The sequence below is a fragment of the Mordavella massiliensis genome (genome assembly GCF_016902415.1).
In the GTDB taxonomy this organism is placed as follows: Bacteria; Bacillota; Clostridia; order Lachnospirales; family Lachnospiraceae; genus Merdimonas; species Merdimonas faecigallinarum.
This window is the reverse complement of the sequence record NZ_JACJLV010000006.1, coordinates 1-85243: the sequence shown is the minus strand read 5'-3', so window position 1 is coordinate 85243 and position 85243 is coordinate 1. Positions and strand designations below refer to the sequence as shown.

The window sequence follows — 85243 nt, the reverse complement described above, 5'->3', positions numbered from 1 at the left end:
TTAATAGTTTCTAGTCAACTCTATTTTACCATAAACCTTGAGGAGATATTTTATTTTGGCAACAAAAAATGCCGTATTTATGCGGCTTTTGGCGTTTCGCAAACGCCTAATAGCTAGAACGATAAAAGGAGAAGAGCCGGAAAACTGTAACAATCGTAAGGATGAATGTATTGAGTCTTCTGACGAAAGGTCAAGTGTGAAATGTGAAGAAAAGAAGAAGAGATATATTCTGAACAATACACGAAAAAAGCATATTGTATCTTACAAGATGGATGGAGGAATTATTTGTGTAGATGCGACAGTCCCGGCGCAGACTCCCAAATGTGATTATCTATATGTTGTAGAGGGCGAGAGGCCGGCAGCGATTCTGGTAGAATTAAAAGGTGTGGACGTAAGGAAAGCAATGGGACAAATAGATAGTACACTGATGCTGTTTCCCAAGTTTTTCAGATCTTGTTCTAATGTATATGGAAGGATTGTAGTATCATCGTCTATTCCTCGTCTTAAGGCAGAACCGTCTTATCTGAAACTTCAACGAAAACTGATGACTTCCTACGGAGGGAATCTGAAGATACAGGAGCGTCAATTGGAAGAGAAGGATACGGAGTTAGATAAAGTAAAGCCATAATCTATATGAATGATACGGAAGGAATGATTCGAAATGCCGGAAGGAACAATTAAAAAATCCAGAGAGTTGGAATTTGCTGTATTTTGTATTGAGAATGTTGCAAAAGAACTTGGCGTAAATGCGGAACGGGTATATCAGGCGTTTACCGGAGAAAGCAATATCCTGAAAGACTATATCATTCCGGAATACGATATCCTTCATACTCAGAGCAGGGAGTACATTGTGAGAGATATTCTTGATGTAATGAAAGAGAGAGGGGTGCATGTATGATTCTGTATCATGGTTCTTACATGGAAATTGCAGAGCCGGATCTGGTTCATTCCCGTACCAACGTAGACTTTGGTTGCGGATTTTATGTTACACCTCTGTATGAGCAAGCCGCAAAGTGGTGTGGTAAGTTTAGACGCCGCGGTAAAGAAGGGATTATTTCCTGTTATGCATTTGATGAAAGCTGTGAAGAGAATCTGAAAGTGCTGGAATTGGACTCCTATTCTGAAGAGTGGTTGGATTTTATCCTGAACTGTCGAAGAGAGAAAGATACTACCGGTTATGATCTTGTGATCGGAGGCGTGGCAAATGATAAGGTGTTTAATACCGTAGAGTTATTTTTTGACGGTCTGATTGATAAGACGGAAGCTCTTAACCGTCTGCGCTATGAAAAACCGAACTTGCAGTTTTGCTTTCGTACAGAAAAAGCTCTGAGTTGTTTGCGTTTTGAGGGGAGTGAAAGGGTATGAATGCGAATCCGATTTTACTTCAAAAAAAGTATAGCCGTGTCATTGAGTGTTTTGCCGGGAGAATGAATATCTCGCTGGATGATGCATTGGAATTCTTCTATCATTCTGAAGTCTATCAGTTGATGCGGGACGGGGTTTCTGATATGCATTGTATGAGTGACGAGTATCTGGCGGAAGAACTAAAACAGGAATATGAGACAAAGCAGGTTGTTAAATAATCGAATTGAGATAATGGAAAGCTATGAAAAAACCAGGTTATTATTCTTCCGGCGAGTTCGCCCGCATGGCGGGCGTGACGCTCCGGACGATACGTTACTATGACAAACAGAATATCTTAAAGCCCTCGCTTGTGACAGAAGCGGGGGCTCGTTTCTATACGGACGAGGATTTTGCAAGACTGCAGCAGATCCTTCTTTTGAAATATCTGGGATTCTCTCTGGATGATATCCGGGAGATGACAGTGGCGGATTCGGATTATCATTTTATGCTGAATTCCTTAAAGATCCAGAGGAAACTGGTACAGGACCGGATTGAGCAGATGCAGCTGGTGGAGCAGGCCATTAAGGATACGGCGGATGCCATCCAGGAGGAGCATACCATTGACTGGAGCCGGATGCTGAATCTGATCCATCTGACCGGTATGGAGCAGAGCCTGAAAAATCAGTATCAGAATGCTTCCAACATTTCCTCCCGGATCAGTCTTCACAGCCATTATGCCCAGAATCCGAAAGGGTGGTTTCCCTGGGTGTATGAGCAGTGTGAAATCCGGCTCGGCATGCAGATCCTGGAAGTGGGGTGTGGAGACGGGACGCTCTGGCTTCAGAACCGGGAGAACCTGCCGGCGGATGTGGAGATCCTGCTCTCTGACATTTCAGAAGGCATGCTGAGAGATGCCAGGCGTGCTCTTGGGACAGAGGACAAGAGGTTTGACTTCCAGGTGATGGATTGTCAGCAGATTCCATGTCCGGATGAGAGCTTTGATCTGGTAATCGCCGACCATGTGCTTTTTTACTGTGAGGATCCAGGAAAAGCAGTACGTGAGATCCGTAGAGTGTTAAAGCCTGGAGGGAAGCTGGTCTGCAGCACCTATGGGAACGACCATATGAAGGAGGTCAGTGAACTGGTGCAGGACTTTGATGAACATATCGTGCTGTCCGCAGATAAGCTTTACGAGCGGTTTGGCCGGGAGAATGGCAGGGATATCCTGAAGCCCTGTTTTGAAGATGTGGAGTGGTGGACTTACGAAGACTGCCTGATCGTGCCGGATCCGGAGCCGCTGATCTCTTATATCCTGTCCTGCCATGGCAACCAGGGACAGTATATTCCGGAGCGATACCGGGAGTTCTTTGCCTATGTGAAGAAGCGGACGAATGGAGGGCTGCGGATTACGAAGGATGCGGGGGTATTTATAGGTTATTGTTAGCATTATTGGTTTTTTGTGCAATCTGCCGAAAATGTTACAAATTGTTAAAAAGACTTGAAGGTGACCTAAGGTCACCTTTTATAATATCCCCAGACTGATAAAACGAGACGGAATTGGTACATACTAAGAAGAGAACATACAAAGGAGGCTTTCTATCTATGAAAGGCATTATCTTAGCAGGAGGATCCGGCACGCGTCTGTATCCTCTGACCATGGTAACATCCAAACAATTATTACCGATCTATGACAAACCGATGATCTATTATCCCATGTCAGTATTGATGAACGCAGGGATCCGCGACATCCTCATCATTTCTACCCCTCAGGATACGCCCAGGTTCCAGGAACTTCTGGGGGACGGCCATCAGTTTGGCGTGGATCTTTCCTATGCAGTACAGCCAAGCCCCGACGGACTGGCCCAGGCCTTCATCATTGGCGAGGAGTTCATCGGAGATGACTGTGTGGCCATGGTGCTGGGTGACAACATCTTTGCCGGCCACGGCCTGAAAAAGCGTCTGAAAGCGGCGGTAAAGAATGCAGAAGAAGGGAAAGGTGCCACTGTATTTGGTTATTATGTGGATGATCCGGAGCGGTTCGGCATCGTAGAATTCGACCACAGCGGCAAGGCCATCTCCATTGAGGAGAAGCCGGAACATCCCAAGAGCAATTACTGTGTGACCGGTCTTTACTTCTATGACAACCGGGTGGTCGAGTATGCCAAAGGCTTAAAGCCGGGCAAGCGTGGCGAGCTGGAGATCACAGACCTGAACCGGATCTATCTGGAAGACGAATCCCTCAACGTGGAACTTCTGGGTCAGGGCTTTACCTGGCTGGACACTGGAACTCATGAGAGTCTGGTAGACGCCACCAACTTTGTCAAGACCATGGAGACTCACCAGCACCGGAAGATCGCCTGCCTGGAAGAAATCGCCTACCTCAACGGCTGGATCAGCAAGGAAGCGGTGATGGATGTCTACGAGGTATTGAAGAAGAACCAGTACGGCCAGTACTTAAAGGACGTTGTAGACGGAAAATATCAGGAAAACTTATATTAATAACATAAAGGAGACCAAAATTATGACAATCATTGTAACCGGCGGCGCCGGATTTATCGGAAGCAACTTTGTATTTCACATGCTGGACAAGTACCCGGACTACCGGATCGTGTGCCTGGACTGCCTGACCTATGCAGGAAACTTATCTACCCTGGCGCCGGTGATGGACAATCCGAATTTCCGCTTTGTAAAGGAAAGCATTACCGACAGAGAAGCAGTGTATAAACTGTTTGAGGAAGAGCATCCGGATATGGTGGTGAACTTTGCTGCAGAAAGCCACGTGGACCGTTCTATTGAGAACCCGGAAGTCTTCCTGGATACTAACATCAAGGGAACGGCTGTCCTGATGGACGCCTGCAGAAAGTACGGCATTCAGAGATACCATCAGGTATCTACCGATGAAGTATATGGCGACCTGCCTCTGGACCGTCCGGACCTGTTCTTTACCGAGGAGACGCCGATCCACACCAGCAGCCCTTATAGTTCCTCCAAGGCTGCGGCCGATCTGCTGGTACTGGCTTACCACAGAACCTATGGCCTGCCGGTGACCATCAGCCGCTGCTCCAACAACTACGGACCCTATCACTTCCCGGAGAAGCTGATCCCGCTGATGATCGCCAATGCGTTAAATGACAAGCCGCTGCCGGTATACGGAAAAGGTGAGAATGTCCGCGACTGGCTGTATGTGGAAGACCACTGCAAGGCCATTGACCTGATTATCCACAAAGGACGCGTGGGAGAAGTTTATAATATCGGCGGACACAATGAGATGAAGAATATTGATATCGTAAAGATTATTTGTAAAGAGCTTGGCAAGCCGGAGAGCCTGATCACCTATGTGACAGACAGAAAAGGCCATGATATGCGTTATGCCATCGATCCCACCAAGATCCACAATGAACTGGGATGGCTGCCGGAGACCAAGTTTGCGGACGGTATCAAGAAGACCATTCAGTGGTATCTGGACAATAAGGAATGGTGGGAGACCATCATTTCCGGCGAGTATCAGAATTACTATGAGAAAATGTATGGAAACCGGTAAAGGAGAGTGAAGGTGGATGAAGGTTTTAGTAACAGGTGTGGCCGGTCAGCTGGGCCATGATGTGATGAATGAGCTGGCAGAGCGCGGGATCGAAGGGATCGGAAGCGACATCGCGCCGGAATACAGCGGGATAGCGGACGGAACAGCTGTGACTTCGATGCCCTATATCCAGATGGATATCACCGATGAGAAGGCTGTGTCTGCAAAGATCAAGGAAGTGCATCCGGATGTGGTCGTACACTGTGCGGCCTGGACGGCAGTGGATCTGGCAGAGGACGAGGACAAGGTGGCAAAGGTGCGTGCCATCAATGCGGACGGCACCCGGTATATCGCCAATGTCTGCAAAGAACTGGACTGCAAGATGGTTTATATCAGCACGGACTATGTGTTTGACGGCCAGGGAGAGACGCCCTGGGATCCGGACTGCAAGGATTACAAGCCTCTCAACGTCTACGGCGAGACTAAGCTGGAAGGCGAGCTGGCGGTGTCTGAGACGCTGGAGAAGTATTTTATCGTCCGGATCGCCTGGGTATTTGGTAAAAACGGCAAGAACTTTATTAAGACCATGCTGAATGTGGCAAAGACCCATGATAAGTTGACGGTGGTCAACGATCAGATCGGAACGCCCACCTATACCTTCGACTTGGCAAGGCTGCTGGTGGATATGATCGGAACCGAGAAATACGGCTACTATCATGCCACCAATGAGGGCGGCTATATCAGCTGGTATGATTTTACCAAGGAAATCTTCCGCCAGGCAGTGGAACTGGGCCACGAAGAGTACAGCGAGGACAGGGTCAGCGTTGCGCCGGTGACCACGGCAGAGTATGGAGTATCCAAGGCTGCAAGACCGTTTAACAGCCGCCTGGATAAGAGCAAGCTGGTGAAGAACGGATTTACTCCGCTGCCCACCTGGCAGGATGCGCTGAACAGGTATCTGAAGGAGATAGAATTTTAACAGAGTCTGCGGATGCAGGATTAGATAGGAGATAGAGAACATGGGACAGATCAAAGTAGAAAAAAATGTGGGCGGTATCGAAGGACTGTGCGTCATTGAGCCTGCGGTTCACGGAGATGCCAGAGGTTATTTTATGGAGACCTATAATCAGAAGGATATGGAAGAGGCGGGCCTTAATATGGTGTTTGTCCAGGACAATCAGTCCTGTTCCACCAAAGGCGTGCTCAGAGGACTGCATTTCCAGAAGGAATTTCCTCAGGGCAAGCTGGTCCGGGTGATCAAAGGTTCTGTCTTTGACGTGGCCGTAGACTTAAGAAGCGGAAGCGATACCTATGGCAAGTGGTTTGGCATCGAGCTGACCGAGGAGAACAAGAAACAGTTCTACATTCCCGAAGGCTTTGCCCACGGGTTCCTGGTGTTAAGTGACATCGCGGAGTTCTGCTACAAATGCACGGACTTCTATCATCCGGGAGACGAGGGCGGACTGGCCTGGAACGATCCGGAGATCGGCATCACCTGGCCGCAGCTTCAGGGAGAGTATCCGGGAAGCGCCTCAGCCGAAGGCTACACCCTGGAGGATGGAACGCCTCTCAACTTAAGCGACAAAGACCAGAAGTGGGCGGTGCTGAAAGAGACCTTCCATTTCGAATAAAAAATAAAGAGAGATACCCCGTGGGATTCCTGCGGGGTATTTTTTTCTTTTCTAGCAGGGGAAAATAGTGTATGATAAGGAAAGAAAAGGGAGGTTCTTTTTTATGGACAGATCCAGTGGTTACACAAGTTCACAGCAAAAAACGACTGTGTATCAGATCATGCACGGAGATACTCTGGCTGCCGTTCTGGACAGCCGGGGCAGGTGCCGGATCTGTGAGCCGCAGCTTCTTCCCTATTCCCTGTATCTGGAGGAGGCAGCAGAGGACTTTGATCTCTGCCTGCAGAATCTTTCTAATTTTTACTTCTGGTGTGCCTCCAGAGTATTGACGCTGGACCGGGTGTACGCAAAAGAGATTTTGAATAGCATCGGAGCGTCCCAGGGAACCACAGACCGGGAGCGGGCGCAGATTGCGTTGTCTTACCATTGCCTGAGCCTGGCTGATATTTTCTGGGTTCGAGAGGAAGGCGAAACGGTGACGTTTTCAGAACTCAATCTATATGAAAACTCCCTGAGTAATGCCTTTGTGGACGTGGCGCTTAAGGGGCGGCAGATGACCATAGAAAACCGCGATCTGATTGCGGATGACCTGTCTGTTTCCGGAATGTTTCCCAAAGCATGGGTCCGGGACGTGGATGGAATCTGGTTATTAAAAGACGGAGAAGAGGATGCGGTGGCGCGGGAGATCCTGGCAAGCCGGATCTGTTCCTGCTTTGCCTGCCATCAGGTTCGCTACGAGAGGGCGGAATATGAAGGGACGCCGGTTTCCAGATGCCGTCTGTTGACATCTTTGGAGTATGGCATTGTTACCAGAGAGGCTTTCGACATTTATGCGGCGAATCAGGAAATACAGCCACTTGATTATATTTTGCAATTAGATGGTTACGGGTATGATATGATGAATGTGGTGGATTATCTGGTGGGCAATACGGATCGTCACTGGGGAAACTGGGGGCTTTTGATCCGAAATGCTGACAACCGGCCTGTCAGGCTCCACGACCTGATGGATTTTAACCGGGCCTTTTCGGCTTATGATTCACTGGAGGGAGCCGGATGCCTGACCACGGAAAAGCCGGGGCAGATGAGCCAGCAGGAAGCAGCCGTACTGGCTGTGAAGAGAAGCGGTCTGAATCAGACGGCAGAGATCAGGGAAGAATGGTTTGTCGGAAGAGAAAAGGACTATGAAATGTTTCGGAGAAGATATGCGATTTTAAAACAGTTTTGTCAAAAATAATGGGAAAGAATGGAGAGGACCGGATGGATACCTATCAGATTAAATGGACAAAGATTATAAAGAAATTATCACCTTATAATATCAAAAAAGGCCTGCTGTATCTGAAGCACTTTGGGCCAAAGGAGTTCTGGATCCGGCTGACAGAGCGGTTTCAGGCGGATGATGTGGACTATGAAGAGTGGTATCGTAATCACAGGCCTACAAAAGAAGAACTGGAGCAGCAGAGGAAGGAGAAATTTTCCTATGAGCCGCTGATCAGCATTCTGGTACCGGTTTACCGCACGCCGGAGGAGTTTTTAATGCAGATGATCCAGTCTGTGCGCAGGCAGACCTATGGGAACTGGGAACTTTGCATTGCCAATGCGGATCCTTCTGACGAAAATGTAGTACGGATTTTAAAGACTGCTTCCAGGAAGGATGAAAGGATCCGGGTGACAGAAGTGCCGGAAAATGAAGGCATCGCCCAGAATACCAACGCGGCGCTTGCCATTGCAAAAGGAGCGTATATCGGTCTATTGGATCACGATGATCTGCTGACTGCAGACGCCCTGTATGAGGTGGTGAAAGCGTTAAATCAAAAGGAGCGTCCGGCTGTGATTTATTCCGATGAGGATAAGGTGACCACGGATTTGTCCGAACATTTCCAGCCCTTTATGAAGCCGGATTTTAACAAGGATCTTCTCCGGTCCAATAATTACATCTGCCATTTCTTTGTGGCGGAAAAGCAGCTGGTGGAAGAAGTGGGCGGTTTCCGGGGAGCTTTTAACGGAGCCCAGGATTATGACCTGATCCTCCGGTGTACGGAGAAAGCGGAGCATATCACTCACATCCCCAGAATCCTGTATCACTGGCGGGTGCACAAGGCTTCGACAGCAGATAACCCGGCCAGTAAGATGTATGCCTTTGATGCCGGAAAACGGGCCATCGAGGAACATCTGAAGCGGTGCGGCGAAACGGGTGTGGTTTCCCATACAAAGGACCTGGGATTTTACCGGGTGCAGTATCAGATGTCAGGAAATCCGCTGGTGTCTATCATTATTCCCAATAAGGATCACGTGGATATGCTGGACAAGTGTCTGCGGTCGATCCAAAAATCATCCTACCGGAATTATGAAGTCATCATTGTGGAAAATAACAGTGTGGAAGAGGCTACGTTTGATTATTATAAAAAAATAGCCTCCGATCGGATCCGGGTGGTATACTGGGAGGGCATTTTCAATTATTCTGCCATCAATAACTTTGGCGCGAAAGCTGCTCAGGGAGAATATCTTCTCCTTTTGAACAACGATGTGGAAGTGATCACGGAGAACTGGCTGGAAGAACTGCTTTCCAACTGTCAGAGACCGGACGTGGGGATCGTGGGCGCAAAGCTTTACTATCCGGACGATACAGTACAGCATGCCGGCATTATCATAGGCATCGGCGGGGTGGCAGGAAATGTGTTTGTAGGCCTTCCCCGTAAGTTTACGGGATATTTCCATAAGGCTTCCATTCAGCAGGATCTCTCCGCCGTTACGGCGGCCTGCATGATGGTGAAGCGTTCGGTATATGAGGAAATGGGCGGTCTGGAGGAAAAACTTCAAGTGGCCTTTAATGATGTGGACTTTTGTCTGCGGGTACGAAAAGCCGGGTATCTGGTGGTGTTTGATCCTTATGTGGAGCTTTATCACTATGAGTCTAAAACCAGAGGAGCGGAGAATACCAAAGAGAAGGTGCGCCGGTTCCAGACGGAGATTGAGTATATGCGAAGCCACTGGCTGGATCTTCTGAAAAAAGGAGATCCTATGTATAATCCCAATCTGACGCTGAGTAAATGGGATTATTCCCTGAAGAACAACAAACGGAGTTAAGACATGAAAGAAGTAACGGTTGTCATACCAAATTATAAAGGAGAAGCTTATCTGCGTCCCTGTGTGGAAAGCCTTTTGGCAGGCACGGGACTGGAGATGGATGTGATCATCGTCGATAATGGTTCCAGGGACGGGTGTGTGGAAGAGGTCCGCCGCCTGTATCCCCAGGTGGAGTGCGTGTGCATGGATCAGAATTATGGATTCTGCAAAGCCGTGAATATCGGGATCCGGAAAGCAGAGACGCCCTATGTGTTTTTGCTGAATAATGACACGTTGGTGTGTAAAGGCGCTGTAGAAGCTATGCTTGCCTCTGTGAAAAAAGACAGGCGGATCTTCTCTGTGGAAGCGAAGATGATCCAGTATCAGGACCGTACGAAGATCGACAGCGCGGGAACTTTTTACAACGCCTTTGGCTGGGCTTATGCACGGGGGAAGGACCGGCCGGCGGATCAGTACCGGAAAAGGGGACCTGTCTTTTCTGCCTGCGCAGGCGCCGCGATGTACCGGAGAGAGGTTTTTGAAGAAATCGGCTTGTTTGATGAAGAGCATTTTGCCTATCTGGAAGATGTGGACGTGGGCTACCGGGCCAGGATCGCCGGATACCGCAATGTCTATGAGCCGATGGCCCGGATCATCCATGTGGGAAGCGCTGCCAGCGGTTCCAGGCATAATGAGTTTAAAGTACGGCTGTCGGCCAGAAACAACCTGTATCTGATCTATAAAAACATGCCGGTTCTGCAGATATTGTTGAATCTGCCATTTTTGCTTGCGGGTTTTCTGATTAAGTATCTGTTCTTCCTGAAAAAAGGCCTGGGGGCAATTTATCTGAAAGGCTTAATGGAAGCTCCCAAATTGATGAAAAAGAAGAAAAAGGTTCTGTATCAAAAAGGTCATTTGAAAAATTATCTAAAAATACAGATGGAACTGTGGATCAACATTTTCCGCTTTTTTTCGTGAAAAACTTATTATTCTCTTAAAAATAATACAGAATGTAGTGTTTTTCTTGCGTATCAGCGCAAAATAATGTATGATAAATTGAGTATGTTACAAAAGTATTACGAAATCATTTCGGAGTTGATGAAGTTTTGATACGTGAAAATCAACCGCTTTTGAACCGGCTGCAGGTCGCGATAGACGGAATCGTGATCGTGATCTCCTATGTGCTGGCATGGTATCTGCGGTTTAAGAGCGGGATTTTTGAACTGGATCCCTGGTTTTTGTCGCTGCGGGCCTATATGATGGCCCTGGTGTTCATTGTGCCGGGATATCTGTTGTTATATTATATCTTTCAATTATATGTGCCGCGCCGGATGCGTGGAAGGAGACTGGAGGCGTGGAATGTCCTTCAGGCCAACACCATCGGCCTTCTGGCATTCATACTGATCCTGTATTTCCGCCATCAGTCGGATTTTTCACGATTGATGATTTTTATTTTCTACGCGTTAAACGTATTTCTGGAGGTGCTGGCCCGGAATCTGATCCGTATTGCCCTTCGGAAGATGCGGAGCAAAGGCTACAATCAGAAGCATGTGCTCCTGGTCGGGTACAGCCGTGCGGCGGAGGAGTATATTGACCGTGTCCGCCAGAATCCGGAGTGGGGGTACCAGATCCGGGGCATTCTTGCGGATAACGTGCCAAGAGCCACAGAATACAAAGGGGTAAAGGTGCTGGGACGGATTGACAATCTGGAGATCATTCTTCCTCAGAACCGTCTGGACGAAATTATTATCACCCTTGGCCTTGCGGAATATCACAAGCTGGAGCGCATTGTAAAGATGTGTGAGAAATCTGGCGTGCACACAAAATTCGTGCCGGATTACAACAAGGTGATCCCAAGCAGAGCCTATACAGAAGATATTCAGGGGCTTCCGGTGGTGAATATCCGCCGGGTGCCGTTAAATGATCCTCTGAACCGTTGGTTGAAGCGGATCGTAGACATTTTCGGAGCCATTGTGGCGATCATCTTATTTTCGCCGGTGATGCTGATCACAGCCATCGCCATTAAGGCAACGGCCCCCGGACCGCTGATCTTTGTGCAGGAGCGGGTGGGACTTCACAACCGGCCCTTTAAGATGTATAAATTCCGTTCCATGGTGGTTCAGAGCGAGGAGACGGAAAAAGGAGAATGGACCACTCAGAATGACCCAAGAGTCACACCGGTAGGAAAGTTTATCCGCCGAACCAGTATTGATGAACTTCCGCAGCTCTTCAATGTGCTCAAAGGAAATATGAGTCTGGTGGGACCAAGGCCGGAGAGGCCGCAGTTTGTGGAAAAGTTTAAGGAAGAGATTCCCAGGTATATGATCAAGCATCAGGTCAGGCCGGGTATCACCGGATGGGCCCAGGTCAACGGATATCGGGGAGACACTTCCATTTACAAACGAATTGAATACGATCTGTATTATATCGAGAACTGGACACTGGGACTGGATATAAAGATTATTATTCTGACATTTGTCAAAGGATTTATAAACAAGAACGCCTATTGATAAACCAAAGGGGAAGACATGACGAAAAGACGAAATAAAAGAGCAGAGCGGCTTGCGAAAGAAGAGAGAAAGAAGCGGCTGAAAAAGAGAAGACGCAGGAGAGCCCTGGTGCTGATCCTGGAACTTTTGATCCTGGCCGGTTTAAGTGTGGCTGCTTATGCGATCTTTAAGCTTGAAAAGATGGATCATACAGTGCTGGACATCGACACCAGCGGCTGGACCCAGGAAGGATATACTAATATCGCGCTGTTTGGAACCGACAGCAGGGGAGAAGGCGGAGAAGACGGCGGACCGGCCAGAAGTGATACGATCATTGTGGCCAGCCTGAATAATGAGACAAAAGAAGTAAAACTGGTTTCTGTTTACCGGGACACGATGCTTGGACAGGAAGGCCAGCATTACGATAAGGCAAATGTGGCCTATGCCCAGGGAGGACCGGAGGAAGCTGTGAATATGCTGAACCGGAACCTGGATCTGGATATCCAGGATTATGTCAGCGTGAACTTCCTGGCGCTGGCGGATGTGGTGGATCTGCTGGGCGGTCTGGAGATTGAGATGACGGAGGAAGAAGTGGTTCATATGAATAACTACTGTGTAGAGACTTCGGAAGTCACAGGAAAGTCTTACGAGAGGATTGAGCCGGAGGTGGCAGGCACCTATCATCTGAACGGAGTTCAGTCCGTATCCTATGCCCGGATCCGGTACACGGCCGGTGGCGACTTTACCAGAACGGAACGGCAGAGACTGGTGATTTCCAAGATCGTGGAGAAGGTCAAAGATGCGGGAATTATCAAGATGAACGAGATCATTGACGCGGTTCTGCCGGAAGTATCCACCAGCTTAAGCGGAACGGAGATCCTGCAGATGGCAGTGGGAGTCTTTGATTATACGTTGGGCGAGAGCAAGGGATTTCCTTTTGATTCGGCTACGCCCGAATCGGTTCCCGGCTATACGGGATCCTATGTGGTGCCAGTGGGACTGGAAAAGAATGTAAGAGAACTTCATCAGTTCCTGTTCCCGGATCAGCAGTATACGCCGACCGAGGATCTGGTATTTATCAGTGATAATATCGCCTATATCACAGGTATCTATCCGGAAGTAACGGAAGAAAGCACGGAGGAAACAGATGGATACTAATCCAAAGATTGATGTGGTGATCCCGGTATACCGGCCGGGGAAAGAATTCCATAAGCTGCTGGATCTTCTGGACCGGCAGACGGTTCCCGTCCGGACAGTATGGATCATGCATACCGAGGATGGAAGAGAACTGCCTTCCGGAGAATCGTATGGTTTTCGGTTGATGACAGAGGAACTTTTGCCGGAGGAATATGATCACGGCGGGACAAGGGACCGGGCGGTCAGAAAGTCGGATGCGGATATTGTGATCTGCATGACGCAGGACGCCCTGCCCTGTGACGGGACGCTGGTTGAAAATCTGATCCGGCCTCTGGGAAAAGACCAGGTGGCGGTTTCCTATGCCAGGCAGATGCCAAGAACAGAATGCCGGCTGTTGGAACGGTATACAAGAAGCTTTAATTATCCGGCTGCCAGCAGGCTGAAATCAGCGGCTGATCTTGAGATACTGGGAATCAAGACTTATTTCTGTTCGAATGTATGCGCCGCTTACAACCGGCAGATTTATGAAAAGCTGGGTGGCTTTGAAAAGAAGACAATCTTTAACGAAGATATGATTTACGCGGCAAAATGTATCCGGGAAGGATATTTTGTAGCCTATGAGGCGGATGCGAAGGTGATCCATTCTCATAATTATACAAGAAGAGAGCAGTTTTCCAGAAATTTTGATCTGGCAGTGTCGCAGGCGGAGCATCCGGAGATCTTTCAGAATGTAAAATCAGAAAAAGAAGGGATCCGGATGGTGCAAAAAGGGATCCGTTTTCTGATCCGGAATCATACTCCCTGGCTGATCATTTCCCTGATCCTGGATTCGGCTGCCAAATACACCGGATATCTGCTTGGGAAAAATTACAAAAGGCTGCCGGTGTGTCTTGTAAAATCTCTTAGCATGAATTCCAGGTACTGGGAATAGAAAAAGCAGGATTTTTGTTGAATTTTCGCGAAAAAAAGAGTATGATGATATACGTATGATTTCGTAAATTGTATGAGTTACAAAGGAAAGGAATAAGACCATGGCAAGAAAACCCCATTATCGAAGAGGGCGGAGAAGAAAAAGAGGCTTTGCTACCTGGTCATTAGGGAAAAAGATTGCTGTTATCTTGAGCTCGACGTTACTGGCAGTGTTGGCAATCGGTACGGTGATCCTGGCCAGCAAATTAAGTAAGATTGAGACAACCAAACTGGATGCAGAAAAGCTGAACATATCAGAAGAAGTAGAACATGAGACCGGATACGTCAATGTGGCGCTGTTTGGGCTGGATTCCAGGGAAAATGATCTGGGGAAGGGTAACCGGAGTGATACAATCATGATCGCCAGCCTGAACCGGGAGACCAAAGAGGTAAAACTGGTATCTGTGTTCCGTGACACGTTGCTGGAACTGGATGACGGAAGCTTTAATAAGGCAAATGCCGCGTATTCGTTCGGGGGACCGGAAGCAGCGGTATCCATGCTGAACCGGAATCTGGATATGAATATTGAAAAATATGTGACAGTAAACTTTAATGCGCTGGTAGATGTGATCGATGCGCTAGATGGTCTGGATCTCCATCTGACGGCGGAGGAAGTGGTTCACATGAATAACTACTGCGTGGAGACTTCTAAGGTAACGGGGGCAGATTACGAAAGGATTGAACCGGAAGTAGAGGGTGATTATCATCTGAATGGCGTACAGGCAGTTTCCTATGCCAGAATCCGGTATACGGCCGGTGGAGATTTCACCAGAGCGGAGCGTCAGCGGACCGTGCTACAGCTGATCGGGGAGAAAGCCCAGTCTATGAGCATTTCTTCCATCAATAAGATCATTGATAAAGTATTTCCGCAGATTTCTACAAACTTTACTCTGGCAGAAATGATCTCCTATGCGGCGGATCTGACAGAATACAAGGTGGGAGAGACCAAAGGCTTCCCGGAGGATAATACCACTGACACATTAAATGAAGTGGGAAGTGTGGTAATCCCTACCTCCTTAAGTGAGAGTGTGCAGGATCTTCATAACTTCCTGTTTGGAAATGACGGATATACGGTTTCCAGCACAGTGCAGGAGATTGAAAGCGGTATCAGCGTGCGGGCTGCAGACCGGGCGACCGGCGACAGTTACGTAGAGCCGGAAGAGACCTATGACTGGACCGGAGATACCGGCACCACCGGAACAACGGACTGGGGAACAGGTACAGGTACCGGCGGAACGGACTGGACTGGCGGTACCGGCGGAACGACCGACTGGGGAACCGGAACGGGAACCGGCGGCACGGGTACTGGAACCGGTAGTGGAACCGGCGGAACGGACTGGACCGGAGGCACTGGCGGAACCGATACCGGAGGCGGAACTGGCGGCACTGGAACCGGCACAGGAACGGGAACCGGAACCGGTACAGGAACTGGTGACGGAACTACACCGACCGGCTAGACGCCGGAGAACTCCAACAGAACAGATGCAAAAAGCGGCTGGTGCATAAAGCGTGTGCCGGCCGTGTATCATAGATAGAAAAAAAGAGGTAAAGCACATGAGAACATTAAGAAGAATCCTTGCGGCCCTGGCCGTTGTGTGTATGTTTGTCCCATGCATTTCCATGGTGTCCCATGCGGCGTCCGGCGAGCTGCGGTTTACAGATCCCTCTACCACGGTGGGGGCGGAAGTAGAAGTAACAGCGAAGTTTACAGCTCCGGTTCTGATCGATACGGTGGAAGCCACGCTGACCTATGATTCCAGCATGCTGAAATTCATCAGCGGAGACAGCGCCACCGGCGGAGACGGTACGGTGACCATCTCCGGAGACGGCGGCAGCTCTACAGAAGCATCCTTTAACCTGACCTTCCAGGCCTTAAAGGAAGGAACTGCAAATATTCAGGTATCCCAGTCTTCCGGTGTGGATGCAGTGGGGGATGCGTTGGATCTGACCAACGGCAGCTCTGCTGTGAGCATCGGCCCTGGCGACCCGTCTCTGATTGAAGAGGAAGAAGGCGAAACGGGAGCGGAGACCACCACATCCGGCGGACAGGTGGAAGTGGATGGCGTGCAGTACACCATCACCGGCGGATTTTCCGACGCGCTGATTCCGGCTGGATTTGTCAAAGGGGAGAAGCAGTTTGAGGGAGCCAACTGTGAAGTGGTGACCCAGGAAGCCAGCGGACGGTCTGCTTTTTATCTGACGCCTGTGGACGGCGGAGAAGCGGATTTCTTCTTATATGATGATGACAATGGCACATTTTCCCCGTTTGAATCCATAGAGATCGCACAGGACCGCTATATTGTGCTTTTACGGGACGATGGCGGTGTGAAGCTGCCGAGTGATTTCCAGGAGACGACGCTGACCCTGAATGGAAAAGAATTTCCTGCATGGCAGAATACGGAAAATGCCGATTATTATGTGGTGTACGCCCTGAATTCGGATGGAGAAAAGGGAATGTACCAGTATGATACGGTGGATAAGACTTACCAGAGATATGTGGAAAATGCACCGGCTGCCGCAGCAGACGACAAAAGCGACGCGCCCGGCGGACTCTGGGGAAAGATCTTAAGCTTTATCCAGGATTTTCTGGATATTATCGTGATCATTGCGCTGGCGGTATTCCTCCTGCTGGTGATCGTACTGATCGTGACGAGAGTCAAGCTTTATCACAGAGATGCAGAACTTGATGATCTTTATGACGAGTATGGCATTGATCTGGACGAAGATGAAAAAGATCAGAGAACTGCAAAGAACAGTGGAAAAGGCAAGAAAAAAGCGTCTGCCGTTAAGGGCGGACCGGCGGTGAGAAAGCCGGCCCAGACCGCGCAGATCGATCTGGATGAGGAAGACGACTTTGACGACTTCGATGAATACGAGGAAGAAGATTTCGACGATTACGGCACCATGGAAATGGACGACCTGGATGACTATGATTATGACGATGAGGAATATGACTACGACGAGGACGAGATCATCGATGACCTGGACGAGCTTTTAAGCAATCAGTCCAAAAAGAAGCGGGGACATATGGAACCGGACGATACCTTCAAGGTAGATATCATTGATCTGGATTAGGGATCTTTGGTAAAAATGCATAAAATATTTCCCAAAAGAGGGCGTGAAAACGTCCTCTTTTTTCTTTACAGATCGCGCTCTGTTTGCTAAAATAGCAGTTGATAGTGCAAAAATATCGGCTTTTTGTACAAATGAAAGGAGTATGCAAGAATGTGTGGAATTGTCGGATATATCGGAAATGAACAGGCTGCGCCCATCCTTCTGGACGGTCTTTCCAAACTGGAATACAGAGGTTATGATTCAGCGGGGATCGCCGTTTACAATGGAGAAGAGATTGACATGGTAAAGTCCAAGGGGCGGCTGAAAGTGCTTAGTGAACTGACTCATGGCGGGGAGACCCTTCCCGGAACCCTTGGCATCGGCCATACCCGCTGGGCAACCCATGGTTCGCCTTCGGATGTAAATGCTCACCCGCATTTTAACCAGGATAAGAGCATCGTGGTGGTCCACAACGGGATCATTGAAAATTATCTGAAGCTGAAAAAGAAGCTGGAGCGCCACGGGTATGTGTTTGTATCCGAGACGGATACGGAAGTGATCGCCCACCTGCTGGATTATTATTACAAGGGCAATCCCCTGGAGGCTGTGACAAAGATTATGCACCGGATGGAAGGCTCCTATGCGCTGGGGATCATTTTCAGGGATCACCCGGAAGAACTTTATGCCGTCCGCAAAGACAGCCCTCTGATCGTAGGACACACAAAAGGCGGCAGCATCCTGGCTTCCGATGTGCCGGCGGTCCTTCGGTACACCCGGGACGTGGTGTTTATTGAAAATGAAGAAATTGTCCGGATGACGACAGATTCCATGGAGTTCTTTACGGTAGACGAGGAACCTATTGAAAAGCAGGTGACGCATATCGACTGGGATGTAAACGCCGCGGAAAAGGGCGGTTATGAGCATTTCATGTTAAAAGAAATGTATGAACAGCCCAAAGCGATTACCGATACATTTTCGCCCAGGATCAAGAACGGGCAGATTGAGATCGAAGAACTGGGGATGTCCAACGAGGAGATCCGGCGGATCCGCAAGATCATGGTGGTCGCCTGCGGATCAGCGGCCCACGTGGGCCACACCAGCAAATACATTTTTGAAGGCCTGTCCCGGATCCAGGTGGATGTGGATCTTGCCAGCGAGTTCCGCTACCGGGATCCGATCCTGGACGACGGGACCCTGGTCATTGTCATCAGCCAGTCCGGAGAGACGGCCGATACACTGGCTGCCCTGCGGGAGTCCAAGAAACGGGGCGCCAGAGTGCTGGGGATCGTAAACGTAGTGGGCAGCTCCATTGCCAGAGAGGCAGACAACGTGATGTACACCTGGGCCGGGCCGGAGATTGCTGTGGCAACCACCAAGGCATATTCCGCGCAGCTCATCGCCGTATACCTGCTGGCCATGAAATTTGCTCATGTACGGGGAGAAATCAGCGACGAAGGCTTAAAAGAAATGCTGGATGACCTGCAGGCCCTGCCCGCACAGGTAGAAATGCTGCTAAACAACCAGGAAAATATCCAGCGGTTTGCCAACCGCTACCTGGCCGCAAAAGACGTCTTCTTCATCGGAAGAGGCGTAGACCAGGCCATTTCCATGGAAGGCTCCCTGAAACTCAAAGAGATCTCCTACATCCATTCCGAGGCCTACGCGGCAGGAGAACTCAAGCACGGCACCATCTCCCTCATCGAAGAAGGCACGCTGGTGGTCGCAGTACTGACCCAGGAGAACCTGTACAAAAAGATGATCAGCAACATGGTAGAAGTCCGCACCCGCGGAGCCTTCGTCATGGCAGTCACGGTAGAAGGCAACACCGAAGTGGAAAAGGCCGCAGATTATGTCATCTACATTCCGGAGACCAACAAATACTTCACAAACTCACTGGCCATCATACCACTGCAGCTGTTCGGGTATTACATCGCACTGGGACGCGGATGCGATGTGGATAAACCAAGAAATCTGGCAAAGTCCGTTACAGTAGAGTAATTGGGGACGGGGGATTTCCAGAAATCCCCCGTCCCCAATTACTCTTTTCCACAAAATTCTCCCAACCTTCTGAAAACATATCCACATTTTCCCCATTCGTCTATGAGTTCTCCCAGGTATTGTGTATTACTGGCTGAGGTGGTGTGGAGAAGTATGATGGCGCCGGGGTGGACGCGGCCGATGAGTTTGTCGAAGGTTTCTTCCCGGCTTGGCTGTGCGTCCTGCTGCCAGTCGACGTGCGCCAGGCTCCAGAAGATGGTGGAGTACCCGGCCTGGCGGGCCAGATCCAGGCTCTGGATGCTGTATTTGCCCTGGGGCGGGCGAAAATACGGGTCCAGCGGCCGGCCGGTGATCTTCTGGTAAGCGGCGGCGACGCTGTCCAGTTCTTCTTCAAACCGGGAGGGATCGGTGATGGCGGACATGTCCGGGTGGTGTTCGGTGTGGTTCCCGGCGGTGTGGCCTTCGTCTGCGATCCGTTTTGCCAGATCCGGGGCGGAGCGAAGGAAGTCTCCGGTGAGGAAAAAGGCGGCGGGTACGTTCTTTTCTTTTAAGGTGTCTAGGATTTTGGCGGTATTTCCGTTTTCATACCCGCAGTCAAAGGTGAGATATAAGACTTTCTCCTCGGTGTCCCGGGCGTAATAGGCGCTGTGCGCGGCCAGTTCTTCCAGAGTGTCTGTTCCCTGGGGGCGTTTCCCTTCCTCCTGATAGCTCAGGCCCCAGCTTTTGGAGGCGGAGGCATCTGCCTCATTTGCCGTGCCGGCTGTTTCGCTCGCCGCGCCGGCAGCCTCATTTGCCGTGCCGGCTGTTTCGCTCGATACGCCGGTTGTTTCGTTTCCGGCATTGTCGGATTCTCCTGCCTCAGAGGCTGTGGCCCGGGCCAGCAAAGTGCCGCCCAGGAAGCAGGCGGCGAAAAGCAGCAACAAAGAAAATATATGGGTCAGTTGTTTCCGGTGCATGGATGTTCGGCTCCCTTGATTCTTTTTCTATATATATGGCCGCCGGGTTGCAATCTTTCCATGAAAAGGGTAAAATGAACGAAGTTACTTGTTTGCGTGCATAGAGAGGAGTTTATCCGATGAATAAAAAGGAGAAATGGCTGCTGGGAACAGCGGGCGCGAGCCTTGGTTTCCTGGGTGTTCAGCTGGCGGTGTTCTGGATCCTGTTTCCGAATCCGAAGAAGCGCTGGGAGCAGGATACCTATGACTGCGCGCTGGTGTGCGGCTACCATGCCAAAGAGGACGGAAGTCCGACAGACGTTATGAAGAAGCGGGTGGAAAAGGCCGTAGAGCTTTGGAAGGAGCGCAAGGTCCGGTATCTTTTGCTGTCCGGAGGGGCGGTGGACAATCCGTATGTGGAAGCGGAAGTGATGAAAAAATATGCCCTGGAACTTGGCGTGCCAGAGCAGTATCTTGTCCTGGAGAAACGGGCCGACTGCACGTACCGCAACTTGAAATACGGGGCAGTGACCATGAAAAACTGCGGGTTTTCCGACTGCGCGGTGGTGACCAGCGGCTGGCATCTTCGAAAAGCCGATCATTATGCCAGAAGAGCGGGGCTTAGATATGTCATGGTAAAAGCAGACGAGCCGGAAAGCGAACGTCTGTGGACCACCCTAAAGCTCCACCTTTCCACGGCCTGGGTAATGTACCGCAATCTGTGGAAGGGCTACTATTAGGCGGATGCAAAAAAGGGCCCGTGCGGACCCTTTCGTTAATCGGTTAATTTGTATCCATAGCGGAATTTCCGGTAGATCTTCCAGATGATGACCGCCGGGAAGCTGACGAGCAGATAGAGGCTTGTGATCACCCCGGCGCCTCCGCCGATGACCATAAGTATCAGTAAGCCGATGTTGGTATCCATAAGTATGCCTCCTTCAAAATCAAAATCTAAACTTTATTTTAGGTGAGGCGGCGGGGAAAGGAAATGATTTCGCCCCGACCTTAGCATTTTTTTAGCAAAAGAGAAAGAGAGGAATGACCATGTTATTTGTCTGTTATCCCAAATGTTCCACCTGCAAAAAGGCGGAGAACTGGCTGAACGGCCAGGGGATCGATTATGAGAAGAGAGATATCAAACTGCAGAATCCGACGAAGGAGGAATTGAAGAAATGGCACGAAAAGAGCGGCCTTCCGCTGAAGCGTTTCTTTAATACCAGCGGAAATCTTTATAAGGAAATGCAGTTAAAGGACAAGCTTCCCAAGATGAGCGAGGAGGAGCAGTACGACCTGCTGGCGACGGACGGCATGCTGGTGAAGCGCCCCATCCTGGTGACAGAAGAACGGGTCCTGGTGGGATTCCGGGAGAAAGAATGGGAGCAGGGAGTGTAGGCAGATGAGCTGGATCGAGTTATTTCTGATAGCAACCGGGCTCTCCATGGACGCTTTTGCGGTGTCGATCTGCAAGGGCCTTGCCATGAAGCGCTGCACTCTGGGGAAGGCCGGGATCGTCGGCCTGTATTTTGGCGGATTCCAGGCTCTGATGCCTCTCATTGGATATTTCCTGGGCGTCCAGTTCCGGGATGTGATCACATCGGTGGATCACTGGATCGCATTTATCCTCCTTGGCGTTATCGGCGGAAATATGATCCGGGAAGCGCTTGGGCCGGAAGCGTGTGAGACGGCGGACGCCTCTCTGGATGTGCGAAACATGCTGGCCCTGGCGGTCGCCACCAGCATCGATGCCCTGGCGGTGGGCGTGACCTTCGCATTTTTGCAGGTCAACATCGTCCCGGCCGTCTGCTTTATCGGCGTGATCACATTTACTTTGTCCGCGGCAGGTGTTAAAATAGGAAATGTATTCGGGACGAGGTTTAAGGCAAAGGCAGAGCTGGCAGGAGGCGTGATCCTGATCATGATCGGGGCCAAGATCCTGCTGGAACATCTGGGAATTTTGCCATGGTAAAGGAACAGTCACAGAAAGAGTTTTGAATAGATAGAAGGAGGTTTTCACCGGATGAAATGGAATCAGTTCCGTCTCAAGACGACCACAGAAGCAGAAGATATTGTCAGCAGCATGCTGATGGATCTGGGGATCCAGGGCGTGCAGATCGAGGATAAGGTGCCGCTGACCGAACAGGATAAGGAGCAGATGTTTGTGGACATCCTGCCTCAGATCCCGGCGGATGACGGGGTGGCTTACCTGACCTTTTACCTGGAGGAAGAGGAAGATCCGGAAGCAGTGCTGGAAAGAATCCGCAGGGAACTGGAGGAGATGCGCTCCTATGTGGATGTGGGGGAATGCACCATCGAAGAGTCCCAGACCGAGGATGTGGACTGGGTCAACAACTGGAAAAAATATTTCCATCAGTTTTCCATTGACGACATTCTGGTGATCCCGTCCTGGGAGCAGGTGGAGGCAAAGGACAGCGACAAGATGGTGATCCATATTGATCCGGGCACGGCCTTTGGAACCGGCATGCATGAGACGACCCAGCTTTGTATCCGGCAGCTGCGCAAATATGTAAAACCCGGCGCGCAGATCCTGGATGTGGGCTGCGGAAGCGGCATCCTTGGCATGCTGGCGTTAAAGTTCGGCGCGGCTCATTCCGTGGGAACGGATCTGGATCCCTGCGCCATCGACGCCACCCATGAAAATATGAAGGCCAACGGCATCCGGGAGGACCAGTATGAGGTGATGATCGGAAATATCATTGACGACAAAGAAGTCCAGGACAAGGCCGGTTATGAGAAGTATGACATTGTGGCCGCCAATATCCTGGCGGACGTGCTGGTGCCGCTGACGCCGGTGATCCTTCATCAGCTGAAAAAGGGCGGGATCTATATTACCAGCGGGATTATTGATGACAAAGAAGAAACGGTGACAGAAGCAGTCCGGGCCGCCGGCATGGAGGTACTGGAAGTACATCATCAGGGCGAATGGGTGTCTGTAACTGCCAGAAAGCCGGAATAAGGAGAAGAAAATGCAGCGGTTTTTTGTGACGCCTGACCAGGTCGGGGAGGACAAGATCCGGATCCAGGGTTCGGACGTCAATCATATGAAAAATGTGCTCCGGATGCGACCGGGGGAAGAAGTGATGGTAAGCGACGGCAATAACCGCCAGTACCGCTGCCGGGTGGAGGACTATCCGGAAGGGGAGGCGGTCCTTGCCATCCTGGAGGCGGGCCTTGTGGATACGGAGCTTCCTTCCAGGATCTATCTCTTCCAGGGGCTTCCCAAGCAGGAAAAGATGGAACTGATCGTGCAAAAGGCGGTAGAGCTTGGCGTCTGCCAGGTGATCCCTGTACAGACCCGTCGCTGCGTGGTGAAGCTGGATGCGAAGAAGGCGGCAAAAAAGGTGCAGCGCTGGCAGCAGATTGCCGAAAGCGCGGCAAAGCAGGCCGGAAGAGGGTATATCCCTGTGGTCTCGGAGGTAATGACCTTCCAGGAGGCTCTGGCATTTTCAGAAACGCTGGATATCCGGCTGATCCCTTATGAACTGGCGGACGGCATGGATGGGACCAGAAAGATCCTGGACGGGATCCGGCCCGGGCAGTCGGTGGGGATCTTCATCGGCCCGGAGGGCGGTTTTGAAAAAGAGGAAGTGGGTCGAGCCGTGGAAGCGGGAGCCCTGCCCATTACCCTTGGGAAGCGGATCCTGCGCACAGAGACGGCGGGGATCGCGGTGCTTTCGATCCTGATGTACCGGCTGGAGAAGCCCTTTTAACCTCTGTATCATATAGTATAGTAAGGAATATTTTGAGCAGGAAGTGAAAACATGAAAGAAATATATCTGGACAATTCCGCGACGACCATGGCGTATCCGGAAGTGGGAGACCTGGTCCGCAAGGTGATGTGCGAGGACTATGGCAACCCATCTTCCATGCATGCCAAAGGCGTGGCCGCGGAGCGTTATGTGAAAGAAGCAAAAGAACGGCTGGCAAAGCTTCTGAAGGTGCAGGAAAAGGAGATCTTTTTTACCTCCGGCGGAACAGAGAGCGATAATCTGGCGCTGATCGGATGCGCCAGGGCGAACTGGCGGCGGGGGAATCACCTGATCACCACCGGCATCGAACATCCGGCGGTTTTAAATACCATGCGGTATCTGGAGGAAGAAGGATACCGGGTGACGTTTCTGCCGGTAGACAGCAGCGGGCGGGCAAGCCTGGAGGCGTTAAAGGAAGCACTTTGTCCGGAGACTATCCTGGTGTCTATGATGTATGTGAATAATGAGGTGGGCTCCGTGCAGCCGGTGCAGGAGGCGGCCAGTCTGGTGAAAGCCTATGACCAGAACATTTTATTTCACGTGGACGCTGTACAGGGATTTGGGAAATACCGGATCTATCCGAAACGGATCAAGGTGGATCTTCTGTCCTTAAGCGGCCATAAGATCCACGGGCCAAAGGGGATCGGCGCGCTCTATATCGGAGAGCATGTGAAGATCCAGCCTATCGTGTTCGGCGGAGAACAGCAGAAGAATATCCGTTCCGGTACGGAAAATGTGCCGGGGATCGCAGGACTTGGCCTTGCGGCAAAGATGATCTACCAGGATCTGGATGAAAAGGTAGAGAGAATGCGGAACTTAAAGCAGAGTTTTGTGGAAGGTGTAGGAGAGATCCCGGATACTGTGGTCCACGGGCTCTGTGACGAGACCAGCGCGCCCCACATTGTCAGCGTGGGATTTGCGGGGATCCGAAGCGAGGTGCTGCTTCACGCGCTGGAAGAAAAAGGGATCTATGTGTCCAGCGGTTCAGCCTGCGCCTCCAACCATCCGCAGATCAGCGGCGTATTAAGAGGCATCGGCGCCGGACGGGAGTTTTTGGACGCCACGCTTCGCTTCAGTATGTCGGAATTTACCACGGCCGAGGAGATTGACGAGACGCTTCGGACACTATATAATATAGTACCGATGCTTCGGAGATATACCAGAAGATAATCTGAGAAATAGAACAAGTGAAGGAGATTCTTACAGATGAGATTTCACACATTTTTGTTAAAATACGGCGAGATCGGGATCAAGGGAAAGAACCGGTATCTTTTTGAGGACGCTCTGGTGCGCCAGGTGCGCCGCGCGCTGGAACCGGTGGACGGAGAGTTTCAGGTGTATAAGTCCCAGGCCCGGATCTACGTGGACTGTGAAGGCGATTATGATTATGAGGACGCAGTGGAGCATTTAAAGCGGGTGTTTGGCCTGGTGGGGATCTGCCCGGTGGTGCGTCTGGAAGATCAGGGCTTTGACCAGCTGAAAAAGGATGTTGTGGCGTACATGGATGAAATGTACCCGGATAAAAAGTTTACCTTCAAGGTGGAGTCCAGGCGGGCGAAGAAGTCCTATCCCATGAATTCCATGGAGATCAGCCGGGATCTGGGAGAGGCTATCTTAGAGGCGTTCCCCGAGATCCGGGTGGATGTGCATCATCCGGATGTACAGGTGAATATAGAGGTGAGAAATCAGATCTACGTATATTCCCAGATCATTCCCGGAGCCGGCGGCATGCCGGTGGGGACCAATGGCAAGGCCATGCTCCTTTTATCCGGAGGGATCGACAGTCCGGTGGCGGGCTATATGATCTCCAAGCGGGGCGTCGGCCTGGAGGCCGCATATTTTCACGCGCCGCCCTATACCAGCGAGCGGGCCAAGCAAAAGGTGGTGGATCTGGCAAAGATCGTGTCCAGATACGCAGGACCTATCCGTCTGCATGTGGTGAATTTCACGGATATCCAGCTTTATATCTATGACCAGTGCCCCCATGATGAACTGACCATCATCATGCGCCGCTATATGATGCGGATCGCAGAGCATTTCGCGAGAAAAGACGGGTGTCTGGGCCTGATCACAGGGGAGAGCATCGGCCAGGTGGCCAGCCAGACCATGCAGAGCCTGGCTGCGACCAACGACGTATGTACGCTGCCTGTGTACCGTCCGGTGATCGGATACGATAAGCAGGAGATCGTAAATATTTCGGAAAAGATCGGAACCTTTGAGACTTCCATCCAGCCCTTTGAGGATTGCTGTACCATTTTCGTGGCAAAACATCCGGTGACCAAGCCGAACCTGGGTGTGATCCGCCGGTCAGAAGAGAAGCTGGCGGAAAAGATCGACGAACTGGTGAAAGAGGCCATTGATTCCGCAGAGATCATAGAAGTGGAAGAATAAAAGCAGACGAGAAACAAAAAGTAAAAAGGTCAGGCTCCGGTAACCGGGCCTGACCAATCTGTATGATCTTCTATGATTCGCAGATATAAGGGGTAAGTACTTCCAGGATCTTATCCACATCAGCGCCGTTGTCCGCATGGATGTTCAGGTCGATGGGTTTGGAGAGATCCAGGCTGAAGATACCCATGATGGATTTTGCATCGATAACGTATCTTCCGGATACCAGATCAAAATCATAATCAAACTTGGTGATCTCATTTACGAATGACTTTACTTTATCGATGGAATTTAAGGAAATTTGTACTGTTTTCATTGGATGAATCCTCCTTATATTTCATATATTATTCGCTTCTATAACCATCTTAAGAGCAAGATATGGAAAAGTCAAGGAAGATTTTGTTAAAATCAGGTGATGGAAAGAGTAACGACAGTAGGAAAGGACAGAAATTATGGGAAAGAAAGCTGCGCTGCACAATCTGGGCTGCAAGGTCAATGCTTATGAGACAGAGGCCATGCAGGAGCTTCTGGAACAGGCAGGCTATGAGATCGTGCCGTTTCAGGAAAAAGCGGATGTTTATATCATTAATACCTGTACGGTGACGAATATGGCGGACCGTAAGTCCCGCCAGATGCTGCACCGCGCCAGAAAGATGAACCCGGAGGCGGTTGTGGCGGCCTGCGGCTGTTACGTCCAGGAAAAGCCCGACGAGGCGGCGGACTGTGTGGATATCGTGATCGGAAATAACCGGAAAAAAGAGATCGTCCGCATTCTGGAAGAATATGAAAACAGCCGGGGCGGGGAAAAGAAACGGCCCGGGGAGCCCTTAAAAGATCTGGTGGACATCGGGCATACAAAAGAATACGAGGAGTTAAGCCTTTCCCGGACCGCCGAGCATACCCGCGCCTATATCAAGGTGCAGGACGGCTGCAACCAGTTCTGTTCCTACTGCATCATCCCTTATGCCAGAGGAAGGGTTCGGAGCCGGAGCAAGGACCATGTGCTGGAGGAAGTGCAGGCGCTTGCCGGAGCCGGTTATCAGGAAGTGGTGCTGACCGGCATTCATTTAAGCTCGTACGGGATCGATAACGGGGAAGACCTGCTGTCTTTGATCCTGGCGGTACACGAGGTGGAGGGGATCCGAAGAATCCGGCTGGGATCACTGGAACCCCGGATCATTACCGAAGAATTTGTCCGGACCATTTCCGGACTTCCGAAAATGTGCCCGCATTTTCATCTTTCTCTCCAGAGCGGCTGCACGGAGACGCTGAAGCGGATGAACCGGCGCTACACGGCGGAGGAATATTTTGAAAAATGCGAACTTTTGCGGAAATATTTTCATGAGCCGGCTCTGACCACGGACGTGATCGTTGGATTTCCGGGGGAGACGCAGGAGGAATTTGAAGCCTCCAGGGCTTTTGTGGACAAGGTGGATTTTTATGAGACCCATGTCTTTAAGTATTCCAGAAGAGAGGGCACAAAGGCTGCGGTGATGCCGGATCAGGTGCCGGAGCCGGTGAAGGCGGAACGGAGCGCCATTTTGCTGGAACTCAGTAAAAAGAAGCAGAAGGCTTATGAGGAGCGGCTCCTTGGCACCACGCAGGAGGTGCTGATCGAAGAAGAGATTGAAAGAGACGGGGAGATCTGGCAGGTGGGCCATACCCGGGAATACGTAAAAGCAGGGATCAAAAGCCGGGAAAATCTGGTCAATCAGCTGGTCCCGGTTGAAATAGAGAATCCTTTTCAAATAATTCATTGAATTTTGTAAGGGTTTCATGTAGAATAAGGATGAAGTATGATTGGAGGACGTGAGTATATGAAGGATTTAAGCAGCACTCAGTTTTTTCAGGTAGAAAGCGGTCCACAGATTCAGGCAAAAGATATTCTTGAAATTGTGTACAAGGCTTTAAAGGAGAAGGGATATAACCCGGTAAACCAGATGGTAGGATATATTATGTCCGGGGATCCGACTTATATCACCAGCCACAACGGCGCCAGAAGTCTGATCATGAAGATGGAGCGGGACGAACTGGTGGAAGAGATGCTGAAAACGTATATTAAGCATAACGGCTGGGAAGACTGATCTATGAGAATCATGGGATTGGATTACGGCTCCCGGACCGTGGGAGTGGCGGTCAGTGATCCGTTAAAGATCACGGCCCAGGCTGTGGAGACGATTACCAGGAAGGACGAAAATAAGCTGAGGAGGACCTGTGCGCGTATCGAGGAGCTGATTGATGAGTATCAGGTGGAAAAGATCGTGCTGGGCCTTCCAAAGCATATGAATAACGATATCGGAGATCGGGCGGAAAAATCAATAGAATTCGGACGGATGCTTGAAAGACGGACCGGCCTTGAGGTCGTGATGTGGGACGAGCGCCTGACAACAGTAGAAGCAGAACGGACGTTGATAGAGAATAAAGTAAGACGTGAGAACCGCAAGAAGTATGTTGATCAGATTGCGGCTGTTTTTATATTGCAGGGATATCTGGATTCGCTTGCATTTTAGGAAAAGCCCGCAGATTGACAGAGCAAAGGGTGTGTTCGCTTATGGAAAAGATCAAATTCATGTCTGAAGATATGCAGGAAGAAGCATTTTATGTACTGGAGCAGACAACGGTAAACGCGGTGAACTATCTTCTGGTGGCGGATTCTGAAGAGGACGAGGCGCAGTGCCTGATCCTGAAGGAAACGCCTTCGGCGGAAAAAGGCGAGAGCGTTTATGAGATCGTGGAAGACGACGTGGAACTTTCGGCGGTTTCGAAAGTGTTTGAGGAGCTTCTCGAAGACGTGGCGATTGAAAGGTAAAGTACGGATGTCTATCAGTAAAGAACAGTTCAGGCAGATGCTGAAAGAAAAAGGATTAAAAGTGACCAATCAGAGGTTGCTTGTTTTAGAGGTTCTGGCAGAAAACCGCGACAGGCATATGACTGCCGAGGACATCTATGAGATGGTAAAGGAGGACTATCCGGAGATCGGACTGGCCACCATTTACCGGACAGTGCAGTTGTTACTGGAAATGCAATTGGTGGATCGGATCAGTCTGGATGACGGGTGTGTGCGATACGAGATCGGAGAACCGGGCGCGGGCCTGGGGAAACATCACCATCATCATCTGATCTGTAAAACGTGTGGAAAGATCCTTCCGTTTCACGATGATTTATTGGATGAACTGGAGCATCGGATCGAGGAAGAGACCGGATTTCATGTGTTAGACCACGAATTAAAGTTCTACGGACAATGCAGGGAGTGCCAAAAGAGGCAAAACAGTACGGATCAACACGTGGAGGTGTAAATTTGAAAAAAGAAAACAACGGAAAACTGCGCATCATTCCGCTCGGAGGATTGGAAAAGATCGGAATGAACATCACTGCCTTTGAGTACGAAGACAGTATTATTGTCGTGGATTGCGGTCTGGCTTTCCCGGAGGAGGACATGCTGGGAATCGACCTTGTGATCCCGGACGTGTCCTATCTGAAGGACAATATTGAGAAGGTAAAAGGGTTTGTGATCACCCACGGCCATGAGGACCATATCGGAGCGCTGCCTTATGTGTTGCGGGAAATGAATCTGCCTATTTACGCGACCAAGCTGACCATGGGTATCATTGAACGGAAGCTGACGGAACACAATCTTCTGCGCAGCACCAGAAGAAAAGTGGTGCGCCACGGACAGTCCATCAATCTGGGACATTTCCGGATTGAGTTTATCAAGACCAATCACAGCATCCAGGATGCGGCGGCTCTTGCCATCTATTCGCCGGCAGGGATCGTGGTCCACACCGGAGACTTTAAGGTGGATTACACGCCGGTATTCGGAGACGCCATTGATCTTCAGAGATTTGCGGAGATCGGCAAAAAAGGCGTGCTGGCTCTGATGAGCGACAGTACCAATGCGGAGCGCAAGGGATTTACCCAGTCAGAGAGAACAGTGGGCGTTACCTTTGACCACATTTTTGCGGAGCATCAGAATACCAGGCTGATCATCGCCACCTTTGCATCCAATGTAGACCGGGTGCAGCAGATCATCAATACGGCATGCAAATATGACCGGAAAGTTGTGGTGGAAGGCCGCAGTATGGTAAATATCATCCAGGTTGCCCAGGAGCTGGGATATCTGAATGTGCCGGATAAAACGCTGATCGAGATCGATCAGATGAAGAATTATCCGCCGGAGAAGACGGTGCTGATCACCACCGGAAGCCAGGGCGAGTCCATGGCGGCCCTGTCCCGGATGGCGGCGGACATCCATAAAAAAGTAACGATCATGCCGGGAGATACGGTCATCTTAAGTTCCAATCCGATTCCCGGAAATGAAAAATCTGTATCCAGGGTGATCAATGAACTGTCCGCAAAGGGAGCCAATGTCATTTTCCAGGATGTTCACGTATCCGGACATGCCTGTCAGGAAGAACTGAAGCTGATCTATTCCCTGGTGAAACCCAGATACGCCATTCCGGTGCACGGCGAGTTCCGGCATCTGAAGGCAAACGCCGAACTGGCCATGAGCCTTGGAATCCCCAAGGATAATGTCTATATCCTGCAGTCCGGCGACGTGCTGGAGGTCAGCAGCCAGGAAGCCAAAGTCGTGGATAAAGTCCACACAGGTTCCATCCTGGTAGACGGCCTGGGCGTAGGAGACGTAGGAAACATCGTGCTCCGCGACCGGCAGCATCTGGCGGAAGACGGAATCCTCATCGTGGTACTGACCCTGGAAAAAGGCAGCAATCAGCTGCTGGCCGGCCCGGATATCGTATCCCGCGGTTTCGTCTATGTACGCGAATCCGAAGGACTGATGGAAGAGGCAAGACATGTGCTGACAGACGCGGTAGAAGACTGCCTGACCCATCAGCGCAACGCAGACTGGAGCAAGATCAAGCTGGTGATCCGGGACACCATGAACGAATTCATCTGGAAACGGACCAAGCGCCGGCCCATGATCCTGCCCATCATCATGGACGTGTAAATGTGAACAAAATGTGAACGGGGACGTAGACCTTTTGCAAAGGTCTACGTCCCAAATTGCGAAATGGGGTGTACCTTATGGATAGAAATGAACGGATCGCGGTCTACCTGCGGTCGCTGGAGAGCCCGGAAAATCCGCTTCTGGAGGAGATTGAGCAGGAGGCGCTTGCCTCTTATGTGCCGATCATCCGCAAGGAAACGCAGAGTCTTTTGAAAACGCTGCTTACCATGCTGCGGCCCGCAAGGGTGCTGGAAGTGGGGACAGCAGTGGGTTTTTCGGCGCTTTTGATGAGTGAGTATCTGCCGGAGGGCGCCCATATTACGACGATAGAAAAGTATGAAAAGCGGATCCCGATTGCCCGGCAGAATTTTCGAAGAGCCGGGAAAGAGGAGCAGATCACGCTGATCGAGGGGGACGCCATGGAGGTTTTGAGGTCTCTTGACGGGCTCTTTGATTTTGTGTTTATGGATGCGGCGAAAGGCCAGTACCCCCATTATCTGCCGGAAGTTCTAAGGCTTCTGACGCCGGGGGGCGTGCTGATGTCGGACAATGTGCTGCAGGACGGCAGTCTTATTGAATCCCGCTTTGCGGTGGAAAGAAGAGACCGGACGATCCACAGCCGGATGCGGGAGTATCTCTACGAGCTGAAGCACAGGGAGGATCTTATGACCAGCATCCTGCCTCTGGGCGACGGGGTGGCTCTGACGGTGAAAAAAGCCTGATGAAAGGAGAATTGGATTCATGGAAAGGAAACGGCCGGAATTACTGATACCCGCCAGCAGTCTGGAGGTTCTGAAGACTGCGGTGGTTTTTGGGGCCGATGCGGTTTATATCGGCGGCGAAGCCTTTGGCCTGAGGGCCAAGGCCAAGAATTTCTCAATGGAGGATATGCGGGAGGGCATTGCCTTTGCCCATGCGCACGGGGCGAAAGTGCATGTGACCGTCAATATCCTGGCCCATAATGACGACCTTCCGGGAGTGGAGGAGTATTTAAAAGAATTAAAAGAGTTAAAGCCGGACGCACTGATCATTGCCGACCCGGCCATCTTTGAACTGGCAAAAGAGATCTGCCCGGAGATTGAGCGGCACATCAGCACCCAGGCCAACAACACCAATTACGGGACTTATCTCTTCTGGTGGAAGCAGGGGGCAAAGCGGGTGGTGTCTGCCAGAGAGCTTTCGCTAAAGGAGATCCGGGAGATCCGCGAACGCATTCCGGAGAAAATGGAGATCGAAAGCTTCATTCATGGCGCTATGTGCATTTCGTATTCCGGGCGCTGCCTTCTGAGCAATTACTTTACCGGGCGGGACGCTAACCAGGGGGCCTGCACCCACCCCTGCCGCTGGAAATATGCGGTGGTGGAAGAGACAAGGCCTGGCGAGTATATGCCGGTCTATGAAAATGAGCGGGGAACGTATATTTTTAATTCCAAGGATCTGTGCATGATCGAACACATTCCGGAAATGATCGATGCAGGCATCGACAGCTTTAAGATCGAGGGACGGATGAAGACGGCGCTTTATGTGGCCACGGTGGCCAGGACTTACCGGAAGGCCATCGATGATTATCTGGAAGATCCGGAAAAATACGAAGCCAATATGCCCTGGTATCTGGATCAGATCAAGGACTGCACCTACCGGCAGTTTACTACTGGATTCTACTTTGGAAAACCGGACGAGACTTCCCAGATCTATGACAATAATACGTATATCAAAGAGTATACCTACCTGGGGATCATCGGCGGAGAAAAGGACGGTCTGTACCGCATAGAACAGAGAAATAAATTTTCCGTCGGAGAGACCATCGAGATCATGAAGCCGGACGGCAGAAATGTAGAAGTGACGGTCGGGAAGATCCTGGATGAAGAGGGAAAGGAAATGGAAAGCGCCCCGCATCCCAGGCAGGTCCTGTATGTGGACCTTGCCGGAAAGGCAGAGCGCTATGATATCTTAAGAAGAGCAGAGAACTAATGCCCGTTTTTTGTGGCGTTTGAACACCAGGCTGCCGACAAAGCCTGCCAGGGAACCGCCTGCGATGGCGAAGGCGAGAGCCAGTATCACCTGTAAAGGCGGGTTGAAGGCAAAGGGCGCTAACAGTCCCGGGATCGGGGAGGCAGTGCCGGGCGCATTGTTGACGATGTGGAAAACGGCCGCGGAAACGCCTGCCAGCCCGCCTCCAAAGAAATTGGAGCAGTAGATCGGGATCGGGTTGGAGGTGACAATGTCCGCCTGAGTCAGAGGCTCCAGCATGACAGCCACGACCTTGCTCTTGTCGCCAAGCTTCAGTCTTGCGAAGATGATGCCGTTGGTGAAAGAGCCGCCCACGCAGGCAATGGCCGCGATCCCCATCGGCAGGCCGGAGAGGCCCAGCATGGCGGTCAGCGCCATAGAGCTTAAAGGAGAGGTGCAGATCATTTTCATGATGCCGCCAAGGAGGAAGCCCATGACGATGGGAGACTGCTCGGTGGCTGCGGTAATGGTTCCGCCGATGCGGGTCAGCACCACCGAGACGACCGGGTCAGAGGCCCAGGCGATCAGGTGGGCAAAGGGAGCGATGAGCAGGGCGCCCAGGATGATATTTAAGCCTTCCGGCAGTTTCTTCTCAAGGATGGGTGAGACCATGCCTACCAGATAGCCCGCGATGAAGCCGGGCAGGATGCCGTAAGAGCCCACTGCTACGCCGGCAACCACGGAAAGCACCGGATTGGCTCCCATGCTTAAGGGCACCATGATGGCGGCTGCTACACCGCCCAGGCTTCCGGATGTTTCGCCTACTGTGCGGAAAAAGGAAAGGCCCAGAAGGTCGCCGGTGATATATTTGTGGATCGCTTCCACCAGAAAGGTTGCGACAGCCGCATTTGCCATGCCGGACATGGCAAGCTGTCCTTTGGGCATCTTGAGGCTGAAAAGCGAGAAGCCGGCCAGCGCAGCCAGCAGTAATCCAACGCCAGATAAAATCGTAATCATAAAGGTTCCTCCGTTTCTTGTTGATTTTATAAATAAGTTCCACTGATTGATTGATGAAACAAATATAAAACAGAGGTTTCAAACCGTTTCAAACCGTATCAAAATAGACAATAAAAAAATGCGCATCCATAAAATTTTGTGCAAAATAGACAAAATATGGATGCGTATTTTTGTGTGGAAAGAAGATTATTTGTGCACGCAGTACATGACCAGTGCATTCAGGAAATTGCGGATCTTGATATTGCCGTGTTTATCACTGCGTCCCCGGATATAATCCATTTCCTTTCGGACCTGTTCAAAATTGTAAAGCGTATTGGAGTATTCCGTAAAAATCTCATTTCCATAATCCTCCAGTCCCAGGTGTGCCAGATTGACAAGTCCCGCCGCGGCCGCCCGCCGGATCCGTTGTTCCATGGATTTGGGAGAGTCGCAAAACTGGCTGCACAACTCGTGGAGCGTCAGGTCGGCGGCTTTTGCGTGGTGCAGGATCATGTATTCCACCACGGTGGTAATGTCCCGGCTGCCGATATCGCCGCTGATCCCCAGCCTCTGCAGGATGATCTGGAGCGTTGCCAGAGATTCCTGGTGGGAGGGGAGCGTCTCGTCCCCGTCGTCGGTGGTGATGGTTTCTGATTCCTCCGGAAGCGTTCCGGGGATGTCTTCCGTGAAAAGCTCCTGAACCTTCTGGAGAGTGCGCTTCATCGTCAGATTCTGACGGACTTTCTGGATCACATTTTCCACCTCAATGCTGTTGATGGGCTTTTGAATGAAGAATTCAACGCCGGCCTCGTAGGCGGCGGAGATCATTTCTTTGGAGGAAACCTGGGACAGCATGATAAACGCAGTGTCGGGAAGACCGGGTCTGGCGTGCTCTACAAACGTGATCCCGTCCATCTCCGGCATCAGAAGGTCTGCGATGATGATGTCCGGCTTCAGGTCAAAGACTTCCTCCAGCCCCTCGTGGCCGTTGCTTCCGGCGCCGCATACGGTCCCAAGCTCCCGGTCGGTAATGATCTGGGTCAGGATCCTTCGGATATTTCTGTCGTCATCCAGCAGATAAAATTTCATCATATCATCCTTTCTTCCGTAAATTCTGTCTTTGGTATCTGTATGGTAAATGTGGTCTCGCCCGGCCGGGAAGAGACGCGGATCTGGCCGTGGAACTGTTCTTCCACCAGGTTCTGCACCAGGTTCAGCCCAAGGCCGCGGCTGATCTCGCCGGTTTCATAGTTGATCTTTGTAGAAAAGCCGGGCTGAAAGATTTCCTCCTGACTTTCCGCCGGAATGCCGGGCCCGTGGTCCGTAACCCGGAATATGCAGGTTTCCCCGGCAAATTTCTGCGTCACCTCGATCTGTACCAGTCTGCCTGTCTCTGCTTCCAGGGCGTTGGTAAAGAGGTTACGGAAAACGGACATCCAGGCGTAGTGGCTGGTGGTGTAGAGTCTGTGGGGGCAGTGGATAGAGCAGACGACCTCTTTGCCTTTTTCTTTTCCCAGGCGGGTGAGGGCGCCTTTTAACAAGTGCAGGATCTCATCCATGTACATGCCGCTGCTTTTCAGTTCCTGATCCAGCACTTCAGAAATCCCCCGCATGATCAGGAAATATTCCTTTTTGATCTCATGGACGTCGCCGGCCACGGCAAGAGCCGACCGGGCGGCAGCTTCCTGCGAAGGATCGGCCTTTAGCTGGTCATACAGCCGGTAGGCGGTGCTCATGGTTTTTTCGATCAGCGCCGTATTTTTATCCATCCAGAGGACTTCGCCGTTCAGCCGGGAGATCAGAAGCAAAAGCTCCTGATAGCGCTTTTCGTGCTCTCTGCGAAGAAGAAACATACGGTACTGTTCCATAGCCGTAAGGATGCACCAGACAAGGAGAGTACGAAGGACGGCCACCAGAAAGATGCCGGCCTGGGCGGAAAGGTCAAAAGCCCGGGTGCCTTCCCGGACGAAAAGCTCCGTCAGATTGGAAACATAATCAATAAGAGCCAGGATCACAAGAAAGCTCCGAAGGTCAAAATCTTTTTTCCGGTAGATCCGGTTGGCCGCAAACAACAGGATTCCGTAGCAGACATAAAAAAGGATCTCCGGGGAAAGCGTCCTTGCCGCGTCAAGACTGCCGCCCCGCAGCCAGGACAGGAACAGCCGCATCAAAAAAACACCGGCGGCAGACAGAAAAGCTGTCGGCAGCAGGGGAAAACGGTCCGAGACAGATAAAAAAACAGGCAGCAGGACCACTGCTATAGAAATCTCAAAATCCGCAAAAAAAACATTTACACTGAACTGTGCGGCCAGTATAATCAGCAGGCTGCAAAACAGCGCCATTTTCGTTGTTCTCTTCATAAAAATCTCCGGCCAGAAAACAAACATCCGACTACATATCTTACATTTACTATAACTTTTTCCAGAGTTTTTGTATAGATTAAATTACATGGAAAAGCACAAAAAAAGAAAATGCGACATAGATTAATAGCAAACACGCTAAGAGGTGCTTTTCTTGAAATCATTTCCCCAACCCCTCACAGCGTCGGAAGAAAGAGAATATATGCAAAGATATACAGAGGGTGACCTGGAGGCAAAGCATATACTGATCGAACGAAATCTGCGCCTCGTAGCCCATATCGTAAAAAAGTACCAGACCTGCGAAGAAGAAACCGAAGACCTTCTGTCCATCGGGACCATCGGGCTTATCAAGGCAGTCGTCACCTTCAACCCGGAAAAATGCGTGCGCCTTGGCACATACGCGGCCCGCTGCATCGAAAATGAGATCCTGATGTACCTGCGGGCAAAGAAGAAATCATCCAGAGAAATCTCCCTCTACGAACCCATTGGCACCGACCGGGAAGGAAACGAGATCCAGCTCTTCGACATCATCGAGACAGAGGAAGAAGACGCACACCAGAAAGCCGAGCTAAGCGAAGACATCCGCCTTCTTTACCAAAAAGTAGAATCCGAACTCTCGCCAAGAGAACGGTTGGTATTAAAAATGCGCTACGGACTGTATAACGAAGAAGAATATACCCAGCGGGAGATAGCCGGGCAGCTAGGCATCTCTCGTTCTTACGTTTCGCGGATCGAAAAAAGCGCGATCGAAAAATTGCGCAGGGAAATGTGAACAAAGTGTGAACACGGACGTAGTCCTTTGCAAAGAGTCTACGTCCCCATTTGCGTTTCACCCTGTACCTAATTGGAAATTACCCTGTACCCGATTGACAGCTTCGGGGGAGATGGGCTATGATGTTGTTATCTTTCCGGAACGGATGCCTTCTGGCTGTTTCTGACGGGGTTCCGGATTTCTTTTGTTCTGTTGGCCGCTTCGGCCGATGTTCACGGATGATGTTTTGGAAATGGGGTGTGTGAATGGCGTTTTGTTGTGTAACGTCTGCCTGCATCCAGGGGCTGCAGGTGGAGATGATCCGCGTGGAGGCGGATATTAGTAACGGGCTGCCGATGCTGCATATGGTGGGATATCTTTCTTCGGAGGTGAAGGAGGCTGCGGACCGGGTGCGTACGGCGCTGCGGAATGTGGATGTGAAGCTTCCGCCGAAAAAGATCATGGTAAATCTGGCGCCGGCTACGCTGCGGAAAAAGGGGGCTTCTTATGATCTGCCGATTGCGGTTTCTATCCTGGCTGTGCTGGGGATGATTCCGCCGGGCAGGCTGGAAAATCTCCTGATCGTGGGAGAACTGAGCCTGGATGGAAGTGTAAAGAAGGTGCCTGGGATCCTGCCGGTGGTCTGGCAGGCCAGGAAGGCCGGGCTTCGTGCTTGTATCGTGCCGGAAGGGAACGGGCCGGAGGGGGCGTTGGCGGAAGGGATCCCGGTGATCGGCGTATCGCATATCAGACAGCTTCTGGCCTATCTGAACGGAGAAATAGAGCTTTGCCCGTTTTCCGGAGAGGGTGCGGGAAATGTGCAAACAGCTGAAAAGAACACGGATTTTTCGGAAGTCCGGGGGCAGCAGGCAGTAAAGCGGGCGGCGGAAGTTGCGGCCGCAGGCGGGCATAATCTTTTGCTGGTGGGGCCTCCCGGCAGCGGAAAGTCCATGATCGCAAGGAGGATCCCCACCATCCTGCCGCCGCCTGCCTGGGAAGAAAGCCTGGAGATGACATCGGTCTACAGTGTCCTCGGGCTGGTGGATGAGCGCCGCCCGCTGATTACGGAGCGGCCGTTCCGTGAGGTCCACCATACTGTGACAAAGGCCGCGCTGATCGGCGGAGGCCGGACGCCGTCGCCCGGGGAGATCAGCCTTGCCCACGGCGGAGTGCTGTTCCTGGATGAGCTGACGGAATTTCAGAAACCGGTGCTGGAAGTCCTGCGCCAGCCTCTGGAGGAACACACGGTCTGCATCGCCAGAACCCACGGAACCTACCGGTTCCCGGCAAATTTTATGCTGGTGGCTGCGATGAACCCCTGCCCCTGCGGAAATTATCCGGATCTGGGGAAATGCAGCTGCACCCCGGGGCAGATCCGGCAATATCTGGGAAAGATCAGCCAGCCCTTTCTGGACCGGATCGATCTGTGCGTGGAGGCGCCCAAAGCCGCTTATGAGGATCTGCGCCTTTCCAGGGAAGGTACGCCGCCAAAGGAAGAAACTTCCAGAGAAATCCGGGACAGGGTGTGCCGGGCAAGAAGGATCCAGGAAAGCCGATACCTGGGAACCGGGATCCGCGCAAATGCACAGCTGGACAGTAAGAGTCTGGAGCAATACTGCGCCCTGGACCGGGAAGGGGAGAAGCTGATGCAAAAAGCATTTCAGGCGCTGGACCTGACAGCCCGGACGTATCATAAGATCCTGAAAACAGCCCGCACCATTGCCGATCTGGAAGAAAGCGACCGGATCCTGGCCCGGCATCTGAAAGAAGCCGTGGGGTACCGCACCATGGATAAGAAATACTGGGGACGTTAGGAGGGACAGGATATGGAAAATAAGAAAAATCCAGGTTCTCCTTCTGTCGGGGAGGAGGACATGTTCTACGAATACTGGCTGGCTTCGCTGAAGCCTCTTTCGGCCAGGAAAAAAAGAATGCTGCGGGATGCATACGGAAGCGCCCGGGCTGTATATTATATAGAAGAAACCAGGCTGGATCAGGAAATATATCTGACCGACCGGGACCGCAGAGTCCTGCAGACCGGGCGTGACAGCCGGAACCAGGAAGAATTTTTGCGGGGGCTCAAAGAAAGCTGGGAAAAACTGCAAGAAAGCGGGATCCGGCTGATCCTCTATGACGATCCTGCCTATCCGTCCAGGCTTTCCCGGATTCCGGATCCGCCCTATGCCATCTATGTCCGCGGAGAGCTGCCGCCTGAGAACCAGCCGGCAGTCGCGATCGTAGGAGCCAGGAAATGTACGCCCTACGGGGAGGAGATGGCGCTGGAGTATGCAGAAACCCTGGCGGGAGCCGGAGTCGCGGTGATCAGCGGCATGGCCAGGGGGATTGACGGCGCCGGACACAGGGGAGCCCTCAATGCAGGCGGGAAGACCTACGGAGTCCTGGGCTGCGGTGTGGATGTCTGCTACCCGAGGGAGCACATCGGGCTGTACATGGACATCCTGAAGAACGGCGGCCTGATCGCGGAGCGCGCCCCGGGGGAACCGCCGCTGCCTGCTTATTTTCCGGAGCGCAACCGGATCATCAGCGGCCTTTCCGATGTGATCCTGATCATGGAAGCAAAAGAGAAAAGCGGTTCACTGATCACGGCGGACCAGGCGCTGGAACAGGGAAAGGATGTGTATGCCCTGCCCGGGCCTGCAGACAGCGCGCTGAGCCAGGGGTGCCACCGGCTGATCCGCCAGGGCGCCGGCATCCTTCTGTCGCCGGAAGACCTTCTGGAAGAATTGGGGATAGATCGGATTCATTTATTGAAAAAATCTGACAGAAATAAAAAAATGCTTGAAAGTCCCGAACATATGGTGTATAGTTGTCTCGGCTTATTTCCAAAAAGTACCGGCACTATTATAGAAGAAACAGGTTTTAGCCCGCAAAAGGTTATGGAAGCCCTGGTATCGCTGGTGCTGGAAGGATATGCCAGAGAAGTTTCAAAAAATCATTATGTCAGGGCAGGAAAAAGTTCTGGCGAAAAAGCGTAGTAACGGAGGAAAGATATGGCACGCTATCTTGTAATCGTGGAGTCACCGGCAAAGGTGAAAACGATCAAAAAGTTTCTGGGAAGCAATTATGTGGTTATGGCATCCAACGGCCATGTAAGAGATCTTCCCAAGAGCCAGCTTGGAATAGACATTGAGCATGATTATGAGCCAAAGTACATCACGATCCGCGGAAAAGGCGAGATCCTGGCTGCTTTGAGAAAGGAAGTCAAAAAAGCAGACAAGGTTTATCTTGCAACTGACCCGGACCGGGAGGGAGAGGCGATTTCCTGGCACTTAAGCCAGGCCCTGAAGCTGGAGAAAAAGAAAACCTATCGGATCAGTTTTAACGAGATTACAAAGACAGCGGTAAAAGCATCCCTGAAAAATGCAAGGGAGATCGATACGGATCTGGTGGACGCCCAGCAGGCAAGAAGAGTCCTGGACCGTATCGTGGGATATAAGATCAGTCCCCTTTTATGGGCAAAAGTAAAACGGGGATTAAGCGCGGGCCGCGTACAGTCCGTGGCTCTGCGGATCATTGCGGACCGGGAGGACGAGATCAACGCATTTATCCCGGAAGAATTCTGGACCCTGGACGCGAATCTGAAAGTAGCAGGGGAAAAGAAGCTTTTAAAGGCGAAATTCTATGGAAAAGGCAATCAGAAGCTGACCATCCGATCAAAGGAAGAGCTGGATCAGATCGTAAAAGATCTGGACGGGGCAGAGTATCAGATCGAAGAGATCAAAAAGGGAGAGCGGTTCAAAAAAGCGCCGGTCCCCTTTACCACCAGTACCCTGCAGCAGGAAGCGTCCAAGGTGCTGAACTTTGCCACTTCAAAAACCATGCGGATCGCCCAGCAGTTATACGAAGGCGTGGACATCAAAGGAAATGGAACGGTGGGTCTGATCACGTATCTGCGTACCGATTCTACCCGTGTGTCCGATGAGGCGGATCAGAATGTCCGGGAATATATAGCGGGAAATTACGGCCCGCAGTTTGTCGCAGCCGGAAATGCCGCAAAGGCAAAAGAAAACCACAGCATCCAGGACGCTCATGAGGCCATCCGTCCCACCGACGTGACCAGAACGCCGGCTGCCATGAAGGATTCTCTGAGCAGAGATCAGTTCCGCCTGTATCAGCTGGTCTGGAAGCGGTTTGTGGCAAGCAGGATGCAGCCGGCAAAATATGAGACGACCTCTGTGCGGATCGCGGCCGGAGAGTACCGGTTCAGCGTGGCGGCGTCCAGAGTGGTATTTGAAGGATTCCGCTGCGTATATACAGAAGCAGACGAAGAGAAAGAAGAAAACAATGTGCTGCTGAAGGGGCTGGATCAGGAGTCCAGACTTACCCAAGACAGTTTTGAGACAAAGCAGCATTTCACCCAGCCGCCGGCGCATTATACAGAAGCTGCGCTTGTCAAGACCCTGGAGGAACTGGGGATCGGACGGCCCAGCACTTACGCGCCGACGATCACAACGATCATATCCAGACGCTATGTGGCCAAAGAAAATAAGAACCTCTATATGACGGAAATGGGAGAAGTGGTCAACAACATTATGAAGCAGTCCTTCCCCAGCATCGTAGACGTCAACTTTACGGCCAATATGGAAGGCCTGCTGGACGGCGTGGCGGAAGGCAAGGTCCACTGGAAGACGATCATTGAAAACTTCTACCCGGATCTGGAAGAGGCGGTAAAGAAGGCGGAGGAAGAGCAGGAAAAGGTCAAGATCGAGGACGAGGTCACCGATGTTGTCTGTGAACAGTGCGGCCGCCATATGGTGATCAAATACGGGCCGCACGGAAGATTCCTGGCCTGCCCGGGATTCCCGGAATGCCGCAACACCAAGCCTTATCTGGAGAAAATCGGCGTGCCCTGCCCGATCTGCGGAAAAGACGTGGTCATCCGCAAGACAAAGAAGGGCAGGAAGTATTACGGGTGTGAGAATAATCCGGAATGTGAGTTTATGTCATGGCAGAAGCCATCCGTAAAGAAATGTCCGCGTTGCGGAAGCTACATGGTGGAAAGAGGAAATAAACTGCTGTGCAGCGACGAAAAATGTGGATATGTAGAAGATATACAAAAAACAAAAGAAGTATAAAGAATATTTAGAAAATTTATTGAACGTACTGAAAACATATGATAATATAACTTCATAAGGATGGAGGATTGCCCATGAGTGTACAATTATTAGACAAAACAAGAAAAATTAACAAGTTACTGCACAATAACAATTCCAGTAAAGTTGTATTTAATGATATCTGTGCAGTACTGACGGAGATTCTGGATTCCAATGTAGTCGTGATCAGCAAGAAGGGCAAAGTGCTGGGCTGCAGCCAGTGCGAAGGCGTTCCGATGATCCAGGAACTGATCGAGCAGAAGGTGGGAACCCACATTGATGGAATGTTGAATGAAAGACTTCTGAGCATTCTGTCCACAAAAGAAAATGTAAACCTGGAAACCCTGGGATTTTCCCCGGATGTGGCAGGCGGATATCAGGCGATCATCACCCCCATTGATATCGCAGGAGAACGCCTGGGAACTCTGTTTATTTACAAGATCAATCAGATCTACGAGATCGACGACATCATTTTAAGTGAATACGGCACCACAGTGGTAGGTCTGGAAATGCTCCGCTCCGTCAACGAGGAGAATGCAGAAGAAAGCAGAAAAGAGCATATCGTGCAGTCTGCCATCAGCACCCTGTCTTATTCCGAACTGGAAGCCATCATCCATATTTTTGATGAGCTGGACGGAACAGAAGGGATCCTGGTGGCCAGCAAGATCGCCGACCGGGTCGGCATTACCAGATCCGTGATCGTAAACGCCCTGCGTAAATTCGAAAGCGCCGGCGTCATCGAATCCCGCTCTTCCGGTATGAAGGGAACTTACATCAAGGTCGTAAATGACTACGTGTTTACAGAACTTGAGCATATCAAAGAAGAACGGATGCAGAAATAGGGGCGGTCGTATGTACGAGAAATGTAAAGCCCGGTTTAAGATGATGCGCGTGATCTTAAAAGACGGTTATCTGGACGAAGCCTCTTATTCCTGCCAGGTGATCCGGTATCAAAAGGAAGAAGAGTGCATATACTTATTAACAGAGACCGATCTTCCGGCCTTTTCCCTGGACGGGATCTATGAATGCCGGATCGATACGCCGGACGGGACCGTCGCCTGTACGGGGATGATCCTGGAGCGCTACTGGAATGAACTGGGAAATGTGATCAAATTCCGGATCCAAAATGGATTTTATAAAAATCTTGTAAACTAAATAAAAGTGTGTTGACAAATCAGAAAGAGAGTGCTATTTTATACCTAGAGTTTTTCAGCACTCTCTTTTAGTGAGTGCTAACAAATAGATTCATCGAAGGAGGCATATGACTATGAAATTAGTACCATTAGGCGACAGAGTTGTTCTGAAGCAGTTGATCGCAGAGGAGACTACCAAATCCGGGATCGTGATCCCCGGACAGTCCAAAGAAAAGCCGCAGCAGGCAGAGGTGATCGCAGTCGGCCCCGGCGGAACTGTTGACGGAAAAGAAGTACAGATGAACGTGTCTGTCGGACAGAAGGTCATCTATTCCAAATACGCAGGAACTACCGTAGAGATCGACGATGAAGAGTACATCATTGTAAAACAGGATGACATTCTTGCAATCGTAGAATAGAAAGCAGCAATCCAGAATCTGAATTTATTTAGGAGGCAGTAAACATCATGGCAAAGGAAATCAAATACGGCGCTGAGGCCAGAAGCGCACTGGAAACAGGAGTAAACAAACTGGCAGATACAGTAAGAGTCACACTTGGACCCAAAGGACGCAACGTAGTTCTGGATAAATCTTTTGGAGCGCCTTTGATCACCAACGATGGCGTGACCATCGCAAAAGAGATCGAACTGGAAGACGCATTTGAGAACATGGGCGCACAGCTCATCAAGGAAGTTGCTTCCAAGACCAATGACGTGGCAGGAGACGGTACTACCACAGCTACCGTACTGGCACAGGCAATGGTGCATGAGGGAATGAAGAACCTGGCGGCAGGCGCAAACCCGATCATCCTCAGAAAAGGTATGAAGAAGGCTACAGATAAGGCTGTTGAGGCGATCAAGGAAATGTCCAGCAAGGTAAAGGGCAAAGATCAGATCGCAAAAGTAGCCGCTATTTCCGCAAGCGACGAGGAAGTAGGAAAGATGGTGGCAGACGCTATGGAGAAAGTTTCCAATGACGGCGTGATCACCATTGAAGAGTCCAAGACCATGAAGACTGAACTGGACCTGGTAGAAGGTATGCAGTTTGACCGTGGATATGTATCCGCATATATGGCAACCGATATGGATAAGATGGAAGCAAACCTGGAAGATCCGTACATCCTGATCACAGACAGAAAGATCTCCAACATCCAGGATATCCTTCCGCTTCTGGAGCAGATCGTACAGTCCGGTGCAAGACTTCTGATCATCGCAGAGGACATTGAGGGCGAGGCTCTGACCACTCTGATCGTCAACAAGCTGCGTGGAACCTTCAATGTGGTAGCTGTAAAGGCACCGGGATACGGCGACAGAAGAAAAGAAATGCTCAAAGATATCGCGATCCTGACAGGCGGAGAGGTGATCTCCGAAGAACTTGGCCTGGAGCTGAAGGATACAACGATGGATCAGCTTGGACGTGCAAAATCTGTAAAAGTACAGAAGGAAAACACCGTGATCGTAGACGGACTTGGCGACAAGCAGGCGATCGCAGATCGTGTGGCACAGATCAAGAACCAGATCGAAGAAACCACTTCTGATTTTGACAGAGAAAAATTGCAGGAAAGACTGGCGAAACTGGCCGGCGGCGTAGCAGTGATCCGTGTAGGAGCAGCTACAGAGACCGAGATGAAGGAAGCAAAACTCCGTATGGAAGACGCCCTGGCAGCAACCAGAGCAGCAGTAGAGGAAGGCATCATTGCCGGAGGCGGATCTGCATACATCCATGCTGCAAAACAGGTTTCCAAACTGGTGGCAGACTTAGAAGGCGATGAAAAGACAGGCGCAAACGTAGTTCTGAAAGCACTGGAAGCTCCTCTGTTCCGCATCGCTGCCAACGCAGGTCTGGAAGGCTCCGTTATCATTAATAAAGTTTATGAGTCTGAGCCTGGCATCGGCTTCGACGCACTGAGCGAGCAGTATGTAGACATGGTAGAAAGCGGCATCCTGGATCCTGCAAAGGTAACCAGAAGCGCTCTGCAGAATGCGACCAGCGTAGCTTCTACACTTCTGACTACAGAATCTGCAGTGGCAAACATCAAAGAAGAGACACCGGCTGCACCGGCAGGCGGCGGAATGGGAATGATGTAATTCCCGGAAATATGAAAATTTTGAAAACTCCTCGTATGAGGAGTTTTCTTTTTATGCAGAAATATGTTACAATAGGGAAAGCATAGATCATATAGTTGGAGGATAAACAAATGAGTGACTACTATACAGAACAGCTTGTGAAAAAGCGGCCGGACGCAAAGGATCTTGCGATCAAGACAGGGCTGATCGTGCTGACGGTTCTTACCGTTCTGATCGTATTTATATTCCCGGTCGGACTGATCCTGCCGATCCTGGCGATCGTGCTGGATGTGATCATGTTCCGGCGGCTGAACGTAGAGTACGAGTATCTGTATGTCAACGGCGATCTGGACATTGACAAGATCATGAACCGGGCCAAGAGAAAGAGAATGTTTTCCATGAATGTATCAGAGATGGAGCTTCTGGCTCCTCTGGACGCACCGGAACTGCGTCTCTATCAGCAGGCAAAGGCCGTGGACTTTACTTCCGGAACCGGACAGGCCAGAGAATATGCATTGATCCTTTCCGATCACGGAGAACTGAAGAAAGTGATTTTTGAGCCGAACGAGACGATCATCGAAGGATTTTATATTCTGGCGCCCAGAAAAGTGATCAGAAAGTAGTTGACAAATCATGGCAATCTTTGATATGATTGCCGGTAAATATAAAATCATAGCGAATGTTGAAAGAGAGGATGAAGATCATGGGTAAGATTATCGGAGAAGGAATTACATTTGATGATGTTCTTTTGGTACCGGCTTATTCAGAAGTGATCCCCAATCAGGTGGACCTGTCCACATATCTGACAAAGAAGATCAAGCTGAATATCCCGATGATGAGCGCCGGAATGGACACGGTTACCGAGCACCGTATGGCGATTGCCATGGCGCGTCAGGGCGGTATCGGTATCATCCACAAGAACATGTCGATCCGGGAACAGGCAGAAGAAGTAGACAAGGTAAAGAGATCTGAAAACGGGGTAATCACAGATCCATTTTATCTTTCACCGGAAAACACACTGGAAGACGCCAACAATCTGATGGCCAAATTCCGGATCTCCGGCGTGCCGATCACAGAAGGCAGAAAGCTGGTCGGCATTATCACAAACCGTGATCTTAAGTTTGAAGAAGATTATTCGAAAAAGATCAAAGAGTCCATGACTTCCGAAGGGCTGATCACTGCTCCGGAAGGGATCACTCTGGAAGAGGCAAAGCGGATCCTTGCAAAGGCAAGAAAAGAGAAGCTGCCCATCGTTGACAAGGATTTCAACCTGAAGGGACTCATTACGATCAAAGATATTGAGAAGCAGATCAAGTATCCGCTGTCCGCAAAAGACGGACAGGGCCGTCTCCTCTGCGGAGCCGCTCTTGGCATCACCGCAAACTGTCTGGAGCGCGCCCAGGAGCTGGTAAACGCAAAGGTGGATGTTGTGGTTATGGATTCCGCTCACGGACATTCCGCAAATGTACTGCGTACCGTGGATATGGTCAAATCCAAATTCCCGGATCTGCAGGTGATCGCAGGAAATGTGGCGACAGGAGCAGGAACCGAGGCTCTGATCAAGGCAGGCGCAGACGCTGTCAAAGTAGGTATCGGACCTGGATCCATCTGTACCACCCGTGTCATCGCAGGTATCGGCGTGCCGCAGATTTCCGCAGTTATGGATTCTTACGAGGTGGCGGATAAATATGGCATTCCGATCATTGCAGACGGCGGTATCAAGTATTCCGGAGATATGACCAAGGCGATCGCGGCAGGCGCGAACGTATGTATGATGGGAAGCATGTTTGCCGGATGTGACGAGAGCCCGGGAACCTTCGAGTTATACCAGGGAAGAAAGTACAAAGTATACCGCGGCATGGGATCCATCGCAGCCATGGAAAACGGAAGCAAAGACCGTTACTTCCAGACCGACGCCAAGAAACTGGTTCCGGAAGGCGTGGAAGGACGTGTCGCATACAAGGGTTCCGTGGAAGATACCGTATTCCAGCTGATGGGAGGTTTACGTTCCGGTATGGGATATTGCGGAACACCGACCATTGAGGATCTGAAGAAGAACGGCAGATTTATGAAGATTTCTGCTGCGGCGTTAAGAGAAAGTCATCCTCACGATATTCACATCACGAAGGAAGCGCCGAACTACAGCGTGGACGAATAAAAAAGACACATTGACAGGCCCGTGCCGGAAGGTCCGGGCCTGTCTTATATGGAGGAGGAAAGAATCATGACAGAAGCATTTGGAATGACAAAAGAAGGGGAGAAAGCATCCATGTACCGCCTGGAAAACGGGCAGGGGATGCAGGCGTATGTGACGGATTTCGGAGCAACGCTGGTAAAGCTTCTGGTGCCGGATAAAGATGGACAGCTGCGGGACGTGGTGCTGGGATATGATACGGTCGCAGGCTATGAGAATGGAACCGGCCACTTTGGCGCCACTGTCGGACGGGTGGCCAACCGGATCGGGGGCGGAAGTTTTTCTCTGAATGGAAAGACGTACGAACTGACACGAAATGACAATGGAAAAAATACCCTTCACGGCGGAAGAGACTTTGCAGGACAGCGGATCTGGCAGGTGAAAGCCCGCTCCGGCCAGGAAATTACATTTTCCCTGCACAGCCCCGACGGAGACCAGGGCTTCCCGGGCGCTGTAGACATGGAGGTAACCTATACTCTGACAGAAGACGGAGAACTGAAGCTTTTCTACCGCGGAGTACCGGATCAGGACACCCCTCTTAACTTTACCAATCACAGTTATTTTAACCTGAACGGACACGACGCGGGAAATGTACTGGACCATACGGCATGGATCTCATCGGACGCATACACGCCGACCGATGAGGAACTGATCCCTACCGGGGAGATCCTTCCGGTAGAGGGTACGCCCATGGATTTCAGGAAGGAAAAGAAGATCGGCCGGGAGATCGGGGCAGAGTACGAAGCCCTTGTACTGGCAGGCGGTTATGACCACAACTGGGCTCTGAACGGAAGCGGGTTCCGGATGGTGGCAGGAATGGAGTCTGAAGAAAGCGGCATCCGCATGGAAGTCTACACAGATCTTCCGGGCATCCAGTTCTACACCGCTAATTTCGTGGATCATGAAACAGGAAAAGACGGAGCGGTCTATGAGAAGCGCCAGGCGGCCTGCTTTGAGACCCAGTATTATCCGGACGCCCTTCATCATGAGAATTTCCTGACTCCGGTGGTAAAGGCCGGGGAGATTTACCAGACCACTACTGTATACCGGTTCTTGAAAAATTCATAAAATCCTAAGGTTCTCTTTTGGAAAAATGCTTTTTCCTGTGGTAAGATGAAAAGGAACAGGAAGTGTAAAGAAGGATTTGCAAATGAGGAACCAGCAGGTGAGAAGAGACCGGATGTATCCGGCCGGAAAGAGAATGGCAGCACAGCGAAGGAGGAGAAGAAAACGGAATCTCCGCCTGGGGTTTGTGCTGCTTCTTTTTTTGCTCCTGATCCTTGGCGTCCTTTGGTTTACCGGCCGCTGCTCCAACGCCTATACGGAACGCACAGGCGAGGGGATCGACGCCCTCCGGCCGCCCATGGATGTGGAGCTTCTGACGGTGAATCCTTATTCCAGACCAGGGACCGCCACGGAAAAGATCCGGGGGATCGTGGTGCATTATACAGCCAATCCCGGGGCGACAGCCATGGATAACCGCAATTATTTTGAAAATCTGAAAGATACCCATGAGACAAAGGTGAGCAGTAATTTCGTGATCGGGATGGAAGGCGAGATCGTTCAGTGCGTGCCCACCTGGGAGGTGGCGTATGCGTCCAACAGCCGGAACAACGATACAGTCTCCATTGAATGCTGCCATTCGGACGAGAGCGGGGCATTTACAGACGCCACCTATGCGTCCCTGGTGGATCTTTGTGCCTGGCTCTGCCTGAAGTTTGATCTGACAGAAGAGGACGTGATCCGTCATTACGATGTGACGGGAAAAGAATGTCCCCGGTATTTTGTGGAGCATACGGACGCCTGGGAAAACTTCCGGGCAGATGTAAAGGAAGCTCTTGCGAAAGATTTCAATTACTGATATGATTGTACAGGTAAAAGTAGAGTAAGAGGAGAAATGCACCATGAATGATTTGGAAATGTACCGGGAGCAGCTGGCCCTGTGTGACGACAGGATCATTGACGCGCTGGTGGAAAGAAACAGCATCGTCGAGAAGATCATGGCTTACAAAGAAGAATACGGCATGCCGATCCTGCAGCCTCTTCAGGAGAAAAAGCAGAAGAGAAGGCTGGAGGAGAAGCTTACGCATAACAAGTATCAGGAAGAGATCTATGACGTTTTTGACCGGATCCTGAAAAACAGCAAGCGGATCCAGGCGAGAAAACTTTTTGACTATAATATCGTGCTGATCGGATTTATGGGCGCTGGGAAAACGACCATTTCCGACTATCTGAGCACCGTGTTTGACATGGAGATCGTGGAGATGGACCAGGTGATCGAAGAGCGGGAGGAAATGAGCATCCCGGACATCTTCGCCACCTATGGAGAAGAATATTTCCGGGATCTGGAAACGGCGCTTCTGGAAGAGATGCAGGAGCGTAAAAATATGATCATTTCCTGCGGCGGAGGCACGGCCCTGCGGCAGCGCAATGTGGAGGAAATGAAGAAGAACGGCCGCGTGGTCCTTCTGACCGCAAGTCCCCAGACCATCTATGAAAGAGTGAAGGACAGCGATGAGCGTCCGGTCTTAAAGGGACGGAAAAATGTGGAAGGCATCGCGGAACTGATGGAACAGCGTAGAGAAAAATATGAGGCGGCCGCGGACCTGGTGGTACAGACGGACCACAAGAGTGTTCTCCAGGTTTGTGAAGAACTGGTACAGCGGCTGACAGAAATGGAAGAGACCAATGTTTAAAACCTTTTATCCGGACCAGTATCTTGCGTCCACCTATGTGATCGATTTTGAAAAACTGTATGAAAAAGGATTCCGGGGGCTGATCTTTGATATTGACAACACCCTGGTCCCTCACAATGCCCCGGCAGACGACCGGGCGGTTGCCTTGTTTGAACGGTTAAAAAGGATCGGCTACCGATGCTGCCTGATCTCCAACAACCAGGAGCCGCGGGTGAAGATGTTTAATGAAAAGATCCAGGTGGATTACGTCTATAACGCCCACAAGCCTTCCACGAAAAATTATATCCGGGCCATGGAGATCATGGGGACGGACAGGAGCAACACCCTGTTCATCGGAGACCAGCTTTTTACAGATGTATGGGGCGCCAAGCGGGCGGGGATCCCCAATATCCTGGTGAAGCCGCTGCATCCGAAGGAGGAGATTCAGATCGTTCTGAAGCGGTATCTGGAAAAGATCGTGCTGTTCTTTTACAGGAGAGAGACCAGGAAACGAAAAAATGGTTGAAAACAGGCGTATTTTAGTATAAAATGATAAAAGCGAACAAAACGTAGAAGTGCCGGGACGGCACCATTAAGGAGGATTATAGAATGGCAACAAAGTCAGCAGGTGAATTTAGAAATGGCATGACCCTTGAAATTGACGGAAAAGTATGTCAGGTCATGGAATTTATGCATGTAAAACCTGGAAAGGGAGCAGCATTTGTGCGCGTGAAGTTAAAAGACATCATCAACGGCGGTGTGGTTGAGACTACCTTCCGTCCGACAGAGTCCTTCCAGGAAGCGTTTATTGAGAGAAAGAAAATGCAGTATCTCTACAATGACGGAGACCTTTTCTATTTTATGGATAACGAGACCTTTGACCAGATCGCTGTCAGCGCAGAGGATGTGGGAGATTCCTTAAAATTCGTAAAGGAAAATGAAGAGGTAACGGTAAGCTTATATCAGGAGAAGCCGTTTGCGATCGAGCCGCCGCTTACCGTAGAGCTGCAGGTAACAGAGACAGAGCCCGGATTCAAGGGCAACACCGCACAGGGCGCTACAAAGCCGGCTATCGTGGAGACCGGAGCGCAGGTTTCTGTTCCGCTGTTTGTAGACCAGGGCGAGATGATCAAGATCGACACCCGTACAGGAGAATACCTGTCCAGAGTATAAGAGACGCGGCGCCATCTGGCGTTTTGCAAATTTCTATCAGACATGAGAGAAAAAGCCTTGCATTTTTTGCAGGGCTTTTTTATAATGATCCTATCTATTCCAAATGCGCCGGCGCATCCGCCGGCCTGTCAGATATTTCTGTCCGGCTTATCTGCCGGGAATTCCACAAGAGGCAAGAACTGCAGCAAAGAAAGGAGTATTATGACCTATGATCAGTTTGTGTTACGCGTAAGAGAAAGAGTAGAGGAAAAGACCGAAGCATCTGTCCGTGTGACGGTCCATACCGCTGTGAAGAATAACGGGACCAGGCGCAAGGGACTGACGCTTACAGAGAAAGGGATCAACATCGCGCCTACGATTTTTCTGGAGGAATACTACCAGAGATTCTGCATGGGGCTTTCGGAAGAATGTGTGGCAGGAGAAGTGCTGGAGCTGTATGCGCGTGTCCGGTTCCGCCATTCCTGGGAGGCGAAGAAGCTGAAAGATTACGGCTATGTAAAGGATCGCATCGTTTACCGGCTGGTGAATCGAAAAGCCAATCAGGAACTGCTTGAGAAAGCGCCGTTCCGCCCCTTCCTGGATCTGGCGATCGTCTATTATGTGATGGTGGAGGCGGCGGAATCCGGCACTGCAGCCATGATGGTCTGCAAAGAGCACCAGGAACTGTGGCAGGTGACCGAAGAGGAACTTTATCAGAGGGCCTGCAGGAACACCAGAAGGATCCTGCCGGAGGAATTTTCTGCCATGAAGACGGTGATCATGGAACTGTCGGAGGCCTTTCTGGAAAAGGCGGGAGATCCGAAGTCAGAAGGAGAGCCGGAAGAAGAGCCGGAAGAGGAGCCGGAGGAAGTGGCCTCAGACGTGATGTATGTGTTGACCAACCGGTTAAGGAGCCACGGGGCCGCGGCGGTGCTGTACGAGGGATGTCTGGAGAAGATTGCGGCAGAACTGGCCTGCAATTATTATGTGCTCCCCAGCAGCATCCATGAGGTGATCCTTACGCCAGACCGCCACGGATTTTCCTATGAGGAGCTTTCTTCTATGGTGAAGGAGATCAATGAAAGCCAGGTGCGGGAAGAGGAGGTGCTCTCGGATCACGCCTACTATTATGACAGGAACCGGAAAGAACTGACATATTTCCCCTGTTCCTAAGAGAAAAAAAGGAAATGCATTTTCGCCGGAGATGCATTTCCTTTACTTTATTCTTTACTTTATGAAAAATATGTGTTAATATATCCATGGTCATTTTAGAAGACCGGAGATATGCACCCGTAGCTCAGGGGATAGAGCACCGCCCTCCGGAGGCGGGAGCGGCGGTTCGAATCCGCCCGGGTGTGTACTTTTTTTATCCAATTTTAGTATGTGCCATATGGAGGTAGTCTTATGGAAGGAAGGCAAAAGGGCCTTCTCCAGCGGGGCAGGATCAGGACAACGGCTGTTCTGATCATTCTGGTCCTTATCGTGGGGGCGGCCGGATGGATCCTTACCGATGACAAAAGCCAGAAAGCACAGAAGAGAACGATGGAAGAACAAAAGATGACGGGAACAGCGGCTCAGCAGGAAAATGAAGGCAGCAGGGACATGTCCGCAAACCCGTTAACACTTCAGGAACATTCGGGGATCGCTTCCGCAGTGGAGCGGTATTACCGGAAACTGGGGGATGAGACAAGCTTTGTGGAAGGGTATGAGAACCTGAAGGTTTATACAAAGCTTGGAAAGTACCAGGATACATACGTGGCGTTTGTCCGGTATGATATGAGGATCCGGGATGTGTATACCCGGGTGCCGGGGCTTGGGACGGTCTATGTGACCGGAGACGGCGAAGGCAGATATCAGGTAGAGACGGATGCGGCGGATCAGGAGATACAGGATTTTGTGGAAACAGTGGCCGCGCATGAGGATGTGCAGGAACTTTTCCAGGAGACGAAGGATTCCTATCAGGAGGCGGTCCGCTCAGACGCCCTTTTACAGGAAGCCCTGCTGGATCTTAAAGAGGCCTACGAGGATTCGACAGGCAGCTAAGACAGAAGAAAGGCAGGCGGCCTCCTTTTTGGAGGAAAAATGAAAGGATACAGAAAAGGATACAGAAAAGCATTTCAAAGAGCATTTCCATACACGATCCCGGTATTAACAGGTTACCTGTTTATCGGGATCGCTTTTGGTGTCATGTTTTCGGAAAAAGGATATTCCTTTTTGTGGGCCGGGCTGATGAGCCTCCTGGTCTACGCAGGATCCGGGCAGTATCTGGCCGTGAATTTCTTCGCTCCGGGCGTCTCCTTTCTCCAGGTCATCTTTCTGACGCTGATGGTCAACATCCGGCACATTTTTTACGGAATCTCCCTGCTGGAAAAATTTCACGGCATGGGGAAGAAGAGATGGTATATGATCTTTGGGCTGACCGACGAGACCTATTCCCTTTTATGCACCACAAAGGTTCCGGAAGATGTGGAAGAAGATCAGTTTCTTCTGGCCGTGTCACTCCTTGATCAGTCCTACTGGGTGATCGGATCCATGATCGGCGGGATCGCGGGAAATTTTCTGCCCTTTGACTCCGAAGGCATAGATTTTGCCATGACGGCGCTGTTTGTAGTGATCTTTGTGGAACAGTGGATGGAAAAGAAAAACCGGGCGCCGGAGGTGATCGGTGTGCTGGCGGCATGCTTCTGCCTGCAGATCTTCGGGGCGGACGGCTTTGTACTGCCGGCCATGCTGCTGATCACACTGTTACTGTTCGTGGGAAGGAAAAGACTGGAAGGGGGTGAGGAGGAGCCATGCCGGTAAGCGCATTCACATCATTTCTGATCATCCTGGCTGTGGCAGTTACAACCTTTGGCACCAGAGTCTTTCCCTTTCTGGTATTCCCAAAAGGGAAAGAGATCCCGGATGTGGTGAAGTATCTGGGGCGGGTGCTGACGCCGGCAGTCATCGGCATGCTGGTGGTGTACTGCTTAAGGTCCACAACCGTATGGTCCGCGCCCTACGGGCTGCCGGAAGCGGCGGCAGTGGCGGTGACGGCCCTCCTGCATGTCTGGAAACGGAACAACCTGCTTAGCATTGGCGCGGGAACCGTACTTTATATGGTATTGATCCAGTGTCTGTAAACAAAAAAGTGACCGGGGACGGGGGATTTCCAGAAATCCCCCGTCCCCGGTCACTTTTTTGTTAATTTAGATCTATTTTTTTCTTCATCAGTTGATAACTTATGATATAGAGCACTGCGCTAAAAAGTAGAGAAGCGCCCAGGCTGATGACAAGAACCTGCGAGATGTATTCAACGAAGGTGAGTGACATTCCTGTGCCGGCGGCTCCTTCTGCTCCGAAGTTTACGATGAAGCGGAAATTCAGGTTTCCGGAAGACAGCTGGGCGATGCCTGTAAACAGGAAGGACGCGACAGAGCCCAGTGTTGTGATGGCAAAGTAGCAGGCAACAGCGCCTACGACCCGGTGGGACGGGAACAACTGGCCAAGCACGATGGAAGCGTAGTAAATGACCACGTTGCAGATGCAGCTGAGAAGCCCCATCAAAAGAAAAATGGCCAGCAGCTGTCCGGCTGTGATGTCCGCATATTTTCCGACGAATCCCAGTTCGGTCATCAGGTCTTCTTTCTGGGATTCAAACAGCCGGAGAAAATCCGGTGTTGCGATCCCGATGTAGAGAGCTGCAAAGACCAGGACGTTATCGATGAATGACCAGATGCTGCCGGAAATGGTTTTGGCCAGCAGATGGGTCCCGGGAGTGACCGGAAGGGTCCAGGTCAGATATCCTTCATCGGAAAACAGATTTTTGTAAAACCGTACGGCAATGACAATGGCGGTTCCAAAGGCAATGCCTGTGATGGCCAGAACGTAGGCCAGGATGGCAAATGCAAAAAGGAGGCTTCCTTCATCGGTCTGAAGCTGGATCCTGCTGGTGACAAAGACGCGCAAAAGCACCGCGATCAACAGCAGAAATGCATGCAGGATGATGAGAAACCGGTTCATGGATTTTAAGTCGTATTTAATCAGTTTTCCTAGCATCGGAACACCTCCCGGAATAAAATGTCAACGGATTTTTGCTGTTCCATCCGAATGTCGTCTACAGAAGCGTTCAGGACCAGACGTCCGTTCTGCAGAAAAAGCACGTGGTCCAGGACATTTTCGATATCATGGATCAGATGCGTGGACAAAAGAATGGTCGCGTCTTCGCTGTAGTTGCTCAGAATCGTATGAAGGATATAATCTCTGGCTGCCGGATCCACGCCTCCGATGGGTTCGTCCAGGATATAGAGTTTTGCCTCCCGGCTCATGACCAGGATGAGCTGTACCTTTTCCTTGGTTCCCTTGGACAGCGTGCGCATCCTTGCTTCCGGAGAAATCTCCAGGTCTGCCAGCATTTCATACGCTTTATCTGCGTGGAAATTTTCATAAAAATCCGTAAAATAATGGATGATATCCTTTACTTTCATGGAATCGTCCAGGTAGCTGCGCTCCGGCAGATAGGAGATCAGTTTCTTCGTATCCACGCCCGGCGCCATGCCGTCGATCAGCACAGAACCGCCGGAAGGGATCAAAAGCCCGTTGATCAGCTTGATCAGGGTAGTTTTTCCGCTTCCGTTCGGACCAAGAAGTCCGACGATCTGTCCCCTTCCCAGAGAGAGGGAGAGGTCGTTCAGGGCATACGTCTGATGATTGTATTTTTTAGAAAGATTCCGGCATTCCAGAATCGGATTCATTTCCCCGCTCATATTACTGTTCCTCCTTTATGGCGTCCTGGATTTTCTTGAGAGTCTCATCCTCGCGGAAGCCTAGCTGTTTCATTTTTTCCATAAAGTCGTGAATGTGCCGGTCGGCAAGCCGGTCTCTTAATTCCTGTAACATCGTTTCATCCTCCGTAATAAATCGCCCGCTGGTCCGCCGGGAGTGCAAAAGTCCGCTCCGCTCCAGTTCGGACAATGCTTTTTGCATCGTATTGGGATTGACGGCGGCATCAATGGCCAGGTCCCGCACAGACGGGAGCTTATCCCCTGCATGGTAAACGCCGGAAACGATATCCTGCTGGATCCGTTCCATCAGCTGCAGATAGATCGGCCGGTCATTGTCCAGTTCCCATGGCATAGACTTCACCTCGCTTCTAATTGTATTATCTAATTAGTACAATAATGCATTGGCCGCGGATTGTCAAGAGAAATGTGAACAAAATGTGAAGGGGGACGTAGACCTTTGCAAAAGGTCTACGTCCCCCTTCACATTTTGTTCACATTTATTTCCGGACGAATTTGGATTTTGGCTGCCGGCATACCGGGCAGGTATAGTCCTCCGGCAGTTCTTCGAAGGGAACCTCGCCGTCATACACGTATCCGCAGACGCTGCACACCCAGCGGGCCGAAGGCTCGGCCGCTTCTTCTTCCGGAAGATAGGTGGGCGCGTTTTTGGGGCTCTTGCCTTTGATCACGTTGTGATAGTAGGCGTAGGTCATGGCGGGAGCGGTCTCTAATACGTCGCCGTCTGTGACTTCGCCTAAAAATACGGTGTGAGTGGATGTTTCCATTTTGTCGATGACGCGGCAGACGATATAGCCGCAGCAGTCGTCTAGGACAGGCATGCCGTCCCGGATGGTGTGGGCCGTGCCGTCGAATTTGTCCACGTCTTTTCCGGACTGGAATCCAAAGGTGCCGATCAGGCCCGGGTCGGAATCTTCGGACAGAATGGATACTGCGAATGTTCCGGTTCTGGCGATACAGCCATTGGTGTAGTTGTCATGGTTGATGCTGATGGCAATGGAAGCCGGCTCGGATGTGATCTGCATGACGCTGTTGGCCGTACAGCCGGTAGGTCTGGTCCCGTCCAGCGTAGACACCACATAGACGCCGTAGGACAGATTGCGGAATACTTTTTTATTCATACTGCACCTCCTGGTTCTGATAAGATAATAATAGTAATTGTTACTAAAATACTATCATATTCACAGGGATTTTGCAAGCAAAGTTCTGCATTTTGCCTGTAAAGTTTAGGTTGTTGCAGGCTGGGGCTTGTGATAGAATATGTAAAGTAAGTGTAAGTTTGGGAAGGAAGGTATCAGATGAAGAAGATAATAGATATGATCAGTAAGGAACTGGCGGACGGATTTGCCGGGGCAGGGTATGATCCTTCTTATGGAAAGGTTACATTGTCCAACCGTCCGGATCTTTGTGAATACCAGTGCAATGGCGCGATGGCGGGAGCAAAGACCTACAAAAAGGCGCCCTTTATGATTGCAGAAGACGTGGCCGGCCGGATCAAAGACCGTCCCTGTTTTGAAGAGGTGTCTGTGGTAAAGCCGGGCTTTATCAATCTGAAACTGAACAAAGAATATATTGCAGACTATTTAAATAAGATGGGAGAGGATCCCGCTCTGGGGCTTGATCCGGTGGAAAATCCGAAGATGATCCTGGTGGATTACGGCGGACCCAATGTGGCAAAGCCGCTCCATGTAGGGCATCTCCGCTCTGCCATTATCGGGGAGAGTATCAAAAGGATCGCAAGAAAAATGGGCCATAAGGTTCTGGGGGATATCCACCTGGGAGACTGGGGCTATCAGATGGGACTGATCATTACAGAGCTGAAGAAACGTCAGCCGCAGCTTCCGTATTTCCAGGAGGATTTCCAGGGAGAATATCCGGAAGAAGCGCCATTTACCATCGGAGAACTGGAAGAGATCTACCCCACTGCCAGCCAGAAGGCCAAAGAAGACGAGGCGTACCGGGAGGAGGCCCTGCATGCCACCTATCTTCTGCAGAACGGGCACCGGGGATACCGGGCGGTCTGGAACCATATCATGGCGGTTTCTGTCTCAGATCTGAAAAAGAATTATGAAAAACTTCACGTGGAATTTGATCTGTGGAAAGGAGAATCAGACGCCCAGGCTTATATCCCGGATATGATCGAACGGCTGAAAGCCGAAGGCTACGCTCACGAAGACCAGGGCGCTCTGGTGATCGATGTGCAGGAAGAATCCGACACCAAGGAGGTTCCGCCCTGCATGATCCAGAAGTCCGACGGCGCGTCCCTTTACGGCACCACGGATCTGGCCACACTGGTGCAAAGAGAAGAAGACTATCACCCGGATCAGGTAATCTATCTGGCAGATAAGCGGCAGGATCTGCATTTCCTGCAGGTGTTCCGCGCAGCGAAGAAGACCGGCATCGTGCCGAAGGAGACGGAGCTTGTCTTCCTGGGATTTGGCACCATGAACGGAAAAGACGGAAAGCCCTTTAAGACCAGGGAAGGCGGCGTGATGCGCCTGGAAAACCTGATCGCAGAGATCAACGGCGAGATGATGAAAAAAATCATGGACAACCGCACAGTGGAGGAAGAGGACGCCAGAAAGACTGCCGAGACGGTAGGACTGGCTGCCATCAAATACGGCGATCTTTCCAACCAGGCGGCGAAAGACTATATTTTTGATGTGGACCGGTTTACCTCCTTTGAGGGAAATACAGGCCCCTACATTCTGTATACGATCGTACGGATCAAGTCGATCCTGAACAAGTATCGGGAAGAGGGAAATGCGCTTGACAGCCTTACGATCCTGCCGGCAGACAGTGACTGTGAGAAGGCGCTGATGCTGGAGACCGTGAAATATAACGAGGTTCTGGAAGCAGCCAGCGAAGAGCTTGCGCCCCATAAGATCTGCGCTTATATTTATGATCTGGCTAATGCATTTAACCGGTTCTATCATGAGACGAAGATCCTGACAGAAGAGCAGGAAGAGAAGAAGCAGAGTTATCTGGGCCTTCTGAAGCTGGTCAAAGAGGTGCTGGAGGCATGTATTGACGTACTGGCCTTTGAAGCGCCGGAGAGGATGTAGGAAGATGACAGAAAAATTATATTATCAGGACAGCCACAGAAGCACCTTTCATGCAAAGGTGCTTTCCTGTGAGCAGAGAAAAGACGGCTACCAGATCGCGCTGGACCGGACCGTATTCTTCCCGGAAGGCGGCGGCCAGTATGCGGATCCGGGATATCTGGATGAGGTGGAAGTCACCGACGTCCATGAAAGGGACGGAGTGATCTGGCATTACACGAAAGAACCGATTCCGGAAGGAAAAGAAGTGGAAGGGCGGATCCTGTGGGAGGTGCGCTTTGAGCGGATGCAGCAGCATACGGGAGAGCATATCGTGTCCGGTCTGGTCCACCAGATGTTCGGATACGACAACGTAGGCTTTCATCTGGGAGAAGACTACTGCACCATGGATTTTAACGGCCCCATTACAAAAGAGCAGTTAAAAGAGATCGAATGGAAGGCAAACCAGGCAGTGTTCCAGAACCTGGATGTGATCTCTTCTTTTCCCTCTGATGAGGAAAGAAGCCATATGGAATACCGCAGTAAGATCGAACTGACCGGACCGGTGCAGATCATCACCATCCCCGGCTACGATGTGTGCGCCTGCTGCGCGCCCCATATGAAGAAAACCGGAGAGATCGGCCTGATCAAGCTGGTGCAGATGGACCACTACAAAGGCGGCGAGCGGATCACCATGCTGGCGGGGAGCCGGGCTCTGCGTGATTATGAGGAAAAAGAAAGAAATGTAAAAGAAATCTCTGCTCTTTTGTGCGTAAAAGAAGGGGAGACGGCAGAAGCCGCAGCCCGCTTAAAAGAAGAACAAAAAGAGCAAAAGGACCGTCTGGCCTCCATGCAGCAAAAGCTTCTGCGGTATCAGGCCCGCGAGATCCCGGTAGACGGAGAATACACGCTGGTCTTTGACGGGAAGCTGACCGGAAACGGCCCAAGGGAGCTGATGAATCTTCTCCTGGAGAGGGGCGCGAACATTTGTCTGGTGTTTGCGGGAAATGACGAGGACGGCTACCGTTATGTCTGCGGAAGCCATAAGGAAGACGTTCGTCCGGCGGGCAAAAGGCTGAATGAAGCATTCCACGGACGCGGCGGCGGCAAAGCGGAGATGGTACAGGGATCGGTTCACGGGACCGAAGAAGAGATCCGGAGATTTTTTGGGAATTAGACAGGGAATTCATGATTTTCTAACTCTTTTATCACAGTTTCAACACAATTTCAAAGTAGACTACAAGCAGAAAAAGAAAATGAGCCAGTGAAAGGAGAATATAAATGATGGATAACCAGTATAACTATTACAATCCCAATGAAAATACAAACTATCAATCTCAGAATCAGAACGGCGCAGGCCAGTTCCATGGGCAGGACCCGCAGGGAGGGCCCCAAAAGAAACCGGGAAAGAAGACGCCAAAATGGATCAAGGCTGCCTGCCTTGGCCTGGTGTTCGGCCTGGTGGCAGGCGCGTCCTTCCAGGCGGTAAATGTGGTAGGCGACCGGATCTTCGGATCCGGAGAGAAATCTTCCGGTTCCCTCAAACAGACAGAGACCTCCGGTGACGCAAAACTGACCACAGCTTCCGGAAGCACAGTTTCTTCGGACATTGCGGATATTTCCGAAAAAGCCATGCCGTCGATCGTCTCCATCACCAACATGAGCGTGGAAGAAGTACAGAACTTCTTTGGAGGCATTCAGGAGCAGCAAAGCGAGAGCGTCGGCTCTGGTATTATCATCGGCCAGAACGACTCTGAGCTTCTCATTGCCACCAACAACCACGTGGTAGAGGGAAATGATACGCTGACGGTTACATTTATTGATGAAGAAAGCGTAGAAGCCAATGTAAAAGGCACGGACGCGGCACAGGATCTGGCTGTTGTGGCAGTCAACTTAAAAGACATCAAGGACAGCACCATGGATCAGATCGCGGTAGCGACCATGGGAGATTCCGATAAACTCAAAGTGGGAGAACCGGCGATCGCCATCGGAAATGCGCTGGGTTACGGTCAGTCTGTGACTACAGGCATCATTTCCGCAAAAGACCGTACCATGGAGGGCCATGAAGGAAACCTGCTGCAGACAGATGCGGCCATCAATCCCGGAAACAGCGGCGGCGCGCTTCTGAACGCCAACGGTGAAGTGATCGGGATCAATACCGCCAAAGTAGCGGCAGACAGTGTAGAGGGCATGGGGTATGCCATCCCCATCTCAGACGCAAGCGATACCATCAATCAGCTGATGAACCAGGAGACCCGCACCAAGGTATCTGCAGAAGAGCAGGGGTATATCGGGATCCGCAGCCAGGCGGATGTAAGCACGGATCTTGCGGAAATGTATAACATGCCTACCGGCGTCTATGTATCTGAAGTAGTCGACGGCGGCGCCGCCCAGAAAGCGGGGATCGAGAAAGGCTCTATCATTACTGCCATCAACGGAACTTCCGTAAACAGCATGTCCGCCCTGCAGGAGCAGCTCCAGTATTACCGCGTGGGCGACAAAGTGACGCTGACCGTGGCTGTGCCGGGACGCGGCGGCGAATACGAAAGCAGCGATGTGGAAGTGACACTGGGCAAAAGTTTTGAATAAGAAATAAAAATCGAATTGTAAGAAATTCTAATAGCACTCATAAGGAAATCTTCTTGACATAATTTTAACGAAAAGTTATAATCTGTAATAAGACAACTGTATGTCAGTCAAAAGTCATTGTTTCATTTTAAGGGAGGTTTTTTTATGAGTGCAGCAACAATTTTACTGGTAATCATGTGGCTCTTTGCTGCAGTCTTTTTTGTGGTGCTGGTCAAGGATGTGCTGGCGCACAAAAATGAACTGGATAAGAGCAAAATGGGGTACAACGTGATCGTCAGCATGGTGGCGAACTTCTTTGATACGCTGGGGATCGGAAGTTATGCCATCGCTACTTCCGCATGGAAGTTCAATAAGGCCATCAAAGATGACCTGATTCCCGGAACCCTGAACGTAGCATTTGGTATTCCGATCTGCGTAGAGGCGACCATTACCATGACCAGGATCGAGATGGATTCTCTGACGCTGGTCCTGATGATCGCATCCGCTATCGTTGGTTCCATTATCGGCGCCAAGATTATTTCCCGGATGGACATTATGAAGATCCGTGTGGTAATGGGTGTGGCACTGCTTCTGGTGGCAGTGGTTACCCTGTGTAAGATCAATGCGATCGGACCGTTCGGTATCCTGGGGACAGCAAGAGGACTGGAAGGCGGACTTCTGGTAGCCGGCGTGGCGGCCAATTTTGTCCTTGGTATCCTGATGACGGCAGGAATCGGCCTGTATGCGCCCTGTATGGCAGTAGTTCTGCTGCTTGGCATGAGCGCGGACGTGGCATTCCCGGTTATGATGGGATCCTGCGCCTACCTTTGCCCGGCCTGCGGTATTACCTTTATCAAAGAAGGCAAATACAACCGCGCGGCGACCATCCCGATGATCATCAGCGGTTCCATCGGCGTACTGATCGCCGGATTTATCGTGACCAGCCTGCCGCTTACCATCCTGACTTATCTGGTATGTGTGGTTATGGTCATCTGTGCTGTGATGTTCTTCCATGACGCCAGAAAACAGACAAAATAAAAATTTAAAAGAAAATTTTGAATTTTCTCTTCAGATGTAGTATAATCTTTCATATATTACGAAACGAGGAGGGACACGTTCTGATGAAATGTCCAATATGTGGCCAGGAATTACAGCCGAGCAAAAAAGACCCGAACTATTATCTTTGCTATGAATGCAAAAAGAAATTTAAAGTTCCACAGAGTTCACAAAAGGCTGCTCCAAAGGCAGCGCCTAAGAAGAAAAAACAGGTAGAAGAGGAAGAGGAGCAGAGATACGCCAACATCCCGCCGAAGCATGTCCGCAAAAAACGCGAGACAGAGATGCGCAAAGCGTACGATGAGATGCTTGCGGTAGAGGATGGCCGGAAAGGGAAGAAGAAAAAAACCAGACAGCGGGAAGAGTTGGATGATGATTTCTTCGACGAACTGGAAGAAGAGGAGAAGATGTCCAAAGCGCCGATCATCGTGCTGGCGATCGCAATCGTTGTAGTTGCGGCACTGATCGTATATATGCTGTTCTTCCGTTAAATACAGGTGTACAGGGACGCAACCGCCGGCAGGCGGGGGCGTCTCTTTTTTTGCATAGAAAAAATCTATAAGTGCATTAAAATTAATGATTTGGGAAGACCGTTTGTTTATGATACGATAAAAGAAATGATATCGAGATAACAAGTCAAATGATAGAAGTTAGGAAGTTGGTTATGGCGGAAGAATACGAACGGTATAGTAAAACAGTATTTGAGATTTTAGAAAAAAATGATCAGATAGATGATATGGTTCGGGAATTATCAGCGGCTTTTGATCTTCCGGTGATCATTACAGATCCATGCGGGAAAACGCTGGTCGATTCCGGAGCGGAACAGTTTTATGAACTACTTGGGATATCCGGGGACGGTGAGGATTTCTGGACAGGCCTGATGGGAGAATATTATGCAGGCGAGAATCCGGAACATGAGAAAACAGAAGAGAAGGTGTTGAAAAAGGACGTGGGGAAAGGCGTCATGGCTGCAAGTCCTCTGCTGGTACGGGGGATTATGAGTGGTTTCTGTATTACTTACCATGAAAAAAAGAGAAATGCCTGCTCTTTGAACAGTCTGATCACTGGTGCGGTTTCGATAGGGATGAGCTGGAATAAACAGATTTACGGATATCGGGACCTGGGAACCAAGCAGATGTTGAGCAGACTTCTTCTTGGCAGGGATGCCCGCCCGGATCAGATCCCGGAGAGCGGAGGAGAAGCGTTTCGTAAATATGTGGTCTGTCCTTATGTTCTTGTAGTAATGAAGACTCCACAGGATTTTATGAAGCACGGCAACCATTTGCACAGGGAAATCTGCCATCATTTTGATGATGTCCTGATATGTATTGAAAAAGGAGAAGCCGCCATTTTGTTTACCAGATGTAATTCCGTGGAAAAGCAAAAGAAGGCAATGCTTCTGGCGGAAAAACTCACCTTGGAATGCGGGGGAACTGCCGCGGCCGCAGATGTATTTCAGGATGAAAAACAGATATGGAAAAAGCGCCGGATCCTGGAGAGGATTCTTGAAATCGGAATGAAAATGGAGCCGGAGAAACATTTTTTCACAGAGTATGAATATTATATGGAACTGGTCTGTTCTTATGCTTATGAACAGATGGGAGCCGAAGGATACGGCTGTCAGGATCTTGACCGTCTGGCAGCGGAAGACAGGGAAAAAGGTACGGATTTTTATAAAAGTTTAAAGGCATATCTTCTTTCCGGCAATAATGTAAATCATGCGGCAAAAGAATTGTTTATCCACAGAAATACGATGGTTTACCGCCTGGCTAAGATTCATGAAATTATAGGTTACGATATTAACCAGCCGGATGTGGCCAGACGCCTCCTTCTGACGATGACTCTCAGAGAATTTCAGCGCGGACAAAAAGAGTAGATTGCATTTTAGACCGGATATGATAAGATAGTGTCAGCAAGAGAAATTGGAGAGGGTATATGAGACTAGTTAAAGATCTGCCCGAGATATTTGAACAGTTCTCAGAGCAGAAAAGAGAATCTTTCCTGGAGGTAAAAAAATATAAAGAAGCCGGGAAGCCGGTGATCGGAGCCTATTGTTCTTATTTTCCAAGGGAACTTGCCATGGCAGTAGGGGCCATTCCTGTAGGACTTTGTTCATCATCCAATGATACGGTTGTAATTGCTGAGCAGACATTGCCGGCAAATATCTGTCCTCTGATTAAGTCCAGCTATGGATTTGCGGTTTCCGACAGATGTCCGTTTTACTATTTTTCGGATATCGTGGTGGGTGAAACGACCTGTGACGGGAAAAAGAAAATGTACGAACTGATGTCCGATTTTAAAGAAGTCTATGTAATGGAACTTCCGAACCGTCAGTCAGAATATGGTCTGGAATTATGGAAAAAAGAAATCATCCGATTCAAAGAATATCTGGAAGAGTATTTTCATATTGTCATTACTGATGAAATGGTAAAAGATGCGATCCATTTAAGTAATGAAAACCGCAGAGCAGTACAGAGGCTGTATGGGTTAATGAAACTGGATCCGCCGCCGATGACAGGAAAAGAATTATTTCAGATCTTGTATGGAAATAAATATCAGCTGGACCTTCAAAAGGTTCCGGAGGTCCTGGATACCGTACGGGAGCGGATCCTGGAGGAATATCAAAAGAATCCGCCGACTGGAAGAAAGCCCAGGATTCTGATCACCGGATGCCCGATGGGCGGGGATTCGTCCAAAATCGTGGATGTGATAGAAAAACATGGAGGCGTGGTGGTTGCATTTGAAAACTGCACCGGCATTAAGGCTCAGGACCGGCTGGTAGATGAGGATAATCCGGATCTATACGCTGCGCTGGCAGAACGATACCTGATGATCGGCTGTGCGGTTATGACGCCAAACGACAACCGCATTGAGCTGTTGGGGCGTACCATTGATGAATTTCATGTGGACGGGGTTATTGAAATGATTCTTCAGGGGTGCCATTCCGACAGCATCGAATCTATCAGCGTAAGGAATTTTATTCATGAAGAGAAACATATCCCTTATATGGATGTAGTTACGGATTTTTCCCAGGCAGATATTGCCCAGCTGACAGTCAGGATATCCGCGTTTTTGGAAATGTTGTGAAAGAAAAAAGGAAATAAGATACTGAAAAATCGTCGAGGTCATTTGACTTCGACGATTTTTTTGTGGAGAGAATTTAAGATGATACGTAACAGGACCAGGGTATCAGCTATAGAGAAAATAAATAAGATGTCTTAAAAATAGAAGAATTGTATGGACAAAATACACAATAGTAAGGGCGAAATTTGTTTTCACTGCCAATGAAGTCAGATATCCCGCATGGTATAATTTTACAGATTCAGCGAAAAAGCGACACAGTAAGGAACATGGGAGGGAGAACATTGATTGAGATTAATAATCTGAAGAAGATTTGGGAAGATGATGGCAGCAGTGTGCTGGAAGGCATCAACCTGAAAATCGAAGATGGTGATATTTATGCACTGGTGGGACGGAGCGGAGCCGGAAAATCTACGCTTCTGCGATGTATCAATGGTCTGACATCTTATCAGGAAGGAAGCCTTAAGGTGGACGGATGTGAGGTAAAGGATCTGAAAGAGAAAGAATTACGAGAGTTCCGCAGACATGTGGGGATGATCTTTCAGCAGTTTTCTCTTTTGGAACGCCAGACTGTGTATCAGAATGTAGCACTTCCCATGCAGTGCTGGAAATATAAAAAAGAAGAGATTGACCGGAAGGTCAGGGAATTGCTGGAACTTGTGGGTATGTCGGACAAAATGAATGCGAAGCCCAGAAACTTAAGCGGCGGGCAGAAACAGAGAGTGGCGATTGCAAGGGCGCTTACCATGGATCCGAAGATCCTGCTTTGCGATGAAGCAACCTCAGCGCTGGATCCCAAAACAACGAATTCTATTCTTGAACTTTTGATGGAAATTAATGCAAAAACAGGAATTACAGTTGTTATTGTTACGCATCAGATGGAGGTTGTAAGAAAAGCCTGCAATAAAGCCTGCATCCTGGAAGGCGGAAGAATTGCAGACGAGGGTTCTGTAAGAGAAATCTTTATTAAACAGCCCCAGTCTCTTAGAAGACTTCTGGGAGAAGAAGAGATGAAACTTCCAAAAACCGGCCATAACATTCAGATCGCGCATCTGGTTAATGGACTGGAGGATGGAGAACTTTTCGGGAAAATGTCCAGAGACCTGGATTATGTATTTCCCATTCTGGATGGAAAGATCATGGAGTACCAGAATGATCATATGGGAATATTTGTGATCAATGTAGATGACGAACATCTGGATGCTGTTACGGATTACCTGACACAGAGAGATTTCAACTGGCATGAACTTGAAAATCTCAGCAAAGAAGAAAAGGAAGGAGAAAAGTAATATGGCATTAAATAATTTTACATTTGCAGAAATTTGTCAGATGATTATTGTTCCGGCTTTTTTTGATACGCTGAAGATGCTTTTGATCTCCGGAGTTTTATCTACTTTTCTGGGATTCTTTGTAGGCGTGGTTCTGATTATCACAGAAAAGGGTGGATTGTGTGAAAATGTAATCATTAACCGGATTCTGGATTTTATTGTTAATACGGTACGTTCTTTTCCGTTTATTATTTTAATGGTATCGATCATTCCGTTTACCCGTCTTGTGGTAGGGACATCGATTGGAGATACTGCGGCTCTGGTGCCGCTGACCGTGGCGGTCACACCGTTTATGGGGCGTATTTTCCAGAATAGTTTTAAGGAAGTGGATCCGGCTTTGATTGAAGCAGCAAAATCTTTCGGTGCGTCCAAGGCGCAGATCGTGGTAAAGGTTATGTTGAAAGAATCGATTCCTTCTATCATTTCCGGTCTTTGCCTTGCCATCATTAACCTGCTGGGTGCAACAGCTATGGCTGGCGCTGTGGGAGCAGGCGGGCTTGGAGCAGTGGCTCTGACGTATGGGTATCAGAACTTTAATCAGGAGATCATGTATTCTATCTGTATAGTTTTGATCGTCCTGGTTGCGGCTATCCAGTATTTCGGAGACTGGATTTATAAAAAATTGAAATAGTTAATAAAAATAGAAAACTCTATTTTTAGGATATTATTATTTAAGAAAGGAAACAAAGGATTATGAAAAAGAAAGTATTGAGCATGTTTTTGGTAATGGCTATGGCAGGAACTCTGCTGGTTGGCTGTGGAGGCGGTTCTGATGAGTCTTCTGCGGATGGTTCCGGTGAGAGCGGATCTTCCGAAGAAAAAACAACTGTAAAGATTGGAATCCGTGCCGACATGGTAGATCAGCTGGAATCTGTCCGTGATGAGATTGAGGCGTTGGGATATACTGTGGAAGAAAGCGTGTTTGATGACAGTGTTCAGCCGGATGTCGCGTTGGCAGAAGGAAGTCTGGATATGAACTGGTATCAGCATGAACCCTATATGCAGAGCTATAATGCGGAAAATGGTACAGATCTTGTGATGATCGAACCCAAAACATTTTATCCATTATTTGCGATGTATTCAGATAAATGGGAGTCTGTAGATGAGATTCCGGATGGCGCAACCATCGGGCTTTGCAACGATGCCACCAATCAGGCACGCGGCCTGAATATGTTGGAGTCTCAGGGCCTGATCACGCTGGATGATTCTGTAGAGTCTCCGACCATGTATGATATTGCTGAAAATCCGCATGATTTTCAATTTATTGAAGCGGAAATGTCTGTACTGCCACAGTCTCTGAAAGATGCAGATGCCATCTGCCTTGCAGCAGGACACATGGTGAATGCGGGCCTTCCGGCGGATAATTATCTTTGCCAGTCTGATGACAATGAAACATATGCAGTGGGATTTGTTGTAAGGTCCGAAGACAAAGATGCTGAATGGGCAAAAGAGATTGCAGAAGCAGTTCAGTGTGATGATCTGGCTGAATATTTTAAGACAGATAAAGCAGGAACACAGATTCCCTGCTGGGAATAAGCACCGGAAATCATAGATGTGATAAGAAAAGGGCGGCAGTCTGGCTGCCTTTTTCTTCGTAAAGAAGAATAAAGGAGACAGATAGGGTGGAATTAGCAGCAATGACACTGTATAAAACAGTGGTGATGGCCGTACTGGCGCTGGTCGGTGTGTTTTGTTATCATCAAAAGATGATAGATGAAGAATTGAACAAAAAACTGTCGGATCTGGTTCTGATGGTTTTTACACCGATTCTGTTGTTTACTTCATTTCAGACAGAGTATGACCGCTCTTTGTTAAAAGGGCTGTTTGTAGCCACAGTTCTGTCTCTGGTATCGTTTGCGGTGATCTGGGGAATCAGCAGGCTGGTGATCCGGGGACAGGATCCGGATACGGCATGCGTGGAGCACATTGCGCTTATGTATTCGAATTGCGGATTTATTGGAATTCCGATGGCGCAGGGGCTTTTCGGGCCAGAAGGAGTCATGTATATGACAGCTTATGTGGCAGCAGCCAATTTTCTCCTTTGGTCCCATGGGGTAATCGTGATGTCGGGGAAGGTAGATCGCAGATCAGTGAAAAAGGTGTTTACTTCTCCGACAATTCTGGCAATTGTTGCAGGGGTATTGTGCTTTCTTTTCCAAATCCAGATACCGGAGATGGCTGAGGAACCTCTGGAAATGATCGCGGGGATGAATACGCCGATGGCAATGATCGTGGCAGGCGTTAATATCGCACAGACAGATTTGCTGCAGTGCTTAAAAAGATGGCGGCTGTACTGGTTGTGCGCGGTCAGGCTGTTGGTAATGCCAGGAGTATTGGTGGGGATTTTTCTGTTGTTTCCGGGGCAGGGTATGGTAAAGACGATTATGGTACTTGCTTCAGCCTGTCCGGCGGGAGTCACCGGCAGTCTGTTTGCTGTCCGTTACGGGAAAGATGCCGGATACGCATCGGAACTGTTTGCTTTGTCGACAGTGCTGTCAGTGGTAACGGTTCCGCTGATGATGTTGCTTTGTGGATAAGGAGGTAAGTGAAAATGGAATTAATCAAACTGGAAATGACTCCAAAAGAGCGGGCGCTTGCCTACGCAAGAGGAGAAGAAGTGGACCGGATACCTACATCTCTCAGCGCTTCAGAGACCGCGCCTCCACTTTACGGAATACCCATTTGTGATTATTATTTTTCGGCAGACGCCATGGTGGAAGTGGAAACACGGCTGGCAGAAGATTTTCAGGCGGATAATATGGGGATCGGGCTGGGGCTTCGTACACTGGTAGAAGCATTAGGAACGGAACTGGCATATCCAAAAGAAAGTGTATCTTATATTGTGAAACCAGCATTGGCGTCTTTACGGGATGTGGAAAACATGGAACTGGTGAATGTGGAAAAGGACGGACGTTTTCCGCTGATCACAGAAGCGTTTGAAAGGTTGCAGGAGCGTTTTGGAGAGGAGCGGATATTGGGCAGCGGCCTTGCCGGACCATTTACGACGGCGGCCAGCCTGTATGGAACAGAAAAATTTTTAAAAGCAACGGTAAAGGATAAAGAGGGAGTGCACAGACTTTTGCAATATACCACGGACTGTGTTGTGAAATGCTGTCAGGATCTGAACCGTAAGCTGGGGATTAAGTTTACTCTGTCAGAACCGATGGTGTCCAAAAATCTGTTGAGCAAGCGGCAGTTTATGGAATTTTTTATTCCATACCTCAAACAGTCTGTGGAGAGGATGAATCAGTTTCAGGGTTCCACTGGTATTCATATCTGCGGTTCTACGCATGACCGCTGGGCGGAAGTGGTGGACGCCGGAATCGGCAGTTTCTGGGTAGACAATTGTGAAAGTCTAAAGGAACTTAAAGAGGCTTTCGGAGACCGGATCGCGATCAGCGGAAATGTGGTTCCGGTCGATGTGCTGCGCAATGGCACCCCGGATGAAATTGCAGAAAATATCCGTCAGTGTATTGCAGATGCTGCAGATAATCCCTGTGGATATAATTTGTGCCCCGGCTGTACAACGCCTGTCGGCACTTCTAAAGAAAATATGATCGCATTTATGAATGCGGCTGCAATTTACGGAAAAGGAGCCAGGAAAGGGCAGATGCCTAAAGGAATGAAAAAATATGTATAGATCGTAATCAGTCGTATGAACGGGGACGGGGGATTTTCGAAAATCCCCCGTCCCCGTTCACTATTTAATGTCAAATTCCGGATTGATGGCATAGAAGTTTCTGCTGTCCAGATGGTCCTGCACGATCCGCAGACTTTCGCCGAATCTCTGATAATGTACGATTTCTCTTTCCCGCAGGAAGCGGATGGGGTCGCAGATCTCAGGATCTTTGATCAGACGCAGGATATTGTCGTAGGTGGTGCGGGCTTTCTGCTCCGCAGCCATATCTTCGCTTAAGTCTGTGATGGGATCGCCTTTGGACTGGAAATAAGTTGCGGTCCACGGGGTTCCGGCGGCTGCCTGGGGCCAGAGCGCCAGCGTGTGATCCACATAGTATTTGTCAAAGCCGTATTTTTCGATTTCTTCCGGGGTCAGGTCTTTGGTAAGCTGATACACAATGGCGCAGATCATTTCCATGTGGGCCAGCTCTTCGGTGCCGATGTCGGTCAGGATCCCGGTTACTTCTTTGTACGGCATGGTGTAGCGCTGTGAGAGATACCGCATGGAGGCGGCGAGTTCGCCGTCCGGGCCGCCGAACTGGGAAATGATGACCTGGGCCATCTTAGGGTTGGTGCGGGTGATCTTTACCGGGTACTGTAACCTTTTTTCATAATTCCACATAAACTAGCATCCTCCTTCCTGCCACGGCCAGGGTTCGTTGATCCAGCACCAGCGGTCTGACGAGACTGCGGCGGTGTCAAGGGTCAGGGGGCCGTAGTATCTGGCATATTCCTTCAAAGCCTCTGTGCGCTGCTTTTTCAGCGCGTCAAAACATTTCAGGGCTTCCTGATTGCCAGGGTGGGTATCCAGAAACAGTTTGGTGTCGTCCGCGGCAAAGCTTACCACGTTGATCCAGTCTAAGAGCTCTCTGCGGCAGGGGCGTTTACGATCTTCCATTGCAGCATCCTCCTGTTCCCCGGAATGGTTTATCCAGTTCTTCAAAAATTGTTCCGCGCTGGAAGGCCTTTTCTGCCTTGTAGATTCCTTTCCACTCCTGCCAGGGGGTATAGGTCATGGCGATGGGAAGGTCTGCCAGGTCGCCCTGATCGGCGCGCGTGCCGCAGGAGGCGTCTGCCGGGAGCGGACAGTTTCCGGTCTGCGCCACATTTGACGCGGCCTGCCTGGCACAGCCGGACGCCCGGGAAATGCCGGAAGCAGAGTATCGATAATTTGGCATCAGTCATGCTCCTTTTCGCGCAGTCTTCGGATCTTCCGAAGATTGCTCCAAAACATTTTCAATAATATTGTATGGCGTATGCCTGTAACTGTGCATATCTTCCGCAGGACCGTCATATATTTCTGGTTGCAATTTATTTTTATATCTGATTAAATATATACGATGGGAGTGTAATCGGATGAGTAATATGCAGAAAAAACCTCGAAAGAAAATAAAAGGCGCGGTGTATTTTGACTACAGCCTGCTGGCGGTCCTGGTGTTCCTGGTCTGTTTCGGCCTTGTTATGCTGTACAGCAGCAGCGCTTACGGCGCTCTGGTAAAATACAATGACAGCATGCATTATTTTAAGAGACAGATCTTCTTTTGCGTGCTGGGATTTGCAGGAATGTATGTGGTTTCCAGGATCGATTACCATGAGTATATCAAATGGGGAAGGAAGATTTTTTATTGTTCTATCGTGCTGATGGCTCTGGTGCAGACGCCTCTGGGCGTGGAAGTGAACGGCGCCAGGAGATGGATCCAGCTGCCGTTCGGGCAGCAGTTCCAGCCCGCAGAGGTGACGAAGATCGCGGTGATCGTGTTTATCCCGGTGGTGATCTGCCAGCTGGGAAAGGAGATCAAGACGCTGAAAGGCATGGGACAGGCATTCCTGTGGGGGCTTCTGGCGGCAGGGTGCGTGTATATCCTGACGGAAAACCTGAGTACAGCTATTATCGTTATGGGAATTACCTGTGTCATGATCTTTGTGGTCCATCCAAAAACCAGGCCGTTTGTGATCCTGGCCTGCGCAGGTCTTGTTCTGATCCTGATCGGTGTGCAGATCCTGGGGGCGATGCTGTCTACCAGCGAAAGCTTCCGGCTTCGGCGTATCCTGGTATGGCTGAATCCGGAGGAGTATGCTTCGGAAGGCGGATACCAGGTGATGCAGGGGCTTTATGCCATCGGCTCCGGCGGATTTTTCGGAAAAGGCCTGGGAAACAGCGCGCAGAAGATGATGATCCCGGAAGTGCAGAATGATATGATCCTTTCTGTGATCTGTGAGGAGCTGGGTGTGTTTGGCGCGATCATTGTCCTGGTGCTTTTCGGTCTTCTTTTGTTCCGCCTGATGTTTATCGCGCAAAATGCCCCGGATGTGTACAGCTCCCTGGTGGTGACGGGTATATTTACCCATATTGCGCTTCAGGTAACGCTGAACGTGATGGTTGTGATCAACCTGATCCCGACGACCGGGATCACGCTGCCGTTTATCAGTTACGGAGGAACCGCAACCCTGTTTTTGATGGCGGAGATGGGGATCGCGCTGGGAATCTCCAAGAAGATCAAGTTTCAGGAATAAAACCCTTTTCATTCCGGTACAACTATGATATGATTAAATATGTAGTATTAAAAACTACGTATAATAGATGCGAAAGACGCGCTTGAGATTATAGACAGGGGCGTGCCGGGAGGGTGAAAATGAGTTATAAAATTATTGTAGACAGCTGCGGAGAACTGACAGAGGAGATGAAGGCGTCCAGCCATTTTGAGACGGCTTCTCTGCAGATTGAAGTAGCAGGACAGCGCATTGTCGATGATGAGACCTTTGATCAGGCGGAATTTCTGAAGCTGGTGTCCGCATCGCCGGAGTGCCCGAAATCATCCTGTCCGTCACCGGAAAGATATATGGAAGGGTACCGCTGTGAAGAAGAGAGAGTCTACGCGGTTACCTTATCAGCAGAACTCAGCGGTTCTTATAACAGCGCTGTACTGGGAAGGGATCTCTACCGGGAAGAATACGGAGAAAAAGACATTTACGTATTTAATTCGCGGTCGGCTTCCGTAGGCGAGACCCTGATCGCCATGAAGATCCAGGAGTGTGAGGAAAAAGGAATGAGCTTCAGGGAAGTGATAGACATAGTGGAAGCTTACATTCAGGAACAGGACACTTACTTCGTGCTGGAGACACTGGACATCCTGCGGAAGAACGGCAGACTGACCGGCGTAAAAGCGGTAGTCGCCACAGTGCTCAATATCAAGCCGGTGATGGGAGCGACAGACGCGGGGACGATCTGTCAGCTGGGACAGGCCCGCGGGATCAAAAAGGCGCTGGTCAAACTGGTAGATGAAGTCATAAAGAAACTGGAAAATTCCAAAGAAAAGGTGCTGGCGATCTCCCATTGCAACTGCCGGGAGAGAGCAGAATATGTAAGGGATATGCTCAAGGAACGGGCACAGTTTAAAGATGTAGTCATCCTGGATACTGCCGGGATCAGCAGCATGTACGCCGCAGACGGCGGAGTGATTGTGGTTGTATAATCCTCCGGACTGTGGTAGAATGACTTTCAGAGCAAGTCTGAAAGAAGGAGTATAGCAGTATGAGCCAGGAGAAAGTAGATAAATATAAAGCAGAAAAAGCAAACCGCAAGAAAAATATAAAAAAGCAGAAGCTTCAGAATGCGCTGCATAAATGCGTGATCGGCGTGATCGGGCTGGCGCTGATCGGCTGGATCGGATATTCCGCGTACAATACGTACCAGACCAACCGGCCGGTAGATGAGATCCAGATCGATTACAGCGCGGTGGACGAGCTGCCGCAGGAACTTTCACAGGCGAGGGAAGCAGAGGCGGCCGAGACGCCGGCGGAATAAGCGGATAAAACTGTCGTGGGAACCACACGACAGTTTTTTTATTGCAATTTGGGACGTAGACCTTTTGCAAAGGTCTACGTCCCAAATTGCATTTTGCCCTGTCCCAAATCGTAATTTACCCTGTACCCACTTGAAAAAATCTTTGAAAAAGGGGTTGAATTTGCCTGAAAAGTAGTTTACAATGGGGTCAAGTGGTAGAAAGTGGTTAAAAGTGGAGCAAAGTGGTAGAAATGTGGAAGCCACTTGCGAGAAGGGGAAAGTTCTATGTTGAAAGGAGAGTACAGTCATAATATTGACGCCAAGGGCAGACTTATCATTCCTGCGAAGTTCCGTGACGATTTAGGGGAGCATTTCGTCATTACCAAGGGAATGGAGAACTGCCTGTACGTATATCCGGAAGACGAATGGACCACCTTTGAAGCGAAGCTGAATGCCTTACCGACCACCACCGACAAAAAAGCACGTGCATTTGCGTACTTCTTTCAAGGCGCAGCAACTGACGGAGACCTTGACAAACAAGGCCGGACACTCATCCCGTCAAATCTCAGGGAATTCGCACAGCTGGATAAGGAAGTTGTGTTTATCGGTATGGGGAAGCGTGCCGAGATCTGGGACAAGCAAAGATGGGTAGAAAAGAATACTGAAGTGGAAGAGAACATTGAAGATATCGCATCGGATATGGAAGCCAGCGGATTCAGTATCTAGAGGGAGAAGATATGGAATTCCAGCACAAATCAGTATTGCTTGAAGAGACAATCGAAGGATTGCACATCAGGCCGGACGGCACATATGTGGACGGAACGCTTGGTGGAGGCGGACATGCTTACGAGATAGCGAAACGCCTCGGGGACAAAGGGAGTATTATAGGTATAGACCAGGACGCGGCGGCCATCGAGGCTGCAGGCATCCGATTAAAAGACTTCGGGGAGAAGGTCACGATAGTGAGGAGCAACTATTGTGAAATGAAGTCGCAGCTCCAGAAACTGGGAATTGACAGGGTCGATGGAATCATCCTTGATCTGGGCGTATCATCTTATCAGTTAGATACGGCAGAACGTGGATTTTCTTATCGCGAAGATGCTCCGCTGGATATGCGGATGGATACCCGTCAGGAAAGGACGGCCAGGGACATCGTCAATGACTACAGCGAAATGGAGCTTTACCGCGTGATCCGTGACTACGGGGAGGATAAGTTTGCGAAAAATATCGCCAAACATATCGTAGCCGCACGCAGCAAAGCGCCAATAGAGACTACCGGACAGCTGAGCGGGATCATCCGCCAGTCGATACCGATGAAGTATCAGAAAATGTCCGGACATCCGGCAAAACGGACGTTTCAGGCGATCCGCATCGAATTAAACAGAGAACTGGATGTGTTGAAAGATTCTCTGGATGATATGATCGATCTTCTGAACCCGGGAGGGAGGCTGTGTATCATCACCTTCCATTCGCTGGAGGACCGGATCGTGAAAAGCGCGTTCCGGAAAAACGAACATCCATGTACCTGCCCGCCGGATTTTCCGGTGTGCGTGTGTGGAAAAGTATCAAAGGGGAAGGTAATTACGAGAAAACCCATCCTTCCCACCAAAGAAGAGCAGGAGTATAACAGCCGTTCAAAGAGTGCGAAGCTTCGTATTTTTGAGCGGGCATAGATTAGGAGAAAGGGGCACGTATTTATGGCAGCGAGACAGTCATATACCCGGACAAATACCAGATATGCGGACCACAGAGGCGCGGGCAGAAGCGCATCTGCGGCATATGTGTATGGTAATACTGTGGCAAAACCGGTATATGAGCCGGATCATGAACGCGTGCGCAGGCAGCGGCCGCAAAAGAAGGCCAGCAGCCAGGTCCGCAGGAACAGAAAGCAGGCAATGCATATGAATGCCGCTTATGTGATCTTCCTGACAGTTGCAGCGATTGCAGTGCTGATCATCTGTATCAACTACATCAGACTGCAGTCAACGATCACAGAGCATTCCAAGAGCATCACCGCCATGCAGGAAGAGCTTGCGAACCTCCGGGAAGAAAATACCACCAGGGAAAATGCAGTGCTGGACTCTGTCAACCTGGACGAAGTAAGAGATCGGGCACAGAACGATCTGGGAATGGTATATGCCACACCGGATCAGATCGTAACATATGAAGATCCTGCAACCGATTATGTCAGACAGTTTGAAAATATTCCGGAAGATGGAATGCTGGCACAGTCAGAATAGAGTGCAGGACAGGTGAAACTATGGCAAGACGTACAAAAAATTTCTTTCGGAAAAAATTTTCCAAAAATATGCAGAAAAAGCTAGTAATGCTCTTCGCGGCAATTATACTAGCTTTTGTTTTCTTAGTTGGAAGAATTACATATATCAATGCGGCAAATGGTGAAGATTATACCCGGATCGTCCTGGATCAGCAGCAGTATGACAGCAGGACCATCCCGTTTAAGAGGGGCGACATTGTAGACCGGAACGGCACGAAGATGGCTACCAGCGAGCGTGTGTACAATGTGATCCTGGATATGAAGACCATGCTGAGCGATGAAGATCATATCGAGCCCACCATTCAGGTGCTGAAGGACTGCTTTGAGATTGATGAGCAGGAAGTAAGAGACCTGATGGAGGAAAAGCCGGACAGCAGGTACAATATCCTAAAAAAAGGCGTAGACTATGAAACATACAAAAAATTCCGGAACATTGAAAAGGATACGGAAAAGTATCCGGATGTGGAAGGGATCTGGCTGGAGGAAGACTATGTCAGAACATATCCCTATAATACACTGGCCAGCGATGTGATCGGATTTACGGTAGACGGAAATGTGGGAAGCAACGGGATCGAGGCTGCCTACAACAGCATTCTGAACGGCACTGACGGCCGGGAATATGGCTATCTGGATGACACCTCCACAGTGGAGCAGACCGTAAAGGAAGCGGTGGACGGCGATACCGTAGTGTCCACCATTGACCTGCAGGTTCAGAGCATCGTGGAACAGCACATCCTGGAATTTAATGAACAGCACAAAAATGAGGTTTCCGCAGGAGAAGGAAGTAAAAATACAGCCGTTATGGTCATGGATCCGCAGAACGGCGAGATCCTGGCGGAAGCATCCTACCCCAATTATGACCTGAACCAGCCAAGAGACCTGACAAAGTATTACACAGAAGAGCAGATCGACGCCATGTCCGACGAGGAACAGCTGGAGATCCTGAACTCCATGTGGAATAATTTCTGCGTCAGCGATACCTATGAGCCGGGTTCCACTTTTAAGCCCTTCACCATAGCGGCAGGGCTGGAGACCGGCATCCTCAAAGGAGACGAAAACTATTTCTGCGGCGGTATGCTGCACGTGGGAGATCACGACATCCACTGTAATAACCGGAACGGACACGGGGCCCAGACTCTGAAGCAGTCTCTGGAAAATTCCTGTAACGTGGCGCTGATGGAGATCGGCGAGGCGCTGGGAGCAGAAGAATTCTGCAGATACCAGGAACTGTTCGGTTTTGGAGAATACACAGGCATTGACCTTCCCGGAGAAGGCGATACCTCCGGTCTTTTGTATACGCCGGAAAATATGGACCCGGCCAGTCTGGCCACCAATGCTTTCGGGCAGAACTTTAACGTGACCATGACCCAGCTTGCCGCTTCCTTTTGTTCTCTCATCAATGGAGGAAATTATTACGAACCTCATGTGGTAAGGCAGATCCAGGATGAGAATGGAAATGTAACAGAAAACAAGTCTCCGGTACTTTTGAAGAAAACGGTTTCAGAAGAGACCTGCGAGATCATCAAGGATTATATGTTCGGAGTTGTGGAAGAGGGAACCGGAGCCTCCGCGGCGGTTGAAGGTTACGATATCGGCGGAAAGACCGGTACTGCAGAAAAGCTGCCCCGCGGCAACGGGAAATACCTGGTGTCCTTCATCGGATACGCGCCGCAGGAGAATCCGGAAGTTGTGGTATATGTGGTGGTGGATGAACCCAATGTACTTGCCCAGGCTTCCAGCGGTTATGCCACAGAACTGGCTTCCTCTATCATGGAAGACATTTTCCCGTATCTTGGCATTACCAAATCCGCGGACGCGGCGGAGACGGACGAGACGGCGGATCTCACCGGAACCGGCGAGGAAACGGATCTTACCGGAACGGACGAGACAGGCATAGTCCTCAATTAAGAGAATAACCCCGCAAATGCTGTAATAAGTTATAAAAACAGTGTTTGCGGGGTTTTTTATGCGCAATAAAACGTATCACAGACGAAAGATGCTGGTGGTATTTCTTGCAGCTCTGGCGGTGATCCTGGGTCTTTTTGCAAGGCTGGTCTACCTGATGGTTTTTGAAGCAGAGTACTACCAGAAGAAGGCGGAAGATCTGCATGAGAGGGAGCGGGATATCAAGGCGGCCAGAGGAGAGATCCTGGATGCGAACGGGACCGTACTGGCGTCCAACCGCACCGTCTGTACGGTGTCGGTGATCCACAGCCAGATCCAGGACCCGGATGGGGTGGTCCGGGGGCTTGCCGGTCTTCTTGATATGGAAGAAAGCGAGATCCGGAAGAAAGTGGAGAAGGTCTCTTCCATCGAAAGGATCCGGACCAATGTGGATAAAGAAACCGGAGACCAGATCCGGGCCCTGGGGCTTGCCGGCGTAAAGGTGGATGAGGACTATAAGCGGTACTATCCTTATGATGAGCTGGCTTCGAAGGTGCTGGGATTTACCGGCGGAGACAATCAGGGGATCATCGGACTGGAGGTGATCTATGAAGAATATCTGAAAGGGATCGACGGGAAGATCCTGACCACTACCGATGCCAGGGGGATCGAACTGAACGGCGTGGCGGAAGACAGGATCGAACCGGAGGCTGGACATACCCTGCAGATCAGTCTGGATTACAACATTCAGACCTATGCCCAGCAGATGGCGGAAAAAGTGATGGAGGAAAAGCAGGCGGAAAAGGTGGCGATCCTGATGATGAATCCGAAGAACGGAGAAATCCTTGCCATGGTCAATGTGCCGGAATTTAACCTGAACGATCCATTTACCTTAAATACGCCGGACGGGGGAGAAAGCCTTTCGGACGAGGAAAAGCAGGAGGCCCTGAACCAGATGTGGAGAAACGGGTGCATCAATGATACCTATGAGCCGGGTTCTGTTTTTAAGATCGTGACCGCTTCGGCCAGTCTGGAAGAAGGAGTGGTGGATCTTGACGATACTTTCCAGTGTCCCGGCTACCGGATCGTGGAAGACCGGAAGATCCGCTGTCACAAGGTGGGCGGCCACGGGGCCGAAACCTTTGCGGACGGCATCCGTAATTCCTGCAATCCGGTGTTTATTGATATCGGCCTCCGGCTGGGGGCGGACCGGTTCTATGAGTATTTCCGGCAGTTCGGCCTGATGGAGCTGACCGGTGTGGACCTGCCCGGCGAGGCGCAGACCATCATGCATAAAAAGGAAAATGTGGGGCTGGTGGAGCTTGCCACCATAAGTTTTGGCCAGTCTTTTCAGGTGACGCCGATCCAGATGGCAGCCACGGCCAGCGCCCTGATCAATGGAGGCAGACGGGTGACGCCCCACCTGGGCGTCCGGATCCTGGACAGTGAGGGAAAAAAGGAGATCCGGACACTGAATGACGCGCAGGGGAAACGGATCCTGTCCGAAGAGACCTCCGCCCAGATGCGGACTCTTCTGGAAAGCGTGGTGGCGGAGGGCTCCGGGAGCAACGCCTATGTGGAAGGCTACCGGATCGGCGGGAAAACAGCCACCTCCCAGACCCTTCCAAGGAGCGCGGGAAAATACATTTCTTCTTTTCTCGGATTCGCGCCTGCAGACGATCCGCAGATCCTGGCGATGTGCGTAATCTATGACCCGAAGGGCGTTTATTACGGGGGAACCATCGCAGCTCCGGTGATCGGTGATATTTTCCGTAATATATTCCCCTATCTTGGCATTGAAAAAGAGTAGAAAATGCAGTATACTATGTAAGGTTAAGTATAAGGATCAACGAAGAAGATAAAGAGGTGGATTATGGATTATACAGTATTTATACCGGTACTCATTTCCTTTGCGTTAAGTGTGATCATGGGACCGGTGATCATCCCGGTACTCCGCAGACTGAAGATGGGACAGACCGAGCGTGAGGATGGCGTGCAGTCTCATCTGAAAAAGGCAGGCACCCCGACCATGGGTGGTGTGATCATCCTTCTGTCGATCGTGATCACATCCGTGTTTTATATTCCCAGTTACCCCAAGATCATTCCGATCTTGTTTGTGACGCTGGGATTTGGCCTGATCGGATTTCTGGATGACTACCTGAAGGTGGTGATGAAACGCTCCGACGGCCTGTATCCGAAGCAGAAGATGGCGCTGCAGATCGTAGTGACTGCTGTGTTTGCATTTTATCTGGTGAAATTTACAGACGTATCCCTTGCCATGCTGATCCCGTTTTCCGGCGGACAGTATCTGAATATCGGGTGGCTTGCGATCCCGCTGTTATTCTTTGCGGTGATCGGAACGGTCAACGGCGTGAACTTTACTGACGGCCTGGACGGTCTTGCTTCCAGCGTGACGGTGCTGGTTGCCACATTTTTCACCGTGGCGGCGCTTGGAACTGACAGCGGCATTTCCCCCATCACCTGCGCGGTAGTGGGAGCGCTGCTGGGATTTCTTCTTTTCAATGTCTATCCGGCCAGTGTGTTTATGGGAGATACCGGTTCCCTGGCGCTTGGCGGATTTGTAGCTTCTGCCGCCTACATGCTGCAGATGCCTATTTTCATTATCATCGTAGGCCTGATCTATCTGGTGGAAGTACTGTCCGTGATCATTCAGGTCACATATTTCAAAAAGACCGGCGGAAAGAGAATCTTTAAGATGGCGCCGATACATCATCATTTTGAATTATGCGGATGGTCAGAGACCAGGGTGGTGGCCGTATTTTCTATCATAACGGCAATCCTGTGTCTGATCGCCCTGATGGCAATGTAGGAGGAAGATACAGATGGAAGTAAAAGGCAGAAAGGTACTGGTATTTGGAGCCGGCATCAGCGGGATCGGAGCCGCAGGGCTTTTGGAAGCAAACGGGGCGGATGTGATCCTCTATGACGGCAATGAAAAGCTGGATCCGGCATCCTTAAAAGAACAACTGGGCGAAAAAAGCGGCGCGGCCGTACTGACCGGAAAACTGCCGCAGGAGACGATCACCAGTCTGGATATGGCAGTGTTAAGTCCCGGTGTGCCCACAGACCTTCCGGTGGTCCTTGCCATGAAAGAGGCAGGAGTTCAGGTGATCGGAGAGATCGAGCTGGCCTATCAGTTCGGGAAGGGTGATGTGCTGGCGATCACCGGCACCAATGGAAAGACCACAACAACTTCCCTGCTTGGACAGATCATGAAGCAGGCGAGGGAAGAGGTATATGTAGTAGGAAACATCGGCAATCCCTATACCGCTGTGGCGGGACAGATGACAGAGCAGGCTGTGACCGTGGCAGAGATCAGCAGCTTCCAGCTGGAGACCATCCGGGAATTCCGCCCGAAAGTCAGCGCGATCCTGAATATCACGCCAGATCATCTGAACCGGCATCATACGATGGAGGCCTATATCGAGGCGAAGGAAAATATCGCCGTAAATCAGACAGAAGATGATTTCTGTATCTTAAATTATGAGGACAGGCTCCTGCGTGAATTTGGAGAAAATCTGCGGGCAAAGGTTCTATATTTCAGCAGTCAGCGTAAACTAGAAGAAGGAATCTTTCTGGAAGACGGGAAGATTGTTCTTTGCCTGAACGGGCAGAAAGAGACGATCTGCCATGTCGATGAACTTCAGATCCTGGGAACCCACAATCACGAAAATGTGATGGCCGCGGCAGCCATGGCTTATGTCTACGGCGTTCCGGCACAGACGATCCGAAAAAGCGTGTTAAGCTTTGGCGGTGTGGAACACCGGATCGAGTATGTGGCAGAGAAAAACGGCGTAGCCTATTATAATGATTCCAAGGGAACCAACCCTGACGCAGCCATCAAGGGGATCCGCGCCATGAAGCGCCCCACCGTGCTGATCGGCGGCGGGTATGATAAGGATTCCGAGTATACGGAATGGATCGAAAGCTTTGACGGAAAAGTAAAGAAGCTGATCCTTCTGGGCCAGACCAGGGAAAAGATCGCAAGGGATGCAAAAAAGTGCGGGTTTACGGATTATGTGTTCGCAGACAGCTTTGAAGAGGCAGTCCATATGGCTGTGAAGGAAGCGGTATCCGGAGACGCGGTGCTTCTGTCCCCGGCCTGCGCCAGCTGGGATATGTTTCCAAGTTATGAGGTACGAGGAGATAAGTTCAAAGAAATCGTAAATTCCTTATAAGGAGAAGCATAGATTGATCAGGCAGGGAAAAAGAAATGTGGACGTGACGATGCTGGCGGCATTTTGCCTGCTGCTGCTGTCCGGGCTGGTTATTTTGTACAGTACCAGCGCCTATAACGGAGAAGTCAAGTTCCAGGACGCTTTTTACTATCTGAAAAAACAATTGTTTGCCGCCGCTCTTGGTATTGCCGCCATGTACGGGGCGGCCAGGGTGGATTATCATTTCTGGAGGAAGCTTGCGGTGCCGGGATATCTGGCGGCGCTTCTTCTGTCCGTGGCAGTACTGCTGGTGGGAGAGGAATATAACGGGTCCAAAAGATGGCTGTCTTTGGGCCCGTTTTCTTTTCAGCCGTCCGAATTTGCAAAGGTGGCGGTGATCATTTTCCTGGCCCATGAGGTGACAAAGAACAGCGCCGATATGGGAAAGATGCGCGTGATGCTGAAGATCATGGGGATGATCCTGCCCATTGTGGGACTGGTGGGAGCCAGTAACTTAAGTACCGCCATTATCATTCTGGGGATTGCTGCGGTGCTGATCTTTACGGCCAGCCCCAGATACGGCCAGTTCGTGATCCTGGGACTGGCGGCCGCAGGATTTCTGGCCGTCTTTCTGGCGCTGGAAAGCTACCGGCTGGAGCGGATCGCCATCTGGAGAGATCCGGAGGCTTATGAAAAGGGTTATCAGACGCTTCAGGGACTGTATGCCATCGGCTCCGGCGGCCTGTTTGGCAGAGGGCTGGGGGAGAGCATTCAGAAGCTGGGATTTGTTCCGGAGGCGCAAAATGACATGATCTTTTCCATCATCTGCGAGGAACTGGGACTTTTCGGGGCAGGAATGATCCTTTTTCTGTTCCTGGTGCTGATCTGGAGATTTTACGTGACAGCCTCCCGCTGCACGGATCTTTTCGGGGCGCTTCTGGTCTTTGGGGCGATGGCCCATATGATGATCCAGGTGATCCTGAATATATCCGTTGTGACCAACACGATCCCCAATACAGGGATCACCCTGCCTTTTGTCAGCTACGGCGGTACATCGGTGGTGTTTCTACTGATAGAAATGGGGCTTGTATTTGGCGTATCATCTCTGGTAAAATAAGAAAAACATGGTATAAGGGGAGTATACAAATGGGAAAAAAGAAGACAAAGCGAAAATCGCACCGGCTTTATGCCTTTGTGGTGCTGCTTCTTGCGGCGGCCATCCTGGTGCTGAGCGTGCTGGTTCTTTTTTATGTACAGCAGATTAAAGTAGAGGGGAATGAATATTGTACGGACCAGCAGATCGTTGATACCGTACGAAGCGACAAGTATTCGATCAATACCTTATATATCGCAGGCAAATATGCCATCGGGAAAGGAAAGAGCCTGCCCTGTCTGGAGAGCATCCATGTCAGTCTGTCCGCGCCCTGGACGCTGAAGGTGACAGTCAGGGAAAAGCCCATTGTCGGATACCTGGAAAATAAAGATAATTATGCATATTTTGATAAAGAAGGAATGGTCGTATCCATGTCTCCGACCCTGATCGAAGGCCTGCCCTGTATCGAAGGGGTCAGCATGAAGGACATTAAACTCTACAGCCGTCTGGAAACGGACGACAGCAAGATCTTTGAGGAGATTCTGGAAACGTCCCAGGAAGCGGTGAAGCAAAAGATCAGCGCGGACCGGATCGTATGCCGGGGAGACGAGATCTATCTGGATATCGGCAAGATCTATGTCAACCTGGGCAATCAGGTGTCTTCCGACCAGATCGCGCAGATCCCGCCCATCCTGGAAAAGCTGGGCGGACAGGAGGGAACCCTGCATCTGGAGAATTATTCGGAGTCCAGTGATACGATCACCTTTGATATTGGAGAAATTCCGCAATAAAAATGAGAAAAATAGCTAATTTCTATTGATATTTTGTACAAAAGTCTATAT

At 50.3% G+C, this 85243-nt stretch carries 89 protein-coding genes and 1 tRNA gene; 77 read left to right on the top strand and 13 right to left on the bottom strand.

Features of this window, described 5'->3' with window-relative positions:
* Positions 1-55: 55 nt before the first annotated feature.
* The 18 genes from H6A13_RS03210 to glmS all read left to right on the top strand — a co-directional run bounded on the left by H6A13_RS03210 (position 56) and on the right by glmS (position 19205).
* A complete protein-coding gene (locus H6A13_RS03210) occupies positions 56-628 on the top strand; it encodes a hypothetical protein (protein WP_204908183.1) in 573 nt (190 codons plus the stop codon).
* Between the two features lie 33 nt (positions 629-661).
* Positions 662-898, top strand: coding sequence for a DUF3791 domain-containing protein (locus H6A13_RS03205; RefSeq protein WP_204908182.1), 237 nt, complete (start codon positions 662-664; stop codon positions 896-898).
* The gene (locus tag H6A13_RS03200; RefSeq protein ID WP_204908181.1) at positions 895-1365 is read left to right on the top strand and encodes a DUF3990 domain-containing protein; all 471 of its coding nucleotides are present in this window, start codon (positions 895-897) and stop codon (positions 1363-1365) included. The genes H6A13_RS03205 and H6A13_RS03200 overlap by 4 nt, the downstream gene beginning before the upstream one ends.
* Complete coding sequence (locus H6A13_RS03195) at positions 1362-1583, top strand: DUF3791 domain-containing protein (RefSeq protein ID WP_204908180.1); 222 nt, start codon at positions 1362-1364, stop codon at positions 1581-1583. The genes H6A13_RS03200 and H6A13_RS03195 overlap by 4 nt, the downstream gene beginning before the upstream one ends.
* 23 nt (positions 1584-1606) lie before the next feature.
* Complete coding sequence (locus tag H6A13_RS03190; protein ID WP_204908179.1) at positions 1607-2788, top strand: MerR family transcriptional regulator; 1182 nt, start codon at positions 1607-1609, stop codon at positions 2786-2788.
* A gap of 158 nt (positions 2789-2946) precedes the next feature.
* Positions 2947-3843 carry a glucose-1-phosphate thymidylyltransferase RfbA gene (rfbA, locus tag H6A13_RS03185; RefSeq protein WP_204908178.1) on the top strand — a complete coding sequence of 299 codons (897 nt, stop codon included), beginning with the start codon at positions 2947-2949 and terminating at the stop codon, positions 3841-3843.
* A gap of 22 nt (positions 3844-3865) precedes the next feature.
* Positions 3866-4885, top strand: coding sequence for a dTDP-glucose 4,6-dehydratase (rfbB, locus tag H6A13_RS03180; RefSeq protein ID WP_204908177.1), 1020 nt, complete (start codon positions 3866-3868; stop codon positions 4883-4885).
* 16 nt (positions 4886-4901) lie between these two features.
* Positions 4902-5843 (top strand): dTDP-4-dehydrorhamnose reductase, encoded by a 942-nt coding sequence (rfbD, locus tag H6A13_RS03175; RefSeq protein ID WP_204908176.1) that lies wholly within the window; start codon positions 4902-4904, stop codon positions 5841-5843.
* A gap of 40 nt (positions 5844-5883) precedes the next feature.
* Complete coding sequence (rfbC, locus tag H6A13_RS03170; RefSeq protein WP_204908175.1) at positions 5884-6495, top strand: dTDP-4-dehydrorhamnose 3,5-epimerase; 612 nt, start codon at positions 5884-5886, stop codon at positions 6493-6495.
* Positions 6496-6598: 103 nt separating this feature from the next.
* Positions 6599-7729, top strand: coding sequence for a hypothetical protein (locus H6A13_RS03165; RefSeq protein WP_204908174.1), 1131 nt, complete (start codon positions 6599-6601; stop codon positions 7727-7729).
* Between the two features lie 23 nt (positions 7730-7752).
* Complete coding sequence (locus H6A13_RS03160; RefSeq protein WP_204908173.1) at positions 7753-9579, top strand: glycosyltransferase family 2 protein; 1827 nt, start codon at positions 7753-7755, stop codon at positions 9577-9579.
* A gap of 3 nt (positions 9580-9582) precedes the next feature.
* Positions 9583-10536, top strand: a complete 954-nt coding sequence (locus H6A13_RS03155; protein WP_204908172.1) for a glycosyltransferase family 2 protein — start codon at positions 9583-9585, stop codon at positions 10534-10536.
* Between the two features lie 128 nt (positions 10537-10664).
* Positions 10665-12068: an undecaprenyl-phosphate glucose phosphotransferase gene (locus tag H6A13_RS03150; RefSeq protein ID WP_204908171.1), complete on the top strand. Its 1404-nt coding sequence runs from the start codon at positions 10665-10667 to the stop codon at positions 12066-12068.
* Positions 12069-12086: 18 nt separating this feature from the next.
* A complete protein-coding gene (locus H6A13_RS03145) occupies positions 12087-13205 on the top strand; it encodes an LCP family protein (protein ID WP_204908170.1) in 1119 nt (372 codons plus the stop codon).
* Entirely contained in the window at positions 13195-14115 is a 921-nt protein-coding gene (locus H6A13_RS03140) for a glycosyltransferase family 2 protein (protein ID WP_204908169.1), read from the top strand. The genes H6A13_RS03145 and H6A13_RS03140 overlap by 11 nt, the downstream gene beginning before the upstream one ends.
* Before the next feature lie 100 nt (positions 14116-14215).
* A complete protein-coding gene (locus H6A13_RS03135; protein WP_204908168.1) occupies positions 14216-15610 on the top strand; it encodes an LCP family protein in 1395 nt (464 codons plus the stop codon).
* Between the two features lie 97 nt (positions 15611-15707).
* A complete protein-coding gene (locus H6A13_RS03130; protein WP_204908167.1) occupies positions 15708-17228 on the top strand; it encodes a cohesin domain-containing protein in 1521 nt (506 codons plus the stop codon).
* A 150-nt stretch (positions 17229-17378) separates the two neighbouring features.
* On the top strand, positions 17379-19205 hold the full coding sequence (gene glmS, locus H6A13_RS03125) for a glutamine--fructose-6-phosphate transaminase (isomerizing) (protein ID WP_204908166.1): 1827 nt from the start codon (positions 17379-17381) through the stop codon (positions 19203-19205).
* A gap of 38 nt (positions 19206-19243) precedes the next feature.
* On the opposite strand, the gene H6A13_RS03120 is transcribed toward glmS, so the two are convergent.
* Positions 19244-20161 carry a polysaccharide deacetylase family protein gene (locus tag H6A13_RS03120; RefSeq protein ID WP_204908165.1) on the bottom strand — a complete coding sequence of 306 codons (918 nt, stop codon included), beginning with the start codon at positions 20159-20161 and terminating at the stop codon, positions 19244-19246.
* A gap of 119 nt (positions 20162-20280) precedes the next feature.
* Here H6A13_RS03120 and H6A13_RS03115 point away from each other — a divergent pair, with 119 nt between their 5' ends.
* Positions 20281-20880: a YdcF family protein gene (locus H6A13_RS03115; RefSeq protein WP_204908164.1), complete on the top strand. Its 600-nt coding sequence runs from the start codon at positions 20281-20283 to the stop codon at positions 20878-20880.
* Positions 20881-20915: 35 nt separating this feature from the next.
* On the opposite strand, the gene H6A13_RS03110 is transcribed toward H6A13_RS03115, so the two are convergent.
* Entirely contained in the window at positions 20916-21065 is a 150-nt protein-coding gene (locus tag H6A13_RS03110) for a hypothetical protein (protein WP_204908163.1), read from the bottom strand.
* A gap of 119 nt (positions 21066-21184) precedes the next feature.
* Here H6A13_RS03110 and H6A13_RS03105 point away from each other — a divergent pair, with 119 nt between their 5' ends.
* Genes H6A13_RS03105 through thiI form a run of 6 tightly spaced genes read left to right on the top strand, consistent with a single transcriptional unit; the run spans position 21185 to position 26298 of the window.
* A complete protein-coding gene (locus H6A13_RS03105) occupies positions 21185-21532 on the top strand; it encodes an arsenate reductase family protein (protein WP_204908191.1) in 348 nt (115 codons plus the stop codon).
* A gap of 4 nt (positions 21533-21536) precedes the next feature.
* Complete coding sequence (locus tag H6A13_RS03100; RefSeq protein ID WP_204908162.1) at positions 21537-22106, top strand: manganese efflux pump MntP; 570 nt, start codon at positions 21537-21539, stop codon at positions 22104-22106.
* Positions 22107-22157: 51 nt separating this feature from the next.
* Positions 22158-23114: a 50S ribosomal protein L11 methyltransferase gene (gene prmA, locus H6A13_RS03095; RefSeq protein WP_204908161.1), complete on the top strand. Its 957-nt coding sequence runs from the start codon at positions 22158-22160 to the stop codon at positions 23112-23114.
* 10 nt (positions 23115-23124) lie between these two features.
* Positions 23125-23868 (top strand): 16S rRNA (uracil(1498)-N(3))-methyltransferase, encoded by a 744-nt coding sequence (locus H6A13_RS03090; protein WP_204908160.1) that lies wholly within the window; start codon positions 23125-23127, stop codon positions 23866-23868.
* 51 nt (positions 23869-23919) lie between these two features.
* Positions 23920-25077, top strand: a complete 1158-nt coding sequence (locus H6A13_RS03085; protein WP_204908159.1) for a cysteine desulfurase family protein — start codon at positions 23920-23922, stop codon at positions 25075-25077.
* A 36-nt stretch (positions 25078-25113) separates the two neighbouring features.
* Positions 25114-26298 (top strand): tRNA uracil 4-sulfurtransferase ThiI, encoded by a 1185-nt coding sequence (thiI, locus tag H6A13_RS03080; protein ID WP_204908158.1) that lies wholly within the window; start codon positions 25114-25116, stop codon positions 26296-26298.
* Between the two features lie 70 nt (positions 26299-26368).
* On the opposite strand, the gene H6A13_RS03075 is transcribed toward thiI, so the two are convergent.
* Positions 26369-26611: an HPr family phosphocarrier protein gene (locus H6A13_RS03075; protein WP_204908157.1), complete on the bottom strand. Its 243-nt coding sequence runs from the start codon at positions 26609-26611 to the stop codon at positions 26369-26371.
* Positions 26612-26747: 136 nt separating this feature from the next.
* On the opposite strand from H6A13_RS03075, the gene mtaB reads away from it, so the two are divergent.
* From mtaB to H6A13_RS03035, 8 genes are all read left to right on the top strand, one after another.
* The gene (gene mtaB / locus H6A13_RS03070) at positions 26748-28055 is read left to right on the top strand and encodes a tRNA (N(6)-L-threonylcarbamoyladenosine(37)-C(2))-methylthiotransferase MtaB (protein WP_204908156.1); all 1308 of its coding nucleotides are present in this window, start codon (positions 26748-26750) and stop codon (positions 28053-28055) included.
* 57 nt (positions 28056-28112) lie between these two features.
* Positions 28113-28379, top strand: coding sequence for an IreB family regulatory phosphoprotein (locus H6A13_RS03065; RefSeq protein ID WP_204908155.1), 267 nt, complete (start codon positions 28113-28115; stop codon positions 28377-28379).
* 3 nt (positions 28380-28382) lie between these two features.
* Complete coding sequence (gene ruvX / locus H6A13_RS03060; RefSeq protein WP_204908154.1) at positions 28383-28805, top strand: Holliday junction resolvase RuvX; 423 nt, start codon at positions 28383-28385, stop codon at positions 28803-28805.
* Positions 28806-28846: 41 nt separating this feature from the next.
* Positions 28847-29104 carry a DUF1292 domain-containing protein gene (locus H6A13_RS03055; protein WP_204908153.1) on the top strand — a complete coding sequence of 86 codons (258 nt, stop codon included), beginning with the start codon at positions 28847-28849 and terminating at the stop codon, positions 29102-29104.
* A gap of 7 nt (positions 29105-29111) precedes the next feature.
* On the top strand, positions 29112-29591 hold the full coding sequence (locus H6A13_RS03050; RefSeq protein WP_204908152.1) for a Fur family transcriptional regulator: 480 nt from the start codon (positions 29112-29114) through the stop codon (positions 29589-29591).
* A gap of 2 nt (positions 29592-29593) precedes the next feature.
* A complete protein-coding gene (locus H6A13_RS03045; RefSeq protein WP_204908151.1) occupies positions 29594-31261 on the top strand; it encodes a ribonuclease J in 1668 nt (555 codons plus the stop codon).
* Positions 31262-31338: 77 nt separating this feature from the next.
* Positions 31339-31983, top strand: a complete 645-nt coding sequence (locus tag H6A13_RS03040; RefSeq protein WP_204908150.1) for an O-methyltransferase — start codon at positions 31339-31341, stop codon at positions 31981-31983.
* Between the two features lie 19 nt (positions 31984-32002).
* Positions 32003-33232, top strand: a complete 1230-nt coding sequence (locus H6A13_RS03035) for a peptidase U32 family protein (RefSeq protein ID WP_204908149.1) — start codon at positions 32003-32005, stop codon at positions 33230-33232.
* On the opposite strand, the gene H6A13_RS03030 is transcribed toward H6A13_RS03035, so the two are convergent.
* From H6A13_RS03030 to H6A13_RS03020, 3 genes are all read right to left on the bottom strand, one after another.
* Positions 33212-34228, bottom strand: coding sequence for a PTS sugar transporter subunit IIC (locus tag H6A13_RS03030; protein WP_204908148.1), 1017 nt, complete (start codon positions 34226-34228; stop codon positions 33212-33214). The two genes, H6A13_RS03035 and H6A13_RS03030, sit on opposite strands and share 21 nt — an antisense overlap.
* A gap of 186 nt (positions 34229-34414) precedes the next feature.
* Entirely contained in the window at positions 34415-35299 is an 885-nt protein-coding gene (locus tag H6A13_RS03025; protein ID WP_338042996.1) for a response regulator, read from the bottom strand.
* On the bottom strand, positions 35296-36567 hold the full coding sequence (locus tag H6A13_RS03020; RefSeq protein WP_204908147.1) for an ATP-binding protein: 1272 nt from the start codon (positions 36565-36567) through the stop codon (positions 35296-35298). The genes H6A13_RS03025 and H6A13_RS03020 overlap by 4 nt, the downstream gene beginning before the upstream one ends.
* A 145-nt stretch (positions 36568-36712) precedes the next feature.
* Between H6A13_RS03020 and sigK the strand changes: the two genes are divergently transcribed.
* From sigK to H6A13_RS02920, 20 genes are all read left to right on the top strand, one after another.
* Entirely contained in the window at positions 36713-37339 is a 627-nt protein-coding gene (gene sigK / locus H6A13_RS03015) for an RNA polymerase sporulation sigma factor SigK (protein ID WP_420827215.1), read from the top strand.
* Between the two features lie 245 nt (positions 37340-37584).
* Complete coding sequence (locus H6A13_RS03010; protein WP_204908145.1) at positions 37585-39132, top strand: YifB family Mg chelatase-like AAA ATPase; 1548 nt, start codon at positions 37585-37587, stop codon at positions 39130-39132.
* Positions 39133-39144: 12 nt separating this feature from the next.
* Positions 39145-40314, top strand: a complete 1170-nt coding sequence (dprA, locus tag H6A13_RS03005) for a DNA-processing protein DprA (protein WP_338042995.1) — start codon at positions 39145-39147, stop codon at positions 40312-40314.
* A 15-nt stretch (positions 40315-40329) separates the two neighbouring features.
* The gene (topA, locus tag H6A13_RS03000) at positions 40330-42414 is read left to right on the top strand and encodes a type I DNA topoisomerase (protein ID WP_204908144.1); all 2085 of its coding nucleotides are present in this window, start codon (positions 40330-40332) and stop codon (positions 42412-42414) included.
* A 74-nt stretch (positions 42415-42488) separates the two neighbouring features.
* Complete coding sequence (gene codY, locus H6A13_RS02995) at positions 42489-43274, top strand: GTP-sensing pleiotropic transcriptional regulator CodY (RefSeq protein WP_204908143.1); 786 nt, start codon at positions 42489-42491, stop codon at positions 43272-43274.
* A gap of 10 nt (positions 43275-43284) precedes the next feature.
* On the top strand, positions 43285-43587 hold the full coding sequence (locus H6A13_RS02990) for a hypothetical protein (protein WP_204908142.1): 303 nt from the start codon (positions 43285-43287) through the stop codon (positions 43585-43587).
* A gap of 112 nt (positions 43588-43699) precedes the next feature.
* Entirely contained in the window at positions 43700-43984 is a 285-nt protein-coding gene (locus H6A13_RS02985; RefSeq protein WP_204908141.1) for a co-chaperone GroES, read from the top strand.
* Positions 43985-44031: 47 nt separating this feature from the next.
* Positions 44032-45651: a chaperonin GroEL gene (gene groL, locus H6A13_RS02980; protein ID WP_204908140.1), complete on the top strand. Its 1620-nt coding sequence runs from the start codon at positions 44032-44034 to the stop codon at positions 45649-45651.
* A 110-nt stretch (positions 45652-45761) separates the two neighbouring features.
* Positions 45762-46253, top strand: a complete 492-nt coding sequence (locus tag H6A13_RS02975) for a DUF6106 family protein (RefSeq protein ID WP_204908139.1) — start codon at positions 45762-45764, stop codon at positions 46251-46253.
* An 80-nt stretch (positions 46254-46333) separates the two neighbouring features.
* Positions 46334-47788 carry an IMP dehydrogenase gene (gene guaB / locus H6A13_RS02970; protein ID WP_204908138.1) on the top strand — a complete coding sequence of 485 codons (1455 nt, stop codon included), beginning with the start codon at positions 46334-46336 and terminating at the stop codon, positions 47786-47788.
* Positions 47789-47854: 66 nt separating this feature from the next.
* Positions 47855-48892 carry an aldose epimerase family protein gene (locus H6A13_RS02965; protein ID WP_204908137.1) on the top strand — a complete coding sequence of 346 codons (1038 nt, stop codon included), beginning with the start codon at positions 47855-47857 and terminating at the stop codon, positions 48890-48892.
* Between the two features lie 82 nt (positions 48893-48974).
* A complete protein-coding gene (locus H6A13_RS02960; protein WP_243424712.1) occupies positions 48975-49685 on the top strand; it encodes a peptidoglycan recognition protein family protein in 711 nt (236 codons plus the stop codon).
* A gap of 43 nt (positions 49686-49728) precedes the next feature.
* The gene (locus tag H6A13_RS02955) at positions 49729-50520 is read left to right on the top strand and encodes a shikimate kinase (RefSeq protein ID WP_204908136.1); all 792 of its coding nucleotides are present in this window, start codon (positions 49729-49731) and stop codon (positions 50518-50520) included.
* Positions 50513-51025, top strand: a complete 513-nt coding sequence (locus tag H6A13_RS02950; protein WP_204908135.1) for a YqeG family HAD IIIA-type phosphatase — start codon at positions 50513-50515, stop codon at positions 51023-51025. The genes H6A13_RS02955 and H6A13_RS02950 overlap by 8 nt, the downstream gene beginning before the upstream one ends.
* Before the next feature lie 83 nt (positions 51026-51108).
* The gene (gene efp, locus H6A13_RS02945) at positions 51109-51672 is read left to right on the top strand and encodes an elongation factor P (protein WP_204908134.1); all 564 of its coding nucleotides are present in this window, start codon (positions 51109-51111) and stop codon (positions 51670-51672) included.
* An 84-nt stretch (positions 51673-51756) separates the two neighbouring features.
* Positions 51757-52824, top strand: a complete 1068-nt coding sequence (locus H6A13_RS02940; protein WP_243424711.1) for a DUF5688 family protein — start codon at positions 51757-51759, stop codon at positions 52822-52824.
* A 113-nt stretch (positions 52825-52937) separates the two neighbouring features.
* A tRNA-Arg gene (locus H6A13_RS02935) sits at positions 52938-53009 on the top strand.
* Between the two features lie 46 nt (positions 53010-53055).
* Positions 53056-53694: a hypothetical protein gene (locus H6A13_RS02930; RefSeq protein WP_204908133.1), complete on the top strand. Its 639-nt coding sequence runs from the start codon at positions 53056-53058 to the stop codon at positions 53692-53694.
* Positions 53695-53733: 39 nt separating this feature from the next.
* Entirely contained in the window at positions 53734-54453 is a 720-nt protein-coding gene (locus tag H6A13_RS02925) for an AzlC family ABC transporter permease (protein WP_204908132.1), read from the top strand.
* Entirely contained in the window at positions 54444-54773 is a 330-nt protein-coding gene (locus H6A13_RS02920) for a branched-chain amino acid transporter permease (protein WP_204908131.1), read from the top strand. The genes H6A13_RS02925 and H6A13_RS02920 overlap by 10 nt, the downstream gene beginning before the upstream one ends.
* 61 nt (positions 54774-54834) lie before the next feature.
* On the opposite strand, the gene H6A13_RS02915 is transcribed toward H6A13_RS02920, so the two are convergent.
* The 4 genes from H6A13_RS02915 to H6A13_RS02900 all read right to left on the bottom strand — a co-directional run bounded on the left by H6A13_RS02915 (position 54835) and on the right by H6A13_RS02900 (position 57553).
* The gene (locus H6A13_RS02915; protein WP_204908130.1) at positions 54835-55689 is read right to left on the bottom strand and encodes a hypothetical protein; all 855 of its coding nucleotides are present in this window, start codon (positions 55687-55689) and stop codon (positions 54835-54837) included.
* Positions 55683-56384: an ABC transporter ATP-binding protein gene (locus tag H6A13_RS02910; RefSeq protein WP_204908186.1), complete on the bottom strand. Its 702-nt coding sequence runs from the start codon at positions 56382-56384 to the stop codon at positions 55683-55685. Before H6A13_RS02910 ends, H6A13_RS02915 begins: the two co-directional genes overlap by 7 nt.
* Before the next feature lie 13 nt (positions 56385-56397).
* Complete coding sequence (locus tag H6A13_RS02905; RefSeq protein ID WP_204908129.1) at positions 56398-56766, bottom strand: GntR family transcriptional regulator; 369 nt, start codon at positions 56764-56766, stop codon at positions 56398-56400.
* A gap of 145 nt (positions 56767-56911) precedes the next feature.
* Positions 56912-57553: a flavin reductase gene (locus H6A13_RS02900; RefSeq protein WP_204908128.1), complete on the bottom strand. Its 642-nt coding sequence runs from the start codon at positions 57551-57553 to the stop codon at positions 56912-56914.
* Between the two features lie 177 nt (positions 57554-57730).
* On the opposite strand from H6A13_RS02900, the gene argS reads away from it, so the two are divergent.
* The 12 genes from argS (at position 57731) to H6A13_RS02840 (ending at position 71146) form a co-directional block, all read left to right on the top strand.
* Positions 57731-59497 (top strand): arginine--tRNA ligase, encoded by a 1767-nt coding sequence (gene argS, locus H6A13_RS02895; RefSeq protein WP_204908127.1) that lies wholly within the window; start codon positions 57731-57733, stop codon positions 59495-59497.
* Positions 59498-59501: 4 nt separating this feature from the next.
* A complete protein-coding gene (locus H6A13_RS02890; protein ID WP_204908126.1) occupies positions 59502-60650 on the top strand; it encodes an alanyl-tRNA editing protein in 1149 nt (382 codons plus the stop codon).
* A 104-nt stretch (positions 60651-60754) separates the two neighbouring features.
* Complete coding sequence (locus tag H6A13_RS02885) at positions 60755-62062, top strand: S1C family serine protease (protein WP_338042994.1); 1308 nt, start codon at positions 60755-60757, stop codon at positions 62060-62062.
* Between the two features lie 144 nt (positions 62063-62206).
* Positions 62207-63079, top strand: coding sequence for a sulfite exporter TauE/SafE family protein (locus tag H6A13_RS02880; RefSeq protein WP_204908125.1), 873 nt, complete (start codon positions 62207-62209; stop codon positions 63077-63079).
* An 83-nt stretch (positions 63080-63162) separates the two neighbouring features.
* Entirely contained in the window at positions 63163-63588 is a 426-nt protein-coding gene (locus H6A13_RS02875; RefSeq protein WP_204908124.1) for an FYVE zinc finger domain-containing protein, read from the top strand.
* A gap of 173 nt (positions 63589-63761) precedes the next feature.
* Positions 63762-64973, top strand: coding sequence for a PucR family transcriptional regulator (locus tag H6A13_RS02870; RefSeq protein WP_204908123.1), 1212 nt, complete (start codon positions 63762-63764; stop codon positions 64971-64973).
* 59 nt (positions 64974-65032) lie between these two features.
* On the top strand, positions 65033-66184 hold the full coding sequence (locus H6A13_RS02865; RefSeq protein ID WP_204908122.1) for a double-cubane-cluster-containing anaerobic reductase: 1152 nt from the start codon (positions 65033-65035) through the stop codon (positions 66182-66184).
* A 278-nt stretch (positions 66185-66462) separates the two neighbouring features.
* The gene (locus H6A13_RS02860) at positions 66463-67467 is read left to right on the top strand and encodes a methionine ABC transporter ATP-binding protein (RefSeq protein ID WP_204908121.1); all 1005 of its coding nucleotides are present in this window, start codon (positions 66463-66465) and stop codon (positions 67465-67467) included.
* Position 67468: 1 nt separating this feature from the next.
* Positions 67469-68137, top strand: a complete 669-nt coding sequence (locus tag H6A13_RS02855) for a methionine ABC transporter permease (RefSeq protein ID WP_204908120.1) — start codon at positions 67469-67471, stop codon at positions 68135-68137.
* Positions 68138-68199: 62 nt separating this feature from the next.
* Positions 68200-69042: a MetQ/NlpA family ABC transporter substrate-binding protein gene (locus tag H6A13_RS02850; RefSeq protein ID WP_204908119.1), complete on the top strand. Its 843-nt coding sequence runs from the start codon at positions 68200-68202 to the stop codon at positions 69040-69042.
* 86 nt (positions 69043-69128) lie between these two features.
* Positions 69129-70043 carry an AEC family transporter gene (locus H6A13_RS02845; RefSeq protein WP_204908118.1) on the top strand — a complete coding sequence of 305 codons (915 nt, stop codon included), beginning with the start codon at positions 69129-69131 and terminating at the stop codon, positions 70041-70043.
* A gap of 14 nt (positions 70044-70057) precedes the next feature.
* Complete coding sequence (locus H6A13_RS02840) at positions 70058-71146, top strand: uroporphyrinogen decarboxylase family protein (RefSeq protein WP_204908117.1); 1089 nt, start codon at positions 70058-70060, stop codon at positions 71144-71146.
* 60 nt (positions 71147-71206) lie between these two features.
* On the opposite strand, the gene H6A13_RS02835 is transcribed toward H6A13_RS02840, so the two are convergent.
* From H6A13_RS02835 to H6A13_RS02825, 3 genes are read right to left on the bottom strand one after another with little or no spacing between them, the layout of a single operon-like run.
* Positions 71207-71806, bottom strand: a complete 600-nt coding sequence (locus H6A13_RS02835; RefSeq protein WP_204908116.1) for a manganese catalase family protein — start codon at positions 71804-71806, stop codon at positions 71207-71209.
* 3 nt (positions 71807-71809) lie between these two features.
* Entirely contained in the window at positions 71810-72082 is a 273-nt protein-coding gene (locus H6A13_RS02830) for a spore coat protein CotJB (RefSeq protein WP_204908115.1), read from the bottom strand.
* A complete protein-coding gene (locus H6A13_RS02825) occupies positions 72069-72362 on the bottom strand; it encodes a spore coat associated protein CotJA (protein WP_204908114.1) in 294 nt (97 codons plus the stop codon). The genes H6A13_RS02830 and H6A13_RS02825 overlap by 14 nt, the downstream gene beginning before the upstream one ends.
* A gap of 178 nt (positions 72363-72540) precedes the next feature.
* On the opposite strand from H6A13_RS02825, the gene H6A13_RS02820 reads away from it, so the two are divergent.
* From H6A13_RS02820 to H6A13_RS02765, 12 genes are all read left to right on the top strand, one after another.
* A complete protein-coding gene (locus tag H6A13_RS02820; protein WP_204908113.1) occupies positions 72541-73698 on the top strand; it encodes an FtsW/RodA/SpoVE family cell cycle protein in 1158 nt (385 codons plus the stop codon).
* A gap of 119 nt (positions 73699-73817) precedes the next feature.
* Positions 73818-74657, top strand: coding sequence for a DegV family protein (locus H6A13_RS02815; protein ID WP_204908112.1), 840 nt, complete (start codon positions 73818-73820; stop codon positions 74655-74657).
* Positions 74658-74716: 59 nt separating this feature from the next.
* Positions 74717-74989, top strand: coding sequence for a hypothetical protein (locus tag H6A13_RS02810; protein ID WP_204908111.1), 273 nt, complete (start codon positions 74717-74719; stop codon positions 74987-74989).
* Between the two features lie 264 nt (positions 74990-75253).
* Positions 75254-75694 carry a division/cell wall cluster transcriptional repressor MraZ gene (gene mraZ / locus H6A13_RS02805; protein ID WP_204908110.1) on the top strand — a complete coding sequence of 147 codons (441 nt, stop codon included), beginning with the start codon at positions 75254-75256 and terminating at the stop codon, positions 75692-75694.
* 11 nt (positions 75695-75705) lie between these two features.
* Positions 75706-76641, top strand: a complete 936-nt coding sequence (gene rsmH / locus H6A13_RS02800) for a 16S rRNA (cytosine(1402)-N(4))-methyltransferase RsmH (protein WP_204908109.1) — start codon at positions 75706-75708, stop codon at positions 76639-76641.
* 24 nt (positions 76642-76665) lie between these two features.
* A complete protein-coding gene (locus tag H6A13_RS02795; protein WP_207751831.1) occupies positions 76666-77208 on the top strand; it encodes a hypothetical protein in 543 nt (180 codons plus the stop codon).
* Positions 77209-77228: 20 nt separating this feature from the next.
* Complete coding sequence (locus H6A13_RS02790; protein WP_204908108.1) at positions 77229-79154, top strand: peptidoglycan D,D-transpeptidase FtsI family protein; 1926 nt, start codon at positions 77229-77231, stop codon at positions 79152-79154.
* 58 nt (positions 79155-79212) lie between these two features.
* The gene (locus tag H6A13_RS02785; protein ID WP_204908107.1) at positions 79213-80940 is read left to right on the top strand and encodes a peptidoglycan D,D-transpeptidase FtsI family protein; all 1728 of its coding nucleotides are present in this window, start codon (positions 79213-79215) and stop codon (positions 80938-80940) included.
* Positions 80941-81003: 63 nt separating this feature from the next.
* Complete coding sequence (gene mraY, locus H6A13_RS02780) at positions 81004-81960, top strand: phospho-N-acetylmuramoyl-pentapeptide-transferase (RefSeq protein ID WP_204908106.1); 957 nt, start codon at positions 81004-81006, stop codon at positions 81958-81960.
* Positions 81961-81973: 13 nt separating this feature from the next.
* Positions 81974-83329, top strand: a complete 1356-nt coding sequence (murD, locus tag H6A13_RS02775) for a UDP-N-acetylmuramoyl-L-alanine--D-glutamate ligase (protein ID WP_204908105.1) — start codon at positions 81974-81976, stop codon at positions 83327-83329.
* Between the two features lie 13 nt (positions 83330-83342).
* Positions 83343-84425: an FtsW/RodA/SpoVE family cell cycle protein gene (locus tag H6A13_RS02770; protein ID WP_204908104.1), complete on the top strand. Its 1083-nt coding sequence runs from the start codon at positions 83343-83345 to the stop codon at positions 84423-84425.
* 29 nt (positions 84426-84454) lie between these two features.
* Complete coding sequence (locus H6A13_RS02765) at positions 84455-85192, top strand: cell division protein FtsQ/DivIB (RefSeq protein WP_204908103.1); 738 nt, start codon at positions 84455-84457, stop codon at positions 85190-85192.
* Positions 85193-85243 lie beyond the last annotated feature (51 nt).

Bases quoted from the DNA above. Each gene is read 5' to 3' on its own strand.
- H6A13_RS03205 (WP_204908182.1), top strand. From the start codon at position 662: ATGCCGGAAGGAACAATTAAAAAATCCAGAGAGTTGGAATTTGCTGTA.
- H6A13_RS03200 (WP_204908181.1), top strand. From the start codon at position 895: ATGATTCTGTATCATGGTTCTTACATGGAAATTGCAGAGCCGGATCTG.
- H6A13_RS03195 (WP_204908180.1), top strand. From the start codon at position 1,362: ATGAATGCGAATCCGATTTTACTTCAAAAAAAGTATAGCCGTGTCATT.
- H6A13_RS03190 (WP_204908179.1), top strand. From the start codon at position 1,607: ATGAAAAAACCAGGTTATTATTCTTCCGGCGAGTTCGCCCGCATGGCG.
- rfbA (WP_204908178.1), top strand. From the start codon at position 2,947: ATGAAAGGCATTATCTTAGCAGGAGGATCCGGCACGCGTCTGTATCCT.
- rfbB (WP_204908177.1), top strand. From the start codon at position 3,866: ATGACAATCATTGTAACCGGCGGCGCCGGATTTATCGGAAGCAACTTT.
- rfbD (WP_204908176.1), top strand. From the start codon at position 4,902: ATGAAGGTTTTAGTAACAGGTGTGGCCGGTCAGCTGGGCCATGATGTG.
- rfbC (WP_204908175.1), top strand. From the start codon at position 5,884: ATGGGACAGATCAAAGTAGAAAAAAATGTGGGCGGTATCGAAGGACTG.
- H6A13_RS03165 (WP_204908174.1), top strand. From the start codon at position 6,599: ATGGACAGATCCAGTGGTTACACAAGTTCACAGCAAAAAACGACTGTG.
- H6A13_RS03160 (WP_204908173.1), top strand. From the start codon at position 7,753: ATGGATACCTATCAGATTAAATGGACAAAGATTATAAAGAAATTATCA.
- H6A13_RS03155 (WP_204908172.1), top strand. From the start codon at position 9,583: ATGAAAGAAGTAACGGTTGTCATACCAAATTATAAAGGAGAAGCTTAT.
- H6A13_RS03145 (WP_204908170.1), top strand. From the start codon at position 12,087: ATGACGAAAAGACGAAATAAAAGAGCAGAGCGGCTTGCGAAAGAAGAG.
- H6A13_RS03140 (WP_204908169.1), top strand. From the start codon at position 13,195: ATGGATACTAATCCAAAGATTGATGTGGTGATCCCGGTATACCGGCCG.
- H6A13_RS03135 (WP_204908168.1), top strand. From the start codon at position 14,216: ATGGCAAGAAAACCCCATTATCGAAGAGGGCGGAGAAGAAAAAGAGGC.
- H6A13_RS03130 (WP_204908167.1), top strand. From the start codon at position 15,708: ATGAGAACATTAAGAAGAATCCTTGCGGCCCTGGCCGTTGTGTGTATG.
- glmS (WP_204908166.1), top strand. From the start codon at position 17,379: ATGTGTGGAATTGTCGGATATATCGGAAATGAACAGGCTGCGCCCATC.
- H6A13_RS03120 (WP_204908165.1), bottom strand. From the start codon at position 20,161: ATGCACCGGAAACAACTGACCCATATATTTTCTTTGTTGCTGCTTTTC.
- H6A13_RS03115 (WP_204908164.1), top strand. From the start codon at position 20,281: ATGAATAAAAAGGAGAAATGGCTGCTGGGAACAGCGGGCGCGAGCCTT.
- H6A13_RS03110 (WP_204908163.1), bottom strand. From the start codon at position 21,065: ATGGATACCAACATCGGCTTACTGATACTTATGGTCATCGGCGGAGGC.
- H6A13_RS03105 (WP_204908191.1), top strand. From the start codon at position 21,185: ATGTTATTTGTCTGTTATCCCAAATGTTCCACCTGCAAAAAGGCGGAG.
- H6A13_RS03100 (WP_204908162.1), top strand. From the start codon at position 21,537: ATGAGCTGGATCGAGTTATTTCTGATAGCAACCGGGCTCTCCATGGAC.
- prmA (WP_204908161.1), top strand. From the start codon at position 22,158: ATGAAATGGAATCAGTTCCGTCTCAAGACGACCACAGAAGCAGAAGAT.
- H6A13_RS03090 (WP_204908160.1), top strand. From the start codon at position 23,125: ATGCAGCGGTTTTTTGTGACGCCTGACCAGGTCGGGGAGGACAAGATC.
- H6A13_RS03085 (WP_204908159.1), top strand. From the start codon at position 23,920: ATGAAAGAAATATATCTGGACAATTCCGCGACGACCATGGCGTATCCG.
- thiI (WP_204908158.1), top strand. From the start codon at position 25,114: ATGAGATTTCACACATTTTTGTTAAAATACGGCGAGATCGGGATCAAG.
- H6A13_RS03075 (WP_204908157.1), bottom strand. From the start codon at position 26,611: ATGAAAACAGTACAAATTTCCTTAAATTCCATCGATAAAGTAAAGTCA.
- mtaB (WP_204908156.1), top strand. From the start codon at position 26,748: ATGGGAAAGAAAGCTGCGCTGCACAATCTGGGCTGCAAGGTCAATGCT.
- H6A13_RS03065 (WP_204908155.1), top strand. From the start codon at position 28,113: ATGAAGGATTTAAGCAGCACTCAGTTTTTTCAGGTAGAAAGCGGTCCA.
- ruvX (WP_204908154.1), top strand. From the start codon at position 28,383: ATGAGAATCATGGGATTGGATTACGGCTCCCGGACCGTGGGAGTGGCG.
- H6A13_RS03055 (WP_204908153.1), top strand. From the start codon at position 28,847: ATGGAAAAGATCAAATTCATGTCTGAAGATATGCAGGAAGAAGCATTT.
- H6A13_RS03050 (WP_204908152.1), top strand. From the start codon at position 29,112: ATGTCTATCAGTAAAGAACAGTTCAGGCAGATGCTGAAAGAAAAAGGA.
- H6A13_RS03040 (WP_204908150.1), top strand. From the start codon at position 31,339: ATGGATAGAAATGAACGGATCGCGGTCTACCTGCGGTCGCTGGAGAGC.
- H6A13_RS03035 (WP_204908149.1), top strand. From the start codon at position 32,003: ATGGAAAGGAAACGGCCGGAATTACTGATACCCGCCAGCAGTCTGGAG.
- H6A13_RS03030 (WP_204908148.1), bottom strand. From the start codon at position 34,228: ATGATTACGATTTTATCTGGCGTTGGATTACTGCTGGCTGCGCTGGCC.
- H6A13_RS03025 (WP_338042996.1), bottom strand. From the start codon at position 35,299: ATGATGAAATTTTATCTGCTGGATGACGACAGAAATATCCGAAGGATC.
- H6A13_RS03020 (WP_204908147.1), bottom strand. From the start codon at position 36,567: ATGAAGAGAACAACGAAAATGGCGCTGTTTTGCAGCCTGCTGATTATA.
- H6A13_RS03010 (WP_204908145.1), top strand. From the start codon at position 37,585: ATGGCGTTTTGTTGTGTAACGTCTGCCTGCATCCAGGGGCTGCAGGTG.
- dprA (WP_338042995.1), top strand. From the start codon at position 39,145: ATGGAAAATAAGAAAAATCCAGGTTCTCCTTCTGTCGGGGAGGAGGAC.
- topA (WP_204908144.1), top strand. From the start codon at position 40,330: ATGGCACGCTATCTTGTAATCGTGGAGTCACCGGCAAAGGTGAAAACG.
- codY (WP_204908143.1), top strand. From the start codon at position 42,489: ATGAGTGTACAATTATTAGACAAAACAAGAAAAATTAACAAGTTACTG.
- H6A13_RS02990 (WP_204908142.1), top strand. From the start codon at position 43,285: ATGTACGAGAAATGTAAAGCCCGGTTTAAGATGATGCGCGTGATCTTA.
- H6A13_RS02985 (WP_204908141.1), top strand. From the start codon at position 43,700: ATGAAATTAGTACCATTAGGCGACAGAGTTGTTCTGAAGCAGTTGATC.
- groL (WP_204908140.1), top strand. From the start codon at position 44,032: ATGGCAAAGGAAATCAAATACGGCGCTGAGGCCAGAAGCGCACTGGAA.
- H6A13_RS02975 (WP_204908139.1), top strand. From the start codon at position 45,762: ATGAGTGACTACTATACAGAACAGCTTGTGAAAAAGCGGCCGGACGCA.
- guaB (WP_204908138.1), top strand. From the start codon at position 46,334: ATGGGTAAGATTATCGGAGAAGGAATTACATTTGATGATGTTCTTTTG.
- H6A13_RS02965 (WP_204908137.1), top strand. From the start codon at position 47,855: ATGACAGAAGCATTTGGAATGACAAAAGAAGGGGAGAAAGCATCCATG.
- H6A13_RS02960 (WP_243424712.1), top strand. From the start codon at position 48,975: ATGAGGAACCAGCAGGTGAGAAGAGACCGGATGTATCCGGCCGGAAAG.
- H6A13_RS02955 (WP_204908136.1), top strand. From the start codon at position 49,729: ATGAATGATTTGGAAATGTACCGGGAGCAGCTGGCCCTGTGTGACGAC.
- H6A13_RS02950 (WP_204908135.1), top strand. From the start codon at position 50,513: ATGTTTAAAACCTTTTATCCGGACCAGTATCTTGCGTCCACCTATGTG.
- efp (WP_204908134.1), top strand. From the start codon at position 51,109: ATGGCAACAAAGTCAGCAGGTGAATTTAGAAATGGCATGACCCTTGAA.
- H6A13_RS02940 (WP_243424711.1), top strand. From the start codon at position 51,757: ATGATCCTATCTATTCCAAATGCGCCGGCGCATCCGCCGGCCTGTCAG.
- H6A13_RS02930 (WP_204908133.1), top strand. From the start codon at position 53,056: ATGGAAGGAAGGCAAAAGGGCCTTCTCCAGCGGGGCAGGATCAGGACA.
- H6A13_RS02925 (WP_204908132.1), top strand. From the start codon at position 53,734: ATGAAAGGATACAGAAAAGGATACAGAAAAGCATTTCAAAGAGCATTT.
- H6A13_RS02920 (WP_204908131.1), top strand. From the start codon at position 54,444: ATGCCGGTAAGCGCATTCACATCATTTCTGATCATCCTGGCTGTGGCA.
- H6A13_RS02915 (WP_204908130.1), bottom strand. From the start codon at position 55,689: ATGCTAGGAAAACTGATTAAATACGACTTAAAATCCATGAACCGGTTT.
- H6A13_RS02910 (WP_204908186.1), bottom strand. From the start codon at position 56,384: ATGAATCCGATTCTGGAATGCCGGAATCTTTCTAAAAAATACAATCAT.
- H6A13_RS02905 (WP_204908129.1), bottom strand. From the start codon at position 56,766: ATGCCATGGGAACTGGACAATGACCGGCCGATCTATCTGCAGCTGATG.
- H6A13_RS02900 (WP_204908128.1), bottom strand. From the start codon at position 57,553: ATGAATAAAAAAGTATTCCGCAATCTGTCCTACGGCGTCTATGTGGTG.
- argS (WP_204908127.1), top strand. From the start codon at position 57,731: ATGAAGAAGATAATAGATATGATCAGTAAGGAACTGGCGGACGGATTT.
- H6A13_RS02890 (WP_204908126.1), top strand. From the start codon at position 59,502: ATGACAGAAAAATTATATTATCAGGACAGCCACAGAAGCACCTTTCAT.
- H6A13_RS02885 (WP_338042994.1), top strand. From the start codon at position 60,755: ATGATGGATAACCAGTATAACTATTACAATCCCAATGAAAATACAAAC.
- H6A13_RS02880 (WP_204908125.1), top strand. From the start codon at position 62,207: ATGAGTGCAGCAACAATTTTACTGGTAATCATGTGGCTCTTTGCTGCA.
- H6A13_RS02875 (WP_204908124.1), top strand. From the start codon at position 63,163: ATGAAATGTCCAATATGTGGCCAGGAATTACAGCCGAGCAAAAAAGAC.
- H6A13_RS02870 (WP_204908123.1), top strand. From the start codon at position 63,762: ATGGCGGAAGAATACGAACGGTATAGTAAAACAGTATTTGAGATTTTA.
- H6A13_RS02865 (WP_204908122.1), top strand. From the start codon at position 65,033: ATGAGACTAGTTAAAGATCTGCCCGAGATATTTGAACAGTTCTCAGAG.
- H6A13_RS02855 (WP_204908120.1), top strand. From the start codon at position 67,469: ATGGCATTAAATAATTTTACATTTGCAGAAATTTGTCAGATGATTATT.
- H6A13_RS02850 (WP_204908119.1), top strand. From the start codon at position 68,200: ATGAAAAAGAAAGTATTGAGCATGTTTTTGGTAATGGCTATGGCAGGA.
- H6A13_RS02840 (WP_204908117.1), top strand. From the start codon at position 70,058: ATGGAATTAATCAAACTGGAAATGACTCCAAAAGAGCGGGCGCTTGCC.
- H6A13_RS02835 (WP_204908116.1), bottom strand. From the start codon at position 71,806: ATGTGGAATTATGAAAAAAGGTTACAGTACCCGGTAAAGATCACCCGC.
- H6A13_RS02830 (WP_204908115.1), bottom strand. From the start codon at position 72,082: ATGGAAGATCGTAAACGCCCCTGCCGCAGAGAGCTCTTAGACTGGATC.
- H6A13_RS02825 (WP_204908114.1), bottom strand. From the start codon at position 72,362: ATGCCAAATTATCGATACTCTGCTTCCGGCATTTCCCGGGCGTCCGGC.
- H6A13_RS02820 (WP_204908113.1), top strand. From the start codon at position 72,541: ATGAGTAATATGCAGAAAAAACCTCGAAAGAAAATAAAAGGCGCGGTG.
- H6A13_RS02815 (WP_204908112.1), top strand. From the start codon at position 73,818: ATGAGTTATAAAATTATTGTAGACAGCTGCGGAGAACTGACAGAGGAG.
- H6A13_RS02810 (WP_204908111.1), top strand. From the start codon at position 74,717: ATGAGCCAGGAGAAAGTAGATAAATATAAAGCAGAAAAAGCAAACCGC.
- mraZ (WP_204908110.1), top strand. From the start codon at position 75,254: ATGTTGAAAGGAGAGTACAGTCATAATATTGACGCCAAGGGCAGACTT.
- rsmH (WP_204908109.1), top strand. From the start codon at position 75,706: ATGGAATTCCAGCACAAATCAGTATTGCTTGAAGAGACAATCGAAGGA.
- H6A13_RS02795 (WP_207751831.1), top strand. From the start codon at position 76,666: ATGGCAGCGAGACAGTCATATACCCGGACAAATACCAGATATGCGGAC.
- H6A13_RS02790 (WP_204908108.1), top strand. From the start codon at position 77,229: ATGGCAAGACGTACAAAAAATTTCTTTCGGAAAAAATTTTCCAAAAAT.
- H6A13_RS02785 (WP_204908107.1), top strand. From the start codon at position 79,213: ATGCGCAATAAAACGTATCACAGACGAAAGATGCTGGTGGTATTTCTT.
- mraY (WP_204908106.1), top strand. From the start codon at position 81,004: ATGGATTATACAGTATTTATACCGGTACTCATTTCCTTTGCGTTAAGT.
- murD (WP_204908105.1), top strand. From the start codon at position 81,974: ATGGAAGTAAAAGGCAGAAAGGTACTGGTATTTGGAGCCGGCATCAGC.
- H6A13_RS02765 (WP_204908103.1), top strand. From the start codon at position 84,455: ATGGGAAAAAAGAAGACAAAGCGAAAATCGCACCGGCTTTATGCCTTT.